This is a genomic window from Aerococcus sp. Group 2, from assembly GCF_905125285.1.
Classification (GTDB): Bacteria; Bacillota; Bacilli; order Lactobacillales; family Aerococcaceae; genus Aerococcus; species Aerococcus urinae_E.
Genome location: NZ_CAJHPA010000005.1, coordinates 1 through 115343, shown reverse-complemented (window position 1 = coordinate 115343; position 115343 = coordinate 1). Strand labels below are relative to the sequence as shown.

The 115343-nt window shown below is 41.8% G+C and carries 110 protein-coding genes, 1 tRNA gene and 1 other annotated feature (1 of these 112 running past the window's edge); of the genes, 15 read left to right on the top strand and 96 right to left on the bottom strand.

Annotation, left to right across the window (positions count from 1 at the left end):
* The 7 genes from JFU01_RS07545 to mutS form a co-directional block, all read right to left on the bottom strand.
* On the bottom strand, positions 1-825 hold the 5' portion of the coding sequence (locus JFU01_RS07545; RefSeq protein ID WP_195856461.1) for a DNA polymerase III subunit alpha. Its footprint begins 2550 nt before the window's first position; the window shows 825 of its 3375 coding nt (coding positions 1-825); it begins with the start codon at positions 823-825; the stop codon falls past the left edge of the window.
* Positions 826-913: 88 nt separating this feature from the next.
* Positions 914-1972 carry a tRNA preQ1(34) S-adenosylmethionine ribosyltransferase-isomerase QueA gene (queA, locus tag JFU01_RS07540; RefSeq protein ID WP_195856460.1) on the bottom strand — a complete coding sequence of 353 codons (1059 nt, stop codon included), beginning with the start codon at positions 1970-1972 and terminating at the stop codon, positions 914-916.
* Positions 1947-2984 carry a Holliday junction branch migration DNA helicase RuvB gene (ruvB, locus tag JFU01_RS07535; RefSeq protein ID WP_060778050.1) on the bottom strand — a complete coding sequence of 346 codons (1038 nt, stop codon included), beginning with the start codon at positions 2982-2984 and terminating at the stop codon, positions 1947-1949. The genes queA and ruvB overlap by 26 nt, the downstream gene beginning before the upstream one ends.
* Before the next feature lie 19 nt (positions 2985-3003).
* On the bottom strand, positions 3004-3612 hold the full coding sequence (ruvA, locus tag JFU01_RS07530; RefSeq protein WP_230086957.1) for a Holliday junction branch migration protein RuvA: 609 nt from the start codon (positions 3610-3612) through the stop codon (positions 3004-3006).
* Positions 3613-3624: 12 nt separating this feature from the next.
* Positions 3625-4062 (bottom strand): peptide-methionine (R)-S-oxide reductase MsrB, encoded by a 438-nt coding sequence (gene msrB / locus JFU01_RS07525; protein WP_195856458.1) that lies wholly within the window; start codon positions 4060-4062, stop codon positions 3625-3627.
* A 62-nt stretch (positions 4063-4124) separates the two neighbouring features.
* Positions 4125-6029 carry a DNA mismatch repair endonuclease MutL gene (gene mutL, locus JFU01_RS07520; protein ID WP_195856489.1) on the bottom strand — a complete coding sequence of 635 codons (1905 nt, stop codon included), beginning with the start codon at positions 6027-6029 and terminating at the stop codon, positions 4125-4127.
* The gene (gene mutS / locus JFU01_RS07515) at positions 6025-8613 is read right to left on the bottom strand and encodes a DNA mismatch repair protein MutS (RefSeq protein ID WP_230086956.1); all 2589 of its coding nucleotides are present in this window, start codon (positions 8611-8613) and stop codon (positions 6025-6027) included. The genes mutL and mutS overlap by 5 nt, the downstream gene beginning before the upstream one ends.
* A gap of 126 nt (positions 8614-8739) precedes the next feature.
* Between mutS and JFU01_RS07510 the strand changes: the two genes are divergently transcribed.
* Together JFU01_RS07510 and JFU01_RS07505 are read left to right on the top strand one after the other, a co-directional pair.
* On the top strand, positions 8740-9366 hold the full coding sequence (locus JFU01_RS07510) for a histidine phosphatase family protein (protein WP_195856457.1): 627 nt from the start codon (positions 8740-8742) through the stop codon (positions 9364-9366).
* 31 nt (positions 9367-9397) lie between these two features.
* Positions 9398-9485, top strand: a tRNA-Ser gene (locus tag JFU01_RS07505).
* A 513-nt stretch (positions 9486-9998) separates the two neighbouring features.
* Here the strand turns inward: JFU01_RS07505 and JFU01_RS07500 are convergent.
* The 6 genes from JFU01_RS07500 to JFU01_RS07475 all read right to left on the bottom strand — a co-directional run bounded on the left by JFU01_RS07500 (position 9999) and on the right by JFU01_RS07475 (position 19444).
* On the bottom strand, positions 9999-11642 hold the full coding sequence (locus JFU01_RS07500) for a G5 domain-containing protein (protein WP_195856456.1): 1644 nt from the start codon (positions 11640-11642) through the stop codon (positions 9999-10001).
* A gap of 284 nt (positions 11643-11926) precedes the next feature.
* Positions 11927-13498, bottom strand: coding sequence for a ribonuclease Y (rny, locus tag JFU01_RS07495; RefSeq protein WP_064292335.1), 1572 nt, complete (start codon positions 13496-13498; stop codon positions 11927-11929).
* A gap of 284 nt (positions 13499-13782) precedes the next feature.
* On the bottom strand, positions 13783-14898 hold the full coding sequence (recA, locus tag JFU01_RS07490; protein WP_195856455.1) for a recombinase RecA: 1116 nt from the start codon (positions 14896-14898) through the stop codon (positions 13783-13785).
* An 81-nt stretch (positions 14899-14979) separates the two neighbouring features.
* Positions 14980-16218 (bottom strand): competence/damage-inducible protein A, encoded by a 1239-nt coding sequence (locus tag JFU01_RS07485; protein ID WP_195856454.1) that lies wholly within the window; start codon positions 16216-16218, stop codon positions 14980-14982.
* 51 nt (positions 16219-16269) lie between these two features.
* Positions 16270-16848, bottom strand: a complete 579-nt coding sequence (gene pgsA, locus JFU01_RS07480) for a CDP-diacylglycerol--glycerol-3-phosphate 3-phosphatidyltransferase (RefSeq protein WP_195856453.1) — start codon at positions 16846-16848, stop codon at positions 16270-16272.
* 244 nt (positions 16849-17092) lie between these two features.
* Entirely contained in the window at positions 17093-19444 is a 2352-nt protein-coding gene (locus tag JFU01_RS07475) for a DNA translocase FtsK (RefSeq protein ID WP_195856452.1), read from the bottom strand.
* A gap of 154 nt (positions 19445-19598) precedes the next feature.
* On the opposite strand from JFU01_RS07475, the gene JFU01_RS07470 reads away from it, so the two are divergent.
* Together JFU01_RS07470 and yidC are read left to right on the top strand one after the other, a co-directional pair.
* Complete coding sequence (locus tag JFU01_RS07470) at positions 19599-19877, top strand: acylphosphatase (RefSeq protein ID WP_111821203.1); 279 nt, start codon at positions 19599-19601, stop codon at positions 19875-19877.
* A gap of 64 nt (positions 19878-19941) precedes the next feature.
* Positions 19942-20868: a membrane protein insertase YidC gene (yidC, locus tag JFU01_RS07465; RefSeq protein WP_181566418.1), complete on the top strand. Its 927-nt coding sequence runs from the start codon at positions 19942-19944 to the stop codon at positions 20866-20868.
* 89 nt (positions 20869-20957) lie between these two features.
* Here the strand turns inward: yidC and JFU01_RS07460 are convergent, their stop codons facing one another.
* Together JFU01_RS07460 and gndA are read right to left on the bottom strand one after the other, a co-directional pair.
* Entirely contained in the window at positions 20958-21665 is a 708-nt protein-coding gene (locus JFU01_RS07460) for a response regulator transcription factor (protein WP_195856451.1), read from the bottom strand.
* 26 nt (positions 21666-21691) lie between these two features.
* A complete protein-coding gene (gene gndA, locus JFU01_RS07455) occupies positions 21692-23125 on the bottom strand; it encodes an NADP-dependent phosphogluconate dehydrogenase (protein ID WP_064292327.1) in 1434 nt (477 codons plus the stop codon).
* 230 nt (positions 23126-23355) lie between these two features.
* Here gndA and JFU01_RS07450 point away from each other — a divergent pair, with 230 nt between their 5' ends.
* Entirely contained in the window at positions 23356-23529 is a 174-nt protein-coding gene (locus JFU01_RS07450; RefSeq protein WP_060778013.1) for a hypothetical protein, read from the top strand.
* 86 nt (positions 23530-23615) lie between these two features.
* Here the strand turns inward: JFU01_RS07450 and thiI are convergent, their stop codons facing one another.
* From thiI to JFU01_RS07415, 7 genes are all read right to left on the bottom strand, one after another.
* The gene (thiI, locus tag JFU01_RS07445; protein WP_195856450.1) at positions 23616-24839 is read right to left on the bottom strand and encodes a tRNA uracil 4-sulfurtransferase ThiI; all 1224 of its coding nucleotides are present in this window, start codon (positions 24837-24839) and stop codon (positions 23616-23618) included.
* Between the two features lie 8 nt (positions 24840-24847).
* Entirely contained in the window at positions 24848-25993 is a 1146-nt protein-coding gene (locus JFU01_RS07440; RefSeq protein WP_195856487.1) for a cysteine desulfurase family protein, read from the bottom strand.
* Positions 25994-26148: 155 nt separating this feature from the next.
* On the bottom strand, positions 26149-27870 hold the full coding sequence (locus tag JFU01_RS07435; RefSeq protein WP_195856449.1) for a septation ring formation regulator EzrA: 1722 nt from the start codon (positions 27868-27870) through the stop codon (positions 26149-26151).
* Positions 27871-28056: 186 nt separating this feature from the next.
* Entirely contained in the window at positions 28057-28668 is a 612-nt protein-coding gene (gene rpsD / locus JFU01_RS07430) for a 30S ribosomal protein S4 (RefSeq protein WP_013669168.1), read from the bottom strand.
* A 253-nt stretch (positions 28669-28921) separates the two neighbouring features.
* Positions 28922-29617, bottom strand: a complete 696-nt coding sequence (locus tag JFU01_RS07425) for a 5'-methylthioadenosine/adenosylhomocysteine nucleosidase (protein ID WP_070559228.1) — start codon at positions 29615-29617, stop codon at positions 28922-28924.
* Positions 29618-29626: 9 nt separating this feature from the next.
* Positions 29627-30025, bottom strand: a complete 399-nt coding sequence (locus tag JFU01_RS07420; protein WP_195856448.1) for a hypothetical protein — start codon at positions 30023-30025, stop codon at positions 29627-29629.
* A gap of 5 nt (positions 30026-30030) precedes the next feature.
* The gene (locus JFU01_RS07415) at positions 30031-30582 is read right to left on the bottom strand and encodes an NUDIX hydrolase (RefSeq protein ID WP_198434219.1); all 552 of its coding nucleotides are present in this window, start codon (positions 30580-30582) and stop codon (positions 30031-30033) included.
* A 163-nt stretch (positions 30583-30745) separates the two neighbouring features.
* Between JFU01_RS07415 and JFU01_RS07410 the strand changes: the two genes are divergently transcribed.
* Positions 30746-30991: a GlsB/YeaQ/YmgE family stress response membrane protein gene (locus JFU01_RS07410; RefSeq protein WP_013669621.1), complete on the top strand. Its 246-nt coding sequence runs from the start codon at positions 30746-30748 to the stop codon at positions 30989-30991.
* An 85-nt stretch (positions 30992-31076) separates the two neighbouring features.
* Here the strand turns inward: JFU01_RS07410 and nox are convergent, their stop codons facing one another.
* The 35 genes from nox to JFU01_RS07235 form a co-directional block, all read right to left on the bottom strand.
* Complete coding sequence (gene nox / locus JFU01_RS07405) at positions 31077-32420, bottom strand: H2O-forming NADH oxidase (protein WP_195856446.1); 1344 nt, start codon at positions 32418-32420, stop codon at positions 31077-31079.
* Between the two features lie 276 nt (positions 32421-32696).
* Entirely contained in the window at positions 32697-32900 is a 204-nt protein-coding gene (locus JFU01_RS07400; protein WP_195856445.1) for a cold-shock protein, read from the bottom strand.
* Positions 32901-32902: 2 nt separating this feature from the next.
* Positions 32903-35686, bottom strand: a complete 2784-nt coding sequence (gene ileS, locus JFU01_RS07395) for an isoleucine--tRNA ligase (RefSeq protein ID WP_195856444.1) — start codon at positions 35684-35686, stop codon at positions 32903-32905.
* Positions 35687-36005: 319 nt separating this feature from the next.
* The gene (locus JFU01_RS07390) at positions 36006-36698 is read right to left on the bottom strand and encodes a DivIVA domain-containing protein (RefSeq protein ID WP_111821213.1); all 693 of its coding nucleotides are present in this window, start codon (positions 36696-36698) and stop codon (positions 36006-36008) included.
* 13 nt (positions 36699-36711) lie between these two features.
* A complete protein-coding gene (locus JFU01_RS07385) occupies positions 36712-37497 on the bottom strand; it encodes a YlmH family RNA-binding protein (protein WP_195856443.1) in 786 nt (261 codons plus the stop codon).
* A gap of 17 nt (positions 37498-37514) precedes the next feature.
* Positions 37515-37757, bottom strand: a complete 243-nt coding sequence (locus tag JFU01_RS07380) for a YggT family protein (RefSeq protein ID WP_013669306.1) — start codon at positions 37755-37757, stop codon at positions 37515-37517.
* Between the two features lie 20 nt (positions 37758-37777).
* A complete protein-coding gene (locus JFU01_RS07375; RefSeq protein WP_195856442.1) occupies positions 37778-38446 on the bottom strand; it encodes a YggS family pyridoxal phosphate-dependent enzyme in 669 nt (222 codons plus the stop codon).
* A gap of 4 nt (positions 38447-38450) precedes the next feature.
* Positions 38451-39740: a cell division protein FtsZ gene (gene ftsZ / locus JFU01_RS07370; RefSeq protein ID WP_195856441.1), complete on the bottom strand. Its 1290-nt coding sequence runs from the start codon at positions 39738-39740 to the stop codon at positions 38451-38453.
* A gap of 32 nt (positions 39741-39772) precedes the next feature.
* Positions 39773-41155: a cell division protein FtsA gene (gene ftsA / locus JFU01_RS07365; RefSeq protein ID WP_195856440.1), complete on the bottom strand. Its 1383-nt coding sequence runs from the start codon at positions 41153-41155 to the stop codon at positions 39773-39775.
* 209 nt (positions 41156-41364) lie between these two features.
* Entirely contained in the window at positions 41365-42621 is a 1257-nt protein-coding gene (locus tag JFU01_RS07360; RefSeq protein WP_195856439.1) for a cell division protein FtsQ/DivIB, read from the bottom strand.
* 11 nt (positions 42622-42632) lie between these two features.
* Complete coding sequence (gene murG, locus JFU01_RS07355; protein ID WP_195856438.1) at positions 42633-43727, bottom strand: undecaprenyldiphospho-muramoylpentapeptide beta-N-acetylglucosaminyltransferase; 1095 nt, start codon at positions 43725-43727, stop codon at positions 42633-42635.
* A gap of 14 nt (positions 43728-43741) precedes the next feature.
* A complete protein-coding gene (gene murD / locus JFU01_RS07350) occupies positions 43742-45130 on the bottom strand; it encodes a UDP-N-acetylmuramoyl-L-alanine--D-glutamate ligase (RefSeq protein WP_195856437.1) in 1389 nt (462 codons plus the stop codon).
* 9 nt (positions 45131-45139) lie between these two features.
* Positions 45140-46087: a phospho-N-acetylmuramoyl-pentapeptide-transferase gene (gene mraY, locus JFU01_RS07345; RefSeq protein ID WP_195856436.1), complete on the bottom strand. Its 948-nt coding sequence runs from the start codon at positions 46085-46087 to the stop codon at positions 45140-45142.
* Between the two features lie 20 nt (positions 46088-46107).
* Entirely contained in the window at positions 46108-48264 is a 2157-nt protein-coding gene (locus JFU01_RS07340; RefSeq protein WP_195856435.1) for a penicillin-binding protein, read from the bottom strand.
* Positions 48248-48658 (bottom strand): cell division protein FtsL, encoded by a 411-nt coding sequence (gene ftsL / locus JFU01_RS07335; RefSeq protein ID WP_013668707.1) that lies wholly within the window; start codon positions 48656-48658, stop codon positions 48248-48250. Before ftsL ends, JFU01_RS07340 begins: the two co-directional genes overlap by 17 nt.
* A gap of 19 nt (positions 48659-48677) precedes the next feature.
* A complete protein-coding gene (gene rsmH, locus JFU01_RS07330) occupies positions 48678-49634 on the bottom strand; it encodes a 16S rRNA (cytosine(1402)-N(4))-methyltransferase RsmH (RefSeq protein ID WP_195856434.1) in 957 nt (318 codons plus the stop codon).
* A gap of 15 nt (positions 49635-49649) precedes the next feature.
* Positions 49650-50081, bottom strand: a complete 432-nt coding sequence (mraZ, locus tag JFU01_RS07325; protein WP_070559269.1) for a division/cell wall cluster transcriptional repressor MraZ — start codon at positions 50079-50081, stop codon at positions 49650-49652.
* A 218-nt stretch (positions 50082-50299) separates the two neighbouring features.
* Complete coding sequence (locus tag JFU01_RS07320) at positions 50300-50671, bottom strand: DUF3397 domain-containing protein (RefSeq protein WP_195856433.1); 372 nt, start codon at positions 50669-50671, stop codon at positions 50300-50302.
* Positions 50672-50912: 241 nt separating this feature from the next.
* Positions 50913-51101 carry a 50S ribosomal protein L32 gene (gene rpmF, locus JFU01_RS07315; RefSeq protein WP_081456691.1) on the bottom strand — a complete coding sequence of 63 codons (189 nt, stop codon included), beginning with the start codon at positions 51099-51101 and terminating at the stop codon, positions 50913-50915.
* A gap of 29 nt (positions 51102-51130) precedes the next feature.
* A complete protein-coding gene (locus tag JFU01_RS07310) occupies positions 51131-51682 on the bottom strand; it encodes a YceD family protein (RefSeq protein ID WP_195856432.1) in 552 nt (183 codons plus the stop codon).
* Between the two features lie 108 nt (positions 51683-51790).
* Entirely contained in the window at positions 51791-53005 is a 1215-nt protein-coding gene (locus JFU01_RS07305) for a tRNA(Met) cytidine acetate ligase (RefSeq protein WP_195856431.1), read from the bottom strand.
* 50 nt (positions 53006-53055) lie between these two features.
* Entirely contained in the window at positions 53056-53814 is a 759-nt protein-coding gene (locus tag JFU01_RS07300) for a class I SAM-dependent DNA methyltransferase (protein WP_198434218.1), read from the bottom strand.
* Positions 53804-54181 (bottom strand): ribosome silencing factor, encoded by a 378-nt coding sequence (gene rsfS, locus JFU01_RS07295; RefSeq protein ID WP_195856429.1) that lies wholly within the window; start codon positions 54179-54181, stop codon positions 53804-53806. The genes JFU01_RS07300 and rsfS overlap by 11 nt, the downstream gene beginning before the upstream one ends.
* Positions 54178-54789 carry a bis(5'-nucleosyl)-tetraphosphatase (symmetrical) YqeK gene (gene yqeK / locus JFU01_RS07290; RefSeq protein WP_195856428.1) on the bottom strand — a complete coding sequence of 204 codons (612 nt, stop codon included), beginning with the start codon at positions 54787-54789 and terminating at the stop codon, positions 54178-54180. The genes rsfS and yqeK overlap by 4 nt, the downstream gene beginning before the upstream one ends.
* Positions 54782-55426 (bottom strand): nicotinate-nucleotide adenylyltransferase, encoded by a 645-nt coding sequence (locus JFU01_RS07285; RefSeq protein ID WP_198434217.1) that lies wholly within the window; start codon positions 55424-55426, stop codon positions 54782-54784. Before JFU01_RS07285 ends, yqeK begins: the two co-directional genes overlap by 8 nt.
* Before the next feature lie 3 nt (positions 55427-55429).
* Positions 55430-55753 carry a YhbY family RNA-binding protein gene (locus JFU01_RS07280; protein WP_195856426.1) on the bottom strand — a complete coding sequence of 108 codons (324 nt, stop codon included), beginning with the start codon at positions 55751-55753 and terminating at the stop codon, positions 55430-55432.
* 8 nt (positions 55754-55761) lie between these two features.
* Positions 55762-56874 (bottom strand): ribosome biogenesis GTPase YqeH, encoded by a 1113-nt coding sequence (gene yqeH / locus JFU01_RS07275; protein ID WP_195856425.1) that lies wholly within the window; start codon positions 56872-56874, stop codon positions 55762-55764.
* Positions 56867-57397: a YqeG family HAD IIIA-type phosphatase gene (locus tag JFU01_RS07270; RefSeq protein ID WP_013669417.1), complete on the bottom strand. Its 531-nt coding sequence runs from the start codon at positions 57395-57397 to the stop codon at positions 56867-56869. The genes yqeH and JFU01_RS07270 overlap by 8 nt, the downstream gene beginning before the upstream one ends.
* Positions 57398-57522: 125 nt before the next feature.
* On the bottom strand, positions 57523-58422 hold the full coding sequence (thrB, locus tag JFU01_RS07265; protein WP_195856424.1) for a homoserine kinase: 900 nt from the start codon (positions 58420-58422) through the stop codon (positions 57523-57525).
* Between the two features lie 3 nt (positions 58423-58425).
* Positions 58426-59706 carry a homoserine dehydrogenase gene (locus tag JFU01_RS07260; protein ID WP_195856423.1) on the bottom strand — a complete coding sequence of 427 codons (1281 nt, stop codon included), beginning with the start codon at positions 59704-59706 and terminating at the stop codon, positions 58426-58428.
* A 17-nt stretch (positions 59707-59723) separates the two neighbouring features.
* Positions 59724-61238, bottom strand: a complete 1515-nt coding sequence (locus JFU01_RS07255; RefSeq protein WP_195856422.1) for a Mur ligase family protein — start codon at positions 61236-61238, stop codon at positions 59724-59726.
* A 122-nt stretch (positions 61239-61360) separates the two neighbouring features.
* Positions 61361-61588, bottom strand: coding sequence for a YkuJ family protein (locus JFU01_RS07250; protein WP_013669196.1), 228 nt, complete (start codon positions 61586-61588; stop codon positions 61361-61363).
* 64 nt (positions 61589-61652) lie between these two features.
* The gene (locus JFU01_RS07245) at positions 61653-62861 is read right to left on the bottom strand and encodes a glycosyltransferase (RefSeq protein WP_195856421.1); all 1209 of its coding nucleotides are present in this window, start codon (positions 62859-62861) and stop codon (positions 61653-61655) included.
* Positions 62862-63026: 165 nt separating this feature from the next.
* Positions 63027-64751: a phosphoenolpyruvate--protein phosphotransferase gene (gene ptsP, locus JFU01_RS07240; RefSeq protein WP_195856420.1), complete on the bottom strand. Its 1725-nt coding sequence runs from the start codon at positions 64749-64751 to the stop codon at positions 63027-63029.
* A 1-nt stretch (position 64752) separates the two neighbouring features.
* Complete coding sequence (locus JFU01_RS07235; protein ID WP_013668503.1) at positions 64753-65019, bottom strand: phosphocarrier protein HPr; 267 nt, start codon at positions 65017-65019, stop codon at positions 64753-64755.
* A gap of 290 nt (positions 65020-65309) precedes the next feature.
* Between JFU01_RS07235 and JFU01_RS07230 the strand changes: the two genes are divergently transcribed.
* Positions 65310-67499: an ATP-dependent Clp protease ATP-binding subunit gene (locus tag JFU01_RS07230; protein WP_195856419.1), complete on the top strand. Its 2190-nt coding sequence runs from the start codon at positions 65310-65312 to the stop codon at positions 67497-67499.
* A gap of 108 nt (positions 67500-67607) precedes the next feature.
* Here the strand turns inward: JFU01_RS07230 and guaB are convergent, their stop codons facing one another.
* The 13 genes from guaB to JFU01_RS07165 form a co-directional block, all read right to left on the bottom strand.
* Positions 67608-69089, bottom strand: a complete 1482-nt coding sequence (guaB, locus tag JFU01_RS07225) for an IMP dehydrogenase (protein WP_111821236.1) — start codon at positions 69087-69089, stop codon at positions 67608-67610.
* 275 nt (positions 69090-69364) lie between these two features.
* Positions 69365-70936, bottom strand: a complete 1572-nt coding sequence (locus JFU01_RS07220; RefSeq protein WP_195856418.1) for a peptide chain release factor 3 — start codon at positions 70934-70936, stop codon at positions 69365-69367.
* A 328-nt stretch (positions 70937-71264) separates the two neighbouring features.
* Positions 71265-72008, bottom strand: coding sequence for an amino acid ABC transporter ATP-binding protein (locus JFU01_RS07215; protein WP_269775745.1), 744 nt, complete (start codon positions 72006-72008; stop codon positions 71265-71267).
* On the bottom strand, positions 71998-73644 hold the full coding sequence (locus tag JFU01_RS07210; protein WP_195856417.1) for an ABC transporter permease subunit: 1647 nt from the start codon (positions 73642-73644) through the stop codon (positions 71998-72000). Before JFU01_RS07210 ends, JFU01_RS07215 begins: the two co-directional genes overlap by 11 nt.
* A 203-nt stretch (positions 73645-73847) precedes the next feature.
* The gene (locus tag JFU01_RS07205; protein ID WP_013669305.1) at positions 73848-74486 is read right to left on the bottom strand and encodes a V-type ATP synthase subunit D; all 639 of its coding nucleotides are present in this window, start codon (positions 74484-74486) and stop codon (positions 73848-73850) included.
* A gap of 20 nt (positions 74487-74506) precedes the next feature.
* The gene (locus JFU01_RS07200; RefSeq protein WP_195856416.1) at positions 74507-75946 is read right to left on the bottom strand and encodes a V-type ATP synthase subunit B; all 1440 of its coding nucleotides are present in this window, start codon (positions 75944-75946) and stop codon (positions 74507-74509) included.
* Complete coding sequence (locus tag JFU01_RS07195) at positions 75946-77727, bottom strand: V-type ATP synthase subunit A (RefSeq protein ID WP_195856415.1); 1782 nt, start codon at positions 77725-77727, stop codon at positions 75946-75948. The genes JFU01_RS07200 and JFU01_RS07195 overlap by 1 nt, the downstream gene beginning before the upstream one ends.
* A gap of 18 nt (positions 77728-77745) precedes the next feature.
* Entirely contained in the window at positions 77746-78057 is a 312-nt protein-coding gene (locus JFU01_RS07190; protein WP_070559324.1) for a V-type ATP synthase subunit F, read from the bottom strand.
* Entirely contained in the window at positions 78047-79069 is a 1023-nt protein-coding gene (locus tag JFU01_RS07185) for a V-type ATPase subunit (RefSeq protein WP_195856414.1), read from the bottom strand. The genes JFU01_RS07190 and JFU01_RS07185 overlap by 11 nt, the downstream gene beginning before the upstream one ends.
* Before the next feature lie 16 nt (positions 79070-79085).
* Positions 79086-79667 (bottom strand): V-type ATP synthase subunit E, encoded by a 582-nt coding sequence (locus JFU01_RS07180; RefSeq protein WP_195856413.1) that lies wholly within the window; start codon positions 79665-79667, stop codon positions 79086-79088.
* Positions 79668-79688: 21 nt separating this feature from the next.
* A complete protein-coding gene (locus tag JFU01_RS07175) occupies positions 79689-80168 on the bottom strand; it encodes a V-type ATP synthase subunit K (RefSeq protein WP_013668531.1) in 480 nt (159 codons plus the stop codon).
* Between the two features lie 15 nt (positions 80169-80183).
* Positions 80184-82157, bottom strand: coding sequence for a V-type ATP synthase subunit I (locus tag JFU01_RS07170; RefSeq protein WP_195856412.1), 1974 nt, complete (start codon positions 82155-82157; stop codon positions 80184-80186).
* Positions 82144-82470: a hypothetical protein gene (locus JFU01_RS07165; protein ID WP_195856411.1), complete on the bottom strand. Its 327-nt coding sequence runs from the start codon at positions 82468-82470 to the stop codon at positions 82144-82146. Before JFU01_RS07165 ends, JFU01_RS07170 begins: the two co-directional genes overlap by 14 nt.
* Positions 82471-82770: 300 nt before the next feature.
* On the opposite strand from JFU01_RS07165, the gene JFU01_RS07160 reads away from it, so the two are divergent.
* Positions 82771-83208 carry a GNAT family N-acetyltransferase gene (locus tag JFU01_RS07160; protein ID WP_195856410.1) on the top strand — a complete coding sequence of 146 codons (438 nt, stop codon included), beginning with the start codon at positions 82771-82773 and terminating at the stop codon, positions 83206-83208.
* A gap of 5 nt (positions 83209-83213) precedes the next feature.
* On the opposite strand, the gene metA is transcribed toward JFU01_RS07160, so the two are convergent.
* From metA to JFU01_RS07140, 4 genes are all read right to left on the bottom strand, one after another.
* The gene (gene metA, locus JFU01_RS07155; protein ID WP_195856409.1) at positions 83214-84140 is read right to left on the bottom strand and encodes a homoserine O-acetyltransferase MetA; all 927 of its coding nucleotides are present in this window, start codon (positions 84138-84140) and stop codon (positions 83214-83216) included.
* A gap of 54 nt (positions 84141-84194) precedes the next feature.
* Positions 84195-84421: a binding site (T-box leader), on the bottom strand.
* Between the two features lie 53 nt (positions 84422-84474).
* Complete coding sequence (gene mgtE / locus JFU01_RS07150; RefSeq protein WP_111890383.1) at positions 84475-85884, bottom strand: magnesium transporter; 1410 nt, start codon at positions 85882-85884, stop codon at positions 84475-84477.
* The gene (locus JFU01_RS07145; RefSeq protein ID WP_195856408.1) at positions 85885-86787 is read right to left on the bottom strand and encodes an RluA family pseudouridine synthase; all 903 of its coding nucleotides are present in this window, start codon (positions 86785-86787) and stop codon (positions 85885-85887) included.
* A 10-nt stretch (positions 86788-86797) separates the two neighbouring features.
* Positions 86798-87616, bottom strand: coding sequence for an NAD kinase (locus tag JFU01_RS07140; RefSeq protein ID WP_013669620.1), 819 nt, complete (start codon positions 87614-87616; stop codon positions 86798-86800).
* A 228-nt stretch (positions 87617-87844) separates the two neighbouring features.
* Here JFU01_RS07140 and JFU01_RS07135 point away from each other — a divergent pair, with 228 nt between their 5' ends.
* Both JFU01_RS07135 and JFU01_RS07130 read left to right on the top strand, forming a co-directional pair.
* Complete coding sequence (locus JFU01_RS07135) at positions 87845-88441, top strand: CYTH domain-containing protein (protein ID WP_195856407.1); 597 nt, start codon at positions 87845-87847, stop codon at positions 88439-88441.
* 39 nt (positions 88442-88480) lie between these two features.
* The gene (locus JFU01_RS07130) at positions 88481-89218 is read left to right on the top strand and encodes a DsbA family protein (protein ID WP_111821249.1); all 738 of its coding nucleotides are present in this window, start codon (positions 88481-88483) and stop codon (positions 89216-89218) included.
* 57 nt (positions 89219-89275) lie between these two features.
* Here the strand turns inward: JFU01_RS07130 and JFU01_RS07125 are convergent, their stop codons facing one another.
* Positions 89276-90322, bottom strand: a complete 1047-nt coding sequence (locus JFU01_RS07125; RefSeq protein WP_195856406.1) for a competence protein CoiA — start codon at positions 90320-90322, stop codon at positions 89276-89278.
* Between the two features lie 74 nt (positions 90323-90396).
* Entirely contained in the window at positions 90397-91386 is a 990-nt protein-coding gene (gene trpS / locus JFU01_RS07120; RefSeq protein WP_195856405.1) for a tryptophan--tRNA ligase, read from the bottom strand.
* A gap of 369 nt (positions 91387-91755) precedes the next feature.
* Between trpS and spxA the strand changes: the two genes are divergently transcribed.
* The gene (gene spxA, locus JFU01_RS07115) at positions 91756-92151 is read left to right on the top strand and encodes a transcriptional regulator SpxA (RefSeq protein WP_013669487.1); all 396 of its coding nucleotides are present in this window, start codon (positions 91756-91758) and stop codon (positions 92149-92151) included.
* Between the two features lie 160 nt (positions 92152-92311).
* Entirely contained in the window at positions 92312-92959 is a 648-nt protein-coding gene (locus JFU01_RS07110; protein ID WP_195856404.1) for an adaptor protein MecA, read from the top strand.
* Positions 92960-92972: 13 nt separating this feature from the next.
* Here JFU01_RS07110 and JFU01_RS07105 read toward each other — a convergent pair whose 3' ends face one another.
* From JFU01_RS07105 to JFU01_RS07090, 4 genes are all read right to left on the bottom strand, one after another.
* A complete protein-coding gene (locus JFU01_RS07105; protein ID WP_198434216.1) occupies positions 92973-93497 on the bottom strand; it encodes a GNAT family N-acetyltransferase in 525 nt (174 codons plus the stop codon).
* A gap of 171 nt (positions 93498-93668) precedes the next feature.
* Positions 93669-94544 (bottom strand): MetQ/NlpA family ABC transporter substrate-binding protein, encoded by an 876-nt coding sequence (locus tag JFU01_RS07100; protein ID WP_195856402.1) that lies wholly within the window; start codon positions 94542-94544, stop codon positions 93669-93671.
* 26 nt (positions 94545-94570) lie between these two features.
* Entirely contained in the window at positions 94571-95248 is a 678-nt protein-coding gene (locus tag JFU01_RS07095; RefSeq protein WP_195856401.1) for a methionine ABC transporter permease, read from the bottom strand.
* Positions 95249-95250: 2 nt separating this feature from the next.
* The gene (locus JFU01_RS07090; protein WP_111851746.1) at positions 95251-96306 is read right to left on the bottom strand and encodes a methionine ABC transporter ATP-binding protein; all 1056 of its coding nucleotides are present in this window, start codon (positions 96304-96306) and stop codon (positions 95251-95253) included.
* Positions 96307-96516: 210 nt separating this feature from the next.
* On the opposite strand from JFU01_RS07090, the gene JFU01_RS07085 reads away from it, so the two are divergent.
* Positions 96517-96987: a Dps family protein gene (locus tag JFU01_RS07085; protein WP_013668903.1), complete on the top strand. Its 471-nt coding sequence runs from the start codon at positions 96517-96519 to the stop codon at positions 96985-96987.
* A 58-nt stretch (positions 96988-97045) separates the two neighbouring features.
* Here the strand turns inward: JFU01_RS07085 and rplT are convergent, their stop codons facing one another.
* The 15 genes from rplT to JFU01_RS07010 all read right to left on the bottom strand — a co-directional run bounded on the left by rplT (position 97046) and on the right by JFU01_RS07010 (position 112995).
* Positions 97046-97405 carry a 50S ribosomal protein L20 gene (rplT, locus tag JFU01_RS07080; protein ID WP_013669362.1) on the bottom strand — a complete coding sequence of 120 codons (360 nt, stop codon included), beginning with the start codon at positions 97403-97405 and terminating at the stop codon, positions 97046-97048.
* A gap of 56 nt (positions 97406-97461) precedes the next feature.
* Complete coding sequence (gene rpmI, locus JFU01_RS07075; protein ID WP_041706153.1) at positions 97462-97662, bottom strand: 50S ribosomal protein L35; 201 nt, start codon at positions 97660-97662, stop codon at positions 97462-97464.
* 17 nt (positions 97663-97679) lie between these two features.
* Positions 97680-98204, bottom strand: coding sequence for a translation initiation factor IF-3 (infC, locus tag JFU01_RS07070; protein ID WP_041706154.1), 525 nt, complete (start codon positions 98202-98204; stop codon positions 97680-97682).
* 232 nt (positions 98205-98436) lie between these two features.
* A complete protein-coding gene (locus tag JFU01_RS07065; protein ID WP_195856400.1) occupies positions 98437-99645 on the bottom strand; it encodes a M20 family metallopeptidase in 1209 nt (402 codons plus the stop codon).
* Positions 99646-99673: 28 nt separating this feature from the next.
* The gene (locus tag JFU01_RS07060) at positions 99674-100138 is read right to left on the bottom strand and encodes an O-acetyl-ADP-ribose deacetylase (RefSeq protein WP_195856399.1); all 465 of its coding nucleotides are present in this window, start codon (positions 100136-100138) and stop codon (positions 99674-99676) included.
* A 1-nt stretch (position 100139) separates the two neighbouring features.
* On the bottom strand, positions 100140-100520 hold the full coding sequence (locus tag JFU01_RS07055) for a GtrA family protein (protein WP_111821259.1): 381 nt from the start codon (positions 100518-100520) through the stop codon (positions 100140-100142).
* 122 nt (positions 100521-100642) lie between these two features.
* On the bottom strand, positions 100643-102598 hold the full coding sequence (gene thrS / locus JFU01_RS07050) for a threonine--tRNA ligase (RefSeq protein WP_195856398.1): 1956 nt from the start codon (positions 102596-102598) through the stop codon (positions 100643-100645).
* A 303-nt stretch (positions 102599-102901) separates the two neighbouring features.
* A complete protein-coding gene (gene dnaI / locus JFU01_RS07045) occupies positions 102902-103831 on the bottom strand; it encodes a primosomal protein DnaI (RefSeq protein WP_195856397.1) in 930 nt (309 codons plus the stop codon).
* A complete protein-coding gene (locus tag JFU01_RS07040; protein ID WP_195856396.1) occupies positions 103828-105231 on the bottom strand; it encodes a DnaD domain protein in 1404 nt (467 codons plus the stop codon). Before JFU01_RS07040 ends, dnaI begins: the two co-directional genes overlap by 4 nt.
* Entirely contained in the window at positions 105228-105749 is a 522-nt protein-coding gene (gene nrdR, locus JFU01_RS07035; RefSeq protein WP_041706156.1) for a transcriptional regulator NrdR, read from the bottom strand. Before nrdR ends, JFU01_RS07040 begins: the two co-directional genes overlap by 4 nt.
* A gap of 100 nt (positions 105750-105849) precedes the next feature.
* On the bottom strand, positions 105850-106458 hold the full coding sequence (coaE, locus tag JFU01_RS07030; RefSeq protein WP_013669342.1) for a dephospho-CoA kinase: 609 nt from the start codon (positions 106456-106458) through the stop codon (positions 105850-105852).
* A 13-nt stretch (positions 106459-106471) separates the two neighbouring features.
* Positions 106472-107284, bottom strand: a complete 813-nt coding sequence (mutM, locus tag JFU01_RS07025) for a DNA-formamidopyrimidine glycosylase (protein ID WP_195856395.1) — start codon at positions 107282-107284, stop codon at positions 106472-106474.
* Between the two features lie 704 nt (positions 107285-107988).
* Positions 107989-110655, bottom strand: a complete 2667-nt coding sequence (gene polA, locus JFU01_RS07020; protein WP_198434215.1) for a DNA polymerase I — start codon at positions 110653-110655, stop codon at positions 107989-107991.
* A 20-nt stretch (positions 110656-110675) separates the two neighbouring features.
* A complete protein-coding gene (locus tag JFU01_RS07015) occupies positions 110676-111092 on the bottom strand; it encodes a hypothetical protein (protein ID WP_064292218.1) in 417 nt (138 codons plus the stop codon).
* A gap of 181 nt (positions 111093-111273) precedes the next feature.
* Entirely contained in the window at positions 111274-112995 is a 1722-nt protein-coding gene (locus JFU01_RS07010; RefSeq protein WP_195856393.1) for a LysM peptidoglycan-binding domain-containing protein, read from the bottom strand.
* A gap of 170 nt (positions 112996-113165) precedes the next feature.
* Between JFU01_RS07010 and JFU01_RS07005 the strand changes: the two genes are divergently transcribed.
* Together JFU01_RS07005 and JFU01_RS07000 are read left to right on the top strand one after the other, a co-directional pair.
* Complete coding sequence (locus JFU01_RS07005; protein ID WP_195856392.1) at positions 113166-113732, top strand: tRNA (mnm(5)s(2)U34)-methyltransferase; 567 nt, start codon at positions 113166-113168, stop codon at positions 113730-113732.
* A 1-nt stretch (position 113733) separates the two neighbouring features.
* Entirely contained in the window at positions 113734-114432 is a 699-nt protein-coding gene (locus tag JFU01_RS07000; RefSeq protein WP_195856391.1) for a hypothetical protein, read from the top strand.
* Positions 114433-114497: 65 nt separating this feature from the next.
* Here JFU01_RS07000 and radC read toward each other — a convergent pair whose 3' ends face one another.
* Positions 114498-115193 carry a RadC family protein gene (gene radC / locus JFU01_RS06995; RefSeq protein ID WP_195856390.1) on the bottom strand — a complete coding sequence of 232 codons (696 nt, stop codon included), beginning with the start codon at positions 115191-115193 and terminating at the stop codon, positions 114498-114500.
* Positions 115194-115343: the final 150 nt, after the last annotated feature.

The following is a 115343-nucleotide window of genomic DNA, read 5'->3' as shown; positions in this document are numbered from 1 at the left end:
AATGGGATACTTGGGCAAAAGCGCTTGGTCAAACTGAATGTCTAAATGAACCCCATCAAAAGCCTCTGACACTTGGTCAAAAGCCTTAGCTAGTCCCTTGTTTTGGTAGGATTCTTGATAAGACGCTAGACTCCTTAGAAAAAACTGCCCTTCTGCCCCTGCTTTTTCTCGGTAATTGTCTAGGGGCTGATTGACTTCAATAGCAGCTAATACTTCCTGGGTAAAGACATCATTTTTTGACAAATAAGCCAACTTTGACTGGGCAATCAAGGGAATCTGACTTTTCTTAGCCAGGTCTTCCAAGGCTTCTTGATGGTAGAGATAAGATTCATCAACCCCCATATATAAGTCAGAAGCCTTGAAGATTTCCCGTAATTTATCTAAGAAGGCAGCGGCCTCTTCTTCACGCTGTTGCTTGAGAAAATGCATGTGTGGGCCATTATTAGCTTCTAAAATAGTGATCCAATTACTGTGGTTGTTAAAGATAAAGTCTCTAACCGCCTGATAATCAATTGGCTCTTGGCTTTTAATTAAGGAACTTAAGCGCATAAGAGAGCGGTAGCCTTGATCATTTTTAGCATAAATCAGCCACTCTTCTTGGTCACGCTGGTCAGGACGTTGAATTGAAACGGTCATTCCAATTAAGGGATTGATGTCATAATGCTTGCAATAATTATAAAAATCAATTACCCCATACATCACATTGACATCACTTATCGCTAAGTTTTGATAGTCTAAGGCTTTGGCCGCTTCGACATAATCCTTTACCGGCATGGGACTCTTTAAAAGCGTATAGGATGTATTCACATTTAAGGGTGTAAACACGATAGACCAACTCCTTTTAACATGATAAAAACCATCAGTTTAGCCAGCTTATTTACATATAGTCACCGCTTACTGATGGTAAAGACACTTATTTTTCTATGTATTGCGGGCCGCGGACAAACATGGCATCCCCAAAAGAAAAGAATTGATACTTCTCCTCGACCGCATGACGATAGGCGTTAAGCACATGGTCTCTTCCGGCAAAAGCAGCCACCAACATCACTAGGGTTGATTTAGGTAAATGGAAGTTGGTAATGAAATGGTCGACCACAGTAAACTTAAATCCTGGATAAATGAAAATATCAGTCCAGCCAGAATCTGCTTTCACTTGGCCATCAAATTTTTGACCAATAGTCTCTAAAGTACGAATACAGGTTGTCCCGCAAGCAATGACATGGTGGCCATTTGCTTGGGCTTGACTTATCATTTCAGCATTTTCTGGATCTAAGCGATAAAATTCTGAATGCATTTGGTGGTCACTCAGATCTTCTTCATTCACTGGTCGAAAAGTTCCCAAACCGACATGGAGGGTCAGATAAGCAATCTTAACTCCTTTTTCCTGTAGGCTCTTTAGATAGTCCTCAGTAAAGTGTAAACCCGCTGTCGGGGCTGCTGCCGAACCATTCACTTTAGCATAAACTGTTTGGTAGCGGTCTGGATCAGTTAATTTGTTCTTAATGTAAGGTGGCAGAGGCATCTCTCCTAGACTCTCTAAAATCTCTAAGAAAATCCCATCATAATAAAATTCCAGCAGGCGACCACCACCATAGTCAAGTGTTTCTTTGATTTCAGCTTTCAAGCGACCATCGCCAAAGCTAAGCCTTGTGCCGGCTTTCAAGCGTCGTCCTGGTTTAACCAGGGTCTCCCAAAGGTCGCCTTCCACATTGTTTAAGAGTAATACTTCAACGTGGCCACCTGTTGCTTCTTTTTCGCCGTAAAGACGGGCCGGTAAGACCCGAGTATTATTTAAGACTAAGACATCCCCTGCTTCAAACTCCTCTTCAATAGCTGAAAACATCTTATCCTGGTAGTGGCCATCTCTAGCATTCAAACATAAAAGTCGACAGTTTAAGCGATCCTTAGTGGGACTTTGGGCAATGAGTTCTTCTGGTAAATCATAATCATAATCTGTCGTTTTTAAGGTCATCCTCGTTCTCCTCTTTATCAATTCCTAAATGTTGGTAGGCCTTAGCGGTGGCCATACGCCCTCTAGGGGTACGTTGTAGAAAGCCCATTTGAATTAAATAAGGTTCATACATATCTTCAATGGTTTCTTTTTCTTCTGATAAATTAGCCGCAATAGTGGATAAGCCTACCGGGCCACCTTGATAATAGAAAATAATAGTCTCTAAGATGCGTCGGTCAAGATCATCTAAACCAGCCTTATCAATTTTTAAAATACTTAGGGCTCTTTCAGTAATTGCTAAATCAATAATTGCATTGGTATTATATATTTGAGCAAAGTCTCTGACCCGCTTCAATAAGCGGTTGGCAATCCGAGGGGTTCCACGCGACCGTAAGGCAATTTCATAACTTGCTTCATCTTCGATGGTTACCTCAAAGATTTGGCTACTCCGCTTAACGATTTCTTGTAATTCATCCACCTTATAATAGCGCATATGCTGGATGATACCGAAGCGGTCCCTTAAGGGGGCAGACAAGCTCCCAGCCCTAGTCGTGGCTCCCACCAAGGTAAATGGAGGCAGATCAAATTGAACCGCGTGAGCTGAACTCTCTTGGCCAACAATAATATCAACACGAAAGTCCTCCATGGCACTGTAAAGCATTTCTTCGACATTGCGGGGCAGGCGGTGGATTTCATCGATAAATAAGACATCTCCAGGGGCCAGTTCGTTGAGTAAAATTAAAAGATCACCCGTTTTTTCAATGGCTGGACCGCTACTGGTCTGCATATTGACCTGCATTTCATTACTAATGACATTGGCTAAGGTGGTTTTTCCTAATCCTGGTGGGCCGTATAACAAGACATGGTCTAAGGATTCCGTTCGCTGTCTAGCAGCATGGATATAAACCGATAGTTCGTGCTTGGTTTCTTCCTGACCAATGTAGTCTTTGAGAAGTTGCGGCCTTAAGCTAGCCTCCATGTCTTCTTCTTCAAAAAATTCTTCACCGCTTTGAAGCCTTTTTTCACTAGACATACTTATAACTCCTCACTACTTATTTTAAGGTTATGTATCTTAAAGCGACCCGGATAGCATCTGCAGTATTATCGACCTCTGAAAAATCGCCTTTTTTGATCACTTGATCAATCTCCCGCTTAGCGTAACCTAGACTGTTTAGGGCTGCTTCTAATTCAATCATCATCTGACTTGACTCTGATTGATCAGAAATGACTTCTTGGTTAGCTGGAAGCGCTTCGGATTTAAGGCGGCTGAGCTTACTTTGTAAGTCTAAGATGATCTGTTGGGCTGTTTTTTTACCAACGCCGGGAAACTTGGTTAAGAATTTGACATTTTCCGATTCAATCGCTGCAATAAAGCCAGCTTGGTCACCATAAGCTAAAATTGATAAAGCACTCTTAGGCCCAATTCCCGAAACACTTATTAATTGTAAAAAGAGTTGTTTCTCGGCCTGATCAAAAAAACCATACAGGCGTATGGCATCCTGGCTAACCGCTTGGTAGAGCCAAACTTGCACCTGTTGGCCTTTTTGATCACTTAAGCGATAAGGATTTGGAAAATAAATATAATAGGCAAGTCCCGCCGTTTCAACGACTACCGCTTCACTAGTTAAATCAACAAGTAATCCCTTGATATATTGGTACATCACTCAACCTCATTACTCCACATATTTTTTGTAGTCACTATAGCCAGCTTGGTCCATTTCTTCATAAGGAATAAATTTTAGAGCAGCAGAATTAATACAATATCTTAACCCCCCTGCTTCACTCGGACCATCAGTAAAGACATGTCCCAAGTGAGAGTCTGCTGTTTGACTTCGTACTTCAGTACGAACCATGCCATGTGAAGTATCTTGGTGCTCGTTAACAACATCCTCTTCAATAGGTTGGGTAAAAGCCGGCCAACCACAACCGGAATTGTATTTTTTACTGGAAGAGAATAAGGGTTTTCCATCCACAATATCTACGTAAATTCCCTTTTCAAAAAATTCATCATAGTCACCTGAAAAAGGACGTTCAGTGGCTTGATTTTGAGTCACTTCATAAGCTAAGTCACTAAGTTCTTTTAAACGAGCGTTTTTTTCTTCTTGATTCATAGCAGTCTCTCCTCTTTCTTTAATTTGCTTTATTTTATCATAACTAGCGGATAATCCCTATATTATTGATTCTTAGGACTTTCATGGGCATCTTGGATCCGTTTGAAGCTGCGTTCGATTTCATAATTAGAATAATGGATTAAAACGGGACGTCCGTGGGGGCAATTATAAGGGTTCTCACAGTAAGTCAGGTCGTCTAACAATTGCCGGGCCTGACGATCATCTAAATAATGATTAGCTTTTATCGAAAGCCGGCAAGACATCATAATAGCGGTTTTTTCCCGGTAGGTATTAACCGAAAAATCTTTATTTTCAATGGCTAGTTGGATCATGGAATCAATGTGTTCTTGGACCTGGTCACTCCCCATCCAAGCGGGATGGTAGTTGACTAAAAATTGATTGGGGCCAAATTCTTCAATGCCAATCCCCATAGCCCGTATCCGGTCTAAGACTTGTCTGACATCATGACTTTCTGATGAGGGATAGTCTAAAACTAAAGGAACCAGTAATTCCTGGCTAGCTGTATCCATATCACCGATGGCTTCGCGGAAGTATTCATATTTAATCCGTTCTTGAGCCGCATGCTGGTCAACTAAATACATCCCGGTTTCATCGGAACAGACCAAATAAGAAGCCTGTAATTGGCCCACATAGTCCAGTTGAGGGAAGCTTGGATTTCTCTGGCCTTGGGCTTGCCCCTCTTCATGATTAGGGCTAGCTGGCTTAAGCTCACTAGGTGTGCTTGTGCTTGGTGGGAAACTTTCTCTATGAGCACCCTCCCCTTGGTCAGCTGTCTGGGCTTCCGCTTGCCAGTCTTTGCCATGGTCTGTTTCCTTAACTAGGAAAGCTTCATTCTCAGCTGGCTCTACTTGATTTTTAAAATCAAAACGCAGTTGCTGGGTATCTTCTTGACTTTTTAGATCAATGCTGGCTTGGTGGTTAGCTGTCTCAGTAATCTCTTTCTTGCCTACATCGGGGATCCGTCTTAGGGGAGATAGTCTTTCCTGAACACTGCTTTGGATGAGGTCGTAAAGTTCTTCTTCCTTACTAATGCGAATCTCTTGTTTGGTTGGATGGACATTAACATCAAGTAATTGGGCATCAGTAGAAATATTAAGGACAGCTATGGGATAACGGCCGATCATGAGCTTAGAAGCATAGCCCTTGATAATCGCCTGACTGAGGACGTAATTTTTGATATAGCGGCCGTTAACAAATAGGGACATGTAATTGCGTGAGGCCCGGGTAAGCTCCGGCTTAGAGATATAACCGCTGAGTTGGAAATCATGGTCCTCATTCTCAATCGCTAACATGTCTTGAGCCTGTTTAAATCCATAGACGGCAGCAATAACTTCTTGGAGCCGGCCCTTGCCATTGGTTCGTAATAGCTCCCTGCCATCATGAGTATAAGTAAACCGGATATCAGGGTGGGCCATGGCTAAACGGTTCACGACATCCGTAATATGAGAAAGTTCGGTGCTTAATTGCTTAATGTGCTTTAAGCGGGCTGGGGTATTGTAGAATAAATTTTCTACTTGGATGGTTGTTCCTTGCCGTAAATGCGAAGGACGATACTCCACTTCATCGCCCCCAATTAAGCTGATAGAGGAGCCCTCTTTTCCATCACTGGTTTCCAGCGAAACTTCAGCAACTGAGGCGATCGAGGGCAAGGCTTCACCACGAAAGCCCAAGGTTTTGATCCGAAAGAGGTCTCGTGAATGATAGATTTTACTGGTAGCATGGCGTTTAAAGGCCAACTTCACATCTTCCCCACTCATTCCTAAACCATTATCAATGACTTGGATGCTCTTCAAACCAGCCTCTTCGACTTTGATATCGATACTGGTTGCCTGGGCATCAATCGCATTTTCTAAGAGTTCTTTTACCACGGAAGCCGGCCGTTCGACCACTTCCCCAGCGGCAATCTGATTAGCAACTTGTTCAGGAAGTTCGTGGATCATCCTAATCCTCCTCGCTTAGTTTCCTTTGTAATTGGTTCAATAATTCTAAGGCTTCAATAGGTGATAAATGGTTAATATCAACAGCGTCTAGCTGGTCTAAAACATAATCTTCATTCGCTGTCTTTTGATTGAGATTTTCTTGGTCAGTAAAGAGATTAAGCTGCTTGGGCTCTGCCCCTTTAGCGGATTCACTCTCCAAGTCAGATAAAATCTCAGCTGCATTGGCTAATAAGCTCTTAGGTAAGCCAGCCAGCTTAGCAACATGAATCCCATAACTCTTATCGGCCGGGCCATCATAAACCTTATGAAGAAAGACCACTTCGCCATCTTTTTCTATGGCGCCGACATGAATATTCTTAAGGGCCGGTAAATGATTATCCAAATCAGTCAGTTCATGGTAATGGGTTGAAAAGAGCACCTTCGCCTTAAGATGGTCGTGTAAATACTCTAAAATAGCTTGGGCTAAGGCAATGCCATCATAAGTCGAAGTCCCCCGCCCAATCTCGTCAAAGAGTAACAAGGACCGGTCAGTCGCATGTTGAATAGCCTGGTTAGCTTCCATCATTTCGACCATAAAGGTACTTTGCCCCGCTTGCAGGTCATCGGTTGCCCCAATCCGGGTAAAAATCTGGTCAAAAATAGGCAGGGTCGCTTGACTAGCGGGTACAAAACTTCCCATTTGCGCCATGATTACGGTAAGGCCCAGCTGACGCATGTAAGTGGATTTCCCTGACATATTAGGTCCGGTAATTAATAGAATGGAAGTGTCCTTATCCATGATGATGTCATTAGGGACAAAATCATCTCGGCCTAGGGTCTCTTCAACCACTGGGTGGCGGGAATCTTTAATCAATAAGGCCCGGTCTTCTCCACTAAAATGAGGGCGCACATACTGATTTTGTTCGCTAATTTCTGCTAGGGACTGGACCACGTCCACCTGAGCAATGGCCTGGGCGATGGCTTGCAAGTCTTTTTGATAGACTTTAACCTTTTCTCTCACCTCAAGGAAAAGCTCATATTCCAGGTCAACTGATTTTTCCTGAGCTTCCAAGATCCGATATTCCATTTCCTTTAGTTCTGGGGTAATAAAACGCTCAGCATTAGTTAGGGTTTGCTTTCTCTCATAACGACCTTCTGGTAAAAGATGAAGGTTAGCCTTGGTTACCTCGATATAATAACCAAAAACCTTATTATAGCCAATTTTTAAAGATTTAATCCCGGTCGCTTCACGCTCCTTGGCTTGCAGGTTAGCAATCCATTCTGATCCGTGGCGAATCGCCTGACGATAGTCATCCAGCTGGTCACTAAAGCCATCCCTAATAATGCCACCTTCAGTAATCGATATATTAGCTTCCGGATCAATAGCGCTTTCGATGGTTTCAACCACTTCTGGTAGGGCTGCCAGGCTGTTAAGGAGCTTGTTCCAAACACCGGTTTCTTGTCTATCACTTGGATTACCTTGGATAGCTTGTAAATTTTCAGAGACTTGGGGAACCTTTTTCAAGGAATTCATCAATTGCAGGAGCTCGCGGGCATTGACCTGCCCCATCGATATCTTAGCCACTAAGCGCTCTAAATCGTAGACCCCAGAAAGATTTTCTTGGATATTGCGCCGTTCAAAGAAGGCGTCGATCAAGGATTCTACTTGGTCTAAGCGCTCTTCAATCGTTGCTTGGATAATAAGGGGCCGGTCCAGCCACTGCCTTAGCAAACGTCCGCCCATGGCGGTTTTAGTCTCATCGAGAAAATGCAGTAAACTTCCTGAACGTTTCTGCGTTCGAATCGATTCGGTTAATTCTAAATTGCGTTTCGCAAAATAGTCCATATGCAAGTAATAATCTAACTCATAGGACTCCGCTTGGCGCCAGTGGTTAACCATACGAAACTGAGTGCTATAAACATAGGCCATCAAAACGCGCAGAGCCTTAAGCTCAATACGATGCTTAATATTTTGAGTAATTTTTTCAAAGGCGCTTTCCGGTAATTGATCGAGGGTTTTCTGATTAATATAGGAAGAGGTGAAAGGAAAGAGCTGCTCGAGTTGGGCCAAGTCATCTTCGCTCAGTTCATGATAAAAGACGACTTCCTTGGCTTGAATTTGTGAGAATTCTGTTAACAACATTTCAAATGAATCCATATGGGTCACTTTCAGCTCGCCTGTTGAAATATCAGTATAAGCTAAAGCATAGGCGCCTTCTTGATGTATAATCGCACAAATAAAGACATTTTCTTTATCGCTAGAATTGTAATAAGTCCCCGGGGTAATCACTTTGATCACCTGGCGGTCTACCATACCCTTAGCTTGCTTAGGATCTTCCATTTGTTCAGCGATAGCGACCTTATAGCCTTGGTTGACTAGGGTTTTCACATATTCGTCCGCTGAATGATAGGGAACACCGCACATGGGAATGGGGTCATCCGCATTCCGATTTCGACTCGTTAGGGTAATTTCTAATATCTGTGCCGCTTTTTTGGCGTCATCATCAAACATTTCATAAAAATCGCCCAGCCTAAAAAATAAAAAGGCATCGGGATATTGATCTTTGATCTGATAGTATTGCTCCATCATTGGTGTTTTTTTCTTCGCCATTGTTTACATCCTTTAATCTTAACTTTTTACAATCTTATCTATTCTAACACAGAAAAGCAAAGGGTGAAATTCACAGCCTTAATAATTCGTGATAGAATAAAAGCTAAAAAAGGAAAGGAATTAATCATGTTAAAGCACTTATATCTCATGCGCCACGGCGAAACAGAATTTAATTTGGAGAACCGCGTACAGGGCTGGTGTGATTCCCCTTTAACTGAAAAAGGCATCCGACAAGCCGAGCTGGCTAGAGATATGCTAAGGGAACGGGAAATCACTTTTACCCATGGCTACAGCTCACCACTTGATCGGGCCAGAGAAACGCTTAAATATAGCAGCCCCAATCATATGCCCACAGAAACAGTCACTGGTTTGAAGGAATGGGGCTTTGGTTCACTAGAAGGGCAATCTCGCGACCTCATGCCTAAACCTCTCTCAGCACCTAAAACGGATGATTACTACTGTCAGTATGGTGGTGAAAAAGCCAGCGAAGTCTGTCAACGCATTAATCAGAGTCTTCAAACCATTATGTCTAAAGAGGATAGCCAGCAAGTCTTAGCCGTCGCCCACGGAGCAGTCATCTACCAATTTGTAAAAGACTTCCTTCCTGACCCGGTTGCTGGTATCGGCAACTGCGAAATCTTTCACTTTGTTTACGATTTCAACACCTTCACCTTTATAGAAAATATGAAGCCTTATCGGGAAATGTCCGTGTCTGGTGAAAATTTATTTGCAAAATCGGACAAAACGTTATAAGATATACTTTGTTGCTAACTTAGTTTAGCCGGGAGAAGTAGCGAAGAGGCCGTAACGCGCTTGACTCGAAATCAAGTTGTCGGGAAACCGGCACGTGGGTTCGAATCCCACCTTCTCCGTAGTCAAATTTCTAATAACACCCAATAACCCCTAATCGTTTTTAAATCAGCGTTTCTAAGGGTTTCGATTTCCTAATAATTTCTAATAATCGCCAACTTTCACCCAAAAATATATAACTTTTTTATTTCACAAACTATTGCCAGTCAACGTGTCAGCACCCCAAGGGGTGCTTTTTTCTATAACTTTTTTGCCCTTCTTGTCCTATATTGAAAAACACTTTTAAAATAAGTTGTGACTACTTAAAAACAGTTAATTCCAAAATAAATCGTACAAATATCGTACAAGTTTTTGTCCCCGCCTAGAGGGGTAATAGAATAGAATGAATGAGCGGTCATTAGAACCGCTTTTTTATTTTGCTTATTTAGGACTTCTGTCTGCTCTCCTTCATAAAAGCACAAAATCTTAGCTTTTTTACATTGTAATATCCTAGAATCACATCCTATGTTAACAAGCATAATAAAAAGCCCAAGCTCTACTTGAACTTGGACTATAGCTATCTCAATGCATGCTAATTATTTGCGACGTTTCAAGACAGTTGCTCCAGCTGCGACTAAGGCAAGGCCAAAGCCTGTAAAAGATGCAGCAACTACACCAGTTTTAGGTAAAACAGAATGAGTAGCCGGTGCAGAGGTCGCTTTAGCAGTCGAAGATTTTTCTTCCTTAGGAGCTAAGGCTAGGACTTTATCTGTCTTGGTATCTTTATTTTGATTTGCTGTCACTGGATCATTTGTATCAGAAGCAGTCACTAAAGTTGAAACTTGTGAACCTTCTTCTGCAGTCACTGACTTATCACTATCGCTAGATGGAGCAACAGCTGTAGGAGTTGCTAGTGTAGGTGCTACAGCAGTGTTAGCTTGGCTAGTTGGACTAACAAGCGGAGTGATTGGTACGGTTAGAGTTGGTGTTGTCGGTTGAGCTATAGGTTTTGGCGTTGGGACTGGATCCGGCGTCGGTTCTGGTTCAGTTTTGTTTGTTGGTTGAACTGGCTTTGGATCCAGTACTGGAACTGGTTCTGGATTTGGCTTAGGTTCTGGTTGTGGTTTTGGGGTTGGCTTTTCTTCCGGTTTTTGTTGAACCGGTTCTGGTTCTGGATCCGGCGTTGGTTCTGGTTGCGGGTCCGGTGTAACTGGTGTCGTTGGTTTTTCATCCAACGTTGGATCTGGATTTGGCTTAGTTGGTTCCGGATTTGTAGGCTTTGGTTTTTCAGCTTCCCTTGTACCGACTAAAATAATTTTATTTTTCGGTTGACGAATAACAACACCCTTCGAATCTCTTAAACCATCCTCACCTTCTTGTTTAACGATGGTTTTACCCTTTTCAAGTGTTGAATCTTCAATTCTTTCCACTTCAAAAGGAATAGGCTCAGTTTTTTGATCTTCTGGTGCTGGTATCGTTTCAGTAATCTTTCCAGCTGGATAATCAGTATCACCAACTTGACGAGATATGGTCAAGGTGCCAATAGGATCTATAGCATTTTTATACTTAGAAGAATCTACGCCAGGGGCAAATTTTGAAAATCTTCCGTAACCAAAAGAAATATTATTAGGATTTAAAATCTGATAAAGGTGGCCGTTATTAGCAGTAAATTTCCCATTGGCTTCTTTCAAGGCAGGTAATTCACTACTCATCCAAGCCTTCATATCAGCTTCGACATTGGGGCGACCCCAGCTCAGGTTTTCCAGTGTAGCATTACTATTTTTATATTGTGGTTTACTTACCCCATCGGGTCCCTTATGGTCAATTTTTCCATGGATAGCTGTTTCTTCCGCCCGGATGTAGGCATCCTTTTCATTCATGCGGTCATAGCGGACATCATTGACATACTGCTCCTTGGTCAAACCTTTATGGGTCACATAGTTTTTAAGTGAAATTCCTTCAAAAGGCACGGTTTCATCATCATAATAAGCATTACGGGTATTGCGGATTATTTCCAAAGCTTTTTCAGCTTGCTGTGGATCTTGGATTTCATAGCTATCATTTGCAAAATCATTGTTTGGAGTGGCTGAAGCATATGTTGTAGTCAAAGTGACATTAGTAGTTCCATTTTCTTGGGCTTGGACCTCTTGAGGATTGGCTGCTAAGAAAGCGGCGACAGCAACAGAGGCAAGGCCAAGGTTTAATTTACGAAATGAAAGTGTCTTTTCTTTATTCTGCATGGATTCTCCTCCTTATTCATCTCATGTCCTAAGTATACTATATTTTTTACAAAATATTTATAAAAATAAAATAATTACTTGAACTATTATTAACTTTAATAAAATGAACACATGCAGAAATGAAATAAATCATAAAAACTAACATTTTAGACTAAGTCACATAAAAAATAAGCGAACCGACCTTTCCAATAAGGATTTATCGATTCGCTTATTCTTTCATTCTGGAATTTACTACTCCAGATTTCTTTATTTTTAATCAAAGCTTATTGTATAGCTTAGGTAATTTATCTTGCATAATCCACAGAACGGGATTCACGTATTACCGTCACCTTAATTTGGCCTGGGTAATCCAGTTCGTCTTCAATACGTTTAGAAATATCATGTGACATCTTAACGACACTTAAGTCATCCACCTTTTCGGGGTTAACAATCACACGAATTTCGCGGCCTGCTTGAATAGCGTATGTCTTCTTCACACCACTAAATTCATTAGCTAAGGCTTCTAAACTTCTTAAACGTTGAATATAATTCTCTAATGATTCACTTCGAGCACCGGGACGAGCAGCCGACAAGGCATCAGCAACCTGAACAATAATGGCAATCGCAGAAGCAGATTCGATATCTCCATGGTGGGCCGCAATGGCATTAATAACGATATCATTTTCATTATATTTACGAGCGAGTTCAGTACCAATTTCAACGTGGGTACCTTCCACCTCGTGGTCCACGGCTTTGCCAATATCATGTAATAATCCACTTCGTTTAGCCAGTTGTTCATCTTCGCCGAGTTCACTAGCAATAATACCAGCCAGTTTAGCTACTTCGACACTATGGTTCAAGACATTTTGCCCATAGCTGGTGCGATAGTTTAAACGTCCGACTAACTTGACTAAGTCTGGATGCATATCATGAATACCTAGGTCAAAGGTGGTCTCTTCCCCAGTATCACGAATTTTTGTATCCATTGATTTTCTAGCACGTTCAACCGCTTCCTCAATTTTTGCTGGATGAATACGTCCATCCTTAATTAGATTTTCTAAAGCAATCCGAGCAATTTCCCGACGAATCGGATCAAAACCACTGAGTACCACCGTTTCTGGAGTGTCGTCGATAATTAAATCAATCCCAGTCAAGGCTTCAATGGTTTTAATATTCCGCCCATCTTTACCGATGATACGACCTTTCATATCATCGTTTGGTAAATCGATACGGGTTACCGAAGTATCGGCGACTGTATCGGCAGCAGATGTTTCGATTGCTTGTAAGATAATTGAAGTAGCGAGCTTATGTGCTTGCTCTTTATAGTTTTCTTCTGCATTTCGAATTCGTAAAGCAATTTCATTAGATAAGTTTGCTTCTGTCTCTTTCAAAATCAAAGCCTTGGCATCTTCAGTTGTCATCATAGAAATCCGCTCGATTTCATCTTGACGTTCCTGGACCATTGCTTGGGCTTCTTCTTCTTTTTGAGAAACATTTTTTAAGCGATCTTGAATCGATTGCTCTTTAGAAAGCTGATCATTTTCCTTATTGGTAAGAACATTTTCACGCCGGTCAAGATTTTCTTCTCTTTGGAAGAGTCTTTGCTCTTTTTGAGTGATTTCTTGACGGCGATCACTTAATTCGCTTTCTACTTGATTGCGATAATCCTGAGCTTTCTCTTTTGCATCTAAAAGAATTTCTTTTCTTTTAGCTTCAGCATCTTTATTTGCTTGAGCTAAAATTCCTTTTGCAGTATTTTGCGCCTCATTACGTTCTTCTTCTTCAACATTTTGACGTCTTTTGTAACCAATTACTAATCCGACTAAAAGGCCAACAATTAAAGTAACGATAACGAAGGCAATAGTTAAACCATCCATAGTTTCACCTCCGTGTCTATTTAATTGTTTGCTTTTTTAAATAAAAAAATCATAAAATTTCAAATGCAAAGCATTTATTTAAATTTTATATTTTTTTCACATTATTGTCAATTATTCTAGAAGCGCTACCAAAAAATTCTCCTTCTGCTCTGAAAGCAAATATAAGGAAATATTGATAGGATGAGACGCTTATAGGTAATAGATACAGGTCATAATCTCATTATTTATAAGACTTTTCTAAAGAAAAAACTTGGTTAAGAACACCAAGTTTTTGGAAAAATATTTTATTCTTCATCATCGTTAAATAAATCTAGGGTTTCATTTTCTTCATCACTTGATGAATCGTTTTTAGCTTCTTCATTGCTTGTTTCATCCTCTGAATCATCATCTTCAACAGCTGGACCAAAACCATACTCTGCTCGAACCTTACTATCAATTTCCTTAAATATGTCAGGGTTTTCGGTAAGATATAGTTTGGCATTCTCGCGTCCTTGGCCAATCCGGTCATCCCCGTAAGAATACCAAGAGCCGCTCTTCTTAATGATATCCATGTCAGCAGCTAAATCAACTAATTCACCCGCTTGAGAAATTCCTTGCCCATACATAATATCCACTTCAGCAACCTTAAATGGCGGAGCTACCTTATTTTTTACTACTTTAATCTTAGTGCGGTTACCAATAATATCCTGACCGGATTTGATCCGTTCCCCGCGTCTAACTTCTAGACGAATAGTGGAATAAAATTTTAGGGCCCGTCCCCCTGGGGTGGTTTCTGGGTTACCAAACATGACACCTACTTTTTCACGGATCTGGTTAATAAACATGGCAATGGTTTTCGTCTTATTAATGGAACCCGATAACTTCCGTAGGGCTTGAGACATCAACCGAGCTTGGAGCCCCACATGGGAGTCCCCCATCTCACCTTCAATTTCAGCCCGTGGAACTAAGGCAGCAACAGAATCGACAACGACAATATCAATCGCACCAGAGGACACTAAGGCATCAGCAATTTCTAGCCCTTGTTCACCAGTATCCGGTTGGGAGAGTAATAGCTCATCAATGTCAACCCCCAAAGCTCTAGCGTATTCAGGGTCTAAGGCGTTCTCAGCATCAATAAAGGCAGCAATACCACCTTGTTTTTGAACCTCGGCAACAGCATGTAGAGCAACAGTGGTTTTCCCAGAAGATTCTGGACCGTAGACTTCAATAATTCGTCCACGCGGATAACCTCCGACTCCTAGGGCAATATCTAAAGATAAGGAGCCTGACGGAACAGTCGACACCTGAGTATCCGTTGATTCTCCCATCTTCATTATAGCTCCCTTACCAAAGTTTTTTTCAATTTGTTTAAGGGCCTGGTCTAAAGCCTTTTGGCGGTTTGCATCATGTGATGTACTCATTCAATATCCTCCTCGTTTATCTTTCTATCTTAGTCTAACGGCATTAAGTCAAAAAAGCAAGCAAAAACAGAACAAATGTTCTTAGGCTTTTTCTTGGATAAAATCTAACACAGCTTGGTAGATAACCTTTAAACGAATGGCTGAACGGTTGCCATTAATGTGATAGCGTTTGACCTGGGTAGACTGCCCTTGGCTAGCAAAACCACAATAGACGGTTCCAACTTCTTGACCTTCCATCTTATCAGGACCCGCAACTCCGGTGAAGCTAATGGCATAATCAGCCCCATAGTCCTGGCAGGTTAATTCAGCCATTTGCCGAGCACAAGCCTCGCTAACCATGCCCTCTTGGTCGAGAGTTGCTTGACTTACGCCAATGACATGAGCCTTGGCATATTCACTATAGGAAACTGTTGACCCTTTAAAAATTTTTGAAGAGCCTTCATGGTTGACCAATAAATGCGCCGCTAGACCACCCGTCAGGCTTTCAGCAAAGGCAATTGTTTTTCCTTCTTGGTTCAAATAATCGAACAAGGCATCCATAGGGAGGTAGTTATAACCACTTCCGTAATAATAGTCACCAACCAGGGCAAGTATTTCTTCCTGGGTTTGGTCGAGCAGTTTATCTGTAACTGCGTGATTCTCCCCTTGGGCCGTGAGTCTTAAGGTGACTACTGATTTAGAGGCATAAGGAGCGATCGTTGGATTACTTTGTTTAGCGATCAGGTCTTCTAGACGACTAGTTAAGGCCGCTTCCCCAATACCAAAGAAATTTAAAAAGCGAGAAGCCAATACCTGTTTATTGGACAAATGTTCAAAGAGATAAGGCTTAACCTCATTAATAAACATAGGTTCCAATTCATCTGGAAAACCAGGCAGGAAGACATAGAGACAGCCATTTTTATGAATGAGGCTTCCACAGGCTTGCCCCGTTTCATTCTTTAGCGATAGGCCATTTTTGAAAGTCAGGGCCATCTGTAGGTTGTTGGAGGACATGCTTTGATGGCGGTCCTGGTAGTACTGTTTTATCTGCTCTAAACATTCTTGGTCGTAGATAAGCTCTTCATTTAAGTATTCGGCAATGACTTGCTTGGTCAAATCATCCTGGGTCGGTCCAATTCCTCCAGAGTAAATGATCATATCACTACGTGACTCGGCAATCTGAGTTAATTCAACTAAGCGCTCAGGATTGTCCCCCACCACCGTCTCATAGTAGTGTTCAATCCCTAGTTCATTCAGTTGTCTGGCGATAAATGGGGCGTTGGTATTGACAATTTGTCCCATCAGCATTTCTGTTCCTACCGCAATTATTTCTGCCTTCATGATTTCCTCCACTCTATTATTCCGTACTTTCAGCAATTTTTATTCTCTTCTTTAAAAACTATCACTAAAGACTTGCCAATTCTTTTTAAAATAATCATAACCTGAATAGATGGTTGCTAGTAAAGCCAGGTAGAGGCAAAACTGTCCGAGTGAAAATGGCAAGGCTTGGAAAGGAAAATCGTTCACTAATAATAAAATGATTGCCAACATCTGGGTACAGGTCTTGATTTTTCCTGGCCACTTAGCTGCCAAAACCTCTCCTTCAGTCACGATCAATAGCCTTAAGCCCGTAACAGCCAACTCCCGCATCACAATAATGGCAACAAGCCAAGCTGGCGACTTGCCTAGAGCAATGAGCTCGATTAGGGCAGTAATGACCAACATTTTATCCGCTAAGGGGTCGGCAAATTTACCAAAGTTGGTCACCAGGTTATCACGACGAGCAATATAGCCATCCAGCCAATCGGTCAAACTCGCTATGGCAAAAATAAGGGCTGCTACAGCGAATTGAATATTCACGCTTTGACTGCCAATGGCCCATGTTCCCCAATCAAAAGGAATTTCTATTAATAAAATAAATAAAGGAATCATCAAAATCCTTAGCATGGTCAGTCGATTAGGTAAATTCATTATGACAATGTCCTCCTTTAGGAAAATATCTCTTACATTATATCACGTTTTAGACAGTCAAAAAGCAATCCGTCCCATTAAAAAAGTCAAAGAGCGAGTCACCACTAAAGATTCCCTGCTCTTTGACTTATTTAGAATGAGAGTGCAACAAGTGCGTTTAAATAAAAAGCGATCTGCACCCGGAGCACATTTTGAATTAGATAGTTGGATTTTGAAAAGAGATTAGGGCCTTTAGCCAGGCCTCCTAATCTTCTTGATCTTCTTGTTTTTCAGAAATATTAACCGTGCGCGGCTTACTTCCGTTTTGTTCTGAGACAATGCCGCGTGCCTCCATGTCATCAACTAAGCGGGCGGCACGGTTGTAACCAATGCGAAATTGACGTTGCAACATGGAAATCGAAACCGTTTCGCGGCCCTTGACAAAATCAATAACCTCATCCCACATCTCATCAAGGTCGTCAGCCGCGCTATTCTCATTCACTTCGCTAGGCATCATCGCCTCACTATAATTAGCCTCTTGCTGGTCTTTAACAAAGTCAACTACGCTTTCAACCTCTTCATCAGTAATGAAAGCCCCTTGTACCCTTAAAGGCTTACCCTCGCCCATGGGCATAAAGAGCATATCACCACGACCAAGGAGTTTTTCCGCGCCATTTTGATCGATAATTGTCCGTGAATCAGTCCCACTAGAAACAGCAAAAGCAATCCGGGAAGGCACATTAGCCTTAATGATCCCCGTAATAACATCAACGGACGGCCGTTGGGTAGCTAAAATCATGTGAATACCAGCTGCCCGTGCCATTTGTGCTAAACGGGTGATGGCAGCCTCAACTTCTTTGGAAGCTACCATCATTAAGTCAGCTAATTCATCGACAATAACCACAATATAAGGCAGCAAGGCTTGTTTATCATCACTGGTCTCATTATATTCACTCACATGATGGTTATAGCCATAGATATTCCGCTGACCCGTTGCGGCAAATAATTCATAACGCCGCTCCATTTCCTCAACGACCTTATTCAAGGCTTGGGCGGCTTTGCGTGGATTAGTTACTACTGGAGTTAGTAGATGAGGAATACCGTTATAGACGTTTAACTCAACCTTTTTGGGGTCAATCATCATTAATTTCACTTCATTAGGCTTAGCCTTTAATAAAATGGAAACAATCATCCCATTGATGCAGACGGATTTACCAGAACCAGTAGATCCCGCAATTAAGAGATGGGGCATTTTCGTTAAGTCCGCCACCCGGGTGTCCCCATAAATTGACCGTCCCAAGGGAACTTCTAGTAACTTCGTATTGGCTGGCTGGTTCTCAAAACTGTCTCTAAAAGAAACCACAGATACCTTTTGGTTAGGAACCTCAATACCAATCACTGATTTTCCTGGAATTGGCGCTTCGATCCGGATATCCTTAGCAGCTAAGGCCAAGGCGATGTCGTCAGCTAAGTTGGTAATTTTAGATACCTTGGTACCGACTGCCGGTTCAATTTCATACTTGGTAACTGCCGGACCTAAATTCGCCTTAGTCACCTTGGCATCCACATTAAAGCTGGCTAAGGTTTTTTCCAAAGTTTTGATGTTTTCTTTAATAATGTGGTACTCACTACTTTGATCCGTGTGGTGAATTGGATTTAAGAGGCTGACTGGAGGGAGTTTATAATCGGGATTTTCTTCTTCGGCCTCGATAGTTAAATCAGATAAGTCTTCTCCATCATCCTCTTCGTCGATATCTAGGCTTAATTGGCTGGCTTGGTCTTGGCTTTGGCTTGCCTTTTCCTGGTCAAGACTTGTTTCTTCTGATCCCACTAAGTTTTGGTAGTTGGGGCCCACAATTTCCACAGCGGATTCTTGATTTTTATCGTCGTCAAAACTGACTTCACTATCTTCATCTGCTCCATCAGCCAGCTTAGGGGAATAATCTTTCACTGGGGTTTCTGGCTGACTTTCCTTAACCTTATTCGCCTTGGCTTCTTTTCGCTTAGCAGATCTCTCCTTAGTAGCATTTATAAAGCCTTGTAGCCACTGCACCGCCATTTGAAACAGATTTTGGACACTGGAAATCATTTCTTGACCGGATATATTTAGGCAGTAAGCTAGCCAAGCTAAAGCAGCTAGCAAAATAAGTAAGTAAGTTCCCCATTGGCTGAGGATAAAGTAACTCACTTGATAGAGACCAGCGCCCATGATACCGCCACCAACATCGGGCTGAAAATTTCCCTTAAAACCTGCCAAAAAGTGATTTAAACTAACAGCAAATAGAGATTCCCCCTTGGCCATGACTTCTTTAAACTGGATCGCATGGCAGAGTAAAGCCAAAATGGGGACGGCTAATAGCAGAGAACTGTAAGGGCGTTTGCGCCAATTTGGCCCTTGGTTGGTTAACAAATAGGCAAGGGCGGTAATGGCCACCAGGAAGAATCCCAATAGATAGAGCTCGCCCACCATAAAGCGCATGCTGGCTTTAACAATTCGACCTAAAAAGCCCAGTTGAAAACTCCCTAGCCCGGTTAAAATTAAAATAAAAAAAGCGATAATCGCTTGTTGGTAAGTATTATTTGTTTTTTTCTTTGAACGTGTTTTTCTTTTTGCCATAGTTCCTCCCGACTCATCTCTTCTTAAGTCAATCAGTCTTCATTATATAATATCCCTCCATTTTTTTAAAGCTGGGTCTTGGTGGGCCTCTCCATAGAATCAATCAATTTAATTAGCGGGATTATGTTAAAATAAAGCAATAGGAGATGATCATATGCTAACCAGTAAAATACAAGTTCAGGGCCGGGTACAAGGCGTCGGCTTTCGTTTTCATGTTACCCGTCTAGCCAATAAACTGCAACTGACCGGTACGGTAAAAAATGAGTCAGATGGCAGTGTGACTATCCAATTACAGGCAGATGAAGGCCAAAGAGAACATTTTATCACAGAGCTCCAAGATCCTAAGAATATCCCTTACGCTAGAATCGACCAGCTTAGTGTCACGGAGGAAAAAGATCTTCCAGCCATGCACGATTTTCACCCCATATATTGAAAAAAACAATATTTTTCGCTAAAATTAGGGGCGTTCGACAAATCTATAATTAAGGAGTGCTATTTTGAAAACAAGTCTCAAATCAAAACACCTCCAGCTGCTCAGTCTATTGGCTGCCTCTTCCTTATTCTTAGGGGGCTGTGTTAGCCGTAACCAAGACAGCTGGACTTTTCGTTTAATTGCTAGTCCAATTAACCAGTTAATTGAGTGGTTGGCCCAATTTTTCAATGGTAACTACGGCTTTGCTATTATTGGCCTAGTGATCATTATCCGCCTACTACTTATTCCACTCACCTACAAGCAACAAACCAGTTCCATTCTGGGAACAGAAAAACGCCGTTATTACCAACCTTACTTGATGAAATTCCAAGAGCTAATCCAAGGCGCCGAAACTCCAGAAGAACAAATGGAATATACCCGTCAACAGCAAGCCTTTATGAAGGATAATAATATTTCCTTATTTGGAAATATGGGCTGTTTACCCCTACTAATTCAGTTACCTATCCTTTCCGGGATGTATGTGGCAATCTATAATAACCAAAATATTGCTAACTACAATTTCTTTGGCTTCTCTTTAGGAGAACCCAACCTGGTTTTAACAATTATCTTTATTCTTTTATCTTTCTTACAAACCCGGATCAGCATGCAAACCATGCCTGAAGAAGTTCGTGAGCAACAAGGTAAATCCATGCTATTTATGCCTCTCATGCTCGGTTTTGTTGTCTTCAACGTCCCTGCTGCGATTGGTTTATACTTAGTAACAACCACCATTTGGGGGATGCTCCAACAATTGGCTATTAATACCTTTGTTCATCCTCGTATTAAAGCCAAAGTGGAAGATGAAATGAAGGATAATCCCATCCGCTTTGACCAACATTATAAACCCAATAATTCGGTAAAAGACGTCACCCATACAGCAAATTCCTCAACTTCAGCAACTAAGCCTCATAAATCTAACCGGAATGCGGGAAAACAAAACAGAAAGAAATAAAATTTTAAGTAAGCATTCAAACGAAAACACCCCCTAGCTGCTAGCCCATTAAGCTCACAGTTAGGGGGTGTTTTGATGTCTTTTTTATGCTAAGAGTTATCCTCATCGCGCATGACATAACCAGCACCGCGTATGGTTTGAATATACTTTTGATTCCTATTGGGATCAATTTTATTACGTAAGTAACGAATATAAACGTCCACGACATTGGTTTCAACCACACTTTGAAAGCCCCAGACATCTTTAAGTAATTTTTCCCGACTCAACACCTTATTGATATTCTCCATAAAAATTACTAGTAGGTCATACTCGCGCTTGGTTAGGTCTAGGACTTCTTCGCCGCGATAAGCAAGATGATTTTCTTTTTCTACTAGTAGATCGCGAAAGACCAAGCGGGTCTGTCTAATGTAGTTTTCATTGGCTTCAATGGTCATACGCCTTAAAATTGAGCGTATGTGTGCTAAAAAAACTTCAATTGGAAGCGGCTTAATTAAGTAACCATCAGCTCCTTGGTCCAAGGCAGACACTTGGTCAATGACCGATGAGCGCTGGGTCATCACCAGAATTGGGACCGTCATCTCTTGCCGCAAGCGGCGCATGACCTCTAAGCCGTTTAACAAAGGCAAATCTAAATCAAGTAAAATCAAATCCCATTGGTGTTGATGAGCCAGTTCTAAGCCCATTGGACCATCATGAGCGATTGTGGCAAAATAATTTTCACTATTTAACTCATCACCGAGGTAATGCACCCATTCTTCTTCAGCATCGATTAAAAGAATTTGCTTTTTTGCTTCCAAACCCTAACACAACTCCTTAATGCGGATTACTGCTTAACTTCCTTTTCTTCATCCCATAAGAAATGATAAGTTCCTTCTTGGTCCACTCTTTGGTAGGTATGGGCCCCAAAATAATCTCTTTGTGCTTGGATCATATTAGCAGGTAGTGTAGCGGAACGATAGCTGTCATAATATGAAATCGCACTAGTAAATCCAGATACCGGAATACCCGCTTGAACTGCTGCACTCACCACATCCCGGGTAGCTTGTTGGTATTTAGCGGCTATTTCCTTAAAGTAATCATCTAAAAGAATATTTTCTAATTCTGGATTATTCTCATAAGCAGCCATAATTGTTTCAAGGAATTGGGCACGAATAATACATCCCCCTCTAAAAATACTTGCAATGGCCTTATAATCTAAGTCCCAGTTGTAAGTCTTGCTTGCTTCACGGTATTCCACAAAACCTTGGGCGTAGCTCATTAGTTTAGAGAAATAGAGGGCTTGACGAATTTTTTCAATAAAGGCTTCCTTGTCCTCAACGCCTTTCACTTGGCTTGGTCCTTCTAAGACTTGGCTAGCACGGACACGTTCATCCTTTAAAGCAGAAATATAACGCGCGTAAACTGAGTCCGTAATGGTTGGTAATGGCACACCTAAGTCTAAGGCCTCTTGAGATGTCCATTTTCCGGTTCCCTTATTCCCCGCAGCATCAAGAATAACATCAATCATTGGCGCTTGGGTTTGAGGATCCTTCTTGGTCAAAATATCAGCGGTAATTTCAATCAAATAGCTGTCTAATTCGCCTTGGTTCCATTGCTTGAAGTATTGAGCGCATTCTTCCACGCTTAAATCTAAATAATGACGCAATAAATCATAGGATTCACTAATTAATTCCATGTCCCCATATTCGATACCGTTGTGGACCATTTTGACAAAATGACCGGCTCCATTTTCACCAATATAGGTCACGCAGGGTTTACCATCACTTGGTGCCTTAGCCGCCATGGCTTCAAGAATATCTTTCATTTCTAGATATGCTTCTTTTTGACCACCTGGCATTAAAGCAGGCCCCTTCAGAGCACCCTCTTCACCACCAGAAACACCCATACCGATAAAGTGGATCCCGGATTGGGCTAATTTTTCTGAACGACGCATAGTATCTTTGAAGTAGGTGTTTCCTCCATCAATGAGAATATCGCCTTCTTCTAAAAGCGGTAAAATTTGGTCAATAAAATGATCAGTAGCTGCCCCGGCCTTTACCATGAGTAAAATACGACGGGGACGTTCAAGATGTTCAACAAATTCTTCTAGGGAACGGGTAGGGACTAAGTTCTTGTCCTTATTTTCTTCATAAACGGCCTCCATCCGTGAGGTAGTCCGATTATAAATAGCGACCGTATAGCCGCGGCTTTCAATATTTAGGGCTAAGTTTTTCCCCATTACCGCCATTCCGATTACACCAATTTGTGCTTGAGTCATAGTAGTTCCTCCTACATTCTAATAACATTCGATGAGATTGCGTCATTAGGCTTCTCATTTCAATGATAATATTATCAAAGTCTTTAACAAAAATAAAGACGTAGCCAGGCACTTGTTTTCAACCTTTGCTTAAGTGAAGGCTTAAAGAAATCTTTCTAAGTCCACGTTAAATGTCATTAGCCTTTATGCTATAATAGCAAGGAGATTATTGTAAGGAGCGTTATAAGGATATGTCAAATTCAACGAATTGGAAAGAGCAACGAGAAAAAGCCTATGAAAAATCAGAACGAAAAAAAAGACGTAAGAAAAGATGGGGCAAATTATTCACCTGGGCCATGTTACTTGCCCTCGTATCGGGCGTAGTGATTAGTCTAGGCGTTGCCGTTTACGGGTATTTTTTCTAAATAAACGCTAAAAAGCTTGCCAATCGAAGAGAGGCAAGCTTTTTATATTATTCTGATCTATAAACTGGATTAAATCATTGCTATGTTTAAAGCAAGTCATCCATGGCTTCTTCTTGAGCATTGCTTTTCTCTAAGGAATGGTGGTCAATTCGCTCAAAGTTAAGCTTAGCTAGGCAATTGTCCACTAGAGTGTCAATATCAAGACGAGATTCATAATGTTCACAGCGGTCCACTTTTGGCTTAGTACTTGGTGAAGCCGGTGCAAAAACAGTACAGCAGTCCTCAAAAGGCTGAATCGACAAATCAAAGGTGTCAATCGCCTGAGCAATATCAATAATTTCTAATTTATCCATGGTAACAACAGGACGAATAATCGGCGTTGTGGTCACGGCATTGATGGCATACATAGATTCAGCGGTCTGAGAAGCCACTTGCCCCAGGGATTCCCCATTAATAATGGATAAGGCGTGGTATTTTTCACGAATGCGGTCTGCCACCCTTAGCATCATCCGCCGGGTAATGGTCATTAAATACTCACTAGGGATATGCTCCTTAATTGCTTCTTGAATTTCTGTAAAAGGCACTTCAATAAAATCGATCCAAGAGCCAAATTTAGTCAACTTACCCGCTAATTGTTTCGCCTTTTCTAGGGCTTGGGGACTGGTATAGGGTGGTGAGGCAAAGTAGATGGCAATGGGTCTGACTCCACGTTTCATAGCTAAATATCCCGCTACCGGAGAATCAATCCCCCCAGATAACATGAGGATCCCACGAGAACTGGTTCCCACCGGTAAACCGCCGATCCCTTTAATCCAGTCCGAGGACACGACAAAGTCCTTGAAGCGCACCTTGACCCGGACAGTGAGGTCGGGCTTTTTCATTTTAACTTCTAAATTGGGGAATTCTTCCATCAGATAAGCCCCTAATTCCCGGTTAATAGCATTGGTATCCATATGATAATTGTGGTCGGAGCGGGAAGTAGCGACCTTGAAGCTATGAATCTCCCTTTCATCTAACTTTTCTTTCACCACTTGTTTGGCCACTTCTTTTAACAGGTCAAAGTCGCGGTCAATTTCGTAGACGGGACTATAACTTTGGATACCAAAAATATATTGCAAGCGATCAATGACGATTTCCTTATCGACACCATTAAGCTCAATAAACATGAAATCGAACTGTTCACTCACCTTAACCTGTGGATAGTCGGAAAAGATTTGGCGAATATTTTCAGCTAAGCGGTTAATAAAACGACGTTTATTTTTTCCTTTAACTGATAATTCGCCATAGCGAATCATGATTTTAGTTTCCATAAGACCTCCTATTGGATAACAGTAAATTTTTGACGTAATTCTTCAAAAGTATCAATGAAACGTTGGGCTTCTTCTTCTGTATTTTCAAAGCCAAAACTTAGACGAATAGCCGAATGAGCCCAAGACCCGTCGACTCCCATAGCTAGTAAGGTCGAAGAAGAATGACCGGTTTGGCGGCTAGAACAGGCACTGGTGGTGGACACATAGATGCCCTTTTCTTCCAAAGCGTGGACCATCACTTCTCCACGAACCGCCTTTAAAGCAAAGCAGAGTACATGGGGAGAAGCGCCTGATGCCGGAGAGAAAATCCGGATGGTATCAGGGTATTGTTTGAGGTAAGCTCTGATTAGAGCTTGGATGCCTTCTTGGCGCTGATTTTCTTCCTGAGCCCGCTCTAAACTTAAACGGAAGGCCTTGGCTGTTGCCACAATTCCGGGTAAGTTTTCGGTACCACTCCGTAAATTTGCTTCTTGGCCGCCACCTTCTACTAAATTCTTCAAAGTCCGGTTTTTCTTTTTGTAGAGAATTCCCACTCCCCGAGGCCCATTGAATTTATGCGATGAGAAGGAATACACATCTACCCGAGGATGAATGAGGGGATCCTTAAATCGGCCTAAGCTTTGGACGCCATCAACATGGAAGTGGATGGTGGGGAAATCGGTTAAAATTTCAGCAATCTCCTTGATCGGTTGGATGGTCCCAATTTCATTATTTACAGCCATGATTGACACCAGAATCGTATCCGGTCGTAATGCGGCCTGAAGATCCTTGGGGTTTACCCGCCCTTCCTTATCAACAGGTAAGTAAGTCACTTCAAAACCTTCTTGTTCTAGCTCTTTTAAAGTATGACTGACTGAGGGGTGTTCAACACTAGAAGTAATAATATGTTTGCCCCGGCCCGCCTTTTCATAAGCCGTTCCTTTGAGAGCCCAGTTATTGGATTCGGTTCCACCACTGGTAAAAAAGATTTCCTCAGCTTGACAGCCACAGAGCTCAGCGATTTGCTGGCGGGCTTTATTGAGCAAGGCTTTAGCTTGGTTACCTAAGTCATGCAAGCTAGAAGGGTTGCCGTAATAATTCTCCATAGTCATCACCAGGGACTTTAAAGCGGCAGGATCAATTTTAGTTGTTGCACTATTATCAAAATAAATGATTTCTGACATGATTACTCCTTTACAAAAGGTCAAATTAGTGACTGCTAGTCATTCACTCAATGGATAAAAAGCAAAAGTGCATCAAATCAATAGCTATCCAATTGATTGAAGCACTTTCCTTGTATAGAGACTGGTCAATGAGTCCCTATTAATATTTAATATAAACGCTCTTCTTTCTCTTGACGATATTGGTTCTCGACTTTATTAGAAGCCCCTGACTCTAATTGGTCAACAGCTTGACTAATAGTCTGATGGGCCTTTTTATAATCGAAAGTTTGATTAAAGTAATAAGAAGATTTTTCGATGGCTTGATTCAGTTCAGGATGGTTGGCCCGGTAGCGGTTAGCATATTGAACGGTCTGTTCGGTCAATAAGGCTTGGTCAATCATATTTTCCGTTTCTAAATCCAGGCGCTCAATCGCTTCGGAAACTTCATTGACGAGCTGGTCAATTTCATCCATATCCAGTTTGACCCGATTCATTTTGCGCTCGAGTTCTTCAACTTTATCTTCAGTAGCAAAATAACGATCTAGGTAAGCATCAGGAAGTCCCGGTAAATGATACTGATTAACCCGACGTTTCATGTTACGCATATCTAAGTCGAAAGTGTAAAGCATGTCACGGGCATCGCGTTCTTTTTGCCGGAGATTGGCTAAGGACCCCACAATATGGGATTGGGCCTTATCAATTTCATTAAGCTGTTCATATTTATCTTTATAAACGCTCTGCATGTCGGTATAGGCAATGACATGGGCTCCTAGACGTTGGTTAACGGTATCCACTTCTTCGTGGATGCGGTCAATTTGATCGGCGTAGTCCTGTAACTTGCCCAGTTCATTATCATGGAGCAGATAATTTTGGGACACCCGGTCAATTTCTAGTGATCCATAGCGATTACTTTGGCGGACTTGGTTAATTCTTTGTTCAAGGTTACCTTGGTTTTTCTCAATATATTCCTTAGCCCGTAATTCAACTTCCATTAATTCATAGCTGCGGTCAATTTGAGCTTCAGTTGCGCTCATTAAGGAAGATGTTTCACTTAAATCGCATTCAGCTAAGGCTGCATAGCATTGCTCGATGCCCTTTTCTACCTGTTGAATTTCTTCATCAACCCGCACACCAGAAGGGAATTGGAAGTCCATAGCTAGCATTTGCGAATAGCCTGATTTAAGGTCTTCAAGTTGTTCTTCATATTCATTATCAATCTTATCCAATAGCTTAGGAATTTCTTCCATCATCGCTTCTAAGGCTTCGATATCTTCCTTAGTTTGGTCTAAAACATCATGAGCGGCTAAATAGTCGGCATCGCTCATTAAGGTATTGTATTTGGTAAAGTCCAATTCAATATAAGAAAGATGTTTTTCCAAAGTTTCTTGTGAATCCCCATAGGCATAACCATGGGCAAGGAGTTGTTTCCTTATTTTGGCATAGCGGTCATTAACCTCTTGAAAATAAGCTTCATTTTTTGACTCGCTAGCTAAAAGTTCTTCTAAGGATTGATTGATATTTTGAACATCTTGCAAAGTATCATAAATCAACTTTTCGGTTTCTTCGGCCGTTTTTCTAGACTTAATCAGCGAAAATTTATCAGCATCTGCCTGGGCCTGCACCAGTGCCGCTTCAATTTCAGGCAACTTATACTGTTTAATGGTTTGCCACTTGGCTTGTTCAGCCTCAAATAGCCGGCGTGTGTTTCCACTCACATTTTTATTACGGATAGTGTAGAGTTTATCTGCAACAGGAATGGCCATGATTTCCTGTTTCTTCTCATCAAGTTCTAGGTTGGTTTTGCTTTGCTTGCGACCTAAGTAGTAGAGTAGGCCATAACCAATCAAAATAATCACAATGATGATGATTAGAGCAATTATAAATCCCACTGTCTTCCCCCCTCTATTGCTAAAAAGACGCTTTTATACCTAATAATAAACATTATACGCTAAAGTTAGGACTTAGTCCACACTGGCCTCAGGGCAATGGCTAAAGTATTCAACAGACAAGAGTCTACTCCCCTTATACAATAAAAGTCTGTTACACAAACTGTAACAGACTTTTCTAAAAGCGGATTAAACTTGGTTGTAGTATTCAACAACGAGTGATTCGTCAATTTCTTGGTTCATTTCATCGCGTTCTGGTAAGCGTGATAATGAGCCTTCTAGTTTATCAGCATCAAATTCAACATAAGGAACATGGCCGTATAAACCTTCAACAGAATCTTTAATCACTTGTAAGTTCTTAGATTTTTCACGAACGCCGATAACTTGTCCTACTTCAACAATGTAAGAAGGAATATCAACACGTTTGCCATCAACTGTGATATGTCCATGGGAAACTAATTGACGTGCTTGGCGACGAGTAGAAGCTAAACCTAAACGGTAAACCATGTTATCTAAACGTTGTTCTAAAAGGGTCATGAAGTTGGTACCCACAGTACCTTCTTTAATCTTTTCAGCACGGTTGTATAGATTATGGAATTGTTTTTCAGTTAAACCATAGATAAAACGTAATTTTTGTTTTTCTTGTAATTGAAGACCATATTCAGATAAGCTCTTACGACGTTGGTTAGGTCCATGTTGACCAGGAGCGTAAGGGCGACGAGCTAATTCTTTACCAGTTCCGGATAATGAAATCCCATAACGGCGTGATTTCTTCCAGCTTGGTCCTGTATAACGTGACATAAATTGTTTCCTCCATTTTTTAAAATAATTAGTATTGGAGTAAAATAATTATGGAATTGATCGCATTCGTGTAGTTCATCCAAGGCTTTCCCCTATGCAGCCGCAGGTACTCACTACACCATTCGTGGGCGAACTATTGACGAGCTTGCTTCAACTCTGCTGCATTATTTTACACAACCAATAGTGTACTAAACATCTACCCTGCTGTCAATTTATTTGCCGATATTTTTCTGATCCTTCTTCCTAAGCAGACTTATTGAAGTTTTGCTATAAAGTCCAGCGTAGCTTGGGCGCTTTGACGACCCACTTTTTCAATAAACTCTTCAAAAGTTATATTAGCATCATGGTTAGCGGTATCTGAGATGGCCCGGATAATGACAAAAGGAATCTTAAAACGATAAGCCACTTGGCCAATCGCCGTGCCTTCCATCTCGGTACACATGGCTCCGGGAAAGTGCTCTTGAATCCAAGCCACCTTGTCTTGGCTAGCAATAAAGGAATCTCCAGAAACAATCGGTCCAACTTTAATGTTAGCTTGGCTAGCATGTTCAGAATAATACTGATAAAAAGCTGAACGCCATTGAGGGTCGGTTGGGTAGTTAACCGGCATCCCATCCACTTGGCCTAAGACATTATCAAACGCAGTCGCATCGACATCGTTATAGATGGCATATTCCGCCAAGACAATGTCCCCAATCTTTAAACTAGGATCAATCGCTCCAGCTGAACCGGTATTAATAATCACATCTGGATCTTCCAAAGCAACGACAGTCGTAGCCAAGGCCGCATTAACCTTACCCACACCGGATTGGGCGATCACTAAGTCCTTGCCCTGATAGCTGCCTAGCCAATAGGTCATATCGGCGATGGTCTTTTCTTCTAAATGGTCAATAGTTTCAATATAATAATTCACTTCCCGACTCAAGGCCGCGATAATAGCAATTTTCATTCTTCTCTCCTATACAAAAAATGCAATAGCAGTAACGACTATGATGGCTAAAATTAAAATAATGATACCCCAATTGAGGAAGCGGTCAATCGAAGGCCACTGCTTAACAGTTCTTACGCTTTCGTTTGAGTTCGCTTCGTCAAGGTCTGCTGACTCACTGCCTGGCTTTGCCGCTTCTAGATCTACATCTTCCTCTTGAATGGTCGCAGAAACTTCCTCGCCCTCCTGATCACTAGTTGCTTCAGATTGATTGACTGAGGGCGTTGGGCGAGATTCATTATCCACTTCATCTTGGTCATCAAACTCATCCTCTTGTTTGAAGAGGCGCCGCCAGATATTCTTGCGGTTGTTCTTTTCCCGGGCCTTCCGATAAGAGCGTCGGGTAATTAAAGGATCCTTTTGCTTCATAATGATTACTTCGTTTCACCTCGTAATTTGATAATCTCCCATTGCTTGACGGCATAAATGGTCTTCATGTCACAGATATCTCCTTTTTCAATAGCCGCTTGTACTTCTTCGAAACTTAATTGAAAAACTTCAATATGTTCATCCGCGTCTTGGGCTTTAGGATGAGCGACTTTAGCCAAGCTGGAAGCGTGATAAATTTGAAGCTTTTCATCTAAGTAGCCCGGTGAGACATAAAATTTATCCAGGGCTTGCCAGTTTTCAGCTTGAAAGGCAGTTTCCTCTTCGAGTTCACGCTTGGCAGCAGTTAAAAGGTCTTCTCCAGGATCGACTAAGCCGGCCGGAATTTCTAAAATTGCCTTTTCAATAGCTTTACGGTATTGCTTGACTAGTAATAATTTATCATCATTAATAGCTAAAATCGCCACTGCGGGGGCATGGTGGATGATTTCGCGATTGGCTTTTTCTTTATTTTGTAATTCCACCACGTGCTTTTCAACTTCAATCAAACTTCCTTGGTAAATCGTTTCTTTACGGAGTGTTTTTTCACCGAATTCCATGAGGCTACCCCTTTTCTTTGCAATTAAATTCTTTTTTATTGTAACAAAAATCTCTCAGAATGGGTCAAGGTCTCTTATTCTTAAGCAGAACTTACATATTATTTGTTAAAAGCGCCTTTTTCAACTAGAATATAAACAGACAAAAATAAAGGAGGTAATCACTATGGGTTGGATTTGGTCCCTCATTGTTGGTGGTGTACTTGGTGCAATCGCTGGTGCCATCATTGGTAGAGACGTTCCCGGTGGAGTGATTGGAAATGTAATCGCAGGTATTCTCGGTTCCTGGCTAGGTGGAAAATTAATGTCTGGCTTCGGTCCAGAAATCGGTGGTTTTTACATTATTCCTACCCTACTAGGTGCCATTATTATTTTGCTCATCTATTACTGGCTGGCTAAGAAGCTAGGCTAATTAATTATCAATTAAAAAAAGGCCCTGAGTCACTTGATTAGAATTTAATCAGTGACTCAGGGCTTTTGGTTTTTCTTAATGGCTGCTATTTATCAGCGCTTAAAGCTGCCATTGTGACATAGTTATAAGGTTGGTTATAGTGAGGCAAGAAGAAGATATCTAGGAGTTGTAATTTATCCATGGTTAATCCTTCTTGGATTGCTAGGGAGAACATGTGGATTAATTGGTGCATATCGTAATGAGAAGCTAATTGGGCACCTACGATCCGGTTACCTTCTTCAGTATAGACAATCCGAATTTTTACCTTTTCATTCTTTTCTTCTGGCATAAAACCTGGTAATTGTAAGTCTTCATAGTCAACATATTTCACTGGAATATCGGCTTTTTTCGCAGCCTTAACACTTAAACCGGTGGAAACTAATTTCAAGTCAAAGATTTCAATTCCGTTAGAGCCTTGGACGCCAGCGCCATCAATGGCAGTCCCTGCTGCATTATGGGCACCAACGATTCCGGCACGAACTGCATTACTTGCTAAAGCAATATAGGTAGTATCTTGCAAAGCATTGGAATAGTTGGTTGCACAGTCGCCCACAGCATAAACATCTGGGTCAGAGGTTTGGAAACCACGGTTAACTAAATAAGCGCCATTACCGAAACGTTCCAGGTGGTCTTCACCAAGGTTTGAATTAGGTCTAAAGCCGATACAGTTAATCACAGCATCCACTTCATATTGGCCTTTATCGGTTTTTAGTCCGGTGACCCGTCCATTTTCACCTAAATATTCTTGGGCGAATTCACCGTAATGGGTCTCAATCCCGTTTTCTTTAAGGTTTTCATCCATTAATTGGGAGAACTCTTTGTCATAGTAGGAAGCCAAACAAGTATCTTCAGCATCGAATAATAATACATTCTTACCACGACGTCTTGCTGCTTCAGCAATTTCTACTCCAATATAACCGGCACCAATAACGGCTACGGTATCTACACCTTCCTTGCTGAGTTCTTGGTCAACCGCTTGGCCTTCTTGGAAGAGCTTGAGGAAGTGAATGCCATCTAAGTCTTTACCTGGTAAGTTAGGAGCAATTGGTGCAGACCCTTCAGCAAGAATTAACTTGTCATAAGATTCTTCAATTTCTTGCCCGTCTTTTGTTTTGGCATAAACGACCTTCTTATCAAAATCAACCTTTTCCACATTAGTTTCCAAAGAAATTTTAGCACCTTTGGCTTCAAAATCTTCTGGTTTAGTATAGAAAAGTCCTTCATAGCCATCGATTTGGCGACCTACCCATAAGGCAGTCCCGCAGCCTAAATAACTTAAGTTTGAGTTACGGTCAAGCATGACTAATTCATTGCCTTCTCCATAATTATCTAAAATAGTATTTGCCGCTGCAATCCCAGCATGGTTTGTACCAACAATTACAAATTTCATTTTGCTACCTCCTAAATTTTGTACTATTTTCTACATGTTTATTATATCACGAAGTCATGTAAGCGCTATTTATATTAGCAAATTAGCGTAAAATCAAGGAAAAAAGACACAATTTGTATTTATTTTCACTAACTAGATACAATTATTGTTTATTTTATAGCTGAATTACCTTTTCACTTTCCTTCTTTGTTTTTATTTACTCCTCTTCTATGGATTAGACAAATAAAAAAAGCTACCCCAATCAGGATAGGAATCTGATTGGAATAGCTTATTTATTTATTGAACGTTCACCGCTTGAGGGCCTTTTTGTCCCCAAGCAATTTCAAAAGCTAGAAGATCATTGACCTGCATTTTTTCATAGTCAGCTGCCTGTAAGGCAGTCCGGTGGATAAAAACTTCTTTTTCAAAATAAGGATGAAGGACTTGAATAAAACCATAGCCACGTTTTTCGTCGTATGACTTTAAAATTCCTTGGTACATGACTAATCTTCCTCTTTGACTAGTGCTTCAGGAAAGTGTTTAAGGACGATATCAGCACAGCGTTGGCAAAGATTTTCTGCCCCTTCAACACTACCTACTGAAGGATAGACGCCCCGGCAACGGTCACATACCTTACCCTCAGCTGGAACAATAGCAATGGCATAGTCCTCGTAATCGGCAGCTTGGTCACCTGCTTCTTGATAGTCTTTAATTTCTAACTGGGAAACAATCAGATAAGTTTTTAGGTCTTCCCCAATGCTTTCCAAGAATTGGCGACTATCTTCATTAGCATAAACAATAACTTTGGCTTCTAGGGACTTACCGATCACTTTTTCGTTACGGGCGCTTTCTAAGCTATGGTTAACGTCACCTCTAAAGTTGAAGAATTTTTCCCATTTTGCTTTTAATGCTTCAGCATTGCTATAGTCTTCTACTTGTGGGAAGTCTGCTAATTGGACATAGTCCTCAGCTTCACCCATGTAGGACCAAATTTCTTCCGTGGTATGAGGAATAATTGGTGTCAGTAAAATAGTCATTTTCTTCAATACTTCGTACATTACCGTTTGCATGTTGCGACGTTTAGGATCATCGGCTAAGAGAATATAAGTAACATCCTTGGAATAATCCAAATAGAAACTAGACATGACTTGGGTGAGGAAATTAATGATTTCTTGGTAAATACTGTTGAAATCATAGTGATTGTAGTAGTCAATGACATGGTCGACTAATTCATTAAGTAGGACCAAAATATATTGGTCAATACTGTCAAGTTCCTCATAAGCTACATAATTTTCCTTAGCGTCGAAATCAAAGAGATTACCTAGGGTAAAGCGCAAGGTATTCCGAATCTTCCGGTAGGACTCAGCCACTTGACCCAGGATATCATCAGAAATGCGGACATCATAGCGGGAATCTACTGAAGCCACCCAGAGGCGCAAAATATCTGCCCCACGTTGGTCACAGACATCATTAGGCGACACAGTATTTCCTAATGACTTACTCATTTTACGCCCTTCCCCATCGTTAACAAAACCTTGGGAAACGACTTCCTTATAAGGGGTATGGTCATTAACGGCAACAGAGGTTAAGAGACTAGAGTTAAACCAACCACGGTATTGGTCAGACCCTTCCAGATACATGTCTGCTGGATAGGAAAGTTCATCTCGCGTTTGTAAAACCCCAGCCCAAGATGAGCCTGAGTCAAACCAAACGTCCATAATGTCATTTTCCTTGGTGAATTCTCCATTTGGTGAGTGCTCATTTTGGTAGCCTTCAGGGAGTAAGTCTTTAGCTTCTTTTTCAAACCAAATATTTGACCCATGTTCTTCGAAGAGCTTAGCCACATGATCGATCGTTTCTTCGCTAATGATTGGTGTGCCGTCTTCTGCATAGAAAATAGGTAGTGGGACTCCCCAAACCCTTTGTCTAGAAATGACCCAGTCACCCCGGTCGCGAATCATGTTATAGATCCGGTGTTGACCAGAAGGATGCCACCAAGTCACTTCATTATTGATAACATCTAGGGTCTTTTCACGGATTTTATCTACTGAACAGAACCATTGAGGGAGGGCTCTAAAAATAACTGGTTTCTTGGTCCGCCAGTCATGGGGATAGCTATGGACAAAGTATTCTACCTTTAATAAGGTACCATTTTTAGTCATTTTATCAATGACTAAGTCATTCCCTTCTTCGTAGAAGATCCCCTCCAAGCCTTCTGCTTCTTCAGTAAAGCAGCCTTGGTCATCCACAGGGGATAAGACATCTAAGCCATATTTAACCCCGACATAGTAGTCATCTTCCCCATGACCAGGCGCCGTATGAACTAAACCAGTACCTGATTCAGTGGTCACATGGTCCCCCAGGATGAGTAGTAATTCGCGGTCATAGAATGGGTGGTTGGCCTTCATCAATTCCAGGTCTTGACCTAAGACTCTATCTTCAACTTGATAATCAGTCCATTGGAATTTTTCTGCTAAACTTTCTAGCAATTCGCTAGCAACGACATAGTGATGACCATTGACTGCCACTAAACTGTATTCGATTTGTGGATGAACTGCAATAGCTTCACTAGCAGGCAAGGTCCATGGTGTAGTGGTCCAGATAATAAATTCAGTATCCTCTGGTAATTTACCCTTAGTATCCTTGGCCTTGAAGGCAGCATAGATACTTGGGGTTTCCACGTCTTTATATTCAATTTCCGCCTCAGCTAAGGTCGATTCACTTGAAGGTGACCAATAGACCGGTTTATTCCCCCGATAAATTAAGCCCTTCTTAGCCATTTCACCAAAAACACGAATTTCTTGGGCTTCAAACTTTTTAGTATAGGTAATATAGGGATCTTCCCAATCACCTTGTCCCCCTAGTCGTTTGAAATCTTGACGTTGGCTATCGATTTGTTGGCTGGCATAATCTTGACAGATCTGACGAAATTCAGCTGTCGACAATGACTTACGGTCTACCCCTGAATTAGTCACTGCTTGTTCAATCGGTAGGCCATGGGTATCCCAGCCTGGCACATAGGGGCTATAGTAGCCCTGCATGCTTTTAGAACGGATAATGATGTCCTTGGTAATCTTATTTAAAGCATGACCAATATGAATATTCCCATTAGCATAAGGAGGGCCATCATGGAGAACAAAGGGTTGATTGTCCTTATTCTGACTCAAACGTCTTTCATAAACCTGATTTTCTTCCCATTCTTTTTGGCGTTCTGGTTCTTTTTTGGGTAAATTTCCCCGCATAGGAAACTTAGTTTTTCCTAAGTTTAAAGTATCTTTCATTTTCATAAATCAATTGCTCCCTCTCATTAAAATAAAAAAACACACCGCCCAAAGGGACGATGTGTGCTCGTGGTACCACCCAATTTTACAGATAAAGATCTGCCTTAAAGTCTTAACGCAACTAACGGCCCAGCTTACTCTACATGTTCAGCTAAACAGGTCAACAGATGATAATCTAAGGCTTTAATCATCTATCTCACACCCCACATAGACTCGCTCACACTAAAGTACCTTAAACCGTGTTCTGTTGTAAATCTTATTGCAATCAATTATACGCAAGAAATGCTAAATTTTCAACTTCAAAATAGCGCCCATTTGCTCTGTTCTAATTATCGCTATCCAGTTTCTCCGCTTCTTCATCAAATAGTTTTTGTGCCTCCTCAGGCATTTGGGCTGGTTGGTCTCCAGAAGCTTGGTCAAAAAATTCTTTTTGTGCTTGTTTATGCTTAGCCTCATCCAAAGCTTCTTGGTAGAGTTGGTCAGCTTCCTGGTTGCGTACCTGGAAGTTCTCCCCAGCTAGGACTTCGTCCAATACCGGTGTCTCCACTTTTTCTTCTTCTTGATCACTAAAGAGTTCCTGCCATTGCGGATCATCTAAAACTTCTTTGGCATTATTAATCAAGCCTTGCATTTGGAAGATGTAGTAGCGCGACATTTCCCTGAGCCGTGATTTCTCTTTAACAATGGTATTGGCTTTATCTGCTGCCGTTTGTAGGAGTTTTTGGGCTTCCGATTCGGCTTTTTGAATAATAAGATCAGCCTCATTCAAGCTATCCGCGCGCACCCGGTCAGCGGCTTGTTGGGCAACTACTATAGACCGATTGACTGAGGCTTCTCGTTCACGATATTCATCGAGTTGGTTATTGACATCGTATAATTCTTGTTGCAAATATTGGTTATTGGTCTCCAAATTATCCATGACCATGGAAAGCTCTTTGAGATAAGCGTCGACCTCTTTTTTATCATAACCCCGCATTTTGCTATTAAATGTTTTTTCTCTCACTTGTTTAGCTTGCATCGAAAGTAACCTCCTAGCGATTTTCTAAACGACTTAATTGTACCCGATACTTGCCCTTTTTGCTGACCTTTAGCACCTTGTCTAAGCGCAGCCGACCATGATGTCTAAGCGATAAAATATCTCCTTCAGACACTGTTTGAGCACTATTGGTTAAGGGCATCCAATTGTATTTCACTAAGCCAGCTTCAATAGCTGATTTTACCTTTGACCGCGACAAGTTAAAGCCCTCGCTTAAAACCAGGTCCATGCGAAAAGAGGCTAGTGATCTTTCCAAAGGCTGCCAAGGGTCTTCCACTTGGATCCGATCAGCAAAATCGATGGCTTCTAATTTAACACTCACTTTCCCAATGCGCTGAATTTGGCTGGTGACAAAGCCGGTTAAGGAAGCATCAATAAAAAATTGCCAGTCCAAGTCAGAGTGAATAATATCGCCAATTCGATTTCTTTGTAAACCTTCTCCCAGTAAAGTTCCTAAGACTTGGCGATGTTCAATATGGTTGAACTTGGCGGCATAATTAATCTGAATCAGGCTAATGTTAAAATCACTGTCATTGACCTTCTCATAGCGAGGGGCAATGATCATCCGGCGCATTTCAGCTTGAGGATAACCGCCAAAATCTTTAACCTTTAGGTCTTCATCCTTACCAATGATGGAATAAACAATGGCCTGCTCTCTAGGATCCAAAAAGTGGCTTAAAAAGGGTTGAAAAGATGCAGTCACTCGGTTTTTCCAATTAATCACCTGGTCAACAAAATCCGCCTCACTCGGCAAGAAATGCATCAAAGTCGAATCGGTCATCTCAAATAACAGTCCTTCTAACGTAAAACATTTAAGCCACTAATGGCTAATTCTAAGACTAAGATGGCTACAATAGGGCTAAAACTAATGCCGCCGATCGGTGGGATTATCCGTTCGAACCAGTCAATATAGGGTCTGACGATCCGGTCCAATAATTGGCCCAAGCGACTTTGTCTTGCGCCTGGCAACCAGGATAAAAGTGCCCAAACGATGATAACAGAAATATATATTTGCAATACATTTTGAATAAAATTAATCATTAACATTCCTACCTTTTTGGCTAGTCTTTGAAGAAAGCTGACCCTACTCGAATAAAGCTGGCCCCTTCTTTAATGGCAAGTGGATAGTCTTGGCTCATTCCCATGCTAAGCTCGGTGCAAGGGGCGTGCATCCATTGCTGGTCAGCAACTTGGTCACGCAAGCTTGCCAATTGTCTAAAAATTTCTTGAACTTCTGAGTCACTGGCGGCACTCGGAGCCATGGTCATCAGACCAACTACCTTGATTTTCTTAAATTCAGCTAATTGTTCGATGAAGGGAAGGGTCTCTTCCTTTGTTAGACCATGTTTAGTAGTTTCTCCAGAGATATTCACTTCAACAAAACATTTAACCTCTTTAGCCGCCCGCTTGTCGATCTCTTTAGCTATCTTTATACGGTCTAAGGCATGGTAATAGTCGATTTCATTAATAACCTCTTTGACCTTCCGTGACTGCAAGGGCCCGATTAAATGCCAAATCACATCATCCGGCATAGCTGCTTTTTTAGCTAATAAGCCTTGGACATAATTTTCTGCAAAGTGACGGATGCCACAATGGTATACTGCCATGGCCTCTTCAGGACTATGATATTTAGAAACGCAAATCAGCGTGACCTTGTTTGAAGAACACGCTGATTGCTTAGTATCCTCTATGATACCTTCAATTTGTTTTACATTCGCTTGAATCGTCATGATCTTAACGACGACGCTTTCTAAAGAATGGTGGTGTATCTAACTCATCATCTTCACTAACGTTATCAGTAAAGCGGTTGTCTTGTTGGTAGCGTGGGTCTTGGCCACCATAATTACGTCCTGAATCATTCCAAGGCTCTTGGCTTACTTGCCCTTGGCGGTTTTGGAAAGCTTGGTTATTTGGAACTTGTTTTTCTTCAAAGTATTCGGGACGGTTCCCCAAATTTCTGGCTTGTCCTTGGTTTTGAAAGGCTTGATCTTGATAATTTGGTGTAGGTTGGCTAACGGGACGTTGCTTTTTTGCCTTACGTTGTTTTTCTTGGCGACGTTCAGGATCAATCCCGGTAGCAATAACGGTTACCACCACTTCGTCATCTAAACGATCATTGATAGTGGTACCAAAAATGATATTCACTTCGCTAGAAGAAGCTGCACCAACGATTTCAGCAGCGTCTTGGGCTTCAAATAAGGTTAGGTCTTCCCCACCAGAAATATTCAAGAGAATTTGTTCAGCCCCATCAATGGATACTTCCAATAATGGTGAAGAAATAGCCTTCTTGGTTGCTTCAGCGGTACGGTTTTCCCCGCTTGCTGTACCAATGCCCATTAAGGCTGTCCCTTGGTCTTGCATCACGGTACGCACGTCAGCAAAGTCCAAGTTCACATAGCCGGGTGAGGTAATCAAGTCAGAAATTCCTTGTACCCCTTGGCGTAAGACATTGTCCGCTTCACCAAAGGCTTCCCGCATTGGGGTTTTCTTATCAACAATTTCTAATAAACGGTTGTTAGAAATGGTCACTAAGGTATCCACATATTCCTTCATGTTGGCAATACCTTCTGCAGCTGCACGACCACGTTTAGGGCCTTCAAAGGTAAATGGACGGGTAACTACCCCAACGGTTAAGGCACCCAAGTCTTCCTTAGCAATACGAGCAACAATTGGAGCAGCACCGGTACCAGTACCACCACCCATGCCAGCGGTAATGAAGATTAAATCAGCACCTTCTAGTGCTTCGCGAATTTGGTCTTCACTTTCTTCAGCGGCTTTTTGCCCTACTTCTGGTTGGGCCCCAGCACCAAGGCCACGGGTCACTTTAGGGCCTAAGTGAATCTTTGCATCTGCTTTAGAGTTAGCAAGGGCTTGGGTATCAGTATTAGCAACAATAAATTCAACACCCTTAACACCTTCATCGATCATGCGGTTAACAGCATTGTTACCCCCACCACCAACACCAATGACCTTGATATTAGCGTTATTGTTGTATTCTGCAGTATTATCAAATTCTAAATCCATAGTTAATCCTCCTATTTATAAGCAATTCCCTCTTAACTAAACATATCATCAAAAACTTGACGTATTTTTTGTAAGAATCCTTCATCTTCTTGGTTGTCATCTTGATACTCTTGACCAGCATCTTCAGCTGTTGTATAAACATCACGCTCATCATTCGTTACAGAATCCTTATAAGTTGGTTCATCCACAACTGCCTCTTGATGAAGGGCTTGATTGGAAGCTTGGTAACTTGGTTTACTTTGATTACTGTTTACAGAATGGGTCTTTCCTTGAGCAACATGATAAATATCTGGTAGCTTAGCTGCATAAGCCACAACGCCATATGCTGTTGTAAAGCTTGGATTTCTTAGGCCAACTTGTTCAGGAATATAGAACCTAACATCCGTGCCAAACATTTCCTCAGCCAAATCAACTAAACCTGGTAAGGAAGCGGCTCCTCCGGTGATCACAACTCCTCCAGGAAGTTCAAAGGCTTCCACTTGGTCTAGGGCTTTCTTTAGCGTTTCAAATATTTGTTGTAAACGTGCTTCAATAATTTCTGCAAGATACTGTTCATCAACACGAACAGGGTCTTTTTTCCCGATCGTTTCAACTGGGAAATATTCATCAGGACTGGTAACGTCTGATTTTGCGTAGCCATATTCTAATTTAATACGTTCAGCATTTTCTAAAGTCGTATTGAGTATGGTGGAAATATCTTTTGAAACATATTCTCCACCTTCTTGATCAACATAAGAGAATTTTAATTGACCTTCATGAATCACACTGGCTGTAGATTGCCCGCCGCCCATGTCAATGATAATAGTTCCAAAATCGCGTTCATCTTCCGATAAGGCCACTTGACCATTGGCCAAGGGTTGAACAACTAGGTCATCAACAATGAGACCAGCTTTATCGACACAACGTTTAATGTTGTGAATGATGGTTTTGGGACCGGTAATCATGCTGGCGTATAATTCTAAACGTACGCCAATCATACCACGTGGGTCGCGAATGCCATCAAAACCATCAACGATAAATTCTTCAGGAACAACTGAAATAATTTCTCTCTCTGGGGGTACAGCTCTCACTTTAGCTGCTGATAAGACATTGTAGACGTCCTTGTCGGTGATTTCTCGATTTTCTCCTGAAACGGCAATCATTCCGTAACAAGGTTCAATATTAATTTGATTACTTGGAACGCCGACAACCACTCGATCAATTTGTATGTTAGCTTTCTGTTCGGCTTGGTTTACTGCACTTCTAATCGCTTCGACGGTTTTATCAATATCAACAATTACTCCTCGGCTTAGGCCTTCAGAGCGTTGACTACCAACACCGATAATATTTAAACGTTGATTAACATTTTCGGCAACAACGACTTTGACGGAAGTGGTTCCAATGTCTAATCCTACATATGTTTTGGGTTGAACCATATGATTGAAACCTCCTATTTAATTCTATAAGTATTAGATATGACTATATCGCAATTAATTTTAACATAAATCCTATTAAGACGAAACGAATTTGTTAGTAATCGGCCTTTTTACTTCTACCACTTGGCCAGCAAATAGGACTATTAATTGTTTTTAATCATTGTATAAGAGACAAGTCCGTTTTTTCAATCCAATTTAATAGATAAATTTTAAGAATTACTTGACCTAGTCTGAGTCACTGTTGATGACTGCTGGCTCGAATTAGTGCCGGGTCTAAGGTTGGACTGACTACTCGTTTGCCTTTGTGAAGAAGTGCCTTCCCCACTTGCTCCGCTTTGCTCTCCTCTAGGCTTAGGCTTAGACTCGCTGCTATGCTTATCAGTCTTTGCCTGCTTTTCTTTAGACTTTTCCTTTGCCTGGTCTACTTTTTCTTGGTAGGAAGACCTTTCTTCAGGGCTTACAAAGGGATCGTTGAGGGGATTCTTTTCTTGGAAATAGCTCCCTACCTCCATATTAATTACCCCGGTTTTTCCTTCTAATTCACTAACAATTTGGTCATAGTACTGCATCCGGTCAGCAATACTATCGATAAAACCTACCACGATATTGCCATCTTCCATTTTTAAAGCAATGTGGTTAGGGTAATTATCATCGCTAATATTCACAACTTCATTAATCTTAGCCAGTAAGTCATCAGACAATTTGGAAAGTTGGTTGGCCAGGTGAAGAAGTTCTTGGTCTTCAAAACCAGTAAAGAGGGGAATATCCTGGTCAAGATAAGGAATAGCCCCATCAAGAATAATATGATTTTCCAAAACCGGGTAATAAAAATCTTGTTTCTTCACATAGCCAATGGCGCGGAATTCTTGGACATTAACTTCGACCGTTCGATTTCCCTTAGCATTCAGCTGAACACTGCGGACGCTGGGGAACAATTGTTTTAAGCGGTTATCCACCACCCCGGTTTTTGATTCAATCCCTAGATAGGTCATATTTTCCCGTAAGCCTGATCCATAGAGAATCTGCTCTTGGGGGACAATATTATTCCCACTTACTTCAATTGCAGCGATACGGTTAAGTGGTGAAAGCCAAAAGACACTAAAAATAATCATAAAAAGGAAAGCAGCAGCTAAAATCAATCGTGACCATGAGACTGATTTTAACTGCACTTTTTTGTTCTTTGACCGGGATAAATAGGTCCAATTGATATATTTTCTATGATTAAAAGTCTTTTTGTGCTTTTGCTCTTGATCTTTAGCAAAATTTTCGCCCTTTGCCTCTTCTTCATTTGGCAGGACTTGTTGCTTATCTTCTAGCCCTAAGTGTTTTTGCGGATGCGTTTGACTTAGTCCAGGGTCATCACTGGACTCATCGGCTTGCCCTTCACTTGAAGCCAATTCTTCCTGCTTCTCGGCCTCTTGACGCCGTTGACGAAAGCGTTGGGCTTCCTTATCCCAATCAACCATAGTAACCTCCTTTAAAGCAGATCTTTAATAACTTGAATAATCCGATCACTAGCATCAGGTACGCCTAAGTTTTTCGCTTGGTGACTCATTTGGATGCGATTACCCGGATTAGTCATTAGTTCATCAATAGTTTGCAGTAACCGTTTAGGGCTGAGGTCTTTTTCTAGGATCATTTTGGCAGCTTGGTTGTTGACCAAGCTTTCAGCGTTATGTTGTTGGTGGTTATTGGTTACATTAGGACTAGGGATCAAGATACTTGGTGTACCGACTGCCGTCAGTTCGGTGAGCGTCGTTGCTCCACTCCGACAAACAACTAAGTCTACCTTACGCATAAGTTCAGGCATATTATTGATATACGGCAGGATTCTAACATTGGAAAAATTCTCCATATTAGGAAAACGAGCCTGCCAATCCTCATAGTAAATATCTCCAGTAGCAATGATACTTTGATAGGACCGGTGTTGTAGTTCACCCACCATGTCCAAAACCACTTCATTGATCCGTTGTGCCCCCCGGCTTCCGCCAAAGATAAGCACTGTCGGCAGGTCATTATCTAATTGAAAGCTCTCTAAATCAACTTGAGAACTATCTCCAGCTAATTCTTGGGCCCTAGGGTTTCCCGTAAAGACCACCTTATTTTTGTGATGTTTAAAATCTTGCTTGACCTCAGGATAGCAAATACAAATTTTATCAACATAGCGACTGAGAAACTTATTGGTGACCCCAGCAACACTATTTTGTTCATGAATAATCGTTGGAATTTTCATCTTAGCGGCTTGGTAAAGAACCGGTGCACAAACATAGCCACCTGTTCCAATCACCACATCTGGTTGGAAAGCTTTTAAATATTTTTTACATTGATGAATACTTTTGACCATGTAGGCTAGCGTGCGCACATTGTCAAAGGAAAGTGAACGTTTTAGCCCCTGGATTCTAATCGTCTGAAAGTCAATGCCCAAATCAGGAACAATTTTTCCTTCAAGCCCCTTTTCTGTTCCAATATAGAGGAATTCCGCTTGGGGGTATTGCTTTAAAATTTCTTTCCTCAGTGCTAAGGCTGGATAAATATGTCCGCCTGTACCACCACCAGATAAAACGATTCGCATAGTAAAACTCCTTTTTAGCTTTCCTGTTTCTTTAATTCTGCTACTGCATCGATAAAGCGTTGACCACGCACTTCAAAATTAGGGTATTGGTCCCAAGAAGCACAGGCAGGGGATAAAAGAATCACATCTCCTGGCTGGCTTAAACGGTAAGCGACTTGGGTCGCCTCTTCAATATTTTTAGCGACACTAATTTGAGAAATTCCTGCCTTATTAGCGAGATCGATAAATTTATCCTGGGTTTCTCCCATAGCTACTAGGGCATGCACCTGACCTAGCTCTTTTAATAGCTCATCCACACCATTTCCCCGATCCAAGCCACCAGCTATCCATACCAAGGGCTCTTTGAAGCTGCGTAAGGCAGTGATGCTGGCTTCGTTATTGGTCGCCTTAGAATCATTGTAAAAGCGGCGTTCTTTTATTTGATCAACAAATTGAATCCGGTGTTTGACCCCATGGAATTGTGAACAAGCTGCTTGGATACTTGCATTGCTTACGCCTAATAATTTAGCGATGGCAAGAGCGACTAAGGCATTCTGAACATTGTGTTTACCAGGTAAGAAGAGGTCTTCTCGTTTTAGGACCGTCTCACTCCCCCACATTAGGGTCCCTTCTTTTTCATTATACCATGCCCCTTTTTCCAACTCACTTTCTATAGAAATCGGAATAACTTGGGCAGAACTTTCCTTAGCCTTATGCCAAAGGATTTCTTGGTCATAGTTTAATAGTAAGTAATCGTCCGGTCCTTGGTTCTTAGTAATCCGCCATTTAGCAGCGAGGTAATTCTCAATGGAACCATGGTAGTCTAAGTGGGTGGGGTAGAGGTCAATAATGGCTGCAATATGAGGACGAAAAGTTTCAATTCCCATTAATTGAAAACTGGACAATTCTAACACTAAGCGGTCTTGAGAACTTAACCCTTGGCTGGCGGTTAAGGCTGGAATGCCTATATTACCGGCTACTTCCGTTTTTCCGGTTAATTCCTTAGCGCCTTGTAGGATCTCTCCCAATAAAGAGGTGGTGGTTGTCTTACCATTTGAACCGGTAATGCCAATGACCTCCGCTTGGTTAAACCAGGCTAGAAGTTCGATATCGGTATAAATCGGTAAATTCAACTCTTGGGCTCTTTGAACCATCGGATTACTGTAAGGAATGCCAGGATTTTTGACCATAAAAGCAAAGTCCTCATCTAGGAGTTCAATAGGATGATAGCCAGAAATAATACGAACGTTGTGCTCAATGAGATCTTGGGCGGCTTTATTCTCATCTAGGGGCTGTTTATCATTGACAGTCACAATCGCACCTTCGGCAGCGAGTTTCTTAACCACACTCAGACCCGTTTTGGCCAAACCTAAGACCAAAACCTTTTTATTCTTTACTGTTTGCTTACTAGATGTTTGCTCCATAATATACTCCTAAAAAATAAAAATTCCGATAACACTTAAAGCTGCAGCAATGCCCCATAAAACAAAGTCAATTTTCCATTCACTCCAACCTTCCATTTCAAAATGGTGGTGGATGGGGGTCATTTTAAAGATTCGCTTACCAGTCTTTTTGAAATAAGTGACTTGAATCATGACACTAGCCGTTTCCACGACGTAAATAAAACCGAAAACTAGTAAACTCCAAGGATTTCCACTCATTAGGCTAATCACCGCTAAGCTAGCGCCAATTGCCAATGAACCAGCGTCACCCATAAAGACTTTAGCAGTTTTCATATTAAAGATTAGAAAACCAAACAAAGAAGCAATCAAGGCAACATTGAAAAGCGCCAGGTCCATCTGCCCTTGTTTTAAAAAGATAATGAGATAGGCAGTTAAGCTAATAATTCCGTTACCACTGGCTAAACCGTCAATCCCATCGGTGAGGTTGAAAGCATTTGAAAAACCGGTGATCCAAAAAACCGCAAAAATAAAGACCACTAAAAATGAGGAGGTACTAAAGCCAAAGGGAAGCGGTAAGGAAAAGTTTAAGCCCGAAAAATACATGGCCAGAATCAGAACGGCCGAGGCCATAAGTTGAGATAGAAATTTTTGCTTCGATGTAAGGCCTTCATTTTGTTTTTTGAAAATTTTCAAGAAGTCATCAACAAAACCGATTCCAGCGAAAAGAATCAGGGAAAGCATTAAAATGACCAAGGGAAGAGAAAAATATTGATTCCAAAGCTTGTGAACCGTCAAGGCCAACAAGCTAGCAAAGAGGAAAACTAAGCCCCCCATAGTAGGTGTACCGCTTTTTTGCTTATGCCAGCTGGGACCAATGGCTAAAATTTCTTGACCAAATTGTTTGGCATGCATCCATTGGATAAAGATCGGCATTAAGATAACCGTTATTAAAAAACTCAATATAAAGGTAAATAGCATAAATGATTCTCCCGTTCTCATTATTGTAATTCTACAGTAAGCCCCTGGCCATCAGAAATTGGTCGACCAGGTTCAATATTTTGACTGATCACTTTACCTTCACCATTCACTTTGAGATTAATTCCTAACAAACGTGCTAAGGTAATAGCTTCCGTCTTTTCTAAGCCAAGGAAGTTAGGCATTTCCACTTGCCTATTAGTTAAGAGATAAACACGATTATCTAAAGACCGTCTGGTACCCGCTTGTGGAAATTGTTCAATCACCTTATCCCCGTCACCAATCACCTCAACGTTGACAAAGCCATTTCCCTGCATGGTTTGCTGACCATTTTGGATACTGCTGTTAACCACATTAGGCACTGCTGTTAAATGGGCTTGGTCGGATTGGTCTAACTTCCCATATTCCATCGCCCGTTTCATAAAGGGAACAAAGATTTCTGAAAGCTGTACCTGGGCCAACTTCCCTGCTGAAGGAGATGGTTTCTTTAGGGTTAAGTATAAAATATATTGGGGATGATCGGAAGGTGCAAAGCCGACAACTGAATGTAAATAATTCGATTCACCGGATAAGTAACGACCCGCTTTTTCGTCAAAAATTTCTGCTGTCCCAGTCTTAACCGCTAGGCGGGTACCTTCAACATCATAGATTTTACCAGTACCAGTTGGGGCATAGACGATGGACTCCAAGGCTTTCAGGGTTTTTTGAGCGGTTTCTTCAGAAATCGGTGAGGAAATCACTTCTGGTTTGACAACTTCAATGCTGCCATCTTCTTTTTCTAGGCGGTCAATCACATGTAATTTCATCATCTTGCCGCCGTTACCTACTGCGGTATAGGCTTGCATTAGGGCCCAAGGCGTGACTTGAATCCCTTGTCCAAAAGCGGTATTGGCCTTTTGGAGTTCTTCATCATAATTCATCGAACCCGCTATTTCATCAGAAAAACCTGAATTAGGTTTCTGAGTTAAGCCAAACTCCACCATATACTTATGCCAGGTATCATAGCCCATGGCTTGAACCAATTTTACCACAAGCACGTTAGATGATTGGGATAATCCTTCTAACTGGGTAATCGTTCCCCAACCGACCTTATTCCAGTCACTAATGCGGATACCATCCACAATAATACTCCCCGATTGGTATGTAGCATCAGGATCAAAAACGCCTTCTTCGATAGCAGCAGCAATGGTCAAGACCTTAATGACTGACCCAGGTTCAAAGGCTTCGCCAACCAAAAGATTGGTCCACATATCTTCAATCCCTTTGCGGGTTTGCATGTTAAAAGTCGGTCGTTGGCTGGCTGCCAGAACATTCCCAGTGGAAGGCTCAACCAACATGGCTGTCATTGATTCGGGATGGTAATTATCATAGATGTTAGACATCAAACCCTCTAGGTAGGTTTGTAAACGAGTATCAATGGTCGTGTAGACATCTAAGCCATCTTTAGCTTCACTGTTAGCCGCTTCATTATCATCACTATTGGCGTCATTGACAGCGACTTGGTCATGGCCAGCCTGGTAATCTTTGATAGCATTCTTTCCTGCCAGATGGGAGTCTAAGCTCTTCTCTAAGCCTAATTGTCCTACGAGGCGACTATCCAGGGGATTTTCTGCCTCTTGAAATTGGGCATAACCAATCACGTGAGAGGCAAAGATTCCCGAGGGATATAGGCGGGAAGGTTGGGGGTCAAAGTGGATCCCTTGCAGGTTTTCATTTTGAATTTCTTGCATTTTCGCATAGGAAAGGTTTTTCCCAGCTTGGCCAAATTCAATTTGGGTGGCATTTTCCGTGTTTAATTGTTTGAGGATGTCTTCTTTTGACATATCAATATGCTTACTTAAAACTTCTGCTGTGTGCTCTTTTTGATCATCAGGAACATGGATGGGTTCGGCGCCTTCATCAGCCCAAGCGGAGGTTAAAACAGCGTATAAATTATAAGAAGTAGCATCCGTAGCTATCGCGTTACCACCAACATCATAGATGGTTCCACGTTTAGCCAATTGAATACTACTTCTTCCATATTGTTGCTGTGCACTTGCTCTTAAGTCCACCCCATCAACTTCTCCACCCAGCATGATATAAGCCAGTCTCCCTACAAAGAGGACAAAAATAAAACTAACCAAAAGCATCATGATATGCAGAAATTGTAACCGGTTTTGCTTGCTATTTTGATGTTTCATTGGTGACATTCCTTATATTTTCTTCTTCTAGCTTCAAGCCGTTGTCCTTAGCATACTGCATAACTCTTTCATAACTAGATAGTTCATTAACTTCTTGTTGGAGATTACCTTTTTCCGTTTTTAAGGCCTGGGTTTCTCTTTGCACATTTTGTAATTCTTGTCTTTTAGCATCCACTGATGAACGTGCATTAATCAGCCAAAAAATCGCCACCATTAAAAAGAGAATCATTCCTGCTGAAAGCAAAAAATCTTTTCCCGTAAAAAAAGTAGAGGTCTCCACATGGTAGTGACCATTTAAAGATTTTGCTGAATGACTATACCTATGATCAATTTCCTCCTTAGGCAGGGCATATTGAAGTTTAGCTTTCTCTCTTTCAAGTGCTGGTGATGACACATTAACGACTCCTCTCAAATTACTCCGATACCCGTTCAATGACACGTAACTTGGCGCTTTGTGCCCGTGAATTCTTGTCTAATTCTTCCTGGCTGGGATAAATCGGCTTTTTATTTACTAAATGAAACTTAGCTTGGGGCAATTGGCTTTCCAATAAGGGTAACTGGCTAGGAAGATTATCCACAGTGCTGGCCTCTTTAAACATGACCTTAACAATTCGGTCTTCCAAAGACTGAAAACTAATGGCAGCAATCCGCCCTTCAACCTTTATCAATTGCAAAGCCTGACTTAAGGAACTTTCAATCGCTCCCAATTCGTCATTGACTGCGATACGGATGGCTTGAAAACTGCGTTTAGCTGGGTGACCACCCTTACGGCGGGCTGGAGCGGGAATGGCTTCTTTGATAATTTCCACTAATTCAGCTGTCCGAGTAATGGCTGCCTTTTGACGATGGTTTTCAATATTTCGCGCAATGGCCTTGGCAAACTTTTCCTCACCATAGCGTTTGAGGATGCGAACTAAATCGGCATAAGACCATTCATTAACCACTTCTTTAGCAGTCAGTGATTGACTTTGGTCCATCCGCATATCCAAGGGAGCATCCTGCTTATAGGAAAAGCCCCGCTCTCTATCATCTAATTGCGGGGAAGACACGCCTAAGTCATAAAGAATACCGTCAACTTGCTTAACGCCTCTTTGGGCAAGCTGCTCTTCTAACTGAGCAAAATTAGCATGGATCAAAGTCAGTTGTCCAGCTGCAATCGCATCAGCAAAACGGTCCTTAGCATGGTTAATGGCCTGGATATCTTGGTCAAAAGCATAAAGACGGCCCTTGGCTGATAGTTTACTTAAGAGATAGCTGGTATGACCGCCGCCTCCCAGGGTGCAATCTACATAAGAACCATCTTCTTTAACATTTAAGGCATCTACCGTTTCTTTTAAAAGAACCGTAATATGATGAAATGTTTCTGACATAGGGGCCTCCTTCTCCTAAAGACCAAAATCAAACAGGTTTTCTGCAATATCTTCAAAATTATCTGAAAGCGACTCGGCTTCTGCTAGCCAGCGACCTTCATCCCAGATTTCTATCCGTTCACTGACACCAATCACGCGACAGGCCTTTTCTAAATGGGCAAAATCGATCAAGGTTTGGGGAATATTAATCCGCCCTTGCTTATCCAGTTCTACCTCTTGGGCAGCCGAGTAAAAAAAACGGGTAAAGGCCCGGGCATCCTTCTTAGCTAAGGGAAGTTGTTTTAACTTTTCCTGGACCAGGTCCCAGGTGGCTTTCGGATAACCAAAAATACAGCCATCCAAGCCGCGAGTAATTACAAAACGCTCCCCTAAATCATCGCGCAATTTAGCAGGCATAATCAGGCGACCCTTGCTGTCAATATTATGTTTATATTCTCCCATTAACATAATTTTTCGCCTTTCTGTGCCCCTGGTCCGCCTAGCTTACTAAGATAATATTAGTTTACCACAATCCTCCACAATCCTCCATTATTCCCCAAATATTTTTGAAATTTTACCACATCCCCCACTTTCTTAAAAAAGGGCAGAAAAAAAGCCCAACCTAGAAAGGAAAATGCCCTTTCTAGGCTAAGCTATTTGCTCTAGTATTTACAAAAAAGACCTACCTATTTAATGATAACTTGGATAAAACGAACGATAAGCATAAGTAAGTAGGAAATAGAGGTCAGAACAAAGAGACGCTTGGAGAGTTTCCTAAAGAAACGAGTCCAGCGAAAATCCCCCTCTCCTTTTTCCTCTTGGTACAAGCCCCAGAGCCCCAGAATCCCCAAAATAATAAAATACAGGGGAAGTAAGGAAAAATAAAAAATGGTCTCAGTTAAATAATGGAAGCATAGCCATAATATAGGATGCATGACATCAATAGGTAACAAGTGGATATGGCCTCCATCATTTAAATACTGACGAAAATAAAGGGCTAAAAATAAAGTTAAAAATGGCATGAGATAAATAATAATTTCTGTCCATGAAAATGACATTGACTGACCTCCTTAATGAGTAAAGCTAATAATAGTGGATAAACTGGCTTGATTAAATAGGCGGACTAGTGCCAGCTCTCTCAAAATGACATCTATATACTAACCTAAAGTCAAAAAAAGCAAAAGCCCTTTCGCTAAGTAGCCACAGACCTAAACTGTTTAAGACTTAGATAAGAGAGAAATAAGCTAAAAATAAAAAAAGAGATTAGAACTTATGTCCCAACCTCTCACAACAGAATCGTTATTCTGCATCTTCATTATTAGACATCACGTCTTGGCCATCGTAGTATCCACAACTTGGGCAGACATGATGTGACTTACGGTATTCACCACAATTTGGACAAGTAACCATTCCTGGAACTTCCAACTTGTAATGAGTACGGCGTTTGCGTTTTCTTTGTTTTGATGTTTTACGTTTTGGTACTGCCATCTCCATTACACCTCCTAATTAGTTTCAGATTATGATTCAGAAGTATCATCGCTCAATAGATCCTTCAACTTGGCAAAGCGAGGATCGATTTGATCCGATTCTTTTTCATTATTTTGAAATGAAGCTTCTGTCATTAAATTCCAATCGTCGCCAGATGGTAAATCTGTTGCTTCCAACTCATCAGGCGTCAATCGTTTAAGAGGGATATGTGTGATGATATTATCAACAATGGCCCTCCCCAAATCCACTGTATTATCCTCAAGTTCAATCACTAAGTTGTCCTCGTCTTGGACAAGTTCACTTTGCCAACCTGATTCAATATAGCGTTCTCGAATTGGAAACTGCATTGCCACATCTACCGGTTCAAGAGACCGTGAAGATGGGAGCGTTATAGTTAAAGCTATTTCTAATTGAGCCAATACTGTATGATCGTCGTATATCAAATACCCTTGAACCTTTACTGGTGATAAGTCGAGGACTTCTTGATTTTTATTCATTAAATCAGCTTTAAGGTCCAAGGTCTTATCAACCTTTAAGGGATCTTGGGCTTTTATACGGAGTTCTTGAAAAGACCATTTCATCATTGACCACCATTAAGCAACAAGAAAAATTATACCGATTTTCAATCGCTTTGTCAATGTTATTTCCTTGACAATCTTTTTCTCTACTTGCTCCCTTTCCACTATTTTTTATAACATGATCGGAGGATGAGCGAAAAGCTGACTTTCTTTACTTTTCATAACTACTTGCTGATAGACTTCATCCACACGAATCCATAAAGGCCAGGCCTTACTTTCATCCTTGCCTACACGGTTTATCATAGCATAAGAAGATGGATCTGTAATTTCTAAGCCTTTTAAATAATTTCTTCCCCTGGCATTGGCCCCTAACAGATAAAGCGGTTGGCGCTTCTTTAAATGATCCTGCATTTCCTGGTCAGATACCCCTAATAAAATCATCAAGAGTGCCCGTTGAATCCGGTATTTAGACCATTTTTTATTGGTAACCTGATTAAGAAAATCGGCATAACAGGTCTCCTTCCGAGCGGCTTCGATAAAGTTTTTTTCAACACCTTCGTAAACTTGATAATAGTCTGCCAGCTTTTGACGGGATTCAGATAAGATTTTATAACGCAATAAGGGGTACAAAGCTGACCAGGAACTGTCATAATTGACTAATTCAAGCTTTTCCACCATTGCCTTAGGCATCAGCTGGTCAAGCTGATGGGAGTCTACCTGGTCCTCTAGCAGTGCCTTCCTAATGCTGGTACTGGAAGCATAATTAGCCCCTGGACTCATGTCTTGGTCTCGGTGCTGACTTCCTTGGCGTTTGATTGCAGTTAGGGACATGGGCGCTTGATACTTAGCGTTGGCCTTGGCGTAAGAATAAGCTAATAAGACATTACTGTTATCAGTGAAATCGATCTTTAAATGCCTTAATTCAGGAACTTCCGCCACTAAATCAGCTAGGAGACTAATCGAGCTCTTGCCATAATTATTGGCATGAAAGGCTTCATTTTGCTGTTTCAAAGCCACAATTTCTTCATGGTCGCTCACCCATTGGGCTAATTTTTGGTAAGGCACAAAATCCTCTAGCTCACTACCAAAAGCTAATTGCTGGCAGCCCAGTGCATGTAGGCAGCCTACCGCCCCTTCTGCGAAGAGGTCAGCCGGTTGAACGGCATACCAGAAGGGAAGTTCTATCACCAAGTCACATCCATTTTTCAAAGCGACTTCCGCTCGTTGCCACTTAGAAAGCAAGGCTGCTTGACCCCTTTGGACATAATTGCCACTCATTATGGCAATGATAACTGTATCCGGTTGACGGTCCTTAAGCTGTTGGATCAGATAAGCATGGCCATTATGAAAAGGATTCCATTCCACAATCATTCCACAGACAGACATCTTAGGTTTACCTCCTTAACTCACTCAGTCTTCCCCTGGAAAATATCTACTTACTTTTTACAAGAAAAGAAGAGGCGGCGACTATTTTGGCTAGGTTTATCTTGGCTAAAGTCTGCTGTGATTTGAATATCAGTAAAACCTGAGCTGAGTAAGGCTTCTTGGTAGTTTTTTAGGGGCCAAATTTGTTCCTGATGCACTTCTTCAAAACGCTGGTAAAGTTGACTGGCCTCATCCTTAACGAAGATATTCAATAAATGATCGATGGTATTAGGCCCCCTCAGCTGGTCACTTTGCCAGGTAAAAACAGCATCATCCCAGCTATCCACCCATTGAAAGTCAGGGTAGATGCAATTCATCTGGTAAGAACTATGGATATCAAAAAGCAAGAGGCCCCCCTTTTCTAAGGCCTCATAGCAAGCCTTAAAGGTAGCTTCTAAGTCAGCTAGACTATCCAAGTAACAGATACTGTCGCAAAAGATGGAAATCAGGTCATAGCTTGTCTCAGTTTTAAAGCTGCGCATATCTGCTTGAAAATAAGGAATGTAAACCCCTGCCTCCTGCATCTCTGCTTGAGCAATGGCTAACATTTCTTCAGACAGGTCCATGCCTGTCACATCATAGCCGGCCTTAGCCAGTTCCAGGGTTAAGCGCCCATCTCCACAAGCCATATCCAAAATTTTTAGTCCCTCTTGATGAGTCAAGCGCGTCTCAACCTGATCTTCTAAATAATTCTGCCAGGCCTGATAGAGCGATTGGTCAAAAATTTGGTGGTAGACTTCACTAAACAAGGCATATTGGTTAGTCTTCATCATCAGTTTCCAATAAAGCCGTTAAATTGACCAATGGGGCATCATTCCACAATTTTTCAATATTATAATGACTACGCACTTCTTTATTAAAGACATGGACAATAACATCCACACAGTCAATTAATACCCAAGCATGGCCGTCTTTCCCTTCAATGCCTTTAACCGTATAGTCTGCTGCTTCAACAGCTTCCGCAATACTTTCCACAATGGCATTGACTTGTCGGTCATTTTTAGCGCTAACAATAACGAAATAATCAGCCAGTGGCGTTAATTGGTTAACTTCTAAAGCGACAATATCTTGCCCTAAACGATCATCAGCTGCCTTTACAATAAGCTCCATTAACGGACGATTTAATTGATTAGTCATTCACTCTTTCCTTTCTTATTAATCCAAGCATTATATACCGCTAAACTTTCAGGATAAATACTTTGACCCTTTTCAAGCAGATGTTTTAGGTTTTGCTTAATTTTATAATCCACTGCCAAATCGAGAGATTGCTCAGTTAAGGCCCGAGCTCGTTCCACACCAGGGAAGTCGCGGCCCGGTTCCATGTAGTCTGCTAAAAAGACTAACTTAGCCGTATCGGTCCAGTCAACACTTCCAGTGGTGTGCTTATAAACGGCATAATAAATTTCTAGATCGTGGAGGCCAAATTCATCCACAGCCTTCATCGCTGCTAGGGGCCCATGCCAGATCGCATTACCATAATTCACCCACTCTTCATCAAAACCCGGAAAATGGGCATAAGCCTTTAATGTGGCTAGGCTGTCTTCTTTGGCATAGTCATGGAGTAAGCCAGCTATCCCTGCCCGCTCCCAGTTCAACTGATATTTTTGGGCGAGCTCTATAGCGGTGGACTCCACCCGTAAACAGTGTTCGAAGCGATCCTTTGATAAATTATTTTTTAACGCCTTAATTAAGTCTTCACGACTAGCCACAATGTATTTGTGGGAATAACTTATTTCTTTAGTCACGATATAACCCTTCCTTATCAATATAGTCTCTGACCGCTTCAGGCAATAAGTATCGGATGCTGGATCCCTTATTGACGCTTTGCCGTATATAGCTTGAAGAAATATCAATTTGAGGACTATCAACATAGATAATATTATAATCACTCGGCATATCATAGCCAGGTCTTTGGACCCCGACAAAATGACAAAGCTGCATTAATTCTTCAACCCGGTACCACTTGGGGAGGTTTTCCACCATGTCACCGCCGATAATAAAATAATACTCATTGTCAGGGTGGAGGGTGGTCAAGATATCCATGGTATCGTAAGTATAGGATTTACCGGGACGATCCAGCTCAATTTTTTCTATTGCAAAGTGGTCATTTGCTTGGATGGCAAGGTCTAGCATGGCCAAACGTTTGTCGGCAGCAATGGTCTCCTTATGCTTGGCATGGGGCGGAAGATTGCTAGGCATAAAGTCCACGCGGTCCAGGCATAACTTTTCATAGACCTGTTCAGCCACCATCAAATGCCCCTGGTGAATGGGGTTGAAGGTTCCCCCTAAAAGACCAATTCTTTTTTTAGCCGAACTGCTTTCCTGGGATTCTTCAAGGACTTGGCAGCTGTAATTCCCTTGTCTTTGCCTGTTATCAGCCATTCATTACACTCCTTTATTTTTTAAGGCGCGAATTTCTTTCGATAGCTTTTGATTCTTTTCTTCTGAGGAAGTCCGGTAGAGGACGATAGTGTGTCCGATACTATAAGCAAATTGAGGCGCTAGGGCCTGGTCAATAGCTTCAAGAGCTTGGTCGGTTTCAATCCCAGCATTTTGTAAAACCGAGATTTTAACTAGCTCTCTCTTCTCTAGGGCTTGGTCAATTTGTTCCATTAACTCATCTTTTAAACCATTTTTTCCAATTTGCAAAATGGCCTTCTCATGATGAGCTGCTTTTTTGATTGCCTTTTTTTGTTTATTAATTAGCATATTTCCTCCTAAATAAGTGGTTTTCTTTGAAAAATATCGACTGCTTTAGGTGCATAAATAGCTACTTTTCCTGGTTTTTTGATACTTAGCCAACCTAGGCCAGCAATAACTAAATCACATGGCTCCTTAATGGTATAGACCTGACCAACAAGATCGGGAAATCGCTCGACTTCACTGGCACTTGGCGGAGTGAGTAAGTCTCCTTGATGCTTAGCTAAGAATTCATCAGATCCTTCAGTTTTCCGACGGTGAATGTCCACTTGATTACTCAAGTAAACTGTTACCCCCTGTTTGTCTCCATCTAAGTAGTCAAAGCGAGCCATTCCGCCTAGGAATAAACTCTGACCCGGATTTAATTGGAAGGTTCTCGGCTTTATCCGTTTTTGGGGGAGGATTTGCTCAATGCTCTTATAATCCAGTAAACTGGTCATTTGACTGTCCTTAAGAATACCAGGCGTGTCAATTAAGTCACTCGCTTCATCAAAAGGAATTTTTATCAAATCTAGAGTAGTTCCTGGAAATTGACTGGTGGTAATGACACTATCGCTAAAGCCTTGGGCCCTGAGCATACTGTTAATTAAGGTCGATTTCCCCACATTACTTACTCCGACAATGTAGACATTGCGCCCCTTGCGGTGTTGGTCAATAAAGCTAAAGAGATCATCGATGGCTTTATTTTTGACGGCAGAGGTTAGGAAGACATTTCTAGCTTTAAAACCTTGGTCCTTTAAATATTTCTTCAGCCAGGCTTCAATTTTACTGCTTTTGACATCACTAGGGAGCAGGTCAACTTTATTCGCTACAAATACAATATCATTATTTCCCACTAAACGTTCTAAGGCCGGAATAATGGTGGACTGGACGTCAAAAATATCAATGACATTGACGATTAAAGCATCGTCCTCACTGATCTCATGTAAAATCTGCCTAAATTCTGCTGGGGTCATTTGGACTTTTTCTAATTGGTTATAGTGGCGCAATTTAAAACAGCGTTGACAATAGAGCTCGCCACTTTCTACCCCCTTATCATAGGCACTTTTTGGAGTATAGCCTCGCTCCTTGGGCTGGTCTATTTGCAAGCCCGCTCCACAACCAATACAATAAAGGACTTCCTCAGTCAATCCGATCCCTCCACTTTAATTCTGAATAGCGTCTTTTTAGTCCATTAAAGACAAAGCTTTCGATACGACGGTTTATCCGCGTGACTACACTATCACTGTTGGTCACCGGTCGGACCAAGACACTGCGCAAGCCTTGCCGGTTGGCCACAAAAATATCAGTCAATAGCTGGTCGCCAATGATAATAACTTCTTCTTCTTTTAAGCCGGAAATTTTCAATAAATGTCTTATTCCCTTGCGAAAGGGTTTAAAAGCTGCTGAATAGTATGGAACTTGTAATTGATCTGCGACATGTTTTACCCGCTGTTCATTGTTATTAGATAAAATCATGACCTCAATGCCATTTTCTTGCATCTCTTTGACCCATTCAATCAATTCCTGGGTAGCATCCGGAAAATCCCAGGCAATTAAGGTATTATCTAAATCAGTTATTATCCCTTTCACACTCAAGCTCTTTAGGGCTTGGGGAGAAATGGAATAAATTGTATCTACCAACCAAGTCGGTAGGAAGTAGTCTGTGAGCATATCCCTCTCCTCTCTACATTTCTTACATTATAGCATAATCATTGGCATTGATAATTGATGGGCTCTTTTAAATAGAGGAAAACACGACTTCTAAAACTAGCGGCTAGAAGTCGTGTTTAAGCATATTATTCAAACTCATCCAGGGTTTTCACTTCTTCAAAGCGACTCCCCTTATCATCAATAGCAAGGTCATAGAGGCTGACCTCTTCAAGGCTAGCCCCCAGCAGGTCCTTAATTTCTTGGCTATGGGAAGCCTGGACCATGGTCATTACAGTAGGCCCAGCGCCACTAAGATAAGTGCCATAGACTCCAGGAACACCCTTTAACAGTTGACGCACTTGTTCTAATTCAGGCACTAAGCTCTTGCGATAAGGCTCGTGGAAATAATCCTGTTCCATTAATCGGCCCGCATCATCCAGATTACCTTCCATTAACTTAGAAACTAGAACATTTCCCATTCCATTGGCCCGAACAGCATCAGCGTATGACAGCTGGTCGGGTAGGACTTCGCGAGCTTTTTTGGTCGACAGTTGATAATGAGGCACGGTTGCGATTAGGCGAGTATTAGGAAAGACTTCCTTAGACCAAATTACTTCTTCCGAACCGATAGCCACTCCAATCACTAGTCCGCCTGCTAAACAAGGAGCAATATTATCTGGATGCCCTTCGATTTTATTGGCTAAATTGATTTTGTGGCTAAGTGACCACTGGAATTGATTGAGATAATCAACAATTTCAATAGCAGCAACAATGGCACTGGAACTGCTCCCTAGGCCACGTGTGATGGGAATCTGACTGTGCATATATAATTGTTGGGGCGGTGTTTTGGGGGCAAGATCGAGAATGGTTTTTATCAATAGGTTATTCTCATCAGTCGGAACATCCTCCCCCAGGTTATGTCTAATCTCCCATTCTTGACTAGGGCCGATAATATCTACTCTCAAATACAGGTCGACAGCCACCCCGATCGAGTCAAAACCTGGGCCTAAATTGGCTGAAGTGGCGGGAACTATAACACGTTGCATGCTTTAGTCCTCCTTCTCTTCATTAAAAATAGGATAGGAAGCCAATAATTCCACTCCTTGAGCGCTTTCAAGCTGCTTAGCAATGGCCTTATGGGAAGAATAGCTTCCTGGACTAGTTAAAATATACAACACTCCTTCTTGGTAATTACCTAAGTGGTTGATAGAGATTCCTTCTTGGTTGAGCAGACCGAGGAGGGTCTTTAGGCCTTGACTCTGGTCCTGGATGGCTAAACGATAGTAATAAGGATAGTTGGCTTGGGCAGACAAGTGGACCTTTTCATCTAAACGATAATTGGCAAAGACTTGGTAGTCATCATTTTCCTGGTTCTTAGCGACTTGGATGATATCATTCACAACAGCAACCCCTGTTGGCAGCTCGCCGGCTCCGGGACCGTAAAACATCATTTCTCCCCCAGCCTTGCTCTTGGTATAAACAGCATTCATCTCTTGCTTAACCATGGCTAATGGATGTGACTTTTCCAGTAAAAAGCTTTGCACTTCACAGGCAAAATTTTCTCCTTGACGGTCGAGGACTGCCAGGGATTTAATCACGTAACCTAAATTCTTAGCGATCTCTATATCCACCGCATTTAAGTCACTAATCCCTTTGATCATCACGTCATCTAAATTGAGACTAATACCAAAGCCCATCTTGGCGAGGATAACCGCCTTACGCCCAGCATCAAGGCCATCAACATCGGCACTAGGATCAGCTTCAGCAAAACCGAGTTTCTGAGCTTTAGCTAAGGCTTCTTGGTAGCTAGACCCATTTTCGGTCATTTCACTAATAATAAAGTTCGAGGTTCCGTTTAGAATCCCTAATATTTCAGTGACTTCATCGCCAGCGAAACTATTGCGTAAGGTGTTTAAGATAGGGATGCCACCAGCGACCGCCGCCTCGAAGCGTAAGTCAAGTTCCTTAGTTTCAGCGAGTTGACTTAAGGCAGCTCCATGTTCACAAATAAGGTCCTTATTGGCAGTAACCACCGCTTTGCCTGCTTGAAGAGCGCCTTCAATACATTGCTTGGCAAAATCTATGCCACCCATAACTTCAACCACAATATCAATGTCAGGGTCAGCAATAATCTCCTGATAATCAGTAACAATTTCAGCCTGACTAGAAAATTCTTCAGTGACTTTTTCGGGGCTTCTGACAAAGATCTTTTTTACTTCAAGGGCATGGTGGAGTTGGCTGGTAATTTTGGCCTGATGATCGCGCAAAACGCGAAATACACCCTGACCAACTGTTCCTAAACCTAAAATAGCTATCTTCTTACTTACCATACTTGCCTCCTTCTTATCTAATGCTTGGGTATTTCTTCTAAAGCCTGCTTCACATAATAGCGATCGGTTGGGTAAGCTTGGTCGACACCATTAATTTTCATGGTATCTTCATCCCCCTTACCAGCAATCAAGACCACGACCTCTCCATCATAAGCAGAAGCTTGCTGAAAAGCATAGGCAATCGCTTGGGGACGATTAGGGATAATTTCTGCCTGACGCTTAGCCGTTTGAATGGGTTGGTTGATTTCTTGGCATATTTTTTCCACTGATTCAGTCCCAGGGTCATCCATGGTGAGGATAATTTCATCCGCATATTGGGCGGCGACTTCCCCTAAATCCTTACGTCTAGAAATTGCTTTGTCCCCTGCAGAGCCAAAGACCACAATGCTATGGGCCTTAGGATACATTTGTCGGCTTGCTTCAAAGAGTTTTTCTAGGCTCAATTTATTGTGGGCGAAGTCAACGATAGCATGGATGCGTTTATCCGTAGAATGATAGACTTCCATCCGGCCTTCAGTTTGTGCTGCTTGTAAGGCTTTTTTTATGATTTCATAGGGAACTTGGTAGTAGCGAGCAATCGCAATAGCGACTAGGGCGTTTTCTACATTAAACCGCCCCAGCATCTTCATCCGGATTTCTCCTTCAAAGTCAGGAGCATGTAAGACAAAGTGTTGTTGATCAGCCCCAGACACAATATTTTTAGCTAGATAATCGGCCTGTTCATCCTTAGTCGAAACCGTCACAATTTCCTTGACCGTTTTCGAATCGCTTGCCCTTTGATAAATTCGATCGACATGGTCAGCGTCTAAGTTAATCACCGCCAACTGACTTTGGTCAAAAAGCTTTAACTTACTCATGAAGTAATCTTCGAAATTGGGATGCTCGCTTGGTGAAATATGGTCCGTGGAAATATTCAGAAAAGCTCCGACTTCAAAGGGAACTTCTGCTACCCGGTGATACTTGAGAGCCTGACTGGAGACTTCCATAGTCATAAAGTCGATTGCTGACTCGCGGACATGGTTAAAGCGATAGAAAAGTTCAAGGGACTCGGGCGTGGTTAAGTGGGATTCTCCTTGGTCAACTCCATCATAATAACTTGAGGAAGACAGATAGGCAGTTGGCTCCTTGCCTAAGCTTTTCTGATACAAATCAAGAATCTTAGTTAAATAGAAGGTAGTCGTTGTCTTCCCCTTAGTTCCCGTAATCCCAGTTAGGTGAAAGGCTTGGTAAGGGGCTTGGTAAAAGAAATCCGCAATAATGGGCATGGCTAAACGGATATCTTCCACTTGTATCAGGGGGAGATCCAGGCCATAGTCCTGCTCACTCACATAGGCAATGGCTCCTAAAGCTTGGGCTTGTTCTAAATAAGCAGGCTTAAAGTGAGCTCCCTTGCAGAAGAATAAGGTTCCTTCAGAAACCGCTTTGGAATTGTAACTTAAGTTTTGGACTGACGCCTGGCTCGTTAGCAGCGGACTCTTTAATTGCCCTCGTTCATCAAGTAGGCGACATATCTCCCTTAATGTCTTTTTCATAATTGCCTCACTTTCTCTTCTGAATTTTCATTATACACTAAGTCAACTTTGTTTAACAAGATCAGGCCAATGTCCAGCTATAGAAAAAGCCTGGACAATCTCCAGGCTGTTTGTTAGTCAAATTATTGAATGAGGTCATAAATCTCCATAGCGGCTAGGTCGATATCATCAAATTGAAAAGTTTGATCTACCCCATGCTCGATTAATAGAAAGCTTTCACTTTCACGATCATAGCGCACCATGCATCGTTCCTCGCCCTCTTTTTCAAATCGTCTCACTTCAATATCTGATCCCTCTTCAAGCATGGCCTCAAGTCGAGAAATAATCGCTTTTAGTTGTGAAGCTTGCATTTTCTGTCCCCTTTCATTACTCTTGTTTCATTTTAACAAAAAGTCATGAAATGAAAAGGAAAAATTATTGAAAGGGCCAGATATTTTCAGAAATTTTCTCAAAAAAGCTAGTATCATCATCTTCCATCTGACTTTCTTGCTTTCTTATTAAAGAAGTATACAAGGCATAGACCCGTTCATAGAAAGTCTGGGCAGAAATTTCCTGCTCTAAACGTTTAAAGGCTTGGCAATTCTCAGAAGCTGATCCTGCTAAGGAAAGTACTGCCTGGCTGAACTGGTCAACCTGGTCAAGTAATTTACCAATCGGAGCTGTCCGGTTTAAGTTGAGTAAGTAATCGTTCTTCATAGCTACGATTGGTAGGTGATTGGCAATGGCCTCAATAAAGGTGATTCCCTGGGTCTCAGTCACGGATAAATTCACATAGATATCAGCGATTTGATAATAGCCGTTAATTTCTTCATGGGGAACCATCCCAGTAAAAATAACTGCATGACTTATCTTGAGTTCTTGGCTAAGGGCCATTAGGTGGTCTTTTTCCGGGCCGTCACCCACGATTAGCAAACGGGCCTGGGGCATGCGCTCTAGAAGATGGGACATCTGCTGAATTAAACTATCTAAATTCTTCTCTTGGGCAATTCGGTTAACCGTGATAAGAACCAGCTGGTCATCCGCAAGCCCCAGTTTCTGCTTTAATTGTTGGAGATCTATCTCTGCTAGCTGCTGTGAAAAACGGACGCCAGACGGTATGACTTCAATCGGACGCTCGACACCGTATTCCAATAAAACTTGACGGATCATCTGACTAGGAGCAATGACCGTATTGGCTAATTGACAAAAATAACGGGTATAGGACTTAACCGCCGCCTTAGGCACTAAGTGACCATTTAAGATATAATGCAGGTAATTTTCATACCAGGTGTGATAAGTATGCACAATTGGTAAACGCAAGCGGTGGGCCACCATGACACCAAAAATTCCCATGGTAAACTCGGTATGGGTATGGATGATATCTAAGTCTAATTCTTTGGCCTTCTTATAAATCGGTCGCAAAGTTGTCACCGCCACCCGACGTTCTTTAAAAAAGAGAAAGGGAATGGATTCGTACCTAAATATTCCTTCTTCCGCTTGATCCTTTTTCACCTTAGGATCTGTCGTGGTGAAAATATAAACTTGGTGGCCGGCCTTGGTCAATTCTTCTTTTAAGGTCTGAATTGAGCTAGCCACTCCACTAGTTTGTGGAAAATAAGTATCCGTAAAAAAGCCGATCTTCATTTTCCTCTCCCCTCATTATCATCTACTATTAAGCTGTGCAAAGTACTTTTATTTTAGCACAGGTCAGAGTGAATACCAATCCAAGAAAAAAGTGCTGGTATGATTGAATCACTCTCCTTCACTGAAGGCAGTATTCATTACCAGCACTTAATCAGTTTATTCTTTTTAGTCTAACTTAGAGACATAGTCATGAACCATTTCGGCCACTTCTTCTGAACTGGTCTTTTCATTCATGGCTTTGTGAGCTAATTCTTCACATTCCTTAGAATCTAAGCGAGCCATTAAGGAACGCGATTTAAGAATTGAAGTTGCGCTCATAGAGAATTCATCTAAGCCCATACCAACAAGTAGTGGGATAGCAGTTTGGTCACCAGCTACTTCCCCACACATACCAGTCCATTTACCTTCTTTGTGACTAGCTTGAATCACATAGTTAATCAGACGTAACACGGCTGGGTTATAGGGTTGGTAGAGGTAAGAGATATTATTATTCATCCGGTCAGCAGCCATGGTGTATTGGATCAAGTCGTTGGTTCCAATACTAAAGAAGTCAACTTCCTTGGCAAATTGATCAGCTAAAACAGCAGCTGCTGGAATTTCAATCATAATCCCCACTTGAATATTGTCAGCGACTTCAACGCCCTCGTCAATTAATTTTTGACGTTCTTCCTCATATAGGGCTTTAGCTTGACGCCATTCTTCTAAAGTGGCTACCATTGGGAACATAATGCTTAATTTCCCATAAGCGGAAGCACGTAGAAGTGCCCGTAATTGGGTCCGGAACATATCCGTTTCTCTTAAGCAAATCCGGATAGCACGGTAACCCAAGAAAGGATTTAGCTCTTCAGGTAAGGGTAAATAAGGGAGTTCCTTATCCCCACCAATATCCATAGTCCGAATAACCACATTCTTACCATTAAGAGATTCTAAAACTTCCTTATAAGCTTCAAATTGTTCTTCTTCAGTTGGGAAGTGGTCTGAATCCATATAGAGGAACTCAGTCCGATAAAGTCCCACACCTTCGGCCCCATTTTCATGGACACCGGTTAAGTCCTTAGGTGAACCGATATTGGCAACAATTTCAAATTGTTTGCCATCTTTGGTTAGAGAGTCGGCATCTTTAAGGCTTTCCCATTCAAGTTTTTGTTTTTGATAAGCCTTAGCTTTGTCCTTATAGCTATCAACAGTGGCTTGGTCTGGGTTAATTAAAACTTCTCCTTCAAAACCGTCGACAATGACTAAGTCACCATCACTAACCGCTTCAGAAGCAGAAGTAGTCCCAACAACAGCGGCAACTTCTAAGCTACGAGCCATAATTGCCGAGTGGGATGTCCGTCCACCAATATCAGTAACAAATCCTTTAACATATTTGTTTAATTGTGCGGTATCACTCGGAGTCAAATCAGGAGCAATAACAATTGCATCCTCATCAATTAAACTCAAGTTAGGAATTTTGGCGCCGATTAAATGTGCGATGAGGCGGTCGGTAACATCTTTAATATCCGCTGCACGTTCTTGCATATATGGGTTATCTTCCATGGCTTTAAAGATAGCAATAAAGCCATCAGCAGTTTGGCGTACAGCAGTTTGAGCATCAAGATTTTCATCTTTGATTTTTTGTTGGTAAGTCGCAATCATTTCTGGGTCATCTAGCATTTGTAAATGCGCATCAAAAACGCCTGCTTCTTCTTCAGATAGACGATCTTGCGCAATCACTTTAATCTTAGCGATCTCAATGCGACTATCGTCAATAGCCTTAGTTAAGCGGTCAATTTCCGCATCAGCATCTTCTACTTTTCCTTCTTCAAAGGATAAGTCAGGTTGTTCCAAAAGAAAGGCCTTAGCAATGGCATAACCATCACTAGCCCCAATTCCTTTCAACTTTTCCATGTTATTCTGACAACCCTTCACTTTTCATGGTTTCTTGGATAGCTGCCATTGCTTCTTCTTCATCTTCGCCTTCAACAGAAATGGTTACATCTGCACCTTGGCCTACTCCTAAGGACATTACACCCATGATGGATTTCAAGTTAACAGATTTACCTTTATATTCTAAGTTAATATCAGATTTAAATTTGCTTGCAGTTTGCACAAGTAAGGTTGCTGGACGAGCATGGATACCAGTTTCTGCAGTAATATTAAAGTCTTGAGTTTTCATTATTATAATCTCCTTTTTTTAAATCTACATAATTTGACGACTTTCCCAACTATCGCTTAAAAGAAAAGAAAACCGTTACATTAATAATGTACCATTTTTTAAGCATGGTGACAACTACTTAATTAAATTCTCCTTGGCTTTAGCATGGGAAAACAAGCTTTATGACTTGAATGTCAAACATGGTCAATGTATAATAACTATTGAAGGTCAATGTTTATCAAAAAGGTATTTTTACAATATATGTATATTAAAAATATTGGCCAATTTCTTAAGAAAGGAGCGTGGCACTATTGAAATGCCAACGTTGTAACCAACGCGAAGCTGCCATTCACATGTATGCGAATATTAACGGTCAAAGGCAGGCAATTAACCTTTGCCAACCCTGTTATGCAGAGATAATTCGCAACCAATCTCAAACTGGGAAAAGCAATAATGACAATAATTCATGGGGAAACCTCTATGAGCTACTCAGACAAATGCAAGATAAAGGCCCCCATAATGCTAACGGCCAAGAGCCTCCACGCCATCCTAATGATGGCCAAGGAAATAGCTTGTTGGCTAATTATGGAACCAACATGACTGAATTGGCTCGGCAAGGCAAGTACGACCCGGTAATTGGCCGTGACCAAGAAATAAATCGGGTAATCGAAATTCTCAACCGTCGAACCAAAAATAATCCTGTCCTCATCGGAGAAGCTGGTGTAGGTAAGACGGCAGTTGTGGAAGGTTTAGCCCAAAAAATAGTGGCTAAAGAAGTTCCTGAAAAGCTACAAAACAAGGAAGTTATTAGTTTAGATGTGGCTTCCTTAGTCCAAGGTACTGGCGTTCGGGGCCAATTTGAAGAAAAAATGCAAGCCCTGATTAAAGAAGTCAGCTCCAATCAATCAATCATTCTATTTATTGACGAAATCCATGAAATTGTGGGGGCAGGAACAGCCGATAATTCATCAATGGATGCTGGCAACATCTTAAAACCTGCCCTTGCCCGGGGCGAAATGCAATTAGTCGGAGCAACAACCTTAAATGAATTCCGTCGTATCGAAAAAGATGGCGCTCTGGCCCGCCGCTTACAACCGGTTCAAGTGGATGAGCCTTCGGTGGGAGAAGCCATCACTATTATCAAGGGCCTAGCCGACCAATACCAAAAATTCCACCATGTTCACTTTACTGACCAAGCCTTAGAAGCAACGGTTACCCTGTCTAATCGTTATATCCAAGACCGGCAATTACCTGATAAGGCCATCGACCTACTTGATGAAGCGGGCTCCAAGAAAAACTTAACCATTCCCTTCTTGGATAAGGAGGCCTTAGAAGATCAGATTCAAGAATTAGAAAAATTAAAGGAAATGGCTACCGATGCTGAAGACTATGAGAAGGCGGCCTATTACCGCGACCAATTAAAGAAATATAAGGATATGGCCGCTAATAATGAAGCTGTTGTTGAACAAGTCCCAACGATCACCGTCGAAGACATCGAAGAATTAGTGGAAGCTAAAACCGGTATCCCCGTTGGCCAGTTACAAGACCAAGAACAAAGCAATTTATTGCAACTTGAGGAAGAACTCAAGGAGACAATTATCGGCCAAGATCCTGCTGTCGAAAAAGTATCAGCAGCAATCCGCCGTAACCGTGTGGGCTTCCACCCAGGTAATAAACCCATTGCTTCCTTCCTATTTGTGGGGCCAACAGGTGTCGGCAAGACAGAATTAGCCCGTCAGCTTGCTAAACAACTCTTTGGTAGTCAAGAAGCAATGATCCGCTTTGACATGTCTGAATACATGGAAAAACACAGTGTCTCTAAGATGATCGGTTCACCACCCGGCTATGTCGGCTATGACGAAGCTGGCCAATTAACTGAGCAAGTCAGACGGCAACCTTATTCTCTCATTCTCTTAGATGAAGTGGAAAAGGCCCACCCTGATGTCCTCAACCTCTTCCTACAAATCATGGAAGACGGTCGACTTACCGATGCACAAGGTCGGACGGTTTCCTTTAAAGATACCCTTATCATCATGACTTCCAATGCCGGAACGGGTAACGTCGAAGCTAGCGTCGGTTTTGCCGCTAGTCAACAAGGAAAAAACCAATCTGTCTTGAACCAATTGGATAATTACTTTAAACCTGAATTCATGAACCGCTTTGACGGCATCATCGAATTCCAACCGCTGACCAAGGAAGAATTAATTCAAATTGTCGACCACATGCTCACCAGCATGAACAAATTACTCAAGGGACAAAAAATCAGCATTGCCATTGACGACCAAGTGAAAGAAGCTATTGTTGAACTAGGCTATGACCCCAAACTGGGTGCCCGCCCATTAAGACGGGTCATCCAAGAACAAATCGAAAACCAAGTCGCGGACCTATACTTAAAAGATCCAAACATTAGCTATGTCCACTTTACCGTCGATGATTCTGGCGACATTGTCATTAATGAAAGTGAAAACAGCCAAGCTCTTGAAGAAACAGAAGTTGATTAATCAAATAAATCATTTTTAAAAGGAGTTGGGGTAAATCCCAACTCCTTTTTGCCTGCCTAATGAATAGGATATTTTTTTAAGTGCTAATCCATCAAAGATTTATACCATTTAGCCGCGTGAATAATTAGGAGCTTCCTTAGTGATTTGAACGTCATGAGGATGGGATTCCACTAGGCCAGCCGAACTGATGCGGACAAATTGACCATTTTGGCGTAAGTCTTCCACATTGTGAGCACCGCAATAGCCCATACCTGACCGTAATCCACCCACCATTTGATAAACGATAGCACTAACAGGCCCTTTATAGGAAACTCGGCCTTCGATACCTTCGGGCACCAATTTATTGGCTTCATTAACTTCACCTTGGAAGTAACGGTCGGCTGATCCTTTTTTCATGGCAGCCATACTCCCCATGCCACGGTAAGTCTTAAAGCGTCTGCCTTGATAAATTTCCATTTCACCAGGGGCTTCATCAGTACCCGCTAACATGGAACCTAGCATAACTGCGTGACCACCAGCTGCCAGGGCTTTCACGATGTCCCCAGAATACTTGATGCCCCCATCGGCAATAATGGTTTTACCAAATTCATTAGCTACTTGAGCCGCATCGTAAATGGCGGTTAATTGGGGCATCCCTACCCCAGCGACCACCCGGGTAGTACAAATGGAACCAGGTCCAATCCCTACCTTAACCACGTCCACGCCTGCTTCAAAAAGCGCTCTCGTTCCCTCAGCAGTGGCTACATTACCAGCAATAATAGTGAGATGAGGATAGGATTGACGGACTTCTTTGATCTTATTCAAAACGCCTTGAGAATGACCATGAGCCGTATCAATCACAATAGCATCGACCTCTGCTTCAGCTAAAGCTTGAACCCGACGGAAGGTGTCAGAAGTCACTCCCACAGCCGCAGCACACAATAAACGGCCACTGTCATCCTTAGCCGCATCGGGATAATTTCTTACATTAGCTAAATCCTTAAAAGTAATCAAACCGGACAGATTTCCCGCTTCATCGACTAGGGGAAGCTTTTCAATCCGGTAACTTTGTAAAATTTCTTCAGCCGCTTCTAAACTGGTCCCGACAGGCGCGGTGACTAAATTATCCTTAGTCATATAGTCAGCAATTTTTCGCGAGCTATCAGTAACAAACCGCTTATCGCGGTTAGTAATAATCCCTACTAACTTATGGGAGCTTTGACTTTCCACAATAGGAACACCAGAAATGTGGTAAAGGCTCATTAATTCTTCAGCTTCTCTAACGGTACTATCAGGATAAAGATAAAAAGGATTAGTAATCACACCACTTTCTGAGCGTTTAACCTTTCTGACTTCCCCCGCCTGGTCATCAATGGTCATATTTTTATGGATGACACCCATACCGCCTGAACGTGCCAGGGCGATGGCCATTTCTGACTCAGTCACAGTATCCATACTTGCCGAAAGTATCGGAACGTTTAAGCGTATATTATCAGCTAATTGAACACTGACATTGACCTGGTCAGGAACAATATCGCTCGCTTGGGGTATCAATAATACATCATCAAATGTTAGTCCTTCTTTAACAAATTTATTTTCCCATTGATTCATGAAGCCAAAACTCCTTTTTATGATATTTTATATTGATCCCTAATATAGCACAAGTAAAGGCAAAAATACATACATTTTTAGTAAAACTTGATTAAAATATACGTTTTATAAGCATTTTATTGAAAAATAAACCCCCTTTTTACCAAAATAGACTATTTTTGGTAAAAAGGGGTTTAGTGAATTAACTAGCTATAAGTGTTCAACTTATAAAAACTGACAGGCCTATAGGTAGCCTATTGGGGCTGCTTTTGCATTTTTGCTCACTTATTCGATTCCTATAACAAGGATTCTAATTGCACATCAGGATATTTTTGTTGGAACCAATTTTCAGCAAATTGATTTTCAAAGAGAAAGACAGGTTGGTCGAAGCGGTCTTTGCAGAGCAAGTTACGACTCGATGACATGGAAGGATCCAGTTGATCTTCGGAAATCCAACGGGCAATTTTATTGCCTAGGGGTGTCATTTCCACTTCCGAATTGTATTCATTTAATAAGCGGTATTGGAAGACTTCGAATTGGAGTTGTCCGACTGCCCCTAAGATATACTCTTCGGTGTGCCAAGTTTTATAAAGTTGGATAGCCCCTTCTTCAACGAGTTGTTTAATCCCCTTATGGAAGGATTTTTGCTTCATAACATTCTTAGGACTCACCTTCATAAATAATTCTGGCGTAAATTGTGGGAGGGGTTTAAAGTTTACCTTGTGCTTGCCTGAATAGATGGAGTCTCCAATTTGAAAGTTTCCGGTATCATAAAGGCCAATAATATCCCCTGCCACTGCTAAACTAGCATGTTCACGAGTATCTGCCATAAAGCGCGTGGTATTATTCAGCTTTAGCTTCTTATCCGTTCGAGCTACAGTGACATCCATGCCCTCATGAAACTCGCCCGAGCAAATCCGAACAAAGGCAATCCGGTCACGGTGTCTGGGATCCATATTGGCTTGAATCTTGAAGATAAATCCGGTTAATTGTTCATCAAGAGGGTCAACTAAGTCCTCTTCCACTGTTTCAACCGCTTGGGGCGCGGGAGCAAAATCGACAAAGGCATCTAAGAAGGTTTGAACGCCAAACCCCGTTAAGGCAGACCCAAAGAAAACTGGCGTTAACTTCCCTGCTTGGATGGCCTCTGAGTCGAAAGGATTTCCGGCCTCATTTAAGAGTTGAGCATTCTCCACGGCCTCCTCATACCAAGGCGATTTTTTCACTTCATAATCCCCTTCAAGTTCACCATCTTCATTTAAAGGTAAGAAATCATTGCCGCCATTAGCTTCTGGGTGAGTCAATTCTAAGCGATTATTAAAGAGATCGTAGTTGCCTTGGTAGGTCTTTCCCATACCCATGGGCCAGTTCATCGCATAGGCATCGATACCTAGGACTTCCTCTAGTTCACTAATCAGTTCCATAGGTTCACGGCCATCACGGTCTAATTTATTCATAAAGGTGAAAATTGGAATGCCCCGGTGGCTAGCCACTTCAAACAATCTCTTGGTTTGGGCCTCAATCCCCTTACCTGAGTCAACCACCATGACCGCAGCATCCACGGCCATAAGCGTTCGATAGGTATCCTCGGAAAAGTCCTCGTGGCCCGGGGTATCCACAATATTAATTTGGTAGCCGTCATAGTCCACCTGCATCACCGAACTGGTCACTGAGATCCCACGCTGTTGTTCAATCTTCATCCAGTCGGACTTGGCAAAGTGGCCACTTTTCTTGCCCTTAACCGTCCCTGCCTGGCGAATAGCTCCTGAATATAGGAGTAATTGTTCAGTAATAGTCGTTTTCCCGGCATCAGGGTGGGAAATAATGGCAAAGGTCCTTCTTTTTTTTACTTCTTCTGCTCTATTCATGCATGACATCCTTTTTATAACATCTTTTTTTCTATGGTTCAGTAAAAAACTTGCTTATTTATCATATCATACCCCCATAAAACTAAGAAAGTTTTCTTTTAAAAAAGCTTGCGAACTGACAACAAAAAAGTGAAAGGCTGGAAGAAAGAGAAATCAGAAAGGAGCGAATACTTGACTCTTATTCTGACTTGATCCCATCACCCGAGTCAAAAGTCCTCGTCTCACACCCTTTATGAAGTGGACGTCAGGGCTAACTTTTGGAAGACATTTTAATCCGAAAGTCCGTGTAAAAAAAGCTGGGACTTTCGCCCCAGCCTCTTAGTTGAGTTTATTTTTCTGCTAAATAGCGTGACAAGAAGGACTTGGTCCGTTCATGTTGAGGGTGGTTGATCACTTGGTCAGGTTCGCCGTCTTCAACAATGACCCCTTGGTCCATAAAGCAAATTCGCGAAGAAACATCACGAGCAAAGGCCATTTCATGGGTCACCACAATCATAGTTAGGCCTTCTTTAGCGAGTTCAGTCATAGTTCCTAGCACCTCACCGACCATCTCCGGATCCAGAGCCGAGGTCGGTTCATCAAAGAGTAAGATTTCTGGGTCCATAGATAGGGCCCGGGCAATAGCAACCCGTTGTTGTTGCCCACCTGATAGTTGGTCAGGACGAGCATCACGGTAAGGAGCCATGCCTACTTTTTCTAGGTTTTTCAAAGCAGTTTTTTCAGCATCTTTTTTATTTCTTTTCAGAATTTTTTCTTGGCCGATAACACAGTTTTCCAGCACATTCATATTCTTAAACAAGTTGAACTGTTGGAAAACCATGCCTACCTTGGCCCGATATTTATTCTTATCAAAGTTTTTATCTAGGATAGACTGGTCATGGTAGATAATATCACCAGAAGTGGGCTGTTCCAGCAAGTTCATACAGCGTAATAAGGTTGACTTCCCTGATCCTGATGAACCAATAATAGAGATCACATCACCAGGGCTAACCGCAAAGTCAATATCCTTTAAAACCAAATTATCGCCAAACTTCTTCTCTAAGTGAGAAATTGTTAAAATCTCATTTTTCATGAATATTCACCTCACTAGTCGATGATTGATAGACAGTATAAGTATCGCTTCCCGACATCTTCTTTTCCACCAAGCGTAGTAAGCGGGTCGTGGTAAAGGTCAGTACGAAGTAAATAATCGCTGTGATGAAGAAAGTTTGGAAGGTCAGATAGGTAGTCCCTGCTGCCGATTTAGAAACAAAGAATAGTTCAGTAACAGCAATAACATTTAAGACTGAGGTGTCCTTGATATTAATCACAAACTCATTTCCCAAAGCAGGTAATATACTACGGATCGCTTGTGGTAAGACCACATAGGTCATGGTTTGGAAGTGATTCATACCAATTGCTTTAGCCGCTTCTGATTGCCCATCGTCGACACCGATAATCCCACCCCGGATAACTTCAGCGAGGTAAGCACCGGTATTCACTGAAACAATGAGCAAGGCGGCGAACATGGAACTCATATCAATCTCTAGGAATAATTTCGACCCATAGAAAATCATCATGGCTTGGACCATCATTGGGGTCCCACGGAAGACTTCAATATAAGCCGTAATCAAGAACTCAACAACTTTGTATAAGATAGATACTATCCCGCTACTTTCACCAATTGGCATCGACCGATAAATCGCAATCAATAAACCAATTAAAAAGCCGACAATGGTAGATATCAAGGCAATATACATGGTCGTCGCAGCACCTTTAAGCAATTGACCCTTGTAAGTCGACCAGATGCTGGCCACTTCACCCCAAAAGCCAATATCTTCGCCGCGATTATTTAAATCAACCATTTCTTGCATCAGGTTTTCCCGATCCTTATCTGGAATGGTCGATAAAGCTTGGTTAATCGGTTCCATTAAAGGCGAATCTTTGCGGAGCCCCACGGAAGACCAATTAGCAATATCCCCAGTATCAAAGCCCTTCCCTTCATCAAAGGAAACAATCTTTAAATCCGGATTAGCAGCGACAGCAGAGAGGGCCCCCGGCCGGTCGGAAATATAGGCATCAATCTTATTACTTAGCAAGGAAGAGATCATAGTTGGGAAAGAATCCATTGGGGTTTGTTTGTCAATTCCTTGCATTTGATCGAGTAAATCAACGTGGAAAGTATTTAATTGTGCGGTTACCTTGGCCCCATTAAAGTCATTAATGGATTGGGCATTGGCATAAGGACCATCCTTTAAGGTCACTACAACCATGTCTGAGCCATAATATTCATCGGTAAAATCGATTTGTTTTTCCCGTTCAGGTGTCGGCGACATCCCCGCTACAATGGCATCAATCTTAGCCGATTGTAAGGCCGGTGGTAAACCATCCCATTCCATCTTTACGATTTCTAGCTTTAGCCCTAAAGCATCGGCAATTTGCTTGGCTATTTGCACATCGTAACCATTAGCATATTCCCCGCTAGCGTTAGAAATTTCGATGGCGCCATTAGCGTCTGTCGTTTGACTCCAATTATAGGGAGCATAATTTGCTTCCATCCCTACTCTTAATACACCAGGTGTCTCTAATCCCTGATTAAGAGCTTCTTGATCAACCTCAATCTTTGGCTGATTTTCAGCAGCATCTACCCTTAGTGGACTAGCTAAACCAACTAAAAGGGATAAGGTTAACAAGAGAAAAGAAAGCGCAGCTCCAAATCTCTTTGACATATATCTTCGCTCCAATCTTCTATTTGAATGGTTCTAAAATAAGAAATAAAAGTTATATTCACAAAGCTCTCTACTCCCTTATTGATAGAACATTTCTCTATTATAGACCAAAGGAAGTCCATAGTTCAAGAATAGCAAAAAATATCCAAATAAAAAGCCCTGCTAGGTCTAACTAGACCAAAAGCAGGGACTTTTCATCACGATTACCCGTTCATGTCTTTAATTTTGATCATCCGGGTCTTAGTCGACCGCTCATTCTCTTCTAATTTACTTTGAATATAAGCGATCGTTTCCTTGGTATCAGGAATCACCCGATATTCCAAGGCATTCACCCGTCGTCTGGTTGATTCAATATCATCAGCCATTAACTGACAGGTCTTTTCAATTTCACTGAGTTCTAATAACTTAGGCATGACTTGATTTAAGGTTGCAATCGCGTCATCTAACTCACTTGCAGTATTTAAGAAACTATAAGTGTTACGGTCCTTACCTTCTTGGTATTCATCTGAATAGTGAAAATTCATCTTAGGAACATCGACACTCATAATATTTTCATGACGAATTTCAAGTTCCACACTCTGACTAGGTATGGCCACTAATTCATCAATGTAAGCCTCGTTAACTAGGGCAGATGCAAGCACAAAATTTTCCAGAGCTAAGGATAGGTCCGCTTCAACCTCTTGACGAAGCTCATTATTTTTTCGAATGAGGTCAATAAACTGACGCATTAGCTCATCTTGCTTATCTTTTAACAATTTATGGCCGCGAGTTGCTATGGAAAGATTGCCTTGGAGTTTTTGCAATTCCATCCGAGTAGGCTTAACATTTAAAGCATTTGCCATAAAATATCACCCCTTCTTCACTAGGCCTCTTCATGACTTTCTTGGTCAGCTTGCTTATTGTCTGATTCTTGATCTTCCTCTTCCTGATCAGATTTCGGATAGTATTTTTCAATATACTTATCATTAATCCGAGTTAATTCTGATTTTGGTAGGATGGTTAATAATTGCCAAGCCAGGTCTAAGGTTTCATAGATCGTTCGGTTAGTATCGAAACCTTGGTTGACATATTCTTTTTCAAAACGCTCAGCAAATTTTAAGTAAAGTTTATCCGTATCAGAAAGAGCTGATTCACCTAAGACAACCGCTAATTCACGCGCTTCTTTCCCCTTGGCATAGGCTGCAAAGAGTTGGTTCATGGTATCGGCATGGTCTTCGCGGGTTTTTCCTTCACCGGTCCCATCATCTTTTAGACGTGACAAGGAAGGTAATACATCAATCGGAGGAGTAATCCCTTGGTGGTTCAATTCCTTATCCAAAATAATTTGTCCTTCAGTAATATAACCAGTTAAGTCAGGAATTGGGTGGGTAATATCATCTTCAGGCATGGTTAAAATTGGAATTTGAGTCACTGAACCTTTAGCGTCCTTAATTCGACCGGCACGTTCATAGATTCCGGCCAAGTCGGTATAAAGGTAACCAGGATAGCCACGACGTCCCGGCACTTCCCGTCGAGCAGCAGACACTTCCCGCAAGGCTTCACAATAGTTAGTCATGTCTGTCATGATCACTAAGACGTGCATGTCTTTTTCATAGGCTAGGTATTCAGCTGCCGTTAAGGCCACCTTAGGAGTAGCTAAACGTTCAATGGAAGGATCATCGGCCAAGTTGATAAACATTACTGACCGGTCAATAGCCCCAGTTTCTTTAAAACTATCAATGAAGAATTGAGCGTCCTCGAAGGTGACCCCCATAGCGGCAAACACAACCGCAAAGTTTTCATCATCATTTAAAACAGTCGCTTGGCGGGCAATTTGGGCAGCTAATTCCTTATGGGGCAAACCAGATCCAGAGAAGATGGGTAATTTTTGTCCCCGGACTAAGGAGTTCATATGGTCAATGGTTGAAATCCCGGTTTGGATAAATTCATCCGGGTATTCCCGGGCCATGGGGTTGATCACCTGACCATTAACATCACGGGATTGTTCTGGAATCGGTGTTGGGCCACCATCAACCACATTCCCTAAACCATCAAAAGTTCGGCCAATAATGTCCTCTGACACACCGAATTCCAAAGGATGGCCTTGGAAACGAACCCGGGAGTCACGGATATTAATCCCTGAGCCACCTCCATAAATTTGGACAATGGCCTTGTCTTCTTGAACTTCAAGCACTTCCCCAATGCGGGACTCGCCGTTTTGCATTTTAATTTCAACAAGTTCGTTATAGCCAACACCTGATACGTCATCGACAACCATTAACGGGCCCGAAATATCAACAATGGATTTATATTCTCTTTGCACTATTTCACGCCTCCTTTTTGAACAACTTCCTGCATAGTCGGTTTGATTGAATTGTTCAAGTCATCCAACTTGGAAATTTCAGCTTCTGGAACATATTTCATCCGGGCGATTTGCTCACGAATGGTTGAAGTTCCTTCCACAATCTCATCATAATAAGCCCCTAATTCCATGGCTTTACGCGCTTCACTGTTGAAAGCTAGAATATTTCTTAACATCTTAAACTGCTTTTCTGAAGAAGTCTTGGTGTCGACTTCATCATAAGAGTTTTGTTGTAAATAATCTTCTCTTAACATACGAGCGATAACCAGAGTCAGACGGTCTTCTTGAGACAGGGCATCCACACCAACTAAGCGGACAATTTCTTGGAGGCTATCCTCTTCTTGTAGAATCGCCATAGACTTAGTGACCATACCCGTCCAATCCACATCGAGTTCTTTTGAAATTCCCTCTGTCACTTCTTTTTGATAGAGAGAATAAGAATCCAGCCAGTTAACCGCTGGGAAGTGTCTTTGTTGGGAGAGGGTAGCATCCAATCCCCAATAAACCTTAATCACCCGCATGGTATTTTGGGTAACTGGTTCTGAGGTATCTCCCCCTGGAGGTGAAACCGCACCTACTGCGGTAACTGCTCCACGACGTTCATCAGAGCCCAGAGTCTCAACCATTCCGGCACGTTCATAGTATTCAGCCAAACGACTACCCAAATAAGCTGGATAACCTTCGTCCCCTGGCATTTCTTCCAAACGCCCTGACATTTCCCGCAAGGCTTCAGCCCAACGAGAAGTCGAGTCAGCCATGATAGCCACAGAATATCCCATGTCACGGAAATATTCAGCGATGGTTATCCCTGTATAGATCGAGGCTTCCCGGGCTGCCACTGGCATGTTTGAAGTATTAGCAATCAAGACCGTCCGTTCCATGATCGATTCACCAGTTTTAGGGTCAATCAATTTAGGAAATTCATCAATAACTTCGGTCATCTCGTTACCACGTTCACCACAACCAACGTAGACCACAATGTCAGCGTCAGCATACTTGGCAACTTGGTGTTGCAAGACGGTTTTCCCAGCACCGAAAGGCCCAGGGATGGCTGCTGCCCCGCCCTTTGTAATTGGGAAGAAGGTATCAATGACCCGTTGCCCTGTCGTCATAATTTCATGAGGTAAGAATTTTTGCTTAAAGGGTCTCCCAACACGCACAGGCCAACGTTGAGACATACCGAAGGATTTTACTTGGTCACTGTCTTTTAAGCGAATCGAATAGACATCATCATCGAGGGTATAGTCGCCTGATTCAATGCTTTCAATGGTCCCACTCACCCCGTTAGGAACGAGGATGCGGTGTTCAATCACTGATCCTTCTTGAACGGTACCTACAATATCACCACTGACTACCTCATCACCTACTGATTTAGTAGCTTGGAAAGTCCACACTGCTTGGTGGTCAAGGGAATCGACTTCTGATCCTCTAACCAGGTAATTCGACTCAGTGACTTGCATAAATTCATCTAAGGGACGTTGGATCCCATCAAACATTTTGGTTAACAATCCAGGCCCCAACTCTACAGAGAGTGGAGATCCCGTTGGGTGAACGGGTTCGCCTGGTTTAATTCCTGAGGTTTCTTCATAAACCTGAATATAAGCCACGTCTTGATGCATTTCAATAATTTCACCGATGAGGTTTAAATTTCCTACCCGGCAAACTTCTTGAACAGCTGCATCGTCCATATCTTTGGCTTTTACTAAAGGACCAGAAACTTCAATAATTTTTCCTGATTTCAACTAGTTTCCTCCTTCATCCTATAAAATATTTTGTCCAACAGCTTTTTCGACATTATCATTCACACGTTTCTTACCAATTCCCAAGCTGCCATTATTTGTTGGAATAAGAATAATTGCTGGAGTGACTTGGGAATCGTAAAAAGAAATGGTTTCTGGGATCTCCTTGGCAAGACTTTCTGTCAAATAAATAATCCCATAATTATTTTCAGCTAAATGATGGATGGTACGGCGAGCTTCGTCGCCACTAACCACAGGATAAGCGTCAAAACCAATGAGTTGAAAAGCAGTGACAACTTGTTTTTCACCAACTACTCCTATTTTACTCGTCATATATCGGCCGCATCCTTTCTTTTAGCTTATTTTCATCAATTTGGTTACTCTTACCAACAAGTATCAAGCGCAAATTGGTCACTTCGTTATTTAAAAAGTAGAGATAAGCCAAGACTGGTAGGGGACCAAAGGCTTGTAAACGCGCATCACGCAAGTGGTCACTAATGACGCCTTCAATAGCCGCATCTAAGCCATCGAGGGAAATTCTATCTTGATTGGATAGTTCACTTTCCGTTTCAGATAAGACTTGGCTAAAATGTTCCCCATAATCCTTCACTTCATAGGCCTTAAAAATACTGGAATAATCCTTTTTCTCAGCCCATTCTAAGAGTGAAGAAAGCGGAATAGAGCCGTGTTCATTGAGTAATGAACGAATGAAGGAACTCGACCGCTTCTGTTGCATGGCACGTAGTAAAAGAGATAAATTCTCTAAATCAATCCGTAAAGCCACCCATTCAGTCACCTGGTCATCATCAATGGCTAAAGCTAAATAGTGAATGTGGGACAAATAAGCGTCATCGAGCATCACCGAAATGTCATTAATTTGTTTGGTGTCCTCAACGTAGGTCCTCACCGTATCAATAGCTTCAAGCATGCGCTGATCAATGACCGATGACTTGCCAGTTTTTATCGCCTGCCGCAAACTATCTATCTGATAGGGGCCGGCTGGCAAATACATATGATGAAAGTCTTGGTCACTAAATAACTCTTTAAAAATAACCTTGGCGTTATGATAGCTATACCGCAGACCTAAAAGATCGACTACCTTTTGGTCAGGAATGTTTTGATAAACTTCTTGCATAGCCTGCATGAGCCGGTCGATTAAGAAACCATCAAAATCACGACTTGATAGAATGTCATCAGGAATCCGATAAGCACTATGCTGTAATTGAGCGATAGCGTCTTCCAAGTTTTTGGCGCTTAGTAAGGCTTGATAGTCGCTCTTATCCAGGAATTCTTCTTCATGGATACGTACAGTGACATTTAAACTCGCATAACTTGTTTCAGTCACAGCTATCTTCTCCCTTCTAATCATTCAATTGTTTAGCAACGTAGACAGATAGATGATCTTCTTGTTCACGAATCAATTGGTCAAAAGTCAGATCATAGTTCATGGTTTCTTGCTCGATCACTACCCCACCATGTCCTTTAAGTAAGTCTTGGCTAAAGCGAATGTGGGGATATTTTTCTTGCAGGTTTAGCTTAGCCTCTTGGCCCAGTTGCTTTTGGCTCAGTTCTCCAATAACAATTTGGGTATTTTCTGCTTGTGGAATTGCTGAAAGCGCCTGGTCCAGCATACTGACAAAGTCCGCTTGACTGAGTTGGCTTAAGGCCAGTTGGGCTTCTTTAAATGCCTGCTGAATTAATTCTTGCTTCTTAGCTAAGAGGTCTTGATTTAATTGATTACTATAACTTTGCTTTTGTCTTTCTAGATTATCATGATAGTCACGTTCAGCTTTTTCTTTTTGCTTTTGCCATTTGGCCTGGCTTTGCTCCTTGGCATCACTTATGTCTTTTTCTAATGTTGCTTCGGCATGATCCAGCTTGGCTTCATTTTCTGAACGGACTTCTTTGTACACTTCTTCAGTTAGTTGCTTAATTGTAGCCATATCCGTCCTCCTTTATCATGCTTAGCTAATTGAAAAGACCATCATTACTGAAATAACCAAGGCTAAAATCGCATAAGTTTCCACCATGATCGCTAGGATGATCCCGTTAACATTGTTTTCAGGGCGTTTTGCTAGAATCTGTAAGGAAGAAGTTGCCACTTGACCTTGATATTTAGCAGACACTAAACCAACAAAAGCTACTGGTAGGCTAGCTAAGAAATATTGGAAACCTTGACTTAAACTCATTCCTGCACTGGCTTGAATGAAGATCAAAATCCCTACCACGAAACCATATAAACCTTGAGTACCTGGCAGAAGTTGTAAGATTAAGGCTTGCACAAATTTTTCGGGTTGGTCTTTAATTAAGGCTGCAGCAGCTTCCCCTGTTTCACCAACACCACGGGCAGAACCCATACCTGCTAAAATAACCGCTAAGGCTGCACCTAAATAGGTAAATAAAATTCCGCCGTTTTCAGTTAAAAATCCTAACCAATTTTCCATTAATGTATACCTCCATTATTTATTTTCTACATTTTCATTAACGTCCGATAAATGAATATACTTTTGTAAGGTGTCAATCGGCTTAAAGCGACGTCCCCCACCTTCAACAAACTTACCAAAGAATTCCACGAAAGTAAGTCTGAGTCCGTGCACATAAGCACTTAAGAGTGAAAGGAACATGTTAAAGCCGTGCAGGGCAACAATCAATACGATCCCCACTGTAAAACGAAGTGGGACGGGTAATAAGCCCACAATCATATTGAAGGCCATGGCGATGCTCCCCCCAGATAGCCCTAAGGCCATCAGTCTTGAATAGGAAACAAAGTCACCTAAATAGGAACTCACGCCATATAAGTTATATAACCCACTGGCAAAACCAACAATTTTCTTATCAGCATAAACCATAGGGACAATAATCATACCGATAGCCGCTATAATTGCAATTACACCCGCTATCGTCATTAGCATGGGGTAATTGAAGACATAGCCAGCAATGACTAAGGCTAAACTCAAGAACATCAGTAGCCAGCCACCACTTTCGCTATACATTTCCTGGAAGTCGCCACGGCGCCATTCCGTCACTGCCTTAATAATTAAAGCGACCATCATGTGAACAAAACCAAAAGCAATCGAAATAATCAATAATTGCATGGCTTGGTTCAAGGGATCAATTAATTTAAAAGGTAATGAAGCCCCAAAGAATGACCCATAGGCTAGCCCCACCAACATCGTTGTATAACTTAGCAAGTGGCCCATTTTCATGGTGCTACGCATGGAAGCTTTCATATCGACAAACTTTAGAGCCAAGAAAGTAACAATCCACATCACTAAACCATAGCCCAAGTCTCCCATCATCATCCCAAAAAACAGCATATAGAATGGGGTGAGATACGGGGTTGGGTCCGTTTCACGATAATTAGGTGTGGCATACATCAGCGTAATGGCTTCAAAGGGTTCAACTAAGGCATTATTCTCTAACTTAATCGGAACTTGATCATCATCAATTTCTTTTTGACTAATTTCCTCTTTAATCAGCGCATATTGATTGTCATCCAAATCAAGAGCAAGTTGCTGCTCCAATTTTTCCAGGTCTTGGACACTCACCCAACCTTTAATATAGGTAAGATAGTTGGTATCATGCGCTAAATCTTCAACCAGAGCCCGCTGACTGCGATTATAGAATGTTTCAGAAGCAAGCTGTAAATTGAAAATTTGCGCTTCCAAACTCCTAAAGTTTTCCACTAATTCTTGTTCCCTACGATTGAGCCATAAGCGGTGGTCCTCTAAGGCATCATACACCTTATCGGGAGCTTCATGGTAAGGGTAGTCCCACAGTTCAAAGTGACTATTATTTAGCAAGTCACTATAGGAATTGTCGTCCCTTTCATCTTGAAGCAGGACAACCCCAATATGTTCCTGGGTAGAAAAAACTTCCTCAATCGCTAGACCATCAGCTGCTTTAATCTTATTAAAATAGGACCGGTCCTCATCATTAGGTAAGTAGCCTAAGAAGGCTTTAAAGTGTTTACTTGCCAATAAATCACTAGGATTTATTGATAGAGCCCGCCAATTACTAATGGTATTTTGAGCTTGTTCGACTTTTTGCCTTTGTTCGATGAGGTCTTGGCGGTCTTTAGATAATTGTTCAATCTCTTGAATAAGGGATTGGGCTTGATCAACGTCAACCGCTTTAATTAATTCGCTCATGGTATATGTGGGACGCTTGGTCGTCAATCGACTCAAAAGCGGCTGGATAGTTAAGTAGCGTGACAAGGTTGTTAAAGCTTGCTCTGACCGCCGGTACCAACTTTGATAGTAGTCATATTGGCGGTTGTTTTTCTTAGCAAGTTCTTCACTTGAAAGCTCCTGATCTTCACTACTTAAGTCGCTAATTTCCACATTTTGTACACCTTGCAGGGATTGAATTAATTCTTCTTTATCTGTAGGCTTGGTGATCAATGAAATTTTTTGCATTTTAGCAATTGACATATACCTTTTTCACCTCCTCTACAATATAGTCAACAATACTTGCTTCTTGGGCTTGATAATCCTCAACCAGCTTAGCGATTCTTTTCTGATTCTTCTCATCACCTTGGCGCTTGTAGCTTTCCAACGCTTCTTGATTAGAGCTTGCTAAAGATTCGACATATTGGCGATATTCCGCTTTTGCTTCTTGCTCAAATTGCTCAATTTGGCTGTCTTTTTCGTCTTCTAGCTCTTGAATTTTTGCTTGGGTTGCTTCACTTAATTGATTGGCCTCCTCATCAACAGCTAAGACCTGCGCCAATGTCTGATTTTCCATACTTTCACCCCCCTCACATACCTAGCCTATCTAGCAAAATCTTTGAAAAAAGGGAAGTTCGACGTGACCAAACTTCCCACAACTATTTTTTATATATTTTTGACCAAGACAGACTTTGGCGTATATACTAATGTACTACAATAAAAAGATACCACATTTGTTAACAAAGGGTCAATTGATACCCTTTATGTATATATTATAAGCTGCTTTTTATGGAACAGCAATAAAAAGATAAGCTTTCTTTTCAGGCTGAACGATTTTCCCTATAATAAAATCATTACAAATAAAGGAGCCCATCCCATGACCACTATTCTTATGAGCCAAGCGCTCGACTCGAAGCTATATCAGGATTCACTTACCATTAGAAAGCAAGTCTTTATTGAGGAGCAAGGCATCAACCCAGCAATTGAAATCGATGACTTAGAAGCCCATTGCTTCCACTTCTGTCTCTATCGAAATGACCAGGCGCTTGCGACATGTCGACTCTATCCTTTGAACCAAGAGGAAATAAAAATGCAACGGTTTGCAGTCTCTAAAAATGCCCGTCATTTAGGCTACGGGCAAGCTTTAATGGAAGCCTGCCTAAAATTTGCTAAAGACCATCATTACTCAAGCTGTGTCCTCGATGCCCAAGTAACAGCCATTCCCTTCTATTTAAAACTCGGTTTTAAAATTAAAAGCGAGGTCTTTTTAGAAGCGGGGATTAAGCACCGTAAGATGGCTTATGCCTTAAGATAAAAAAATTATTTTTCTTTATCAATGCGTTCAATAACAAAGGGTGTTTCTTGGTAAACATAATAGTTTAACCAATTAGTAAATAACATATTTGAGGTTGACCGCCATCTCAGTAAAGGTTTTTTATTGGGATTATCTTCGGGATAATAATTCAATGGCACCTTGATTTCTATCCCTTCATTGATATCTCGCTTATATTCCCGGTCCAGCGTATCAGCGTCATATTCCACATGACCAAAGATAAAGACAAAACGTTGGTCCTTGCTATGGACAGCGGTTATTCCCGTTTCTGGTGAGGAAATAAGCACTTCCAGATCGGGATTGGCCTCGATATCCTCGCGACGGACTTCAGTATAGCGGGAATGAGGGATATAGAAGACATCATCTAAGCCCCGTAGTAGGGAAATTTCCGGATGGTCCATGTATTGGGGATAAACTCCAAAAAGTTTATGTTCCAAGGAATATTTCTTGATGCCAAAGTGATGGTATAGACCGGCCTGGGCTCCCCAACAAATATGGAGGGTAGAGAAAACATGGTTAGAGCTCCACTCCATAATGTCAACTAATTCATCCCAATAATTAACTTCTTCAAAATCCAATTGCTCTACTGGCGCTCCGGTGATAATCATGCCATCAAAGTAACGATCTTTAATATCAGCAAAGGTCCGGTAAAAAGTATTCAGGTGTTTAGCTGAGGTATTTTTTGCCTTATGGGACTGCATGTGAATGAAGGTGACATTAACCTGTAGGGCAGAATTACTTAACAGCCGCAACAATTGCTCTTCAGTGGCCTCTTTGGTCGGCATTAAATTGACAATAATGACTTCCAGCGAACGAAAGTCTTGCATGGCCGCGCGACGTTCATCCATGACAAAGATATTCTCACTAGCCAATTTCTTTAAAGCAGGTAAATTTTCTTGTACTTTTATGGGCATGATCCCCATTCCTCCATTCCATAAAAAAAGTCCCTACAGCATGAATACTCATACTATAAGGACGCTTCACCGTGTTACCACCCTACTTCGTAATCGATTGATTACCTCTCATCTACACTATCATGTAGTGGTAAGTTATCGATTACCAAGCGCTAAGTGTTCACCATTGCTCACAATTAGTTGCTCATAGACCATCTTCAATCAGCGCCTCATACTCTCTTTCACCAAACAGAGCTCGCTCAAATAATTAACTGACTTACTTATCTATTCAAAGCTTACTTTTTATGTTATTGATCTCATTTTATCGGTTGTAACTATCTTTGTCAAGATAGGACTAGGATAAGTAAAGCAGAAACTGAGAAGCAATTGAAAAATAGATTAAAACACTGGTCAAGTCACTTAAAGTCGTAATAAAGGGGCCAGAAGCCACTGCCGGGTCAAAGCCAAGCCGGTCCATAAGGAGGGGAATGATGCTTCCTGCTAAATTTGCCACGGTAATCGCGCATAGCATAGCTACCCCAACGACCAGACCCAAGACCATATTCTTTTGCCAGAGGGTAATAATTAGGAAAATCGTTCCCCCAGTAATCAGTCCACAAATTAAACCCGTAAACAGTTCGCGAAAGATCAATTGAAGAAAGGTAGACTCTTCATTATCTGGATTAGCAATTTTTCTCACAGCAACCGCTAAGGACTGAGTCCCTGCATTACCTGAGGTCCCGGTAATTAAGGTAATAAATAAAGATAAAGTGGCCACTTCAGAAATCATATCCTCAAAATGACCAATCAAGGTAGAAGTCCCCATCCCCAAAAACAAGAGAGTAATTAACCAAGGTAAACGTGACTGGGCTGATTTGACTGGTGTTTGATAAGGTTCATCAACCGACACCCCAGCCAATCCAGAGTAGTCAGCCACGGCTTCTTCATCCATAACATCCAAGATATCATCAACCGTAATAATCCCTAGTAACTCCCCGGTCGCTTCAATAACGGGAATAGCTAGGAAGTCATAGTCTTGAATGGTTCTAGCCACATCTTGTTGGTTATCATCAACCGACACCGTCACCACCCGTGGCGACATGGCTTCAGAAACTAGCCGGTTAGCATCAGAGGTGATTAAATCTCTCAGGGTGAGAACCCCGACTAAACGGGAATCATCATCGACAACATAGAGATAATAAATGGTTTCAGCATTCTCAGCTTTGGCCCTCACTAGAGTCATGGCCGATTTAATGGTTTGATTGGCCTTAATCTGGACGAATTCGGTTGTCATAATTGCCCCAGCAGTTTCATCTTCATAATCCATTAAGGTCTTAATCTTTTCCGCTTGTTCGATGGGAATTAGGCGCATATAATGGACAATTTTATTAGGAGAAAATTTTTTCAGGATATCCGCTGCATTATCCCGGTACATTTCTCCCAGCATATTGGCTGCATATTGGTCATCCATGGCCTCTAAATAATCAATAATATCTTCTTGCTCATCCTCATCCAAAACGTCATAAACATCGGCTAATTCCTTAGCTGAGATATATTGGTAAAGCAGACGACGTTCTTCATCACTTAGTTTGATATAAATTTTGGCTTGGTCATAAGGATGGTTCTTAAAAAATTCATAACGCAAAGCCGACTGATCATGTTTAGCTAAGGCTTCTTTAACGCGGTCAACAATTTCTTCAGGAGTCAATTCCTCTTCTTGTTCTGGCTTAGAACTGCTAAGTCTTTTTTGTTCTTGATCCTTCATTTAGGCGTCCCCCTTTTGATAACTAGCTAACCAAGTTTTAAAGTCTTGGGATAAAGGTGCTTCAATCACTAAATCTTCCTGGGTTAAAGGCTGCTTGAAGGCCAGGCGCTGACAGTGTAAAGCCTGACCAGCCAGCCCGGCTTCCTGACTACCACCGTAGAGGTCGTCCCCACAAAGAGGGGCGCCTAGATAAGCAAAGTGGACTCTAATTTGATGAGTACGTCCGGTATGGAGTTGAACCCGATAGCGGTACAATCCAGCCTGGCTATCCTCCAACCAATACTCTGTCTTAGCGTGTTGACCATCTGCTCTGACACAGCGTTCGATAATTGAGCCCTCCTTGCGACCAATCGGCGCTTCAATCAGGCCATGCTGGTCTGCCCCGATAGCAGAATGGGTAAAGGCTAAATACTGCTTATTGATGCCGCCAGACTGCATTAATTGATCGATTTGTGAATGTGCATACTTGTGCTTAGCAAAGATCATCGCTCCACTCGTAAAGCGGTCTAAACGGGTCACGACATGGATGACTTGGTTTTCATAATTTTGATTAACAAAATAGCCTTTAACAAAATTAGCCATGGAGTATTCATCCTTAAATTGTGAAGGAATGGAGGTGTAGCCAGCCGGTTTATTAACAATTAAATAATCGCGGTCTTCATAAAGAATATCCAAAGGAAAATCCACCGCCATAATTTGATCTTGGCTGCCCTCAGCTGGGTAGATGATGGTCACTTGGTCTCCCAAAGAAAGGAAGTGTTTACTCCCAACTCGCTTATTATTAACTAAAATAGTCCCCCCATGGTATTTGATTTTAGCCAGTTGACGGCGGGAAACGCCTTTCTGCCTAAGAAAAGTCTTCACATATACTTCCTGGTCACAAGTCCATGAGAAAAATAACATAAGTCGTCAATTATCCTTTCTTATCGCGGTCGCCTAGGCCAATAAAGGCATTTTCCACCCGGTCCCAGAAATGCATATGACGGTACCTGGCAAAGTGAACCCGTGATTTAGCAATTCGGAACTCAATATTTTTCACTCCTTTTAGGGAAAAAGATAAGTGATCCAGGGTCATAAAGACTCCTGCTAAAAATTCATCATCCAATTTTACCCGGATCCACTCATCTCCAGCAATCAGGATAGGACTAGAGATGGTGCGGTAGACCCGGTTATTTAAAGAAGCAATCTCTGTGACTTGCAGGGTATCCAAGCGGGGATGAACCACCGCGCCTCCTAGAGACTTGTTCAAACCTGTTGACCCAGTCGGTGTCGATACACATAAGCCGTCCCCTTTAAAGAGTTCAAATTTTTCTTCCTTTATAAAGACTTCCCCAGTCATCGTCCCTTCAAAACGGCGCAAGGTCGCTTCGTTAAGCGCAATCAGGTGATTTTTTTCGCCATCCACCTTTTCTAGAGCCACTTCTAAGAGCGGGTAAGAGACACTCTCACCCGAATCATTGAGGAGAAAATCAATAAACTGGTCCAATTCATCAACTGTCCAGTCGGTATAAAAACCTAAGTGCCCAGTATGAACGCCGACAAAACGGACATGGTCGAGCTGTTTTTCATAGTGGTGGAAGGCTTCCAATAAGGTCCCGTCCCCACCAATGGATACCACAATATCTGGATGGTCTTGGTCAATGCTGAAATCAGCCTGTTTACACGCAGAAAGCAGCCTCGCTTGGACATCCTTAGATGATTCATTGTCGTTACTTACTATTGCGATACGCATTGGTTGATTCTCCTTTTACATCCATATTATGATAAAATTTTAACTTGAAAAAATAATTCTTTTGGCCTATTTTATTAAGTAATTATATTAACTTAACTATAATCCTTACCCTACTATTAAAACATATTTTTCTTGCTTTAGGCAGCCATTACTGACTTTAAAGGCAAGTTTTTTGGCAAGGCCTTGAATGCTTGTTATAATACTTGGAGAAAAGAGGAGAGTGAATTTATGCACAAGGACATTGAAACAGAATATAAAAATATTCTTAGTCCACAGGAATATCAAAAGCTCTTATCTTTATTTGATCTTCATTTAAATGAAGCCAAGCACCAACATAATATGTACTTTGATACCGAATCTCTCCGCTTGAAAGCAAACCACAGTGCCTTAAGGATTCGACTCAGTGATAGCTATGCCCATCTCACCTATAAGCAGTCACTGACTAGCGCCAAATCCTTGGAAGTTACTGATAAGGTCAGCCGTGAAAGTGCGCAAGCCATGATGGAGACAGGTAAGTTTCAGCCTGGAGCACACTTAAGTGCCTTATTCCATGAAATTGGTTTAGACGCTAACGAATTACGACCCATTGGTCAATTTAAAACCACTCGCTTGGAAAAAAATTGGAAAAAGCAAAAGCTTGTATTAGACGCTTGCTCTTTTTACACTTACAATGATTATGAATTAGAATTAGAAGTTGAGCCTGGAGAGGACGATCCAAAGCGTTATTTTGATGAATTTTTATCTAGCTATCATATTACTCGTCGGCCTTCCAAGCCAAAAATTGCCCGGATGCAATTAGATAAACCATTATATCCATTCGAATAATTTATACAGTTTGATCATCATTAATTGGGGGAGAATACAATGAAATCGGACTATAATTGTCATAGCATGGCAAAAAAACATCATAATAATCATATCTTTGAAATCTTTTTATTTGTTAATCCAATTGACCCGTTTTGTCTAGAGTTGGAAGAAGAGTTATTGCGTTTTGTTGCCAACAGTGATAAAAAAATCTACTTCCGCCTCGTCTCCTGTGTGGACCACCACTTCTTTTGGAACTATTTCAAGACTTTAGCCAAAAACAAGCAAAGCTTAGAAGAGAGAAATGAACTTTACCAATGCATGTATAAGGTGTCTTTGGGATACAAGGCCGCTCTCTGCCAAGGCAAGAAGCGAGGACGCACTTTCCTAATGACCATGCAAGAAGTCTTTGGCTGTCAAAAGAAATCCTACAGCTTAAAGCGTATGGAGAAATATGCTAAAAAGATTGGCCTTGACTTTGATATGTGGATGGAAGATCTCTATTCTAAGCAAACCCGTGAAGATGTTCTAGAGGATTTACAATTGGCCCATCAAATGGAAATTGTGAACTACCCTTCTTTAGTTATCTTTGATAACTTAAACTACCAATACGGTCTGAGAATCGAAGATGCCTTCACAGCCCAAGATCTGGAAGAATTGACCACTCAAATGTTGCCCCAAGCAGAAAAAAAAATTAGCGAGCCTGCTCATTTAGAAAGAGAAAACAAGAGCCAGTCAAAGAAAAAATCACAATACCGCTCCTTGGATAAGGACAGTCTCAAATTAATCCGCCATTGAAGCCATTTTGGCAACTTTTTCATATAAAAAGCGATCCGCAAAAACGGATCGCTTTTTTTATAGCAATTTTACCATGGCTTGACTGACCTGCCATAACCAGTTCTCATAAGCAAAGCTCAATTGAGGCCTAAAGGGACGCGGATTAAGGTAATTCAGTAAAAAAGTATAGATCTCTGAATCAAGTAAATTTTCTTCTTTAAGTAGGAAAACATAGGCAGCTAATAACCAGAGTTTTTCTTTGATATAGATAGACTCTCCCCTAAAGAAAAAACAAGTATCCGGTAAGTCGTCTAAGGACAATTTTCGAAAATAGAGCTGCTCTAGGAGCTTTTTCTCAGCCTTAAGCGGACGTTGACGAATTTTGCGCCTTAAAGACCTGGTCTCCCTTGCTTTTAACAACTGACTAATCCCGGGTCCGCTAATCCCCTCTTGATTAAGTAAGCCAACTTGCTTGGGGTAAGAAAATAAATAGAGATAATCGTCAATACTTAAGTGATAACGGCATAAGAGATGACCATAATCGTTAAAACTTTGAATTTCAACTAAGCGAGTCTCCTCCACCCAATAAGGCAAATAAGTGCCAAAGCAGGGCAAATACTGAAAAAACGGGGCTAAACGATTTAAATTGTTAGACGTCAAGCGTAAGTCTCTTTGTTTAGGATTGAGTAGCCACAAAACCTGCACTTTTGCTTGATGATAATCTTGCTCGCGACTGATGACAGCTGCTTTGGTCAGTAGGCTAGCCTGAAGTTCAATACTTACCACCACATCGCCTGCTTGAAAGAGGATATCTGAACGATGGTCAGGCGTGTAACTAGCTACTTCTACACGGGCCTGATAGCCCTTAGCTACTAAGATTTGCCTGATCTGCTCTTTATTATTCAAGTGCCAGTGGGATTCCCGGCGCCAATATTTGAGACTTAATTGATTATTTTGGTGGGCAAAATGTGGCTTCTTCCTTGAATGACAACGATAAACTAATTCTTGCCCGCAATTTGGGCAGTAAAAATCCTGCTGGTTAAGGGCTAATATTTTTCTTTGAATGCGGTCATCAACCTCATAAGAACTAATCAACTGGCCATTAGCTAATTTTGCATAATACATGATTATTCCCCCCTCATAGGAATATATCCGTAATCAGGGTTAAAATTAGCTGATTAATGCAGGATCAATTCTTTTTATCTAAAGCCAATCGCTTTTTCAATGCGTGCTAGGGTTTGGTTAGCGACTTCATTGGCTTGTTTAGCACCAGCTGCTAAGACATCATCCAGTTCACTGCTTGCTAAGAGACGTTGATAGTCTTTTTGCATCGGTCCTAAAACGGCAATTAGCGCTTGGCTGAGGTCCGTTTTCAGTTGGCCATAACCCGAATTGGCATAGGTTTTTTCTAGTTGACTAATGCTTTGGTCAGAAAAGGCTGAGAAAATATCTAATAGGTTAGAAACGCCTGGTTTATTTTCTGGATCATAGGAAATTTCTCCGCTCGAGTCCGTTACCGCACTTTTAATTTTCTTTTCAATCGTTTTCGGATCATCCAGTAAGGAAATAAAAGCTTTTTTATTGTCATCTGATTTACTCATTTTCTTGCTTGGATCTTGTAAACTCATAATCCGCCCACCTGCCTTCGGTGTATAGATTTCTGGTTTAACCAATAGCTTTTCTTCCTTAGTGCCGAAGCGGTTATTGAAACGGTCGACAAAATTACGGGTCAATTCCATATGTTGCTTTTGGTCTTCACCCACTGGTACCAAGTCAGCATCATAAAGCACAATGTCAGCCACCATCAAAGCGGGATAGCCTAAAAGGCCGGCAAAAATATTGTCTTGCTTTTGTGCCTTGTCCTTAAACTGAGTCATCCGTTCCAATTCCCCTAGTGGAGTCAGACATTGGACAATCCAAGCCGCTTGGGCGTGGGCTGGAACCTGACTTTGGATAAAGATAGCGGATTTGTTAGGATCAACCCCTAAGGCTAGGTATAAGGCCGCCAAAGACCTGGTATTCTTTCTTAAAGTCTCTGGATCTTGAGGGACGGTAATGGCATGTTCATTGACCACACAATAATAAGTGTCAAATTGATCCTGTAAATCGACAAATTGTTTTAAGGCACCCACGTAATTACCAATGGTTGGCGTGCCGCTTGGTTGTACCCCGGAAAAAATTCGTTTCATGAAAAGAAAACCTCCTCTAATTTTCCCTATTATATCACGAACCTGATCGGATAGACGGTATAAGTAATAAATTCACGAAGTCTTTTTTAATCGAGCTGGTGATTTTTTCGCTTATAAATAGTAAAAATAGCTTTCTCAAACGCTGTTTTATTGTGTGTTATGTTTTATAAGTTAAAAAATCAGAAATTGATCAAACAAAGGTCAAATAGCGACTATATTGAAATACCTAGTTCCATATTGCTTATTTTATCACAAGCTTCGCTAAGTTTTGCTCATTTATTTTTAAAAAAGAACTAGTATACGGTTCACTTTTATGATATACTGTGTATGTATACGGAACACAAGTCAAACCTTAAAGGAGAAATTGACATGGTTAAATTATATACTTCCCCTAGTTGTACTTCTTGCCGCAAAGCTCGAGCTTGGCTAGAAGAACACAACATTGCCTATGTGGAACGTAATATATTCCAAGAACCTCTAAGCCGCGATGAGATTAAAGAAATCTTAAGAATGACAGAAGATGGTACTGAAGAGATTATTTCTACGCGTTCAAAAGCCTTTCAAGAATTACATATTGATTTAAATGAAATCAGTTTAAATGAATTATTCGATCTTATCCAAGAAAACCCAGGACTATTGCGTCGACCAATCATCATGGACGAAAAACGTCTGCAAGTAGGCTATAATGAAGATGAAATTCGTCGCTTCTTGCCAAGAGAAGTAAGAACGATCGAACTTCACGAAGCTTTAAGAAAAATGGGATAAGATCCCTTACTTTTAAATCGATGGCATGTTCATCCTCTAGCTTTTTGAATGGAGGGTGAAGATGCCTTTTTTCATTTTAGATGATTTATGGTAAAATAATCGTTGAAACAAAATATGCTTAAAGAAAAGATAATCACTAAATATTCGGAGGTGATTTGTGATGGAAATGGAGTATCTTAACGATAATACCATGCGCGTATTCATTGCCAAAGATGATCTCGAATCGCGCGGAATTACCCTCTTAGACCTCATGAAAGATCAAAGCCAAGTTGAAAACTTCTTTATGAGTATCTTAGAAGAAGCAGATGTTTCAAAGCGCTTTCAAGATTCAGAAGCTTTAACTTTCCAAGTCCTTCCTAAAAATGGCGGTATCGACCTCTATATTAGTAAAGCCACAGCAGATGGCCAATATATGGACAAGGATGGCTTGGAAAATCTACTTGAAAATATTACACAAAATATGAGTCCCGAGGAGGAAAACTCCTCTACAAACCCTAGTGAAGCAGAAACAAAGGGAGGTCGACCTGAACTTACTTTAGCCTTTAAGTCCTGGGACCAAGTCCTGACTTTTCTGAAATCCTACCAAGTGGATGAAGCTAGGCTAGAAGTCTATGTCTACCAAGAGCTTTTTCAAGTGATTATAAGATTTGAGAAAGAAGACCTAACCCAGGCTAGACAAGCAGATCTGACTAGCTATGCCTTAGAGTTTGGTCAGCTGAGTCCCTTTGCTCCTGCCCTACTCCGCGAGCATGGCCAATTATTAATTCATCCAGAATCAATTAACCAGGTCGCTCAATTATTCCAATAAAAAATCCAGCTCATCAGCTGGATTTTTTTATTGGAATAATTTTTTCGTAGGCATAGCGTCTGCCACTACCCGCTAATTCAATCTCTCCTAAGTACTGGTAACCGGCTTTTAAGATAATCTTCTGCATGCCAAGGTTATCGGGATGGGTATCAATTCTTAAGTCATTAGTCTCTAAATGATAAGCTAGGTCTTCAAAGGCCTGAAATAAGGCCCGACTAAGCCCCTGACCACGGTACTTAGTCGCCAAGGCCACCCGATGAAAAGCCAGGTAGTCTCCCTGACCCTGCCAAATTGAATAGTTGTCATAATCCCTGTCTATGGGCCGGGCAATAAAAAAGCCGGCCACATCCTCTTCGATTAAGCCTAAATACGCGTTTTTTTCTTCAATATCTTTTAATAAGCTGTCCGCTTGGTAGACGGTTGGACCCTGCCATTGATCAATATTTTGTTGGCGTAAATAAGCCGCCCCCGCCTTAATAATCGCCTGGATAGCTGGTAAATCTTCACTCTGAGCTAAGCGAATTCGCATTTTTTCCATCCTAATTCCTCCCGGTAAGAAGTTCATTACCACTTTACCATAAAGTCCATTAGCTTGAGTAATGAAAATTCTTTAGCTCAAAATAAAAAAGCTTCCATCCACAGATATTTCTAAAGTCTCATGTGGATAGAAGCTTTTAATGCTTAGTAGGCAATCATTAAGAACTTAGGATTATTTTTGCCCTTCATCTTGAAGTTTATGGAAGTCTTCTTCTGGTTGATCATTGTCGGTCCAGGCTTTTTGGTCAGCGTTACCAGAGATTTCTTTAATTTTCTTCTCAACGTCTTCACTTTGGTAGGCTTTCACAATCTTCTTATAAACTTCATTGTCTTTATTTTCAGATTTCACTGCAATAATATTCTTATATTGAGTTCCTAAATTATCAAGGTCATCGGTATCAGAGAAAATACCATCATTAGGATCAAAACCTGCTGAAACCGCGTAGTTGGTATTAGCAACAATAGCGTCAGAGTCTTTCAAGGCACGTGGCACTTGGGCAGCATCCATTTCAACCAGCTCAATATTTTTAGGATTCGAGGTAATATCATTAACAGTAGGAGTAATCCCTGCATTATCGTCGATTTCTAAGACACCAGCTTGTTCTAATAAGAGTAAGGCCCGGCCCCCATTGGTAGCGTCATTAGGGATAGCTACTTTAGCGTTTTGAGGAAGGTCTTTAAGGTCTTTAACCGTATCGGAGTAGACCACCATGGCTGAAATATAAGTATAACCAATCGGCACTAAGTCAGCATTATTGTTCTTATTATAGTCCAATAAATAAGCCACATGTTGCATAGCATTCATGTCAATTTCGCCTTCTTGAACGGCACGGTTAGGTTGCACATAATCAGAGAATAGTTGAACTTTTAAGTCAATATTTTCATCTTTCAATTTTTCAGAGACTTCGGTCCAAATCTTTTCTTCATTTTCACCAGCAACCCCAACAGTGACAGTACCGCCCTCTTCTGGCGCTTTGGCTTCTTTTGAACAGCCTCCTAGTAATAATAAGGATAAGGCTGAGGCTAAAACAACATTCCATTTCTTCATAAAAATTCTCCCCTTTTATAATTCGTTTAATGTTCGAAATGTTTTACTAAACGGTCAGCAACAGCTTGACTGATGAAGACCATTATTAAAATCAATAAAGTAGCAACTAGGATTACATCATTTTGGTAACGTTGGTAACCACGGTTAATAGCTAAGTCCCCAAGACCACCGCCACCAACGACACCTGCCATAGCGGTTAAACCAATCACGTTAATGATGGTTAGGGCAGATACCCGAATCAAACCTGGGATAGCTTCTTTCAAGTAAACCCGGGTAACAATTTCAGTTGTGGTAGATCCCATGGCTAGGGCTGCTTCTATGACACCAGGATCAATTTCTAATAAGGCGTTTTGGACTTGGCGGGCATAGAAAGGAATCGTTCCCACAATTAGGGGAACCAGGGCTCCTGCTGTCCCGATGGCTGTCCCCATAATTAGGCGGGTAAAGCCCCCTAAAAGTGCAATTAAAATAACGAAGGGAATCGACCGACCGATGTTAACAACCTTATCTAAGACATTATAAACTGCCTTATTTTCTTTAAGACCTCCTGGCATATAGAGAACTAGGAAGACGCCGATCACTAAACCAATAGCAAAGGCAAAGAGGCAGGTAATAACCGTCATAAATAAGGTTTCCCAAGTGGCTTCAACGAATTGGTCGGAAATAGCCACCACATTTGGCATGATTTTTTCTAAGAATTCCATGCTTATTTATCCCCCTTCTCTATATGATCGAATGTATACTCCTTAGTATGAGACCCACTACTATGGACAAAGTCAATGGCTTCTTGGACTCGGCTAGGTTCTCCATTTAAGGAAATCAGAAGCGTCCCCACCGGCGTTCCTTGAAGAATTTCAATATTGGCATAAAGGATATTAGCTAATAAATCATACTTCTTAGTCAAGGAGGCAATCAAAGGCTCGCCAGTAGAAGCTCCGGTAAAGTCAATCCGTAAGAGGCGGTCACCGGGCTCAATATTTAATAAATCAGGGTTGGCCAGGATGGTTTCAATGCCTTTTTCTGTCGGACTAGCTGAACTAATAAAGTCTTGGGTTAATTCTTCATGCGGGTTTGAGAAGATATTTAAAATACTGTCTTGTTCAACCACTGAGCCAGCTTCCATAACCGCTACCCGGTCACAGATTTGTTTGATAACAGCCATTTCATGGGTAATAATGACAATGGTAATTCCCAATTCGCGGTTAACTTGCTTGAGCAAGTCTAAGATTTGGCTGGTTGTTTTTGGGTCTAAGGCACTGGTAGCTTCATCACAGAGAAGGACATGGGGATCATTGGCCAAGGCCCGCGCAATAGCGACCCTTTGCTTTTGACCACCGGATAATTGACTAGGATAAGAATCCCCCCGGTTACCCAAGCCTACCAGGTCCAGTAAGTGTTGGACTTTCTTTTGACTTTCTTCTTTAGATAAGCCGGACCCCTTTAAGGGATAGGCAACATTTTCGGCAACTGTCCGGGATTTCATTAAGTTAAAATGTTGGAAAATCATTCCAATTTTTTTACGGGCTAGACGTAGATCTTTTTCAGATAGCGCTGTAATTTCTTGACCATTAACAAAAACCTGTCCACTACTTGGTCTTTGCAGGCAATTAATGGTTCTGACTAAGGTACTTTTTCCAGCGCCAGAGTAGCCAATCACACCAAAGATTTCTCCTGATTGGATGGATAAGGACACATCCTTAACGGCATGAACGGCTTTATCATCACTCTCAAAAGTAACGGATACATTTTTTAATTCAATCAAAACGACCGCCTACCTTTCTATCACTTTCATAAACACTATTCTAACATTTTTTTGCCTTTTCAGCATGGCTTCTATTATATTACACTTGATCGCTTTTATCGATAACAAAGTTGAATTGCCCCCACAGGTCTCTTACTTTACTTTCAAAAACATTAATTTTATAATTATTCTAAAGTAGAAAGTAATGCTAGAGAAAGGATATGATACATAATGGCATACACAGAAACAAAAAAAGCACTTAATCAATTAGTTGCTGACCTGGTTCAAGCCCACACCGTTATCCATCAAATTCACTGGTATATGCGTGGGGAAGGTTTTCTTTTCTATCATCCAAAACTCGATAGCTTTATGGATGATATTCTTGAACAGCTCGATGTTGTTTCTGAACGTATAATTACTATCGATGGTTCCCCCTTCTCAACCCTTAAAGAATTTTCTGACCACACCCGTATTCCCGACCATAAGGGCGAGTGGAATACCAGTATCCAAGAAGATATGCATCGGGTGGCTGATGTTATCCGCATCTTAGCAGACGACTATCAACTAGGGGTCGATGCAGCAAGTAAGGAGGGCGATGTCGCTAGTGAGGACATTTGTACTGGCTACCTCCGTGACGCTCAAAAAACCCTATGGATGGTTGAAGCGGAACTGGGCCAAGCCCCTAATATTGACAAAGACTAAGGCCAATAAAATTTACTTATAAACATAAAAAGGACCGCTGTGGGTCCTTTTTTAATACTTATTTTTCAAGTGCAGCCTTGGCTTGGTCACAGATTGCAGTGAAAGCTTCAGCATCGTTAACAGCGATATCTGCTAACATTTTACGGTTGATATCCACGTTAGCTTGGTGTAAACCGTTCATTAAACGGCTATAGCTTAAGCCATTTAAACGTGCAGCCGCATTAATACGGGTAATCCATAAACGACGGAAGTCACGTTTTCTTTGACGACGGTCACGGTAAGCGTATGAATAGGATTTCATAACCGCTTGTTTAGCTACTTTATAGTTGGTTGATTTGCTACCAAAGTAACCTTTTGCTAATTTTAAATATTTTTTACGACGACGGCGTGTAACCGTTCCACCTTTAACACGTGCCATGTTATTCCTCCTTGATTATACTTAGTTCTCTATCTATGCGTCCTGCTTAACTGATCTTACTTGTAAGTGTCAAGCATTTGTTTAATACGTCTTTGGTCGGAAACATGCACCATTGCTGGTTGTTTGTGTTGACGACGTTGTTTCTTGGTTTTACCGTGAAAACGGTGTGAACGTTCTGAATGGCTACGTTTTAATTTTCCTGAAGCAGTACGTTTAAAACGTTTAGCTGACGCACGATGTGTTTTTTGTTTTGGCATAATATATCCTCCTGAAATTAATCTTCTTTTGGTGCTAATTGTAGTTGCATAGAGCGTCCTTCCATCTTAGGTTTTTGCTCTACAGTAGCTACATCAGCAAGTTCGCTGGCAAAGCGTTCCAAAACCTCGCGACCTAAATCTTTATGGGTAATGGCGCGACCTCTAAAGCGAATAGAAACCTTCACCTTGTCCCCTTTATCAATGAATTTCTTTCCTTGACGTACTTTAGTTTGAAAGTCGTTTTCATCAATCGTTGGGCTTAAACGGATTTCTTTCACTTGAATCGTCTTTTGATTTTTACGTTGTTCACGCGCTTTACGTTGCTGTTGATAACGATATTTACCATAATCCATGATCCGAGCAACAGGCGGCTTAGCATTAGGTGAGACCAGAACTAAATCGAGTCCTGCTTCCTCAGCCCGCTCTAAGGCATCTCTTTTTGAAATAACCCCTAGCTGTTCTCCTTCTGGATCGATAACGCGTAATTCTTTTGCACGAATATCTTCATTAGTAAATAATTCGTTAAATTTATTCTTAGCGATATACCTTCACCTCCGAATGTTAAAGTGACAACAATAAATGAGATTTCGGCATAGAAAAACGGCGAATATAAAACACTATACCCGCCGTACTTGCACAATAGTCCCTAGGGACCATGTGTCACTGTATCTATCGGCCCGAGGACGTCCTTGTCAACTCAGGCGAGAAACGGGTGTTTCTGCTTCTTTTCTCAACTTTTATAGATTACTATAAAGCTTTCACCTTGTCAAGACATTATTCTTTAATTTGTGCTTTAAAGGCTTCTTTCACTTTTAAGAGCAAGTCAGGATCTTGATCAAGTTCAATAGCTAAAGCGACAAAGGCTTCCACGGCTCGCTTAAGTTGCTGGTGGGCTTCTGGACTATCAGCCACTTGGAGAAAGCCTTCTTCATGAACGAAAACCTTACCCTGACCAACGCCCACATTGCCATAAAAAGTTGGGCAAGCATAGCTCACATTGCCAATATCAGTAGACCCAGGTTTTTCCTCTTCCTCACTAATATCGTCAAAACCACTCAGGCGCATGTGATCTTCCATGCGGTCGGCCAATACTGGATTAACTAAGAGGTCATAGAATTCATTTTCTGGATAGCTGATTTCCAATTGACAGCCTGTCATCAAGGCAGCGCCGCGGGCACAATTAATGACCCGATCCATGGCATGACGATAAATGGCTAATTTAGGTGCCCGCACATAGAAGAAAGCCGTCGCCGATTCAGGAATAACATTGGCGGCCTGGCCCCCTTCTTTAATAATGCCATGGATGCGGACATCACTGGGCAGTTGTTGCCTGAGGTAAGAGACCCCGGTAAAGGTCAAGTTGACAGCATCCAAGGCGTTGATTCCCAATTCGGGACTCATGGCGGCATGAGCGGCCCGACCGATAAAGTGAAAGTTGACGGCATTCATGGCTAGGGCACTGGCCTTGAGGTTGGTACTTTCATAGAGATGCATCTGCATACAGGTATCAATATCATCAAAAGCTCCGCTCCGAGCTAAATCGACCTTGCGGCCAAAATTTTCTTCCGCTGGCGTACCAATCACAACCACCGTTCCTTGGAAGAACTCCTTCATTTGACTTAAGACAATTCCTGCCCCTACAGTCGAAGCTGAGATCCAATTGTGGCCACAGGCGTGACCTGGTTTTTTATCGGGTCCGAATCCCGGCAAGGCATCATATTCCGCTAAAAAGGCAATCTTAGGCCCATCTCCCAAGCGAAATTCTGCTCGGAAGGCAGTTTCAATCCCCTGATAGGCTCGGTCTACCTGAAAACCAGCTTCTTGGAGGAGCTTGGCGAGATAGTCCGAAGAGACGTATTCCTGGTCGCCTAATTCTGGATGTTGGAAAATGAACTGACTGATATCAAGAATTTGCGGAAAATTTGCTTTAACTTTTTGTCGCACATGATCATGAAGGGCGGTGATTTTTTGCTCATCTTTCATTAATGCTTTACCTTCTCTCTGTTAGTTATTAGGGATAGAGGACCAGAAAGACGTCGAGGTCTTTGGGATAAGTGGCTAAAAAGCTTTGAATGGTACTTTTTGCCACTGACAAGGCTTGGTCCTTGGGATAGCCATATACCCCAGCGGATATTAAAGGAAAGGCCAGCGACTTTACCGGGATACTAGCAGCTAGCTGGAGAGACTCTAGGTAGCAAGAAGTTAATAGGGCTTCTTCTTCCTGGTCGCCACCCTGCCAAACTGGCCCTACCGTGTGAATAACATAATCAGCGGGTAATTGATAGCCGCGGGTTAATTTGGCCTGACCAGTTGGACAGCCCCCTAATTGCTTGCATTCAGCCAAAAGTTCAGGGCCAGCCGCCTGGTGAATGGCCCCATCGACACCTCCACCTCCTAGCAGGGAGGAGTTGGCTGCATTGACAATGGCTTCTACTTCCACTTGGGTAATATCCCCATGAATGATTTGAAATGTCATATCACTGCTCGCTTTCTAATAATGCTTTTCGGCTAAGAAAATTATAAACCATGACCACAAGAATTCCAGCTAATTTAGCCAGATGGGCGTCCAGGCTTAGTTGCTCTATCAGTAGGTATAAGATCAGTTCTTGAATCAGCAAGCCTGAAAGAGCTAAGACTAAAAACAGAAGAAATTCCCGCCAACGCTCCTCCTTAGAAAAGCTAGACTGAAAGACAAAGCGCATACTGGCCCAATAGTTAAAGACTAAGGAAAGCATAAAGGCACACAAATTAGCCCCTAAGTAATGGACTTGACAGCTGATTAATAAGCTAAAGACGATAAAATCAAGAAGCGTGCTTAGCCCACCTACCAGGATAAAGCGCATAATTTGCCTGATCATCTTTTCCCTCCCACTTTTCTTTTTAGAGGTCACTTGCTTTTAACTGATAAAAAACGTGCCAGCTTTAAGCTAATTGGTCACTAGATCATTAGCTTAAAAGCCTAAGCACGTTGTCAAGTTAACTAGTCTTTTACACCATAACTATCAATTTCTTCATGGATCATGTTGATGAATTCATCTAAGTCCACAGTTTCTGTTTTCTTAGAGCCATAACGACGAACAGTTACCGTGCCATTTTCAATTTCATTGTCACCAAAGACTAATTGATAAGGCACTTTGCGGGTTTGGGCTTCACGAATCTTGTAACCCATTTTTTCATTCCGGTCATCAACCTCAATCCGGAGCCCTTCACTACGCATACGGTTAGCCACTTGGTAGACATAATCCGCATGTTGGTTTTCATTCACTGGGATTAAGATGGCTTGTTGTGGAGCTAACCAAGTTGGGAAGGCACCCTTATATTCTTCAATTAAGTAAGCTACAAAACGTTCCATAGTGGAAACAATTCCCCGGTGGATCATCACAGGACGGTGGGTGTTTTGACCATCTTCACCGACATAGGTCACATCGAATTTTTCCGGTAGGAGGAAGTCTAATTGGATGGTTGAAAGGGTTTCCTCATTGCCAAGAGCGGTTTTCACTTGGACATCCAACTTAGGCCCGTAGAAGGCCGCTTCCCCTTCGGCTTCGAAGTAGTCCAAGCCTAATTCATCCATAGCTTCCTTTAACATGGATTGGGCTTTTTCCCACATTTCATCATCATCGAAGTATTTCTTGGTATCTTTAGGATCGCGGTAACTTAAACGATAACGGTAGTCGGTAATATTAAAGTCATGGTAGGCATCTTGCATGAAGCGTAAAATGCTCTTGAATTCGTCCTTAATTTGGTCTAAACGCACAAAGATATGGGAGTCATTCAGGGTCATTTCTCTTACCCGTTGTAAACCGGACAGAGCACCTGATTTTTCATAACGGTGCATCATCCCTAGTTCAGCAATGCGGATAGGTAATTCCCGGTAAGAATGCACCTTATTTTGGTAAACCCGGATGTGGTGAGGGCAGTTCATTGGACGTAAGACAAAGCTTTCACCATCTTCAAAATCCATGGTTGGGAACATATCATCACTGTAGTGGTCCCAGTGACCAGACGTCTTGTATAAGTCTACATCAGCCATGATTGGGGTATAGACGTGTTGGTAACCGGCTTGAACTTCCTTGTCGACAATATAGCGTTCAACTTGACGGCGAATGGTTGCTCCGTTTGGTAACCAGAATGGCAGACCTTGTCCAGTTTTAGGATCAATCATAAAGAGGTCTAATTCTTTACCAATTTTACGGTGGTCACGTTCTTTAGCTTCTTCGCGACGTTTAAGATCCTCTTTAAGGTCTTTTTCATTGAAGTAACTGGTCCCATAAACCCTTTGCATCATGGCATTGTCAGAGTTTCCTCGCCAGTAAGCTCCTGCTAAGGAAAGTAATTTAAAGTGTTTAATATAGCCAGTTGAAGGCACATGGCCACCCCGGCAGAGATCAGTAAATTCTCCTTGGCTATATGTGGTAAGGGTGGCATCTTCAGGTAAATCAGCAATAATTTCTAACTTATAAGGGTCATTTTTAAAGATTTCCTTGGCTTCTTCACGGCTTACTTCCTTACCTACCACTGGGTAGTCTTCTTTAACAATCTTTTCCATCTCATCTTCAACCCGTGGCAAGTCTTCCTCACTCACTTGTTGGCCTTGACCATTATCGGTGTCATAGTAGAAGCCATTTTCGATGGCTGGCCCTACCCCAAATTTAATGTCAGGATAGAGGCGACGCAAAGCTTGAGCCAGTAAGTGGGCGCTGGAATGGCGGAGAATATCTAAGGCTTCTTGTTCAGTTTCTTTATTCTTAGGGTCGATTAAACGAATGCTGCCATCACTTTCAATCGCTTCATCTAAGCCCTTTAATTCATCATTTAAAGTGTAAGCAACCACCCGTTTAGCTAAAGAATTGCTAATGGATTTAGCCACATCGCGGCCACTCACACCGGCTTCAAATTCCTTTACACTTTGATCAGGAAAAGTTAACTGTATCATTTTATCAAATTCCTCCTATAAAAAAATCCCTTCTGAGCATGCTCAGAAGGGACGATTACTAATTCATATCGTGGTTCCACCCTAGTTTACACCTATAGTGTCTCTAGTACGCTGATAACGTTGCGCTAACGTCATATAGAAAGTCTAAGAAGTGGTATCCTATAAAACCTGTCAGGCATTTGCACCAACTAGCCTGTCTCTTGTACAAGTTGATTATATTCAGTCTTCTATCATTGACTTGCTTTAATTAAAGCACTTTTTATGAAACAATTCAAGCTTTTATTTAGGAAAGTGAACGGACTACTAATTCGAATAGCGACGGTTGCGTCCGGACATGGTTACTTCCTCGCTCAAATAACGAACCCTTTCCATAATCCGCTGCGCCTTGACGGTTTCCGAATCTCCTTGATTGGTATGGGCCAAATGATTTTCTAATTCCTTCATGGAAAAATTAGAAGTGAAAAAGGTAGCCTGGCCTTGACTCATACGATTCTGCAAGAGAACCCCTAGGACTTCATCACGGACCCAGGCCGAATTACTTTCAGCACCAATATCATCAATCATTAATACTTGGGCGTCTTGGAGGCTCTTGAGTCGCTGGTTAACACGATTATCTTTGATAGCGCTCTTAATTTCACTAATAAAAGTAGGATAGTGGAACAAAGTGGTCGTGAAACCATGCTCAGCCAAATGGTTTGCCACAGCTGCCGCTAAATAGGACTTCCCCACGCCAAAAGGACCATGTAAATAAAGGCCTTGATGAAATTGCTTGGGCTTAGACTGCATGGCTTCGACAAAATCAATGGCCTTCTCCAAGGCAGCTTGCCGTTTAGGATCGGTCAGGTCAAAGTTTTGGAAGGAGGCTCGCTTTAAATCCTTAGGCATTTCCAGTAAAGTGACCCGTTGCTTCTTCTCCCGCTCTTTTTGGGCGGCGAGGAATTCATCAGTCGCCTGGTATTCAATATCAATATAATTAAAATTCATAATGAGCTTAGGATAGAAATTAGGAAATTTGGGCCTTTTCCCCGCCCTTATCCGTTCTTTTTCTTGAACAAATTCATAGAGTTTCGATATCGAACGGTCAATCGTTTCTTGGTCCAAGTCTTCTTTATGCTTATCAATAAATTGTCTAACATCCGGATCACTCAAAACTTGGGCCTTGGTTTGGTCTAAGCGTTGGCGAAAGTTGCCTTTATTGAGCTCATGGCTGATATCTTCCCCAATATTTCTCATTCGTCTCCCTCCTCACTATTCAATGCCCGAATCCGATCGGCTAAGGCTTGGACACTTTCATGGTCCATTTTTTCCTCTTTATCTGCCGTCTCTTGTTTTTGATTAAACCAAGCGGGCTGTAATTCTTGATAGGTCTTACGTTTGGTATTTTGCCGCTTATTTTTGCTTTGTCTTTGTTTTTGAATCCGTTTAGTCCGTTTGTTGAGATAGGTCAGCGCCTGTTCCGGACTTTGAATATTTTTTTGACTCCAATCATCCACTGTCCGCTCAAAGGTCGACCTGACGATACTTGAACTTTCCTGGCTGATCAAATAATAGTGAATCATAATATTCAAGGTCGGTCCATCGATAAGGCCCTTATTCATGACCATCTCTAAGGTTTTTATCTCGTTGGTCGTTAGATAGCCGTTTTTTTGTTCTTTGATAGTCTTAGCAAAGGTTAGGGGCGGATAAGCCTTAGCCGCCTTGATCAAGGCTAGACTAGCTTCATCCTGATTTTCTTTGGGTAAATCCTGACCCTGACTCTCGGTCTGCTGCTTGGCTTGGTCCATTTGATAATCAGGTCGTTTATTTACCGGTTGGTCCGCCATGGCCTTGATCACTAGGCCTTGGTAGTAATTAATGTCCACTTGGTTGGTTCTTACATTACTTGCCTTAATGGCAAACTGGGACAGGTCAACTTCATCCAAGCCATAGAGAGCATGGAGGCTTTGGGTCATCTCCTTAACTTCTTGACTGACCGCCCGCTCACTGAGGAACGACCTTTGTACCAACTCAGTAAAATAAGCCATATCAAAATCACTGACCAGGCTAGTTTTTATAAGGGATTTACTAGGCTTCTTTAACAAGCTTTGCTTTTCGCTTTCAGTCAATTGGCGACTGCTTTGGGACAGATGAAAAACATCCTGAAAAGTCGCTGTGACCTCCTGCCAGTCATTTTCCTGACTATCAGCAATCTTTTCAAAGCTAAAGCGGTCTAATAAGGAATTAAAACGCACTTCCCCCACATGGTCTAAAAGTAAGCTAGTCATTAAGCTATCCTTAAAAAACTGCTCAGAAGAAACCGGCGCTAACAACTGATAGAGGGCCTGCACTGGGGCTTGACCACTTTGCTGGGTGTAGCTACGTAAGAGGCCAATGGCTTCTAATCGGCGCCTACTTCTGACATAGCGTTCTTTAGAAAAAACCAATTGGTCCATAATTTCCCCATGATTAATTACTTCTGATTGATAAGTCGAACGGTCAATATAGGCATAAAGAGTCATATAGAGAGCAAAAGCTTCAGCGCCAATAATTGGTTGGTAGAGATAGGTTAAGACTTCCAGATCGGCATTGGAAACAATTTGTGTGAGGATAATTTTGAGAGGTTCACGTGGATTTAACTTTTCCCATGGATTCAAGACTGATCTTCCTCCGCGTTATTGGCTTCTAAGTCTAAATTCGTTTGCCCCTCCGCGTTATTTTTTTGCATTTGCTTCAACTGCTCAATTTCTTGCAAAAAGACGGTAGGATCTTCGAAGTGACGGTAGACACTGGCATAGCGAATATAGGCAACTTCATCGATCTTGGGCAAAATATCCATGACCATTTCCCCTATTAGGGTTGAAGGCACCTCGTTTTGTCCTTTTTGCCGAATGTCCGATTCGATATTCTTAACCACTTCTTCTAAGGTCTCTAGGGCGATTGGCCGTTTTTCACAGGATCTCACTAGGCCCCGTAATAATTTTTCTTTGGAAAATTCTTCCCGGGTACCGTCCCGCTTGATAACCAGTAAAGGCATCTTTTCTACCCGTTCAAAGGTCGTGAAGCGAAAATCACATTGCGTACATAGGCGTCGCCTTCTTATCGATGTATTTTCCTCCACAGGCCGACTATCGATTACCTTCGTATTATTATCTTGACATCTGGGGCAGCGCACAATATTCACCTTCCTTGGACATTTTCTAAAATATTTCTTTTATTAATTATAGCACAGTTTAAAGGCGGAAGGATAAGGGGCAAAATCCAGCTTGGTCAGCTTATTTTATAGCTTGAAAGCCTTGGATACTCAACCAGGCCTCGACTTGCTTTTCCGTTTGCTGGATGCTGCCCTGGTTATCAATCACAATATCTGCCCAGCGAAGTTTCTGTTCAATATTATATTGAGACAGCATGCGGTCAAAGGCCTCGTCTTCACTTAAATTATCCCGGTCCATCAATCGTTGTAGTTGAATACTTTCAGGAACATAAACCAACATGACCGCATCACAAGCATCCTGGTACTTGGTCTCATAGAGTAAAGGAATATCCAAAACAATCAATTGATGGCCCTGGTCTTGGTAAGACTGGGCTTGGTCGTTGACCCAGTCATAGATATAAGGCAAGAGCAGTTGATTAAGCGCTTTGAGTTGATCCTTATCTGTAAAGACCACATCCCCTAATTTCTTCCGGTTAAGGGTGCCATTGGGAAAGAGAAAATCCTCTCCAAAATGCTCTTTTATAGCTTGTAAACCCTGTGTTCCCGGCTCAACGACAGCTCGAGCCCCCAGGTCTGCATCCACTACCGGAAAACCAACTTTTTTAAAATAATTAGAAACAGTAGATTTTCCTGTAGCAATTGACCCTGTTAATCCTAAGCGAAAAGTCATTCATACACTCCCTTTATTTCTGACAATTGGGACAAAAATGCGTCCCTCGCTGTCCTAACTTAATTTTCTCAATGGTTCTTCCACAATTTAAACAGGCTTGGCCCTGGCGCTGGTAAACCTTGAGATAATTTTGATATTGACCGTCCTCCCCTAAGGTGTTCTGATAGGTCCGCACACTAGAGCCGCCTAAGTCTACCGCTCGACTCAGTATATCTCGCATGGCTTCTAATAGGAGCAAGGTCTCTTGGTCAGTCAACGAATTGGCTGGCCGACCTGGATAAATTCCCGCTTGAAATAGAGATTCATCAGCATAAATATTACCAATTCCGGCAATTTTTTGCTGGTCCAGTATTAATGATTTAATGGGGCGCTTGGATGCCGCTAATATTTTTTGGAATTGATCCAAGCTAATATCCCAGGGTTCTGGACCGAGTTTTAAATTTTTAATAGCTTGGGGCATATCTTGACGAGAAAATAAGGATATCCGACCAAATTTACGCACATCATAATAGCGTAGGTCCCTGCCATCACGCAAGTGACAGATGAGGTGACTATGCTTTAAAACCGGCGTCTGCCTATCGCAGACAAAATACTTGCCTTCCATCCGCAGATGGCTAATCCAGGCGTAATCGCTCCAATAAAAAAACAGGTATTTTCCATAACGGTCGACTCGTTCAAAGGTCTCCCCTTGCATGGCTTGGCGAAAGACTTGGGCTGGGCAATTAATAATCTTTGGCCATTTTACTTCCACATCCTGTATTTGGGCTTGAGGAAGGGCTCTATTAAGCCCCCGTCTCACATTTTCTACTTCAGGTAACTCTGGCATTAACTAGCCTCCTTCATCCCGCTAAAACACTGTTAGCAGTCTAACCTATTCTAATCAAACAATAACCATAAATAAAGTAAAGAGTGCGATGGTCACATCAAAGGACGAAAACGCTGCGCATACTATATCTGTACGTCGCTTCGCTTCCTACAGCTATAGCAACTGGAGCTAAAGGGCGTAAGCATTCTAAAAAGAATTCGTCGCCCTTTAGTGAAGTGGAGTTCGATCTGCACCCGGAGCACGTTTGAAAGAGTGTGACAAGCGCAATAAGAGGGGAGAGAGCTACGCATACTATATCTGTAACTCGCTCCACTTCGAACAGCTATAGCAACTGGAGAAAACTGGGATAAGCTCGGTTATAAGGATGAGAGGAAGGATCAGGGAGAGAGATTCCTTGGAGGAAAAGATGATAAGATCAGCTTGCTGATCGTTCAACTTTTCTGAAAGGACATCCCCTCACCCTTCCGAACTCAACTGAAGAGTGCGACGGTCACAACAAAGGACGAAAACGCTAGGCATACTATATCCTCAGATTCGGACAGCTAAAACAAAAAACGAAGAGAGAACCGTATTCAATAGTCTCCCTTCGTTTATAAAAATGCCAGCAAAGCTAATTTTTAAATCAGGTTTTACTCCCTTTATTTGAAAGGCTTAAAACTCCTGCCCCAGCCTATCTTCTCTATTAAAACCTTTCTTAGATTTTCCTACTTGGCATCATACCAAGTGGACCCATAGTTACTATCAACAATTAATGGGACGTCTAAGGAAACTGCATTTTCCATGACGTCTTTAACTAAGGCAGCTAAGTCTTCTAAGTCCTCTTTGGCTACTTCAAAAATTAACTCATCGTGGACTTGGAGTAGGAGATTTGCCTGAAGTTGCTGTTCCTTTGAGGCTTGATCCATCTCAACCATGGCTACCTTAATAATATCGGCTGCCGTCCCTTGAATTGGCGAATTCATTGCGGTTCTTTCGGCAAAGGACCTAACATTATAATTTTTAGCCTTTAAGTCAGGAAGGTAGCGACGGCGGTTAAAGAGGGTTTTAGCGTATCCAGCCTCACGGGCGATTTCCACACTCTTATCCATATATTCAGCCACTTTAGGATAAATTTCAAAGTATTTATCAATAAAGGCCTTGGCCTCTTGACGAGAAATCGAAAGGTTTTGACTGAGACCATAGTCACTAATCCCGTAAACAATTCCAAAATTGACTGCCTTGGCTTGACGTCTTTCATCCTTACTAATGTCCTTTTCATCTTTATGGAAGACTTTGGCCGCTGTAGCGGTGTGGATATCCTTATTTTCTTTAAAGGCTTCTTGAAGATGAGGGTCACCAGAAACATGGGCAAGGACACGTAATTCAATTTGCGAATAGTCCGATGAGAAAATGACCCAGTCCGGATGAGAAGGCACAAAGGCTTGGCGAATTTTACGCCCCTCTTCGGTACGGATAGGAATATTTTGTAAGTTCGGATCAGCTGAACTTAAGCGTCCGGTAGTGGTTAGGGTTTGAATGAAACGACTGTGTACCTTGCCATCTTGGTGGATATAATCGAGGATTCCTTGAACATAAGTGGATTGGAGCTTAGCTAATTGACGATAGGCTAGGATCAAATCAATGATGGGCACCCCTTGTAATTTTTCCAATTCAGATTGGGCCGTTGAATAGTTACCAGACTTGGTTTTCTTGCCCCCCTTTAGGCCCATATCTTCAAAGAGAATCTTGCTCAGCTGTTGGGTGGAATTAATATTAAATTCAACCCCGGCTTCCCGGTAGATTTCTTCTTGCAGCTGGTCAAGTTGCTCTTCATAAGACTGGGATAAACCTACCAGCCTGCTGCGGTCAACGGAAATCCCCATAATTTCCATTTTAGCTAGAACTTGGGCTAGAGGGAGTTCAATTTTTCGGTAAAGTTCGACCATCTCATCCGCTTCTAGGCGATCTTTAATAATAGGTAGTAGGTCATTAATAACAGATACCTTAGCTACCAGGTGGTCATAAAGACGGTTTTTATCTTCAGGAACCGCCACTTTCTTGCCTTTCCCATAGACTTCACTATCATAGGCTAGATAATCCAAATTGAATTCTCGGGCCACATTAGCCACATCGCCACTTAAATCACGGGCATGGATGAGATAGGATGCGATTAGAACATCATCACTAACCCCCTCTAAGTCCATCCCCAAGCCTTTTAAGATCACTTGGCTGCGTTTAGCATCATAGAGGACCTTTTTAGCATGGGGATCTTCTATCCAATTTTTGAAAGCTTGGCTTTCCTTCACCAGGTCTGGTGAGGCCAAGTAGATATGATCCTTATTCCCCCAAACAAGGTAAATTAACTCCCCTTCATGGTAATTATTTTCGAACATTTCTAGATAGAGGGCTGTTTGGTCTTGGGTGAAATGCTTAGCTTCAACTTGGTCAAGGACTTGATAATCAGGGACTTCCCAGCTGGAATCCTCTAATTCAAAGTCAGCATCAGCCCCAGAGTTAGCTAAGAATTTTTCCATAAATTGCTTGAAGTTCATCTCACGATAAAAGTTAACCAAATCTTTAGCCTGAATGCCTTGGCATTTTAAGTCTGCCAGGGATTTTTCAACTGGAGCATCAAGAATAATTCGGGCTAATTTTTTGGATAAAAAGGCCTGGTCCTTATCCTTGACTAAGTTTTCCTTACGTTTTTTCCCGGAGACTTGATCGATATTAGCATAGACCTCTTCCATGGAACCGAATTCCTGGATTAGTTTCAAGGCGGTCTTCTCCCCAATTCCAGTCACACCAGGATAATTATCGGAATTATCGCCCATCAATCCCTTAACATCAATGAGTTGTTCAGGGCTGATCCCTTGATCTGTTTGGATGGATTGAGGAGTATAGGAATCAATATTAGTCACTCCCTTACGGTTAATATCTACCCTAACCTGGTCCCTAGCCAGTTGAATCAAGTCCTTATCGCCAGAGATAATCACTACCTCCATACCAGCCTCTGCGCCTCTTTGGGACAGGGTACCAATGATATCATCCGCTTCATAATTTGCTAATTCATAGTGGGCAATACCAAATGCATCCAGCAACTTATTAAAATAAGGCATCTGTTCTACAAATTCTTGCGGCGTTTTATCCCGGCCTCCCTTGTATTCAGGATAATATGCCGTCCGAAAGGTGGTCTTACCAGCATCCCAAGCCACCAGGGCATGGCTAGGCTTTTCTTTTTCTAAGACGTGGGTCAACATCAAGTGAAAAGCATATAGGGCATTGGTATGTAGGCCTTTATTATTTTTAAAACGATTTAAATCATGCATGGCAAAGAAAGCCCGAAAGGCTAATGATGAGCCATCGAATAGCAATAATTTTTCTTGCTTGGACAAGTTGATTCTCCTTTACAATCTTAATGGTCCATATATTGGGGAAGAACGGTTAGCATGGCATCCATAACATTTTTTTCTCCCGTGGTTTCATTATTAGTAATGACATGAATAGTGAGGTAGCCCTTTAATTCATCAACTCTTAAAATTTCGAAATGAAAGGTCAGGGTCACATGATGATAGATGGGATTATTAATCGTAAAATTCAATTCCACCAAATCTGAATGGGGGCCAGGGAATTGGCCTGAAACTGTCCGTGTTACGGCTCCAATTAGAGCAATAGGCGGAATCTGGGCGCCCTCCTTACCAGGTAAATAAAGGGGATTATGATCATCCGTTACTCCCATGTAGAGCATGATATCGCGTTCACGAAAAGATTCCGTTGTGGAAAAAGTATCGCCCACTTGAAATCTTCTTTTCTGATTTTGCTTTTCTTCCATTAGCCACCACTCTTCTCCCTTATATTTTAAGTATTTCTTTTATTTTAGCAAAAGCAGGCCCAGTTGACAAAAAGCCTAGCTAGGCAAAAATAAAAGCCAATGATAAAAAAAGCCTGACCAAACTGGCTAGGTCAGCGATGACTTAGAGACAGTGGTCAGACTTTTCAAATATTTTTATATTTTATTGTGGAATAACCAATTGTTGGCCAGGTAAAATCAATGAGTTGGCCTTTAATTGATTGGCTGCCAGTAATTGGTTTAAGGAAATCCCATGGTTAAGTGCAATTCGATATAAGTTATCGCCGGCCTTAATTTGATAAGTATTGGCCGCTTGACCTTGACTGACTGGCTTAGGGCTGGCTGGCCTTTGACTAGGGGTTGGTGCACTAGTTGCTTGACTAGCACTTACTCCTGATTTAGCTGTGGGTTGATAAGCAGCTTTAGCCGCTAAATTCAATTTTTGACCTACATAAATCGCATTGGAAGTTAAGCCGTTAATTTCTTTTAACTGATTCACAGTCAGGCCTTGGTTACGGGCAATGCGGTAGAGGGTATCCCCAGCTTGGACTTGGTAGACCCCTGCCTGACTACCATTATGACTTGGTCTTGGGTTATTGGCAGCTGGGCTATTGTTAGATGGCTTATGACTACCTTGGCTAGTTTGGTTAGTAAAGACTTGGCCTGGATAAATGAAATTCGAAGTTAAGCCATACTTAGCCTTTAAAGTATCCACAGTCATCCCCAAGTGCCGTGCCACTGTCCACAAGCCGTCCCCAGCTTGGACAGTGTAGGTCTTGTAGCCTGTATTGCTTTGACCTTGAGATTGCTGATTGGTATTTGTCACTACTTGGCTAGCTGAATTTTGTTTTTGCCCAGGAGCATAGAGAACCTGACCAGGATAGATAAAGTTAGAAGTTAAGCCATTAGCAGCTTTCACTGCTTCAATGGTCGTTCCCAAGTTCTTAGCAACTGTCCATAAACCGTCTCCAGCACGCACCGTGTAGGATTGTTTGGCAGACTGAGTGGGCTTAGCAGCAGGGCTAGAAGGCCTTACTGGTGAGCTCGTGTTTGCCTTAGCTGGACTGGATGAGCTTGCCCCGGCGTAAAGGACTTGGCCTGGATAAATCAGGTTGGAACTGAGGCCGTTAGCTTGTTTGACTGCCTCAATACTAGTTCCCAGTTGGCGAGCTACTGTCCATAGGCCGTCACCAGGTCTCACCACATAGGACCGTCCGCCTGGTTGAGCTGTAGGCGTGCTTACTTGGCTGGAATTCGTTTGCTTGTTGCTAATCGTTTTCCCTGGCGTATCGTATTGACTTAAATTATTCTTAGCGATAATGCTATTTAATTTGCTGCCATAGGAAGTATCAGTTGCATAGCGACCGGTTAACCAAGCTGTGGCATCCTTATAGGAATTGGTGTTGCTCTTCCAGGCGCCACTATAGAAATTAGGGTTCCAAGAAGTCCCATTTTTTAGGACGCCAACATAATCGATGAGGGATTCCCGGTAAGATGGATACATCCGAAAGCCATCATTAATTTGATAATAATTTCCGCGACCATCATCCTCTAGGGTGTTAAAATTAGCCGTTTTTCCTTTATAATTCCCCTTGATACCAAAGAGATTATTATAGGGTGCTTGAGATAAGCGGCTAGACCCCCAGCCTGATTCTAAGGCTGCTTGTGCCATCATCACAGAAGCATAAAGGTCATTTTGATTGGCTAAGTCATAGGCGTAAGGTAAAATTTTATTAAGAAAATTATTACTAGTAGGTGCCAAAGTCGTTGCTTGGACGGGTGTATAGTTTGCCAATGCATCGGCCCCAGCAATAGCAACTACGGAGCTCAATAAAACCGCACTGGTCTTAATAAGTTTCTTGGACTTTTCTTGATGACCTGTCATAATATTAGAAATCCCCTCTCATCATCTAGAATTACTCATTAATAATTATAGTATAAATCGCGAGGAAAAAAATGCCTTTTAACAAAAGATGGGATTCTTAATATTCGTAATAATTTTGTAACATTGCTAGCGTATAATGTAAGCAATTCGATAGAATGCGAGGAAATTTTATGTTAAAAAATGTGATCGAAGTCAGCCATCACATTATCAAAGGACATTTACAAACCGGCATGACCGCCTTAGACGCCACTATTGGCAATGGCCATGACACCTTACTCTTAGCCCAACTCGTCGGCCAGTCAGGCCAGGTCTATGGCTTTGACCTCCAAGAACAAGCCATTGAAACCACTGAAGTTTTATTAGAAAAACATCACTGTCAAAAGCAAGTGAGTCTTTACCATGACTCTCACGCTAAAATTTCTCAGTATCTTAAGGCTGATGACTCCTTGGACCTGGTCATTTTTAACTTGGGTTACCTCCCTAAGGGAGATAAAAGCATTATTACCAAGCCCGAGTCAACAATCCCAGCTATCGAGTCTAGTCTTTCACGGTTAAATCCTGGCGGAATTCTCTTAGTGGCGGCCTACTTGGGCCATCCTGGGGGAAGAGAAGAAGCTTCGGCGATTCAAGACTTCCTCAGTCAAATCGACCAAGATCAGTATAGCGCTAGTCACTTTGAATTCCTTAACCAAAAGCACCTCCCCCCAAAATTATTTCTTGTCGAGAGGAGATCCTAGTATGAATAGAGTGAAATCCCTGTTAAAAAGCTTCCAGCAGTCTTTTTCTTGGTCGAATTTTTGTTTTCAATTTTCTTTGCTTTTATTAGCCTTCCTTCCTGGATTAAAAGCCATCGGGTCAACCGAAATCATCAATTTTTACGGCCTAGGCCTGGCTTTTATCTTTCAATGGCTTAACCAGGAACTCTTTTTACTCTTTAGCTTTGGTGAAAAGCATTCCCTGATCGGCCAGGCTAAGGCTTTACTCTTCATCGAATGCCTATGCTTTATAATCATTTTTTTAGTCGCCTTTTCTTTTGGGTGGTTGGCCCTAGTCCTAAGTATTCTTATCTGGCTTTTAACTCATAGCCATATGATCAGCCAGCAGTGGACCCCTTATCTACCTATCATCGTCTATTCCGGACAATTATTATTAGTGAATAACCTGTTAGAATACTTAAATTTTTCAACTTTTCTTACCGCATTTAGCCTGAGCTATTGGTTGATTTACTTAGGATTTCTGGCCTGTTTGACCCAATTAATAACAAAAGCTAAGAAAAGCTTGGTCCTCTGGGGAGCCTCGCTCCTTATTGTGGCGATCCCAGCCGCCATTTTCTTTAATCAAGACCAAGTCTCACTAGTGGTCGGGCTGATTCTCTTAAGTATTGTCTGTCTCATCAGTAAGCACTACCAAGAAAAAAATAAGCTCCATGAAAACTAACCCTCTTTGCCCCCCGGCAAGAGGGTTTTAGCATCTTAAGATCCTCCCCCTGAAATCAGCCTGTATCACAGCAAACCTTGTTCTCTTAAACTGATAAAAGAGCTATGCCCCACCACTAAATGGTCCAAAAGTTCAACCCCTATTATTTTTCCCGCTTCCTTTAATCGGCGAGTGAATTCGATATCTTCTGGGGAGGGTTCCGGATTCCCTGAAGGGTGGTTGTGGCCTACCATGATTCGGGCAGCCGATACCCTAACCGCTTCTTTATAGATTTCCCGAGGATGGGCTACCGACATATTTAAACCACCAATAAAGATAATCTGTTTTTTGATCACTTCATTCTTAGTATTTAAGTAAAAGACCAAGACCTTCTCTTGATGACTGTCCGCTAATTCACTGAGATAATAATCCCCTGCTTCCTGACTGGAATGAATGGTCCCCAATTTCATTAACCGGGCTTGGTGTAAACGCTTGGAGAACTCAAAAATAGCCTGGAGTTCCACTGCCTTAGCCTTACCAATGCCTTCAATGGCCAGTAATTCTTCCGTAGCAGCCATTTTCAATTGATATAAGTCTTCAAAATGGTTCAAGAGTTTATGGGCTAACTGGATGGCTGACCCATATTTGCCCCCTGATCGTAAAATAATAGCCAGCAATTCATAAGTTGGCAAACTATTGGCCCCATATTCCATTAAACGCTCCCGCGGTCTAGCCGATTCGGGCAAGGTTTTTATAGGAATACATGTTTTTTTACTATCCATATCTAAGCCACCTCCACCCTATATAGCCGCGAAGCCCCATTGAATTCATCAAACAGCGAAGAGTTAAAAACACAAACATACTAAGATTAGCTCGAAGGTAAATCGACGGATTTATCTTCGAGCTATTTCTTTTTTTAGATATAGTGTAAG

What these genes read in the sequence shown, in the direction of transcription:
- JFU01_RS07300 (WP_198434218.1), bottom strand. Translation starts at nt 53,814, where the DNA reads ATGAAGACTAACCAATATGCCTTGTTTAGTGAAGTCTACCACCAAATT.
- JFU01_RS07125 (WP_195856406.1), bottom strand. Translation starts at nt 90,322, where the DNA reads ATGTATTATGCAAAATTAGCTAATGGCCAGTTGATTAGTTCTTATGAG.
- JFU01_RS07180 (WP_195856413.1), bottom strand. Translation starts at nt 79,667, where the DNA reads ATGGCTACAATTAAGCAACTAACTGAAGAAGTGTACAAAGAAGTCCGT.
- rpmF (WP_081456691.1), bottom strand. Translation starts at nt 51,101, where the DNA reads ATGGCAGTACCAAAACGTAAAACATCAAAACAAAGAAAACGCAAACGC.
- JFU01_RS07415 (WP_198434219.1), bottom strand. Translation starts at nt 30,582, where the DNA reads ATGGAATTCGGTGAAAAAACACTCCGTAAAGAAACGATTTACCAAGGA.
- JFU01_RS07140 (WP_013669620.1), bottom strand. Translation starts at nt 87,616, where the DNA reads ATGCGTATCGCAATAGTAAGTAACGACAATGAATCATCTAAGGATGTC.
- JFU01_RS07420 (WP_195856448.1), bottom strand. Translation starts at nt 30,025, where the DNA reads ATGAAGCAAAAGGATCCTTTAATTACCCGACGCTCTTATCGGAAGGCC.
- JFU01_RS07270 (WP_013669417.1), bottom strand. Translation starts at nt 57,397, where the DNA reads ATGCTCACAGACTACTTCCTACCGACTTGGTTGGTAGATACAATTTAT.
- mutM (WP_195856395.1), bottom strand. Translation starts at nt 107,284, where the DNA reads ATGCCAGAGTTACCTGAAGTAGAAAATGTGAGACGGGGGCTTAATAGA.
- coaE (WP_013669342.1), bottom strand. Translation starts at nt 106,458, where the DNA reads ATGACTTTTCGCTTAGGATTAACAGGGTCAATTGCTACAGGAAAATCT.
- rpmI (WP_041706153.1), bottom strand. Translation starts at nt 97,662, where the DNA reads ATGCCAAAACAAAAAACACATCGTGCGTCAGCTAAACGTTTTAAACGT.
- JFU01_RS07160 (WP_195856410.1), top strand. Translation starts at nt 82,771, where the DNA reads ATGACCACTATTCTTATGAGCCAAGCGCTCGACTCGAAGCTATATCAG.
- ftsA (WP_195856440.1), bottom strand. Translation starts at nt 41,155, where the DNA reads ATGGTTCAACCCAAAACATATGTAGGATTAGACATTGGAACCACTTCC.
- JFU01_RS07170 (WP_195856412.1), bottom strand. Translation starts at nt 82,157, where the DNA reads ATGTCAATTGCTAAAATGCAAAAAATTTCATTGATCACCAAGCCTACA.
- ruvA (WP_230086957.1), bottom strand. Translation starts at nt 3,612, where the DNA reads ATGTACCAATATATCAAGGGATTACTTGTTGATTTAACTAGTGAAGCG.
- trpS (WP_195856405.1), bottom strand. Translation starts at nt 91,386, where the DNA reads ATGAAACGAATTTTTTCCGGGGTACAACCAAGCGGCACGCCAACCATT.
- JFU01_RS07215 (WP_269775745.1), bottom strand. Translation starts at nt 72,008, where the DNA reads ATGAAAAATGAGATTTTAACAATTTCTCACTTAGAGAAGAAGTTTGGC.
- JFU01_RS07260 (WP_195856423.1), bottom strand. Translation starts at nt 59,706, where the DNA reads ATGGTAAGTAAGAAGATAGCTATTTTAGGTTTAGGAACAGTTGGTCAG.
- JFU01_RS07485 (WP_195856454.1), bottom strand. Translation starts at nt 16,218, where the DNA reads ATGAAGGCAGAAATAATTGCGGTAGGAACAGAAATGCTGATGGGACAA.
- metA (WP_195856409.1), bottom strand. Translation starts at nt 84,140, where the DNA reads ATGCCCATAAAAGTACAAGAAAATTTACCTGCTTTAAAGAAATTGGCT.
- rsmH (WP_195856434.1), bottom strand. Translation starts at nt 49,634, where the DNA reads ATGTCAGAAACATTTCATCATATTACGGTTCTTTTAAAAGAAACGGTA.
- pgsA (WP_195856453.1), bottom strand. Translation starts at nt 16,848, where the DNA reads ATGAATTTACCTAATCGACTGACCATGCTAAGGATTTTGATGATTCCT.
- JFU01_RS07210 (WP_195856417.1), bottom strand. Translation starts at nt 73,644, where the DNA reads ATGTCAAAGAGATTTGGAGCTGCGCTTTCTTTTCTCTTGTTAACCTTA.
- JFU01_RS07100 (WP_195856402.1), bottom strand. Translation starts at nt 94,544, where the DNA reads ATGAAGAAATGGAATGTTGTTTTAGCCTCAGCCTTATCCTTATTATTA.
- JFU01_RS07320 (WP_195856433.1), bottom strand. Translation starts at nt 50,671, where the DNA reads ATGTCATTTTCATGGACAGAAATTATTATTTATCTCATGCCATTTTTA.
- JFU01_RS07005 (WP_195856392.1), top strand. Translation starts at nt 113,166, where the DNA reads ATGTTAAAAAATGTGATCGAAGTCAGCCATCACATTATCAAAGGACAT.
- nox (WP_195856446.1), bottom strand. Translation starts at nt 32,420, where the DNA reads ATGAAATTTGTAATTGTTGGTACAAACCATGCTGGGATTGCAGCGGCA.
- gndA (WP_064292327.1), bottom strand. Translation starts at nt 23,125, where the DNA reads ATGACTCAAGCACAAATTGGTGTAATCGGAATGGCGGTAATGGGGAAA.
- JFU01_RS07165 (WP_195856411.1), bottom strand. Translation starts at nt 82,470, where the DNA reads ATGGAAAATCAGACATTGGCGCAGGTCTTAGCTGTTGATGAGGAGGCC.
- thiI (WP_195856450.1), bottom strand. Translation starts at nt 24,839, where the DNA reads ATGGAAACTAAAATCATGATTCGCTATGGCGAATTATCAGTTAAAGGA.
- JFU01_RS07065 (WP_195856400.1), bottom strand. Translation starts at nt 99,645, where the DNA reads ATGAAAGATGAGCAAAAAATCACCGCCCTTCATGATCATGTGCGACAA.
- murG (WP_195856438.1), bottom strand. Translation starts at nt 43,727, where the DNA reads ATGCGAATCGTTTTATCTGGTGGTGGTACAGGCGGACATATTTATCCA.
- JFU01_RS07400 (WP_195856445.1), bottom strand. Translation starts at nt 32,900, where the DNA reads ATGTACCAAGGAATTTTAAAGTCATACGACGAAAAACGTGGCTATGGT.
- JFU01_RS07145 (WP_195856408.1), bottom strand. Translation starts at nt 86,787, where the DNA reads ATGTTATTTTTCTCATGGACTTGTGACCAGGAAGTATATGTGAAGACT.
- JFU01_RS07235 (WP_013668503.1), bottom strand. Translation starts at nt 65,019, where the DNA reads ATGAAAACTCAAGACTTTAATATTACTGCAGAAACTGGTATCCATGCT.
- rny (WP_064292335.1), bottom strand. Translation starts at nt 13,498, where the DNA reads ATGGATGGTTTAACTATTGCCTTCGTTATCGTTACTTTAATTGTTGGC.
- JFU01_RS07385 (WP_195856443.1), bottom strand. Translation starts at nt 37,497, where the DNA reads ATGACCGATTCGACTTTGATGCATTTCTTGCCGAGTGAGGCGGATTTT.
- mutS (WP_230086956.1), bottom strand. Translation starts at nt 8,613, where the DNA reads ATGGCGAAGAAAAAAACACCAATGATGGAGCAATACTATCAGATCAAA.
- JFU01_RS07245 (WP_195856421.1), bottom strand. Translation starts at nt 62,861, where the DNA reads ATGAAGATCGGCTTTTTTACGGATACTTATTTTCCACAAACTAGTGGA.
- JFU01_RS07450 (WP_060778013.1), top strand. Translation starts at nt 23,356, where the DNA reads ATGTCAAATTCAACGAATTGGAAAGAGCAACGAGAAAAAGCCTATGAA.
- recA (WP_195856455.1), bottom strand. Translation starts at nt 14,898, where the DNA reads ATGAGTACATCACATGATGCAAACCGCCAAAAGGCTTTAGACCAGGCC.
- rsfS (WP_195856429.1), bottom strand. Translation starts at nt 54,181, where the DNA reads ATGACTAATCAATTAAATCGTCCGTTAATGGAGCTTATTGTAAAGGCA.
- ruvB (WP_060778050.1), bottom strand. Translation starts at nt 2,984, where the DNA reads ATGTCTAGTGAAAAAAGGCTTCAAAGCGGTGAAGAATTTTTTGAAGAA.
- JFU01_RS07310 (WP_195856432.1), bottom strand. Translation starts at nt 51,682, where the DNA reads ATGAAATGGTCTTTTCAAGAACTCCGTATAAAAGCCCAAGATCCCTTA.
- JFU01_RS07510 (WP_195856457.1), top strand. Translation starts at nt 8,740, where the DNA reads ATGTTAAAGCACTTATATCTCATGCGCCACGGCGAAACAGAATTTAAT.
- thrB (WP_195856424.1), bottom strand. Translation starts at nt 58,422, where the DNA reads ATGCAACGTGTTATAGTTCCCGCCACTTCAGCCAATTTAGGCCCAGGT.
- ileS (WP_195856444.1), bottom strand. Translation starts at nt 35,686, where the DNA reads ATGAAAATGAAAGATACTTTAAACTTAGGAAAAACTAAGTTTCCTATG.
- JFU01_RS07105 (WP_198434216.1), bottom strand. Translation starts at nt 93,497, where the DNA reads ATGGAAAAAATGCGAATTCGCTTAGCTCAGAGTGAAGATTTACCAGCT.
- JFU01_RS07085 (WP_013668903.1), top strand. Translation starts at nt 96,517, where the DNA reads ATGGCATACACAGAAACAAAAAAAGCACTTAATCAATTAGTTGCTGAC.
- JFU01_RS07130 (WP_111821249.1), top strand. Translation starts at nt 88,481, where the DNA reads ATGAAATCGGACTATAATTGTCATAGCATGGCAAAAAAACATCATAAT.
- JFU01_RS07280 (WP_195856426.1), bottom strand. Translation starts at nt 55,753, where the DNA reads ATGCTAATTAATAAACAAAAAAAGGCAATCAAAAAAGCAGCTCATCAT.
- msrB (WP_195856458.1), bottom strand. Translation starts at nt 4,062, where the DNA reads ATGAATCAAGAAGAAAAAAACGCTCGTTTAAAAGAACTTAGTGACTTA.
- JFU01_RS07000 (WP_195856391.1), top strand. Translation starts at nt 113,734, where the DNA reads ATGAATAGAGTGAAATCCCTGTTAAAAAGCTTCCAGCAGTCTTTTTCT.
- JFU01_RS07190 (WP_070559324.1), bottom strand. Translation starts at nt 78,057, where the DNA reads ATGACGAGTAAAATAGGAGTAGTTGGTGAAAAACAAGTTGTCACTGCT.
- JFU01_RS07500 (WP_195856456.1), bottom strand. Translation starts at nt 11,642, where the DNA reads ATGCAGAATAAAGAAAAGACACTTTCATTTCGTAAATTAAACCTTGGC.
- queA (WP_195856460.1), bottom strand. Translation starts at nt 1,972, where the DNA reads ATGACCTTAAAAACGACAGATTATGATTATGATTTACCAGAAGAACTC.
- JFU01_RS07095 (WP_195856401.1), bottom strand. Translation starts at nt 95,248, where the DNA reads ATGGAATTCTTAGAAAAAATCATGCCAAATGTGGTGGCTATTTCCGAC.
- JFU01_RS07340 (WP_195856435.1), bottom strand. Translation starts at nt 48,264, where the DNA reads ATGAAACATCAAAATAGCAAGCAAAACCGGTTACAATTTCTGCATATC.
- JFU01_RS07015 (WP_064292218.1), bottom strand. Translation starts at nt 111,092, where the DNA reads ATGGAAGAAAAGCAAAATCAGAAAAGAAGATTTCAAGTGGGCGATACT.
- murD (WP_195856437.1), bottom strand. Translation starts at nt 45,130, where the DNA reads ATGGAGCAAACATCTAGTAAGCAAACAGTAAAGAATAAAAAGGTTTTG.
- ftsZ (WP_195856441.1), bottom strand. Translation starts at nt 39,740, where the DNA reads ATGGATTTAGAATTTGATAATACTGCAGAATACAACAATAACGCTAAT.
- rplT (WP_013669362.1), bottom strand. Translation starts at nt 97,405, where the DNA reads ATGGCACGTGTTAAAGGTGGAACGGTTACACGCCGTCGTCGTAAAAAA.
- JFU01_RS07205 (WP_013669305.1), bottom strand. Translation starts at nt 74,486, where the DNA reads ATGGCAAATGCTTTAAATGTTAAGCCTACTCGGATGGAATTGCAAAAA.
- JFU01_RS07255 (WP_195856422.1), bottom strand. Translation starts at nt 61,238, where the DNA reads ATGAAAAAGACATTAAGGGAGATATGTCGCCTACTTGATGAACGAGGG.
- JFU01_RS07425 (WP_070559228.1), bottom strand. Translation starts at nt 29,617, where the DNA reads ATGAAAATTGCTATTATCGCGGCCTTGAGTCGGGAAGTGAATTATTAT.
- JFU01_RS07410 (WP_013669621.1), top strand. Translation starts at nt 30,746, where the DNA reads ATGGGTTGGATTTGGTCCCTCATTGTTGGTGGTGTACTTGGTGCAATC.
- JFU01_RS07305 (WP_195856431.1), bottom strand. Translation starts at nt 53,005, where the DNA reads ATGTCTGTCTGTGGAATGATTGTGGAATGGAATCCTTTTCATAATGGC.
- JFU01_RS07475 (WP_195856452.1), bottom strand. Translation starts at nt 19,444, where the DNA reads ATGGCAAAAAGAAAAACACGTTCAAAGAAAAAAACAAATAATACTTAC.
- mgtE (WP_111890383.1), bottom strand. Translation starts at nt 85,884, where the DNA reads ATGAAGGATCAAGAACAAAAAAGACTTAGCAGTTCTAAGCCAGAACAA.
- JFU01_RS07380 (WP_013669306.1), bottom strand. Translation starts at nt 37,757, where the DNA reads ATGATTAATTTTATTCAAAATGTATTGCAAATATATATTTCTGTTATC.
- JFU01_RS07110 (WP_195856404.1), top strand. Translation starts at nt 92,312, where the DNA reads ATGGAAATGGAGTATCTTAACGATAATACCATGCGCGTATTCATTGCC.
- mraZ (WP_070559269.1), bottom strand. Translation starts at nt 50,081, where the DNA reads ATGTTAATGGGAGAATATAAACATAATATTGACAGCAAGGGTCGCCTG.
- guaB (WP_111821236.1), bottom strand. Translation starts at nt 69,089, where the DNA reads ATGAATCAATGGGAAAATAAATTTGTTAAAGAAGGACTAACATTTGAT.
- ptsP (WP_195856420.1), bottom strand. Translation starts at nt 64,751, where the DNA reads ATGGAAAAGTTGAAAGGAATTGGGGCTAGTGATGGTTATGCCATTGCT.
- dnaI (WP_195856397.1), bottom strand. Translation starts at nt 103,831, where the DNA reads ATGAGAAATATTGGGGAAGATATCAGCCATGAGCTCAATAAAGGCAAC.
- JFU01_RS07175 (WP_013668531.1), bottom strand. Translation starts at nt 80,168, where the DNA reads ATGGAAAATTGGTTAGGATTTTTAACTGAAAACGGCGGAATTTTATTT.
- thrS (WP_195856398.1), bottom strand. Translation starts at nt 102,598, where the DNA reads ATGATACAGTTAACTTTTCCTGATCAAAGTGTAAAGGAATTTGAAGCC.
- rpsD (WP_013669168.1), bottom strand. Translation starts at nt 28,668, where the DNA reads ATGTCACGTTATACAGGACCAAGCTGGAAGAAATCACGCCGTTATGGG.
- spxA (WP_013669487.1), top strand. Translation starts at nt 91,756, where the DNA reads ATGGTTAAATTATATACTTCCCCTAGTTGTACTTCTTGCCGCAAAGCT.
- JFU01_RS07220 (WP_195856418.1), bottom strand. Translation starts at nt 70,936, where the DNA reads ATGAATAGAGCAGAAGAAGTAAAAAAAAGAAGGACCTTTGCCATTATT.
- JFU01_RS07360 (WP_195856439.1), bottom strand. Translation starts at nt 42,621, where the DNA reads ATGGTTGATTGGGATAAGGAAGCCCAACGCTTTCGTCAACGGCGTCAA.
- JFU01_RS07060 (WP_195856399.1), bottom strand. Translation starts at nt 100,138, where the DNA reads ATGACATTTCAAATCATTCATGGGGATATTACCCAAGTGGAAGTAGAA.
- JFU01_RS07375 (WP_195856442.1), bottom strand. Translation starts at nt 38,446, where the DNA reads ATGACGATTCAAGCGAATGTAAAACAAATTGAAGGTATCATAGAGGAT.
- JFU01_RS07390 (WP_111821213.1), bottom strand. Translation starts at nt 36,698, where the DNA reads ATGCAAGCTAAACAAGTGAGAGAAAAAACATTTAATAGCAAAATGCGG.
- JFU01_RS07010 (WP_195856393.1), bottom strand. Translation starts at nt 112,995, where the DNA reads ATGACAGGTCATCAAGAAAAGTCCAAGAAACTTATTAAGACCAGTGCG.
- JFU01_RS07135 (WP_195856407.1), top strand. Translation starts at nt 87,845, where the DNA reads ATGCACAAGGACATTGAAACAGAATATAAAAATATTCTTAGTCCACAG.
- mraY (WP_195856436.1), bottom strand. Translation starts at nt 46,087, where the DNA reads ATGCTATTTACCTTTATATTGAGTTTTTTAATAACGGTTATCTTAATG.
- JFU01_RS07285 (WP_198434217.1), bottom strand. Translation starts at nt 55,426, where the DNA reads ATGGCTGATAACAGGCAAAGACAAGGGAATTACAGCTGCCAAGTCCTT.
- JFU01_RS07250 (WP_013669196.1), bottom strand. Translation starts at nt 61,588, where the DNA reads ATGCAAGCTTCACAACTAAAAGCGATTATTTCTCGACTTGAGGCCATG.
- JFU01_RS07470 (WP_111821203.1), top strand. Translation starts at nt 19,599, where the DNA reads ATGCTAACCAGTAAAATACAAGTTCAGGGCCGGGTACAAGGCGTCGGC.
- JFU01_RS07055 (WP_111821259.1), bottom strand. Translation starts at nt 100,520, where the DNA reads ATGATCAGGCAAATTATGCGCTTTATCCTGGTAGGTGGGCTAAGCACG.
- radC (WP_195856390.1), bottom strand. Translation starts at nt 115,193, where the DNA reads ATGGATAGTAAAAAAACATGTATTCCTATAAAAACCTTGCCCGAATCG.